At 62.7% G+C, this 112,285-nt stretch carries 100 protein-coding genes, 2 tRNA genes and 3 pseudogenes; 55 read left to right on the top strand and 50 right to left on the bottom strand.

Annotated elements, in window-relative coordinates; translation table 11 throughout:
- Positions 1 to 90 precede the first annotated feature (90 nt).
- Positions 91 to 438 (top strand): helix-turn-helix domain-containing protein, encoded by a 348-nt coding sequence (locus tag FAZ11_RS19035; RefSeq protein WP_058760831.1) that lies wholly within the window; start codon positions 91 to 93, stop codon positions 436 to 438.
- Positions 439 to 551: 113 nt separating this feature from the next.
- Complete coding sequence (locus FAZ11_RS24705; protein ID WP_158295286.1) at positions 552 to 770, top strand: hypothetical protein; 219 nt, start codon at positions 552 to 554, stop codon at positions 768 to 770.
- A 105-nt stretch (positions 771 to 875) separates the two neighbouring features.
- On the opposite strand, the gene FAZ11_RS19025 is transcribed toward FAZ11_RS24705, so the two are convergent.
- From FAZ11_RS19025 to FAZ11_RS18970, 12 genes are all read right to left on the bottom strand, one after another.
- On the bottom strand, positions 876 to 1,073 hold the full coding sequence (locus FAZ11_RS19025; protein WP_058766864.1) for a hypothetical protein: 198 nt from the start codon (positions 1,071 to 1,073) through the stop codon (positions 876 to 878).
- 172 nt (positions 1,074 to 1,245) lie between these two features.
- Positions 1,246 to 1,743 (bottom strand): RadC family protein, encoded by a 498-nt coding sequence (radC, locus tag FAZ11_RS19020; protein ID WP_058766865.1) that lies wholly within the window; start codon positions 1,741 to 1,743, stop codon positions 1,246 to 1,248.
- A gap of 70 nt (positions 1,744 to 1,813) precedes the next feature.
- On the bottom strand, positions 1,814 to 2,818 hold the full coding sequence (locus FAZ11_RS19015) for a YqaJ viral recombinase family nuclease (protein WP_058766866.1): 1,005 nt from the start codon (positions 2,816 to 2,818) through the stop codon (positions 1,814 to 1,816).
- A 146-nt stretch (positions 2,819 to 2,964) separates the two neighbouring features.
- Positions 2,965 to 3,933 (bottom strand): DUF932 domain-containing protein, encoded by a 969-nt coding sequence (locus FAZ11_RS19010; protein WP_058766867.1) that lies wholly within the window; start codon positions 3,931 to 3,933, stop codon positions 2,965 to 2,967.
- Between the two features lie 91 nt (positions 3,934 to 4,024).
- The gene (locus tag FAZ11_RS19005; RefSeq protein WP_193557175.1) at positions 4,025 to 4,297 is read right to left on the bottom strand and encodes a hypothetical protein; all 273 of its coding nucleotides are present in this window, start codon (positions 4,295 to 4,297) and stop codon (positions 4,025 to 4,027) included.
- A 604-nt stretch (positions 4,298 to 4,901) separates the two neighbouring features.
- A complete protein-coding gene (aepX, locus tag FAZ11_RS19000; RefSeq protein ID WP_058766869.1) occupies positions 4,902 to 5,792 on the bottom strand; it encodes a phosphoenolpyruvate mutase in 891 nt (296 codons plus the stop codon).
- A gap of 42 nt (positions 5,793 to 5,834) precedes the next feature.
- Positions 5,835 to 7,220: a class II fumarate hydratase gene (gene fumC, locus FAZ11_RS18995; RefSeq protein WP_058772861.1), complete on the bottom strand. Its 1,386-nt coding sequence runs from the start codon at positions 7,218 to 7,220 to the stop codon at positions 5,835 to 5,837.
- Between the two features lie 64 nt (positions 7,221 to 7,284).
- Positions 7,285 to 8,115 (bottom strand): hypothetical protein, encoded by an 831-nt coding sequence (locus FAZ11_RS18990; protein ID WP_058766871.1) that lies wholly within the window; start codon positions 8,113 to 8,115, stop codon positions 7,285 to 7,287.
- A gap of 28 nt (positions 8,116 to 8,143) precedes the next feature.
- The gene (locus FAZ11_RS18985) at positions 8,144 to 9,382 is read right to left on the bottom strand and encodes a pyridoxal phosphate-dependent aminotransferase (RefSeq protein WP_058766872.1); all 1,239 of its coding nucleotides are present in this window, start codon (positions 9,380 to 9,382) and stop codon (positions 8,144 to 8,146) included.
- Between the two features lie 108 nt (positions 9,383 to 9,490).
- The gene (locus tag FAZ11_RS18980) at positions 9,491 to 10,711 is read right to left on the bottom strand and encodes an MFS transporter (protein ID WP_058766873.1); all 1,221 of its coding nucleotides are present in this window, start codon (positions 10,709 to 10,711) and stop codon (positions 9,491 to 9,493) included.
- A 4-nt stretch (positions 10,712 to 10,715) separates the two neighbouring features.
- Complete coding sequence (locus tag FAZ11_RS18975; protein WP_240043638.1) at positions 10,716 to 11,540, bottom strand: hypothetical protein; 825 nt, start codon at positions 11,538 to 11,540, stop codon at positions 10,716 to 10,718.
- Between the two features lie 2 nt (positions 11,541 to 11,542).
- A complete protein-coding gene (locus FAZ11_RS18970; RefSeq protein WP_058766875.1) occupies positions 11,543 to 12,775 on the bottom strand; it encodes an MFS transporter in 1,233 nt (410 codons plus the stop codon).
- A 93-nt stretch (positions 12,776 to 12,868) separates the two neighbouring features.
- Between FAZ11_RS18970 and FAZ11_RS18965 the strand changes: the two genes are divergently transcribed.
- On the top strand, positions 12,869 to 13,780 hold the full coding sequence (locus FAZ11_RS18965) for a LysR family transcriptional regulator (protein WP_058766880.1): 912 nt from the start codon (positions 12,869 to 12,871) through the stop codon (positions 13,778 to 13,780).
- Between the two features lie 251 nt (positions 13,781 to 14,031).
- A complete protein-coding gene (locus FAZ11_RS18960; protein ID WP_081318527.1) occupies positions 14,032 to 14,973 on the top strand; it encodes a 2-hydroxyacid dehydrogenase in 942 nt (313 codons plus the stop codon).
- A 268-nt stretch (positions 14,974 to 15,241) separates the two neighbouring features.
- On the opposite strand, the gene FAZ11_RS18955 is transcribed toward FAZ11_RS18960, so the two are convergent.
- Positions 15,242 to 16,648 carry an ISNCY family transposase gene (locus FAZ11_RS18955; RefSeq protein WP_058767713.1) on the bottom strand — a complete coding sequence of 469 codons (1,407 nt, stop codon included), beginning with the start codon at positions 16,646 to 16,648 and terminating at the stop codon, positions 15,242 to 15,244.
- 161 nt (positions 16,649 to 16,809) lie between these two features.
- On the opposite strand from FAZ11_RS18955, the gene FAZ11_RS18950 reads away from it, so the two are divergent.
- Complete coding sequence (locus tag FAZ11_RS18950; protein ID WP_058777445.1) at positions 16,810 to 17,169, top strand: nuclear transport factor 2 family protein; 360 nt, start codon at positions 16,810 to 16,812, stop codon at positions 17,167 to 17,169.
- Here the strand turns inward: FAZ11_RS18950 and FAZ11_RS18945 are convergent, their stop codons facing one another.
- Positions 17,170 to 17,799 (bottom strand): recombinase family protein, encoded by a 630-nt coding sequence (locus tag FAZ11_RS18945; protein WP_058767711.1) that lies wholly within the window; start codon positions 17,797 to 17,799, stop codon positions 17,170 to 17,172.
- Positions 17,800 to 18,202: 403 nt separating this feature from the next.
- Positions 18,203 to 18,439 carry a hypothetical protein gene (locus FAZ11_RS24700; protein WP_158295285.1) on the bottom strand — a complete coding sequence of 79 codons (237 nt, stop codon included), beginning with the start codon at positions 18,437 to 18,439 and terminating at the stop codon, positions 18,203 to 18,205.
- A gap of 275 nt (positions 18,440 to 18,714) precedes the next feature.
- On the opposite strand from FAZ11_RS24700, the gene FAZ11_RS18935 reads away from it, so the two are divergent.
- Both FAZ11_RS18935 and FAZ11_RS18930 read left to right on the top strand, forming a co-directional pair.
- Positions 18,715 to 19,230 (top strand): hypothetical protein, encoded by a 516-nt coding sequence (locus tag FAZ11_RS18935; RefSeq protein ID WP_058767710.1) that lies wholly within the window; start codon positions 18,715 to 18,717, stop codon positions 19,228 to 19,230.
- Positions 19,231 to 20,013: 783 nt separating this feature from the next.
- Positions 20,014 to 21,258, top strand: coding sequence for an MFS transporter (locus FAZ11_RS18930; RefSeq protein WP_058772887.1), 1,245 nt, complete (start codon positions 20,014 to 20,016; stop codon positions 21,256 to 21,258).
- On the opposite strand, the gene FAZ11_RS18925 is transcribed toward FAZ11_RS18930, so the two are convergent.
- A complete protein-coding gene (locus FAZ11_RS18925; RefSeq protein WP_058767709.1) occupies positions 21,241 to 22,152 on the bottom strand; it encodes a LysR substrate-binding domain-containing protein in 912 nt (303 codons plus the stop codon). The two genes, FAZ11_RS18930 and FAZ11_RS18925, sit on opposite strands and share 18 nt — an antisense overlap.
- Before the next feature lie 132 nt (positions 22,153 to 22,284).
- Between FAZ11_RS18925 and FAZ11_RS18920 the strand changes: the two genes are divergently transcribed.
- The 10 genes from FAZ11_RS18920 to FAZ11_RS18875 all read left to right on the top strand — a co-directional run bounded on the left by FAZ11_RS18920 (position 22,285) and on the right by FAZ11_RS18875 (position 35,606).
- Positions 22,285 to 23,145 carry a dioxygenase family protein gene (locus FAZ11_RS18920; protein ID WP_058767708.1) on the top strand — a complete coding sequence of 287 codons (861 nt, stop codon included), beginning with the start codon at positions 22,285 to 22,287 and terminating at the stop codon, positions 23,143 to 23,145.
- 24 nt (positions 23,146 to 23,169) lie between these two features.
- The gene (locus tag FAZ11_RS18915) at positions 23,170 to 23,976 is read left to right on the top strand and encodes a citryl-CoA lyase (protein WP_058767707.1); all 807 of its coding nucleotides are present in this window, start codon (positions 23,170 to 23,172) and stop codon (positions 23,974 to 23,976) included.
- A gap of 55 nt (positions 23,977 to 24,031) precedes the next feature.
- A complete protein-coding gene (locus FAZ11_RS18910) occupies positions 24,032 to 25,642 on the top strand; it encodes a bifunctional 3-(3-hydroxy-phenyl)propionate/3-hydroxycinnamic acid hydroxylase (RefSeq protein ID WP_074528213.1) in 1,611 nt (536 codons plus the stop codon).
- Between the two features lie 47 nt (positions 25,643 to 25,689).
- Positions 25,690 to 26,841, top strand: coding sequence for a CaiB/BaiF CoA transferase family protein (locus FAZ11_RS18905; RefSeq protein WP_058767706.1), 1,152 nt, complete (start codon positions 25,690 to 25,692; stop codon positions 26,839 to 26,841).
- 1 nt (position 26,842) lies between these two features.
- Positions 26,843 to 27,628, top strand: coding sequence for a hydroxypyruvate isomerase family protein (locus FAZ11_RS18900; protein WP_058767705.1), 786 nt, complete (start codon positions 26,843 to 26,845; stop codon positions 27,626 to 27,628).
- A 6-nt stretch (positions 27,629 to 27,634) separates the two neighbouring features.
- Complete coding sequence (leuC, locus tag FAZ11_RS18895) at positions 27,635 to 29,044, top strand: 3-isopropylmalate dehydratase large subunit (protein ID WP_058767704.1); 1,410 nt, start codon at positions 27,635 to 27,637, stop codon at positions 29,042 to 29,044.
- Positions 29,041 to 29,679 (top strand): 3-isopropylmalate dehydratase small subunit, encoded by a 639-nt coding sequence (gene leuD, locus FAZ11_RS18890; protein WP_058772862.1) that lies wholly within the window; start codon positions 29,041 to 29,043, stop codon positions 29,677 to 29,679. The genes leuC and leuD overlap by 4 nt, the downstream gene beginning before the upstream one ends.
- 303 nt (positions 29,680 to 29,982) lie before the next feature.
- Positions 29,983 to 31,626 (top strand): CocE/NonD family hydrolase, encoded by a 1,644-nt coding sequence (locus tag FAZ11_RS18885; protein ID WP_074528211.1) that lies wholly within the window; start codon positions 29,983 to 29,985, stop codon positions 31,624 to 31,626.
- A 58-nt stretch (positions 31,627 to 31,684) separates the two neighbouring features.
- Positions 31,685 to 32,596 carry a SphA family protein gene (locus FAZ11_RS18880; protein WP_058767715.1) on the top strand — a complete coding sequence of 304 codons (912 nt, stop codon included), beginning with the start codon at positions 31,685 to 31,687 and terminating at the stop codon, positions 32,594 to 32,596.
- 850 nt (positions 32,597 to 33,446) lie between these two features.
- The gene (locus FAZ11_RS18875; RefSeq protein ID WP_058767699.1) at positions 33,447 to 35,606 is read left to right on the top strand and encodes a YecA family protein; all 2,160 of its coding nucleotides are present in this window, start codon (positions 33,447 to 33,449) and stop codon (positions 35,604 to 35,606) included.
- Between the two features lie 156 nt (positions 35,607 to 35,762).
- Here the strand turns inward: FAZ11_RS18875 and FAZ11_RS18870 are convergent, their stop codons facing one another.
- The 12 genes and pseudogenes from FAZ11_RS18870 to exaC all read right to left on the bottom strand — a co-directional run bounded on the left by FAZ11_RS18870 (position 35,763) and on the right by exaC (position 46,924).
- Positions 35,763 to 36,863 (bottom strand): hypothetical protein, encoded by a 1,101-nt coding sequence (locus FAZ11_RS18870; RefSeq protein ID WP_058767698.1) that lies wholly within the window; start codon positions 36,861 to 36,863, stop codon positions 35,763 to 35,765.
- A gap of 14 nt (positions 36,864 to 36,877) precedes the next feature.
- The gene (locus FAZ11_RS18865) at positions 36,878 to 37,525 is read right to left on the bottom strand and encodes a hypothetical protein (protein ID WP_275044837.1); all 648 of its coding nucleotides are present in this window, start codon (positions 37,523 to 37,525) and stop codon (positions 36,878 to 36,880) included.
- A gap of 362 nt (positions 37,526 to 37,887) precedes the next feature.
- Positions 37,888 to 38,445: a hypothetical protein gene (locus tag FAZ11_RS18860; protein ID WP_058767696.1), complete on the bottom strand. Its 558-nt coding sequence runs from the start codon at positions 38,443 to 38,445 to the stop codon at positions 37,888 to 37,890.
- Between the two features lie 324 nt (positions 38,446 to 38,769).
- Positions 38,770 to 39,054, bottom strand: a complete 285-nt coding sequence (locus FAZ11_RS18855) for a type II toxin-antitoxin system RelE family toxin (protein ID WP_081049670.1) — start codon at positions 39,052 to 39,054, stop codon at positions 38,770 to 38,772.
- Positions 39,055 to 39,064: 10 nt separating this feature from the next.
- On the bottom strand, positions 39,065 to 39,298 hold the full coding sequence (locus FAZ11_RS18850) for a type II toxin-antitoxin system Phd/YefM family antitoxin (protein ID WP_158295288.1): 234 nt from the start codon (positions 39,296 to 39,298) through the stop codon (positions 39,065 to 39,067).
- Between the two features lie 253 nt (positions 39,299 to 39,551).
- Positions 39,552 to 40,084, bottom strand: a pseudogene (locus tag FAZ11_RS18845) (DEAD/DEAH box helicase); the annotation flags it as partial.
- Between the two features lie 37 nt (positions 40,085 to 40,121).
- Positions 40,122 to 41,327 carry a tyrosine-type recombinase/integrase gene (locus FAZ11_RS18840; RefSeq protein ID WP_058767693.1) on the bottom strand — a complete coding sequence of 402 codons (1,206 nt, stop codon included), beginning with the start codon at positions 41,325 to 41,327 and terminating at the stop codon, positions 40,122 to 40,124.
- Between the two features lie 425 nt (positions 41,328 to 41,752).
- Positions 41,753 to 42,280, bottom strand: coding sequence for an inorganic diphosphatase (gene ppa, locus FAZ11_RS18835; protein ID WP_058760816.1), 528 nt, complete (start codon positions 42,278 to 42,280; stop codon positions 41,753 to 41,755).
- A gap of 51 nt (positions 42,281 to 42,331) precedes the next feature.
- A complete protein-coding gene (locus FAZ11_RS18830; protein ID WP_058760815.1) occupies positions 42,332 to 43,168 on the bottom strand; it encodes a M90 family metallopeptidase in 837 nt (278 codons plus the stop codon).
- Positions 43,169 to 43,172: 4 nt separating this feature from the next.
- Positions 43,173 to 43,820: a DedA family protein gene (locus tag FAZ11_RS18825; protein WP_058760814.1), complete on the bottom strand. Its 648-nt coding sequence runs from the start codon at positions 43,818 to 43,820 to the stop codon at positions 43,173 to 43,175.
- Between the two features lie 302 nt (positions 43,821 to 44,122).
- A complete protein-coding gene (gene adhP / locus FAZ11_RS18815; protein WP_058760813.1) occupies positions 44,123 to 45,154 on the bottom strand; it encodes an alcohol dehydrogenase AdhP in 1,032 nt (343 codons plus the stop codon).
- 249 nt (positions 45,155 to 45,403) lie between these two features.
- A complete protein-coding gene (gene exaC / locus FAZ11_RS18810; protein ID WP_058772863.1) occupies positions 45,404 to 46,924 on the bottom strand; it encodes an acetaldehyde dehydrogenase ExaC in 1,521 nt (506 codons plus the stop codon).
- Between the two features lie 247 nt (positions 46,925 to 47,171).
- Between exaC and FAZ11_RS18805 the strand changes: the two genes are divergently transcribed.
- Complete coding sequence (locus FAZ11_RS18805) at positions 47,172 to 49,064, top strand: sigma-54-dependent Fis family transcriptional regulator (protein ID WP_058772864.1); 1,893 nt, start codon at positions 47,172 to 47,174, stop codon at positions 49,062 to 49,064.
- Between the two features lie 185 nt (positions 49,065 to 49,249).
- Here the strand turns inward: FAZ11_RS18805 and FAZ11_RS18800 are convergent, their stop codons facing one another.
- Together FAZ11_RS18800 and FAZ11_RS18795 are read right to left on the bottom strand one after the other, a co-directional pair.
- A complete protein-coding gene (locus FAZ11_RS18800) occupies positions 49,250 to 50,404 on the bottom strand; it encodes a TDT family transporter (protein ID WP_058772865.1) in 1,155 nt (384 codons plus the stop codon).
- Positions 50,405 to 50,532: 128 nt separating this feature from the next.
- Positions 50,533 to 50,907, bottom strand: coding sequence for a COG4315 family predicted lipoprotein (locus FAZ11_RS18795; RefSeq protein ID WP_058772866.1), 375 nt, complete (start codon positions 50,905 to 50,907; stop codon positions 50,533 to 50,535).
- Between the two features lie 210 nt (positions 50,908 to 51,117).
- On the opposite strand from FAZ11_RS18795, the gene mpl reads away from it, so the two are divergent.
- The 3 genes from mpl (at position 51,118) to FAZ11_RS18780 (ending at position 53,540) form a co-directional block, all read left to right on the top strand.
- Complete coding sequence (gene mpl / locus FAZ11_RS18790; protein WP_058772867.1) at positions 51,118 to 52,473, top strand: UDP-N-acetylmuramate:L-alanyl-gamma-D-glutamyl-meso-diaminopimelate ligase; 1,356 nt, start codon at positions 51,118 to 51,120, stop codon at positions 52,471 to 52,473.
- The gene (ubiX, locus tag FAZ11_RS18785) at positions 52,473 to 53,105 is read left to right on the top strand and encodes a flavin prenyltransferase UbiX (RefSeq protein ID WP_058767686.1); all 633 of its coding nucleotides are present in this window, start codon (positions 52,473 to 52,475) and stop codon (positions 53,103 to 53,105) included. The genes mpl and ubiX overlap by 1 nt, the downstream gene beginning before the upstream one ends.
- 162 nt (positions 53,106 to 53,267) lie before the next feature.
- On the top strand, positions 53,268 to 53,540 hold the full coding sequence (locus FAZ11_RS18780) for a YceK/YidQ family lipoprotein (protein ID WP_137279534.1): 273 nt from the start codon (positions 53,268 to 53,270) through the stop codon (positions 53,538 to 53,540).
- Here FAZ11_RS18780 and FAZ11_RS18775 read toward each other — a convergent pair.
- Positions 53,537 to 54,940 (bottom strand): aminotransferase-like domain-containing protein, encoded by a 1,404-nt coding sequence (locus tag FAZ11_RS18775; protein WP_058772868.1) that lies wholly within the window; start codon positions 54,938 to 54,940, stop codon positions 53,537 to 53,539. The two genes, FAZ11_RS18780 and FAZ11_RS18775, sit on opposite strands and share 4 nt — an antisense overlap.
- A 145-nt stretch (positions 54,941 to 55,085) precedes the next feature.
- Here FAZ11_RS18775 and FAZ11_RS25225 point away from each other — a divergent pair, with 145 nt between their 5' ends.
- Positions 55,086 to 55,214 carry a hypothetical protein gene (locus tag FAZ11_RS25225; RefSeq protein WP_007161186.1) on the top strand — a complete coding sequence of 43 codons (129 nt, stop codon included), beginning with the start codon at positions 55,086 to 55,088 and terminating at the stop codon, positions 55,212 to 55,214.
- Here FAZ11_RS25225 and FAZ11_RS18770 read toward each other — a convergent pair.
- The 4 genes from FAZ11_RS18770 to FAZ11_RS18755 all read right to left on the bottom strand — a co-directional run bounded on the left by FAZ11_RS18770 (position 55,202) and on the right by FAZ11_RS18755 (position 57,797).
- Entirely contained in the window at positions 55,202 to 55,678 is a 477-nt protein-coding gene (locus FAZ11_RS18770) for a YbaK/EbsC family protein (RefSeq protein WP_058772869.1), read from the bottom strand. The genes FAZ11_RS25225 and FAZ11_RS18770 overlap by 13 nt on opposite strands.
- 39 nt (positions 55,679 to 55,717) lie before the next feature.
- A complete protein-coding gene (gene vapC / locus FAZ11_RS18765) occupies positions 55,718 to 56,131 on the bottom strand; it encodes a type II toxin-antitoxin system tRNA(fMet)-specific endonuclease VapC (RefSeq protein WP_058772870.1) in 414 nt (137 codons plus the stop codon).
- Positions 56,131 to 56,355 carry an antitoxin gene (locus tag FAZ11_RS18760; protein ID WP_058760802.1) on the bottom strand — a complete coding sequence of 75 codons (225 nt, stop codon included), beginning with the start codon at positions 56,353 to 56,355 and terminating at the stop codon, positions 56,131 to 56,133. Before FAZ11_RS18760 ends, vapC begins: the two co-directional genes overlap by 1 nt.
- A 65-nt stretch (positions 56,356 to 56,420) precedes the next feature.
- On the bottom strand, positions 56,421 to 57,797 hold the full coding sequence (locus tag FAZ11_RS18755) for an L-serine ammonia-lyase (protein WP_058767681.1): 1,377 nt from the start codon (positions 57,795 to 57,797) through the stop codon (positions 56,421 to 56,423).
- Between the two features lie 126 nt (positions 57,798 to 57,923).
- On the opposite strand from FAZ11_RS18755, the gene FAZ11_RS18750 reads away from it, so the two are divergent.
- A complete protein-coding gene (locus tag FAZ11_RS18750; protein ID WP_058760800.1) occupies positions 57,924 to 58,859 on the top strand; it encodes a LysR substrate-binding domain-containing protein in 936 nt (311 codons plus the stop codon).
- Between the two features lie 194 nt (positions 58,860 to 59,053).
- Here the strand turns inward: FAZ11_RS18750 and FAZ11_RS18745 are convergent, their stop codons facing one another.
- The 3 genes from FAZ11_RS18745 to FAZ11_RS18735 all read right to left on the bottom strand — a co-directional run bounded on the left by FAZ11_RS18745 (position 59,054) and on the right by FAZ11_RS18735 (position 62,847).
- Complete coding sequence (locus FAZ11_RS18745; protein WP_058760799.1) at positions 59,054 to 59,695, bottom strand: oxidoreductase; 642 nt, start codon at positions 59,693 to 59,695, stop codon at positions 59,054 to 59,056.
- A gap of 89 nt (positions 59,696 to 59,784) precedes the next feature.
- Positions 59,785 to 61,323: a C13 family peptidase gene (locus tag FAZ11_RS18740; protein WP_058772871.1), complete on the bottom strand. Its 1,539-nt coding sequence runs from the start codon at positions 61,321 to 61,323 to the stop codon at positions 59,785 to 59,787.
- A gap of 21 nt (positions 61,324 to 61,344) precedes the next feature.
- On the bottom strand, positions 61,345 to 62,847 hold the full coding sequence (locus tag FAZ11_RS18735; RefSeq protein WP_058772872.1) for an AhpA/YtjB family protein: 1,503 nt from the start codon (positions 62,845 to 62,847) through the stop codon (positions 61,345 to 61,347).
- A 188-nt stretch (positions 62,848 to 63,035) separates the two neighbouring features.
- Here FAZ11_RS18735 and serB point away from each other — a divergent pair, with 188 nt between their 5' ends.
- The gene (gene serB / locus FAZ11_RS18730) at positions 63,036 to 64,190 is read left to right on the top strand and encodes a phosphoserine phosphatase SerB (RefSeq protein WP_058772889.1); all 1,155 of its coding nucleotides are present in this window, start codon (positions 63,036 to 63,038) and stop codon (positions 64,188 to 64,190) included.
- A 224-nt stretch (positions 64,191 to 64,414) separates the two neighbouring features.
- Here serB and FAZ11_RS18725 read toward each other — a convergent pair whose 3' ends face one another.
- From FAZ11_RS18725 to FAZ11_RS18705, 5 genes are all read right to left on the bottom strand, one after another.
- Positions 64,415 to 66,484 carry an EAL domain-containing protein gene (locus FAZ11_RS18725; protein ID WP_058760796.1) on the bottom strand — a complete coding sequence of 690 codons (2,070 nt, stop codon included), beginning with the start codon at positions 66,482 to 66,484 and terminating at the stop codon, positions 64,415 to 64,417.
- A gap of 40 nt (positions 66,485 to 66,524) precedes the next feature.
- The gene (locus FAZ11_RS18720) at positions 66,525 to 68,288 is read right to left on the bottom strand and encodes a hypothetical protein (RefSeq protein ID WP_058760795.1); all 1,764 of its coding nucleotides are present in this window, start codon (positions 68,286 to 68,288) and stop codon (positions 66,525 to 66,527) included.
- A 67-nt stretch (positions 68,289 to 68,355) separates the two neighbouring features.
- Positions 68,356 to 69,264 carry an archaetidylserine decarboxylase gene (gene asd / locus FAZ11_RS18715; RefSeq protein ID WP_058772873.1) on the bottom strand — a complete coding sequence of 303 codons (909 nt, stop codon included), beginning with the start codon at positions 69,262 to 69,264 and terminating at the stop codon, positions 68,356 to 68,358.
- A 16-nt stretch (positions 69,265 to 69,280) separates the two neighbouring features.
- The gene (locus FAZ11_RS18710) at positions 69,281 to 70,090 is read right to left on the bottom strand and encodes a rhodanese-like domain-containing protein (RefSeq protein ID WP_058760793.1); all 810 of its coding nucleotides are present in this window, start codon (positions 70,088 to 70,090) and stop codon (positions 69,281 to 69,283) included.
- 57 nt (positions 70,091 to 70,147) lie between these two features.
- Positions 70,148 to 71,665: an HDOD domain-containing protein gene (locus FAZ11_RS18705; protein WP_058760792.1), complete on the bottom strand. Its 1,518-nt coding sequence runs from the start codon at positions 71,663 to 71,665 to the stop codon at positions 70,148 to 70,150.
- A gap of 122 nt (positions 71,666 to 71,787) precedes the next feature.
- Between FAZ11_RS18705 and motA the strand changes: the two genes are divergently transcribed.
- From motA to FAZ11_RS18690, 3 genes are all read left to right on the top strand, one after another.
- Positions 71,788 to 72,639, top strand: a complete 852-nt coding sequence (gene motA / locus FAZ11_RS18700) for a flagellar motor stator protein MotA (RefSeq protein WP_058760791.1) — start codon at positions 71,788 to 71,790, stop codon at positions 72,637 to 72,639.
- The gene (locus tag FAZ11_RS18695) at positions 72,639 to 73,796 is read left to right on the top strand and encodes a flagellar motor protein MotB (protein WP_058767675.1); all 1,158 of its coding nucleotides are present in this window, start codon (positions 72,639 to 72,641) and stop codon (positions 73,794 to 73,796) included. The genes motA and FAZ11_RS18695 overlap by 1 nt, the downstream gene beginning before the upstream one ends.
- Positions 73,797 to 73,957: 161 nt before the next feature.
- The gene (locus tag FAZ11_RS18690) at positions 73,958 to 74,557 is read left to right on the top strand and encodes a nitroreductase family protein (protein WP_058772874.1); all 600 of its coding nucleotides are present in this window, start codon (positions 73,958 to 73,960) and stop codon (positions 74,555 to 74,557) included.
- A 44-nt stretch (positions 74,558 to 74,601) separates the two neighbouring features.
- Here FAZ11_RS18690 and rsgA read toward each other — a convergent pair whose 3' ends face one another.
- Positions 74,602 to 75,624: a small ribosomal subunit biogenesis GTPase RsgA gene (gene rsgA / locus FAZ11_RS18685; RefSeq protein WP_058760788.1), complete on the bottom strand. Its 1,023-nt coding sequence runs from the start codon at positions 75,622 to 75,624 to the stop codon at positions 74,602 to 74,604.
- A gap of 94 nt (positions 75,625 to 75,718) precedes the next feature.
- Here rsgA and FAZ11_RS18680 point away from each other — a divergent pair, with 94 nt between their 5' ends.
- From FAZ11_RS18680 to FAZ11_RS18670, 3 genes are read left to right on the top strand one after another with little or no spacing between them, the layout of a single operon-like run.
- On the top strand, positions 75,719 to 76,489 hold the full coding sequence (locus FAZ11_RS18680; RefSeq protein WP_058772875.1) for a class I SAM-dependent methyltransferase: 771 nt from the start codon (positions 75,719 to 75,721) through the stop codon (positions 76,487 to 76,489).
- Positions 76,490 to 76,539: 50 nt separating this feature from the next.
- The gene (gene orn / locus FAZ11_RS18675) at positions 76,540 to 77,088 is read left to right on the top strand and encodes an oligoribonuclease (protein ID WP_058772876.1); all 549 of its coding nucleotides are present in this window, start codon (positions 76,540 to 76,542) and stop codon (positions 77,086 to 77,088) included.
- 13 nt (positions 77,089 to 77,101) lie between these two features.
- Entirely contained in the window at positions 77,102 to 77,716 is a 615-nt protein-coding gene (locus tag FAZ11_RS18670) for a trimeric intracellular cation channel family protein (RefSeq protein WP_074528730.1), read from the top strand.
- Here FAZ11_RS18670 and queG read toward each other — a convergent pair.
- Positions 77,713 to 78,777 (bottom strand): tRNA epoxyqueuosine(34) reductase QueG, encoded by a 1,065-nt coding sequence (queG, locus tag FAZ11_RS18665; RefSeq protein ID WP_058772877.1) that lies wholly within the window; start codon positions 78,775 to 78,777, stop codon positions 77,713 to 77,715. The genes FAZ11_RS18670 and queG overlap by 4 nt on opposite strands.
- Positions 78,778 to 78,839: 62 nt before the next feature.
- On the opposite strand from queG, the gene FAZ11_RS18660 reads away from it, so the two are divergent.
- From FAZ11_RS18660 to FAZ11_RS25595, 13 genes and pseudogenes are all read left to right on the top strand, one after another.
- A complete protein-coding gene (locus FAZ11_RS18660) occupies positions 78,840 to 80,327 on the top strand; it encodes a bifunctional ADP-dependent NAD(P)H-hydrate dehydratase/NAD(P)H-hydrate epimerase (RefSeq protein ID WP_058772878.1) in 1,488 nt (495 codons plus the stop codon).
- Positions 80,315 to 80,776 carry a tRNA (adenosine(37)-N6)-threonylcarbamoyltransferase complex ATPase subunit type 1 TsaE gene (tsaE, locus tag FAZ11_RS18655; RefSeq protein ID WP_058760783.1) on the top strand — a complete coding sequence of 154 codons (462 nt, stop codon included), beginning with the start codon at positions 80,315 to 80,317 and terminating at the stop codon, positions 80,774 to 80,776. Before FAZ11_RS18660 ends, tsaE begins: the two co-directional genes overlap by 13 nt.
- A gap of 91 nt (positions 80,777 to 80,867) precedes the next feature.
- Positions 80,868 to 82,298: an N-acetylmuramoyl-L-alanine amidase gene (locus tag FAZ11_RS18650; protein WP_137279528.1), complete on the top strand. Its 1,431-nt coding sequence runs from the start codon at positions 80,868 to 80,870 to the stop codon at positions 82,296 to 82,298.
- Entirely contained in the window at positions 82,291 to 84,183 is a 1,893-nt protein-coding gene (mutL, locus tag FAZ11_RS18645; RefSeq protein ID WP_058772879.1) for a DNA mismatch repair endonuclease MutL, read from the top strand. Before FAZ11_RS18650 ends, mutL begins: the two co-directional genes overlap by 8 nt.
- Before the next feature lie 43 nt (positions 84,184 to 84,226).
- Positions 84,227 to 85,207, top strand: coding sequence for a tRNA (adenosine(37)-N6)-dimethylallyltransferase MiaA (miaA, locus tag FAZ11_RS18640; protein WP_058772880.1), 981 nt, complete (start codon positions 84,227 to 84,229; stop codon positions 85,205 to 85,207).
- Positions 85,208 to 85,294: 87 nt separating this feature from the next.
- On the top strand, positions 85,295 to 85,540 hold the full coding sequence (gene hfq, locus FAZ11_RS18635; protein ID WP_007161156.1) for an RNA chaperone Hfq: 246 nt from the start codon (positions 85,295 to 85,297) through the stop codon (positions 85,538 to 85,540).
- A 20-nt stretch (positions 85,541 to 85,560) separates the two neighbouring features.
- The gene (gene hflX, locus FAZ11_RS18630) at positions 85,561 to 86,865 is read left to right on the top strand and encodes a ribosome rescue GTPase HflX (protein WP_058760779.1); all 1,305 of its coding nucleotides are present in this window, start codon (positions 85,561 to 85,563) and stop codon (positions 86,863 to 86,865) included.
- A gap of 98 nt (positions 86,866 to 86,963) precedes the next feature.
- A complete protein-coding gene (hflK, locus tag FAZ11_RS18625; RefSeq protein ID WP_058772881.1) occupies positions 86,964 to 88,151 on the top strand; it encodes an FtsH protease activity modulator HflK in 1,188 nt (395 codons plus the stop codon).
- Positions 88,151 to 89,020, top strand: coding sequence for a protease modulator HflC (hflC, locus tag FAZ11_RS18620; protein ID WP_058760777.1), 870 nt, complete (start codon positions 88,151 to 88,153; stop codon positions 89,018 to 89,020). The genes hflK and hflC overlap by 1 nt, the downstream gene beginning before the upstream one ends.
- Positions 89,021 to 89,277: 257 nt before the next feature.
- Positions 89,278 to 90,465, top strand: coding sequence for an ATP phosphoribosyltransferase regulatory subunit (locus FAZ11_RS18615; RefSeq protein ID WP_058772882.1), 1,188 nt, complete (start codon positions 89,278 to 89,280; stop codon positions 90,463 to 90,465).
- Between the two features lie 78 nt (positions 90,466 to 90,543).
- Complete coding sequence (locus FAZ11_RS18610) at positions 90,544 to 91,839, top strand: adenylosuccinate synthase (RefSeq protein ID WP_058768699.1); 1,296 nt, start codon at positions 90,544 to 90,546, stop codon at positions 91,837 to 91,839.
- A gap of 199 nt (positions 91,840 to 92,038) precedes the next feature.
- Positions 92,039 to 93,115: pseudogene (locus FAZ11_RS25600) on the top strand (HAMP domain-containing protein); the annotation flags it as partial.
- A gap of 186 nt (positions 93,116 to 93,301) precedes the next feature.
- Positions 93,302 to 93,973 (top strand): methyl-accepting chemotaxis protein, encoded by a 672-nt coding sequence (locus tag FAZ11_RS25595; protein ID WP_420849714.1) that lies wholly within the window; start codon positions 93,302 to 93,304, stop codon positions 93,971 to 93,973.
- 88 nt (positions 93,974 to 94,061) lie between these two features.
- On the opposite strand, the gene FAZ11_RS18600 is transcribed toward FAZ11_RS25595, so the two are convergent.
- Positions 94,062 to 94,148: transfer RNA gene (locus tag FAZ11_RS18600), tRNA-Leu, on the bottom strand.
- Between the two features lie 111 nt (positions 94,149 to 94,259).
- A tRNA-Leu gene (locus FAZ11_RS18595) sits at positions 94,260 to 94,346 on the bottom strand.
- A 212-nt stretch (positions 94,347 to 94,558) separates the two neighbouring features.
- On the opposite strand from FAZ11_RS18595, the gene rnr reads away from it, so the two are divergent.
- The 10 genes from rnr (at position 94,559) to FAZ11_RS18545 (ending at position 105,307) form a co-directional block, all read left to right on the top strand.
- Positions 94,559 to 97,363: a ribonuclease R gene (gene rnr, locus FAZ11_RS18590; protein WP_058773056.1), complete on the top strand. Its 2,805-nt coding sequence runs from the start codon at positions 94,559 to 94,561 to the stop codon at positions 97,361 to 97,363.
- Positions 97,360 to 98,109 carry a 23S rRNA (guanosine(2251)-2'-O)-methyltransferase RlmB gene (gene rlmB, locus FAZ11_RS18585; protein WP_137279526.1) on the top strand — a complete coding sequence of 250 codons (750 nt, stop codon included), beginning with the start codon at positions 97,360 to 97,362 and terminating at the stop codon, positions 98,107 to 98,109. Before rnr ends, rlmB begins: the two co-directional genes overlap by 4 nt.
- Positions 98,110 to 98,242: 133 nt before the next feature.
- On the top strand, positions 98,243 to 98,617 hold the full coding sequence (locus tag FAZ11_RS18580; RefSeq protein ID WP_058768703.1) for a response regulator: 375 nt from the start codon (positions 98,243 to 98,245) through the stop codon (positions 98,615 to 98,617).
- Positions 98,618 to 98,799: 182 nt separating this feature from the next.
- Positions 98,800 to 99,216 carry a 30S ribosomal protein S6 gene (gene rpsF, locus FAZ11_RS18575; protein ID WP_058768704.1) on the top strand — a complete coding sequence of 139 codons (417 nt, stop codon included), beginning with the start codon at positions 98,800 to 98,802 and terminating at the stop codon, positions 99,214 to 99,216.
- A gap of 26 nt (positions 99,217 to 99,242) precedes the next feature.
- Positions 99,243 to 99,473 carry a 30S ribosomal protein S18 gene (gene rpsR / locus FAZ11_RS18570; RefSeq protein WP_058765609.1) on the top strand — a complete coding sequence of 77 codons (231 nt, stop codon included), beginning with the start codon at positions 99,243 to 99,245 and terminating at the stop codon, positions 99,471 to 99,473.
- A gap of 35 nt (positions 99,474 to 99,508) precedes the next feature.
- Positions 99,509 to 100,399, top strand: a complete 891-nt coding sequence (locus FAZ11_RS18565) for a hypothetical protein (RefSeq protein WP_058768705.1) — start codon at positions 99,509 to 99,511, stop codon at positions 100,397 to 100,399.
- A 20-nt stretch (positions 100,400 to 100,419) separates the two neighbouring features.
- On the top strand, positions 100,420 to 100,866 hold the full coding sequence (gene rplI, locus FAZ11_RS18560; protein ID WP_058768706.1) for a 50S ribosomal protein L9: 447 nt from the start codon (positions 100,420 to 100,422) through the stop codon (positions 100,864 to 100,866).
- Positions 100,867 to 101,156: 290 nt separating this feature from the next.
- Positions 101,157 to 102,551, top strand: a complete 1,395-nt coding sequence (gene dnaB, locus FAZ11_RS18555) for a replicative DNA helicase (RefSeq protein WP_058768707.1) — start codon at positions 101,157 to 101,159, stop codon at positions 102,549 to 102,551.
- Complete coding sequence (locus FAZ11_RS18550) at positions 102,551 to 103,564, top strand: D-alanine--D-alanine ligase (RefSeq protein WP_058773055.1); 1,014 nt, start codon at positions 102,551 to 102,553, stop codon at positions 103,562 to 103,564. Before dnaB ends, FAZ11_RS18550 begins: the two co-directional genes overlap by 1 nt.
- Before the next feature lie 261 nt (positions 103,565 to 103,825).
- Positions 103,826 to 105,307, top strand: a complete 1,482-nt coding sequence (locus FAZ11_RS18545; RefSeq protein WP_058773054.1) for a glucosyltransferase domain-containing protein — start codon at positions 103,826 to 103,828, stop codon at positions 105,305 to 105,307.
- Positions 105,308 to 105,407: 100 nt separating this feature from the next.
- Here FAZ11_RS18545 and FAZ11_RS18540 read toward each other — a convergent pair whose 3' ends face one another.
- On the bottom strand, positions 105,408 to 106,784 hold the full coding sequence (locus FAZ11_RS18540; protein WP_058773053.1) for an amino acid permease: 1,377 nt from the start codon (positions 106,782 to 106,784) through the stop codon (positions 105,408 to 105,410).
- Between the two features lie 418 nt (positions 106,785 to 107,202).
- On the opposite strand from FAZ11_RS18540, the pseudogene FAZ11_RS18535 reads away from it, so the two are divergent.
- Positions 107,203 to 108,294, top strand: a pseudogene (locus FAZ11_RS18535) (IS481 family transposase); the annotation flags it as partial.
- Between the two features lie 234 nt (positions 108,295 to 108,528).
- The gene (locus FAZ11_RS18530; protein WP_058774471.1) at positions 108,529 to 110,796 is read left to right on the top strand and encodes a YgiQ family radical SAM protein; all 2,268 of its coding nucleotides are present in this window, start codon (positions 108,529 to 108,531) and stop codon (positions 110,794 to 110,796) included.
- A 153-nt stretch (positions 110,797 to 110,949) separates the two neighbouring features.
- Here FAZ11_RS18530 and FAZ11_RS18525 read toward each other — a convergent pair whose 3' ends face one another.
- Both FAZ11_RS18525 and aroQ read right to left on the bottom strand, forming a co-directional pair.
- Positions 110,950 to 111,804, bottom strand: coding sequence for a shikimate dehydrogenase (locus FAZ11_RS18525; protein WP_058773435.1), 855 nt, complete (start codon positions 111,802 to 111,804; stop codon positions 110,950 to 110,952).
- A 4-nt stretch (positions 111,805 to 111,808) separates the two neighbouring features.
- On the bottom strand, positions 111,809 to 112,252 hold the full coding sequence (gene aroQ / locus FAZ11_RS18520) for a type II 3-dehydroquinate dehydratase (RefSeq protein ID WP_058773434.1): 444 nt from the start codon (positions 112,250 to 112,252) through the stop codon (positions 111,809 to 111,811).
- Between the last annotated feature and the right edge of the window lie 33 nt (positions 112,253 to 112,285).

Raw genomic sequence — 112,285 nt, 5'->3', positions numbered from 1 at the left:
GCAACCTATTAGGTTGGATTTCAACTTGTGACGCACTTCATGTCAACGAGTGGATACCCAACCATCCGGGTGGACGGTTGGAGCCTTGGCATGAGCGGTATCGATCAGAAGAATTTGGCGGAGTCGGTTGGGCGGGCGATCGCGCGTCATCGGCTGCGAGTGGGCCTGACGCAGGAGGAAGTCGCTGAGCGCCTGGGGATTGGCAACGAGGCCGTCTCCCGGATCGAGCGGGGTGTGGTCATTCCTAACATCGCCCGGCTCTACGACTTCGCATCCATCTTTCACTGTGAGGCGGCAGAGCTACTCAGCGAGGCCAGCCCGCGCAGCGATGATCAGGCGCGCCAAATCAGCCGTCTACTGGACGCCCTAACCGAGGCGGACCGGCAACTGGTGCTGGGACTGGTGCAGGGGTTGGGTGAGCGCTTGCGCCAGGGATGACGGTTGGTCACCTACGATCAGGTCGCCGTCTCCTGGCCAGTAGACGTCGATGGCTCGTCATACTTGGCGCCACAGCGTAGACACAGGCACTGATACTCCATGAATTGATGGCGATGAACGTCCTTGATGAAAGCATGGGTATCGGGCCAACTCGTGTGAACGGCGGACATGCCCTGAAGCATGCGATTGAACGCCTGTTCCAGCGGACCGCGCTGTCCCTGTTGAGTGGTAGCAACATGCTCAGTCGGTGGCTGAATACCCCTCAGAAAAGCATCCAGGCTGCCAATGAGGCTGGCGATCACCTGAGCCGCTTCCTTGGACAGCACGACTGATGAGTTACAGATCAAGCAAGGTGTAGGCATGGCTAAAGCTCCTGTCAGGAGAGAGGGGCAGAACGGCTGTTCAGAATGAGAAAGGGCAGGCCAAGGGGCCTGCACTTATGCCGTCGTGGATGGGGTGCTGAACGTAGTACCAGAGCGGCGAAGCAGCCCGCTGAAGAGCGCCAAGGCCAGAACGATGGCCAAGGCCAACGGCCAGAAGCGCAGCATCAGTACCAAGAGGCTGACAGCGAGCAGGCTGCTGGCCAGTAGCCCGACGAACACGAACAGCAAGGTGAGGAAGCGCAGAAGCGGCATGGCGAAGTCTCCTATCGAGTAGCGATTTGCCGAGCAGCCGGGACGCGAGCGCGTGCCTTGGCGGTCGAGCCAATAGTGGTCATGAGGGAAGGGAAATAGACGTTCTGGTAAAGCGCGGGGAGCGCCAGGTGTTAGCGGGGGAGGCTGTAAGGCGGGCGGAGCAGATCGAAGGTTAGACCAGGCCCAGTTCCGCCATCGAAACGCAGCCCTCGTGTCCCACGATGACGTGGTCCAGGGTGCGGGTACCCACCAGGTTCAGCAGCTCCTTGAGCGTCTGGGTGAGACGACGATCCGCCTGACTTGGCTCCGGATCTCCCGAAGGATGGTTATGCACTAGGATCACCGCCGCCGCGTTGTGGCGCAGCACGGTTTTCACCACCTCGCGCGGATAGACACTCGCCGCATCCAGGGTGCCTTGGAACAATTCCTCGTAGCAGATCACGCGATGCTTGCTGTCGAGCAGCAGAAGGGCGAAGACCTCCCGCTCTTGCTGGATGAGCAACGTCTGCAGATGGGCAATGACCTGTTGGGGCTCGGTCAAACTGCTGCCCTTGCTCAATCGCTGGGCAACGAGTTGCCTAGCGATGCCGAGGATGTCGGCTTCGGTCACCGGAGAGTCGATGAGATAGCTGCCAGCGGTTTCGCCAGCCTTGAGTTTGCTCGCAATCATGAGAGGTCTCGCGACAAAGGTTAGGTTTCAAAAAGGGGAAGCTGAGGCGGAGAGGGTAGTGCTACCGGCTTCAATTGATGAAGAACTGCCGCTCTCCTGGCAGGTGTTTGGCGTAGCGCTCCAGCAGCTCTGGCTGGTCCTGCAGCAGGCGGTCGACATCGAGCACCGTACGGTCCTGCTCCCGTTGCCATCGAATGGATCCATGCGGGAAATCTCCATAGGTGGCGTCGCCCAAGGCCTGTTGGAGACGCTGCTGGAGTTCTGCTGCTCGCGCTTGCTTGGCCTGGAGTGCTTGGCGCACCACCTTCAGCTCCAGATAGATGGCAAGCAGACCGGCTTGCTGGCGAAAGTCACGCCGCGCACCTGAGTCCTTTGGGTACAGGCGCGCGAGTGCCTTACCTGCAGCGGCGGTGCCATCGGCTGGCGGCGGACGATCCGTGTCCAGGTAGTGCCAGAACTGACGCTCTCCTTCGATCAGCTGCGCGATGCTGGCTTCATCGCGCTCGATACGGTGGATCTGCCACTGCTGACCACCCAGCAGTACGGCAAGATCGGCCGCATGTTTGCCTGTCACTGCCAGTAGGTGCATGACCTGCAGGCGTATGGATACCGGGATGCCTTCCTGCCAGCGATGGACTTCGCTGGCGCCTACGGCCTTGCATACGAGCAACTGGACGTCTTCGTCATCCAGCACTTCGCGTTCAATGCGGGCAGCCATCCAGGGCAAATCGGGCGAGGCATGGGACACCTCCCGGCTGTAGCGCTGAACCTTGCGGCCGGTGCTCCTGCTGTAGCGCCAAGAGATGATGGGCTCAAGCACGCTTTGCCAGAATGCGGGCGTGCTGTCGTTCCGAGGATCGTTCTCCAGAGCGGCCGTTTGTCGTCCGGTTTTCTCGAGCCAGAGCTCTAGTTGTGATTTGCCTGGATCCAGCCCCAGGGCTGCTGCGGCATCTTGGCTGAAGAGTCGCACAGGTCGAGTTTCATGAGCTGCGAGGCGAGAAGCCGCAGCGGTGGTGACGAGGTGGAGGAGTGGACGAGGGTGTTGCTGTGCGGTGATCAGGGATGAACGACTCATGAGCAGTCTCCTGTGCGACATAGAAGGCTCAGCCGGCACGAAGCCGCCTGAGCTATGTGTTAGAAAGTAGGGAACAGTGCTGCGAATCTGGAATGGCGTTGACGCGGCCGGAGGGATGCCGTGGCCAGTGGCGAGGGGGAACGCCTTCAGGCCACCAGGTCGAGTGCGGCCGACAGTGCCCGTTGCTTGAGCTGACCGCCTTGGCCAAACCAGGCCGAGTCGAGCCGATACTCAGAGCTCCGTGCGCGACGTTCGTGATCGACGAATTCGGTGACCGCGTTGAGCAGGCCCCAGGCGGTTCCTTGTGCAGACTCAAGGACCGCGCCGCGACCTCGTCCCTCGTACAGGGCTTGCACCGTTCTCAGGGCCCGCTCATTGGGAAGCACACCCTGGGTATGACTGCCCCCTGCTGAATCACAGAGCACTCGCATGAAAAAGCCCGTCGACTCGGCATCGCCGACCTTGCGATCGGCGAGCAGCCGCAGGCGATACATGAACTCATCCCAGCCAGCGACGGCGATACCGAGTTGCTTCTTCACCGCCAGAGGGTCGAATCGCGTGCTGTGAGGAACCTTGATCGCCTGAGTGGCGCCGTTCACCGCGATGCTGAGTGTGTTGTTGCATACCACCCTGACCGTGGTGGGCGTTGCAGTCGTCGCCAGGGTGCCATCGCAGGAGGTGGCCAAGAGCAGGTAGCCATTGACCTGATCGTTGCCTTTCAGGGTCATGCTTTGTCCCGTCCGCGCCAGGGCCCAGAACTTGCGACCCTCTTTGAGCACGCCGGCTGTTTCCAACTGGTAGCCGGAGACCTCAGTCAGGTCGCGGTAGAACTCCAGAACCTCGCGCGGTTGCACCGTCTGATAGCGCTGGGAAACTACCGAGAGCGGCGCCTTGGTGTCAGAGCGGAACAGCACCTTCTGCTCGGGGAACGAGTGGATCGTACCCAGATGACCGACCGCGTCCGATTTGAAGTGCACAGGACTTTCGAGGATCTGCCAGTCCATCCCGGCTTCGCGTTGCCAGACTTCGATGGGCTGTTTCTGAGTGAGCTGACTGCCCAGACCATGCCAGGGAGCGGCGCCGGCATAGGCCATGGTGTCGACGAGATGTGCCATGTGAGCGATTCCTTTGGATGCACGCCGGCATAAAGCGCTGCGCGAGGCGCAGCACCTACCGGACAGCTAAGGTGAGAGGGGAAGGCGCCGATCAGGCCGGCAGGTTGAAGCGGTGACCGCAGAGCAGGCAGAGGTTGTTGGCCAGGACGTGGCGGTCGAGCGATTCACCGAGCTGAGCGCCAAGGGCACAGCCGCCCACGCCGCCAACCAGGCCGCCGAGGATGGCACCTGATACGGAGCCAAGGGTGATGCCGACTGGCCCAGCAATGGCGCCCAGGGCTGCACCTGTCTGGCTACCGGCCAGGGCAGCGCTGACGCCGCGTGCTACGCCACCGACGGTGCCGATGGCGGCGCCGGCTTTCATGGCGGCATGGAGGAATGCGACTTTTGAGGAGTGACAGCTAGGGCACTGCAATGACATATAGAGTCTCCTTGGTACTTATGTCATCGCGATAATGTGTAGCCGTATTTTTTTCGAATCGAACTCTATAGCTTCTTGCTCAATTTAAGTACTTGTAAGGGGCCAGTTACGAACACCCTTTACTACTTGACTGAAAGAGTGCGGGTCGCGCCCTTGATGTTGAACTGCGCCCGGCGGTCTTCGAGATTGGACAGCCGCCAGTGGGTACCGTCGACGGCATTGCCCAGGCGTACGAGGTAGACTCTCGCTGAGCTGTGTGCTACCGGGCGGGGTGGCCGGGAGGAGGCGCGCGCCGCCGCGGTACTCGATGCTGACAACGGTAAAGGGCGGAGGCGTCTCTATAGGCTTGGCGGGCTCGGGCTCGCACGCGATCACCAGTGTGTTGCTTGGGACGACTAACGTGCGCGAGGCCTATGCCTATAACTAAGAGCTCCGGATAACAGCACGGTCAAGAATCCTTGCGAATTCCACAACACGCTATCATGCGGTACTACTTAGCGACATCAAGGATATTAATAACGCTGTAGTCTTTCTATAAAACATTTGCTCAGCGTGTCCCGGGAATCAAATCCAGGATATCCTCAATGCCAAGACAACGCGGCTCGACTTCCAGCGTCCGTCCGTGCCTTAAAATATCCGTGGCCACTTCCCGCATGGCCATGTAGGCGCTGCGAAGCATGTGGTTGGCGTAGATCACCACGTTGAAGCCTTCAGCCTGCAATTCGTCAAAGCTCAGGTGGGCGTAGCTGGTAGGTACGCACACCAAGGGCACATGGGCGCAGTGCTCACGGAAGCGCCGGGCAAATGCCAAGATCTCCCCGCCGTCTTTCTTGCGGCTGTGAATCATGATGCCGTCGGCACCCGCCTCTACATAAGCCAGGCAGCGCTGTAAGGCGTCGTCCATGCCCCGGTCCAGGATCAAGCTCTCGCAGCGCGCGATGATCATCGCCCCTTGAGGCCCGCTGCTCGCCCGCCCCAGGCGAATCTTCTGACAAAACCCGTCGACTGACTCCTGGACCTGACTGACCTCGTTGCCGAACAATGAGTTCTTCTTCAGGCCACACTTGTCCTCGATCACTACGGCGCCGACGCCGGCGCGGTCAAGCATCTTGACGTGGATGGCGAAGTGCTCTGGCTTACCGCCCGTATCGGCGTCGTAAATCATCGGCAAGGCGCACACATCGAAGATCTCGCGAATTCCCTGCAGCCGATTGCTGGGGGATAGAATCTCGATGTCGGGCAAGCCGCGGTGGGTCGAATCGGTGAGTGAGCTGGACCAGACCGCGTCAAAGGCCACGCTGTGTCCGGGGCTTGGCTCCAGACGCAATTGCTCCGCCAGCAAGGCCGAGATGGGGCTGTGCACCTCCAGAACCCGCAAGCAAGGCTTGCTGGCCAGCAAGGCGCGAAGGTTGGTTCGACGACTATCTGCTTCCTGCATACGACACCTCGTACATAAAAAGGGGACCAGGCGGTTGCGACCTTACGGGTGGGTCATGTCCAAAGCGACCACATAACGGTCGAACTCCTGCGGCGCGACAAACCCCAATTGGTTGGCGACCTCACGCAGGGTCTTGCCCTCGCGATGGGCGGTCTTGGCGACGAGCGCGGCCTTGTCATAGCCGATGTGCCGGTTCAACGCGGTCACCAGCATCAGATTTTTCTCAAGGTTGGCCTCGATGCGCTCAAGGTTGGGTACGATGCCCTCCGCACAGTGTTCGTTGAAGGCCTGACAGGACTCTGCCAGCAGGGTGATGCTTTCCAACACGTTGTGCACCATCACCGGTTTGTACACATTCAACTGGAAATTGCCTTGGCTACCGGCAAACGCCACTGTGGCGTCGTTGCCGAACACCTGGGCGCAGACCATGGTCAGAGCCTCGCATTGGGTCGGGTTGACCTTGCCGGGCATGATCGAGGAGCCTGGCTCGTTCTCGGGAATATCAATTTCGCCAATGCCGCAGCGTGGCCCGCTGGCCAACCAGCGCACATCGTTGGCAACCTTCATCAACGCCATGGCCAGGGTGCGGATGGCCGCAGAGGTATTGACCAGCGCATCATGGGCGGCCAGGGCAAAGAATTTGTTGGTAGCCGACCTGAAGGGGTGTCCGGTCAAGTGGGCGATTTGCCGCGCGCACACCTCGCCGAAACGCGGATGGGCGTTGAGCCCGGTGCCTACCGCGGTGCCGCCAATGGCCAGGTCATAAAGACCTTGCAGCGCCTGCTCGATGCCTTTCACCGTGTAATCCAGTTGTTCCACCCAGGCACCTATCTCCTGCCCGAGGGTGATAGGAGTGGCATCCTGCAAATGGGTTCGGCCAACCTTTACCACGTTGGCGAATGCCTGGGCCTTGGCCGCCAGGGTGCCGCGCAACGCCACCACTGCCGGCAGCAAGGTGTCGAACACTTGGGCTACCACCACCATGTACATGGCGGTGGGGAAAGTATCGTTGGATGACTGTCCGCGGTTGACGTGATCGTTGGGATGAATGGGGGTCTTGCTGCCCATCTCGCCACCCAGCAGCTCGATAGCGCGGTTGGCGATCACTTCGTTGGCGTTCATGTTCGATTGCGTGCCAGAGCCAGTCTGGAACACCACCAGCGGAAAATGCGCGTCCAGCTTGCCGCTGATGACTTCATCGGCGGCCCACACGATGGGCAGCGCAATGGATTCAGGCAACTCGCCCAGTTCAAGATTGGCCAGGGCCGCAGCTTTTTTCAGCAACCCCAGTGAGCGGATCATGGGGGCTTCCCAGCGAAAGCGCGAACGCCCTATGGGAAAATGGTGGACCGAGCGCTCGGTCTGCGCCCCCCAGTATTTGTCGGCGGCCACCTGCACGGTGCCCATGGAGTCGGATTCAAGGCGCATAAGTGCCCCCCGGCATCGTGCGATGCCAAAGCGGTGAAAGGGTTAAGGGCGATGCAGCGAGGCGTTACGGCGTGAGCACGGAGGCCATTTTCCCCAGGTGCTCGCAGGCGCGTACTACGTAGTCGTTGGACAGCGCGGCGATGCGGCGATAGTTGACCGACTGGCCGGTGGCCTGGGTGTAAAGCGCGAGGGCGTCGGTGGCATGGCGGAAATGCCGCGCCTCGACACTGCCACAGTGCACACTGAGGAACGCGGCGATGCGGTGGGTTTCACCGGCCGCAAAGCCCCGGGACTCGCGCAGCCAGCGTTTCCACAACGGCGTCATCACGTTGTATTCGCCGGTATTGAACAGCTCGGTCAGCGCCATCATCTCCAGGGCTTCGGTCAGATCCGGCGCCAAGGGCCGCTTTTCTCCCACCCAGGCGGAAAACTCCTTGGTGATTGGATTCAGGTAACGATCCTGCAGGCGCCAGTCGTCCGACCCGCAAATTGCCGTGGCCATTCGCTGGTACAACTTCGAATGGTGCGGGTGGTTATGCATCTCCCCCAACCCCACGTCTTCGACGATGATCTCCCCGCAATGCCTCGCCGCTTCCAGCAACTGCAACCTGCTCTGGACCGTGGGCGTGGACTCGGACAATTGCAAAATCCGCACAATGATGCTGGCCACCGCATGCGCTGCGCCGTCGGGACTTCTCCACCCGCAAAAGAAGGTACACAACGCGTCCGTCGACCAAGGGCGCGACGTCATGTATTGATACCGCTGGGTATACTCGTCCAGTAAGTCGGCGTGGTTGATGAAACCATCCAACAAGGCTTCCACCAAGTTGCGGTCGGTCACTTCCGCCAAGGCCTGGTGCACATAATCAATGAACAGCTCATTTGAATCGTCCATTTTCGCTCCCGGTTTTATTATTGTTTGCTCAATGAATGTCCGCGCGTTCCACTAATTCTAGGAACTGCACCAAACGGTGCATTCCCTCTTCCAGCTCTTCAGGCTGCAGCGCGTAGGAAATCCTGATACTGGATGGGTCACCACAGCCAGACCCGGGCACGACCGCTACATGGGCATGGGTCAACAGCAGTTCACTCAGATGATCGACGTCCCTGATTTGCTCCCCCCGATACAATCCGTCCAGCCACGGGGTAACGTCGATGTAGAGGTAAAAGGCGCCTTCGGTGGGTGCGTAGGCCATGCCCGGCAGCGGGTCCAGGTAACTGCGCGCCTTGTCTAGCTGGCGCTGCAAAAAGGGCGCGAGCTGGTCAGCGAACGCCTGGCTGCCGGCGGTGACGGTGGCCAGCGCAGCGTACTGCGACAGGCTGCTAGGGTTGGAGGTTGTGTGCCCTTGCAGGTTGTGCATCGCCGAGATGACCTTAGCCGGCGCACAGGCATACCCCACCCTCCAGCCAGTGACAGCCTGGCTCTTGGAAAACGAATCGACCAGCACAGTCTGGGGTTTCAGGGCGGGGCACAACGACAGAATGTTGTGATGCACGCAACCGGGCCGGGTGAGGCTGCGATAACATTCGTCGAACAGCACCCACAGCCCATGCTCCAGCGCCAACTCGGCGATCCCGGCCAACTGCTCGTATTGATACACTGTGCCGGTGGGATTGTTTGGGGTGTTGATCACCAGCATTCGCGTGCGGGGAGTGATGGCCGCCCGCACCGCGCGGTGGGTCAGGCGATAGTCATCCTGCCGGGTATCCACCGCCACTGGGATAGCCCCTGCCAGGCGAACCTGGGTAGGAAAGGTCTCCCAGTGCGGGGTGGGCACAATGACCTCGTCCCCCGGGTCCAGCAACACCATGCAGGCATTGAACAATGCCTGCTTGGCCCCTGCGGTCACCGCTACTTCGCTGGCCGTGAAGGTGACGCCGGTGCGTTCCGATACACGCTGGGCCAACATTTCGCGTAAGCGCGGCAGGCCCAGCGGCGGAGTATAGCGATTGCGTGCCTGGTGAATGGCGTCAAGGGCGCCAGCCTTCATTTCGGCACAGGCATCGAATGATAATTCGCCAGCGGCGAAGTTGATAACGCGCGCCCCACTTTCTTTCAGCGCATTGGCCTTGCTGCGCATACTCGACGTGCCGGGTGGGTTTAATTGAAGTGCACGTTGCGACAGTGAAAACTGAGAAGCCGACACTTCCTTATTATTCATAGTATCCCTGCAAGCCTGCCTGCCTTTAAAATCGCGGCGAGTTAATGAGCGCCAGTACAATGACATTCTGGTGACAAGCTGGAAGGCAGGCCAATACTCTTTCTGTCGTTATTGATACTTGCCGCCGGCTGCATCCAGGCCTTTCTGTACCCACCAGGCCAAGGGCAAGGTCAGTAGCAATAATGCCGCAAGGGCCACTACCGCGAATGGAATACCCGTGAGATCGCCCAGGCGGCCAAACAGCACCGGCGCCAATGCGCCGCCACTGATGGTGCCGGTGTAGAACAATGAAAAGGCGTGGTCACGCTTGCCCGCCCCCGCCAGGTCTGGCACCGCGCCATACAGCACCGAGGAGGTGCCATTGAGGGCCAGCCCCAGCAACGGCAATACCGCCATCAGCCCCAGATAGGGCAACACCAGGGCCAGCAGAATCAAGACAGCCGTAGTGGACTCCGTCAGCCATACGGTTTTCATCATGCCAATACGCACCCCCAGATAGCCGCATAGCAGCTTGCCGAACGCACCGCCGATGAACAGCAGCGTCAGGGCCAGGCCGATACCCGCCGTGCCCGCACCCTTGGCTTGCAGCAGAAACGGCAGGAAGGTGAGGAAACCCATGCGCACCGCGCTGTCCAGGGTGCCGGTGAGGATCATTGCCCGTAGCCCGCTGGCAGACCCACTGCCGGCACCGACCTTGGCGGTCTTTGCCCTGGCAGTGGCGATGTTTGCGGGAATCAGCCACCACAGCGCGGCTGCCACGACCAGGCCCAGCACGCCGACCCCGACTACGCTAGCGCGCCAGCTGGCCACTGTGAGCAGCAGGCCGACCATGCCGGGCACCAGGGTCTTACCGATATCGCCGGCGAAGTTGTACTGGGACAGCGCCTGCTTGACCCCGCCCCCGGGCTCATAGGCATCGGAAATCAATGAAGACGCCAAGGGGTGCTGAGTGCTGGCACCCAGCCCGCCCAGCATCAGCGCCAATAGCAGCACCTCCAGACCGCCGGCGCAACCAACCAGCAGGTAGGCCAGCGCCGCCAAGGCTGTGCCACCGACCAACAGGCGCTTGCGCCCCCAGCGGGCAGCCGTGCGACTGGCCAGCAGCTGGAAGCCGGCCATCATCGCCGAATAGGCGCCCCGAAGCAGCCCGACCTGGGCATAGCTCAAGGCGAACTGCGCCTGCCACACCGGTAGCAGCACATAAATGACATCGGTGAGGCCGTCGTGGATGGCGTGGGCCGTGCAACCGGCCAGTAAGGTCCGACGACGCGCGGGGGACTGGGTGCAGGCAAGCGACGGCTTTGGCGAAGGGTAGCTGAGTTCAGTCATGCGCTCAGGCCAGGCATTGGGCACAATCGCGCATCACTGCGGCCTTGCGCTGCAAGTACTGCACGAATAACTCCTGGGCGGTGTTCTTGACCACGAGAATGCCCATGGCATCGGCGAACTCTTCCACGGCCGCCACGGCATGGGCGAAGTGATTGCTTTCGGTGCCGCCGGTGTGCACGGTCACCCATGCCAGGGTTGCCCTAACCTTGGCAGGGGGCACGCCCATGTCGCGTTCGAACCACTGTTTGAACATCGGGTGGATCAGTTCCACTTCACCATGGGTGTAGACCTCATGCACCAGGGTGGTCAACAGCCCCTGCAACAAGTCACGGTCGCGCAGGCGCTGGACATCGGTCCAGTCCTTGAAGGCCTGTGCGCAAGGCAGACAGTTTTCCTTGAGCAGCCACTGGTCATCGCCACACAGCGGCGTCGCCATGTTGTAGAACAGATCTGCGTGCAACGTGTTGCCCAGCGCGCCCAAATCTTCGTCGGTGATGCGGTGCAGGCTGGTGCAGACCTGGTAGAGACGGCGAGCCGCTTCGCTGCCCTGTTCGGAGCGGGCTAGCAGGGTAATGCGGTTTGCCAGGCCCGAGACACTGGCGGCCGAGTTGTTGGTCTTCGACCAACTGGCGAAGAACCGGCGCAATGCCGCAGCACCATGAGCGCGTGCCGTGAGCGCCTGGAACGCCTCTTCGATCTCCACCAGCGCTGCCTCCTGGCTCCGGAAGGCATCCATCAACGCTTGCTTCAACACCCCCGCCTGCATCAATTGCAGCACCGGTTCTACTACCTTCAACAACTGGCTTTGCTGGACCAGCGGATTGCTCACGGTCATCTCACGTTTTCCTTGTTGGATGATGAATCAAGCGTAATCAGGCAGGCGCTCGTGGTGCTGAGCTTCGAGGCGCGATGCGATAACGGGACTGGGCGCCAACCGCGCCAGGCAATCAACAGCGACAGCGACTGGAACACGATGATCAAGGCCACGCAGCCTGGCCACCCCCAGTGCTCCCACAACACCCCGGGTGCCAGGGCGCCACAGCTACCGCCTAGGTAGTAGCCCGTGAGGTACAGCCCAACGGCACCGGCCTTGTCGTGGCGGGCCTGGCTGGTGGTGAACGCGTTGGCAGCGGCCTGAGTGAGGAACACCCCCGTGGAACTCAAGGCCAGCCCCAGGACGATCATCCACAACGACGGCGCCAGCGTCAGGCACGAGCCTGTCACCCCGAGGCCTACCGCCACGCCCACCAGCTGCGCCTGGGGGCGTGCCTTGCTCAGGCGTCCGGCAACCGGAATGACCACCAGTGCCAGCAGGAACACGGCGTAGATCGACCCCAGCGCACCGGTGCCGAGGGCGAACGGCGCACGGCTCAAGTACAGGCCGATATAGGTGAAGGTGGCGACCTGGGCGAACAGCATGCAGAAACCCACGGCGTAGGCCGCCAGCAAAGGCCGGCTCATCAGGTCACCCCGCAGCGCCGCATGCCTGGGCGGCCGGGGCACCTCGCGATTGCGCGGCAGGCTCAGCGCAATCGCCAGGCCGATGACCAGGCTCAGACCTGCCAGGGCCCCCAGTGCCAGCCGCCAGTTGGCGAACTCGGTCACCAGGCCGGTGAGGAAGCGCCCGCAAAAGCCCCCCAGTACCGTACCAGCCACATAGACACTAGTGAGCTCGGTCACTGCGCCGCCGCTCCAGCGCATGCCGATGTAGGCAACACTGGTCGCGAATACCACGGGAATGAGCATGCCTTGCACACCGCGCCACAGCAGGAATTCGCCGAAGCTATCCGCCTTAGCGGACAGCAATGCAGGCACCGCCAGAGCGAGCGCAGCCACGGCGATGACCCGGTGCTGGGCCATACCGACGGTCAAGCGGCCCACCAGGGGGGCGCAGACGGCCACGGCCAGCGTGCTGACGGTTATGCTCCAGCTGGCTTGCCGCAGTGAGACATGGAAGTCCAGCGCCAGCTCGCCGAGCAGCCCCTGGGTCGCGTACAGGTTGAGAAACGCCGCGCAGCCGCACAGGAACAGGGCTATGCGCGGGCAACGCATGAAAGGCTTCATAAAAACTTTCGTTATATTTTGAAACTTTTTATAAGGTAGGCCGACGACAGGATCCAATACCGATTTCAGACCGATTGATACCCAAGGATGACCATGATCGACCTGCGCCGGCTGCGTTACTTTCTGATGGTGAGCGATGAATTGCACTTTGGCCGTGCCGCGTCGCGCCTGCACATCGCGCAACCGCCGTTGACGCGGCAGATCTCGGCACTGGAGGCCGAACTGGGCTTTCGCTTGTTCGACCGCAGTTCCCGCAGCGTCATCCTCACTGCCGAGGGCCGGCACTTCCTGCCTTACGCGCGTGCGGTGCTGGAGCAGGTGGACCTGACACAGGCCATCACCAGCAAACTGGCAGCAGGTTCCATGGGGCACCTGGCGGTTGGCTATGCCAGTTCCATCGCCCTGTCGGACATTTTCAGCCAGACCATCCAGGCTTTCTGCAGCGCATTCCCGGACGTGCAGTTGAGCGTTGAGGAAGGCGCCTCTGGCACCCAATGGGCGCATATCATCGAAGGCCGCCTGGATATCGGCATGAGCCGCATGCAGCCACCGGGCGACGACGCCGATGCCCAGGCCCTGTGCCTTGGCAACGAGCCACTGATAGCCGCCGTCGCCAGTGATAGCCCCCTCGCCCGGCAGGCGCAGGTGACATTGACGGAGTTGAGCGCGTACCCGCTGATCGCTTTCCCGGCGGAATACGGCTCGGGGCTGAACGAAATCGTCGAGACCCTCTACCGCCGCCACGCCCTCACGCGCCGGCCGGCCCCTACCGGCAAGCAGATCACCTCGATTATTGCGCTGGTGGCTGCGGGGCGGGGTGTTGCGGTGGTCCCCGAGTGTACGCAGACCTTGGCCAAGCGAGGAGTGACCTACCGGCCGCTGGCCGAGCCCGAGGCCACCGCGCCGCTATTGGTGCTCACCCGTAAGCATGAGCGCAACCCGTTGGTAAGGGCATTTGTCGATGTGATCCAGCAAGCGATGGCGGCGAAAGTGGCTACGCATTGACCTGCCGCTGCATGCGGAAACTTCCATGGAGCTCGCTGCTGGTGGCGCAGTAATGGGCAGATAGAAAGCGAGCGGCCCAGGCCAAGCGCCACGTGTCAAGGCTAAGTAGAGATGTCGCTCTGATGGCCAAGTAGAAATGTCAGCTCTGATACCACTGATGCTAGTCAACTCGGTTATGTTGCCAACGTTAGTGGTTAAAACCCTCCACCTATGGTGAAGTATGGCCAGCTGGAGCCTTTGGAATGTCATACATGCCGATCCCTCTCCTTGTTGTAATAGAACTGACGCATGAAAGCTTGTGTCGTCTCGAAAATGCAGGGTTCGAAATCCATGTCGCGCCCAAAGCCTCAGCACGACAAGCACTCACACAAGCCATGGGCGATAGCATTCGTGCTGTACTGACAAATGGCTCGACAGGCCTGAGTGCCGACGAGATCGCAGCGCTTCCGAAGCTTGAGATTATCTGCGCACTAGGTGCGGGCTACGAAAATATTGATCTGGCAGCCGCAAGAGCCAGAAGAATAGTTGTTACCAATGGTCCGGGCACAAATGACGCCTCCGTCGCAGATCACGCGATGGCGCTGCTCATGGCCATTACCCGTGGAATCGTTCAGGCTGACGCAGCCACAAGACGTGGCGATTGGGCGATCTCGCGTCAACCCCGGCCCATTATCTCCGGGAAAAGACTCGGCATCCTAGGGTTGGGCAATATTGGTGAACAAATCGCCCAGCGAGGCGCGAAGGGATTCGGGATGTCGGTTGCCTATCACAACCGTAAACCTCGCGATGGATCACCCTGGCGCTACTTCCCTTCAGCGATAGCACTCGCCGAATGGTCGGATTTCCTGATTGTTGCCACGCCAGGAGGAGTATCGACAACTCACCTCGTAGATTCGGCTGTTTTGGATGCGCTTGGTGCCAACGGATTTCTTGTCAACATCGCGAGGGGCAGTGTAGTAAATACAGCAACGCTGATAGACGCGCTGACGCAAAGCCGTATTGGTGGGGCTGCACTCGACGTGGTCGAGGGAGAGCCAAACGTGCCGAGTGGTCTGGCGGAGCTGCACAATGTCATTCTCACACCTCACATTGCTGGCCGTTCCCCAGAAGCTGTACAGGCGACAGTGCAGCTTGTTCTCGACAACCTGTCCGCGCATTTTGGGGGCCGTTCCGTGCTGTCCTCTGTGTTTTAATTGAATACAGCCTAAATGTTGGCATCCAGCAGGATGCAAATTCCAGTACTAGATCTCGACACTGAACCTGCGAATCCCGAGTTTCTGCGCGTACCGGTTGAGAGCATCCAGTGTCCGAAATACCCTCACCAATTCCCGTCGCGAGCGGAGAGGGAAGTGCCGGCTTTCTTTGCTGTAGCGTACCTGCAGCTGCCATCCATGCCCGTCGGGGCCTGGAACGGCTCGCACATCCCATGCTGCTCCAGCAGCCACCAAAGCACTGAGTCCTTCAGCGGTGATCGACTGACGCATAGCGGCTCCGCTTCGGCAGTGAGCTTTGCTGCAGGGCAGCTAGGATGTCCTCCGGCATGAACTCTTTGGCCTTCTTCTTCGGCGGCTCCTGGCGTTGCGCTTTGGTTGGCTTCGGATTGCCCGGTACCGCCTGGGAACGACGGCTATCGCGCTGCTCTTGCATCCGCTGCGCGACTTGTAGGACGTGTCCCAGCCGCTTGTTATCGACGATAGCGCCCTGGTTAACCTCGGGCAGCTGATCGAAAACGCCAAAGGGCAGGGGAGCGCCTTCCGATCTGATTTCTATGCGCCCGCATGGATAGTGATAGATGTCCACGTAGTGGCCAGCCAGGCCTCGCGTCTGCGGGGTGTCATCAATCAGGTAGAGGCGTTTGTCGTATTGCAGGGTTAGTCTTTTCGAGACTCGCCGGGGCTCGCGCCAGGTGAGGATCAACGAAAGATCTTCATCGTCACGTACTGGGCGGTGGGCATCGAAGTCCGAGCGGGCCGGTTTGCCGAAGCGACGATTGTAATCGGCCATGAAGAGCGGCAGATAAGCATTGGCAGCTTCAACGGAGCTGATGTTTCGTAGTCGCAATTCCTTGACCAGGCGATCCTGCAAGGTGAGATGGGCTCGCTCGACGCGGCCCTTGGCCTGGCTGGAATTGGCGCAGAAGGTATCGATGTTCAGCTCGAACATGGCCCTGGCGAACTGCGTGTGGCCATCGCCGCCCTGAGCATCTTTGCTGTTGACTCGAAACACACTGGCCTTATCGCTGTAGAGCGCCAAGGGCTTACCGTGGTGCTCCAAGTAGGCCCGGGTTGCCTGGAAGTAGCTGAAGGTCGATTCGCTGCGGGTGAAGGCTAGGTGCATCAGGCGACTGGTGGCGTCGTCGATGTAGACCAGCAGGGTGCATGCCGGTGCTCGGTCCTCGAACCATCGATGGTCGCTGCCATCGATCTGAATCAGCTCGCCGAGGCAGGCTCGGCGATTGCGTGGCTGGTACACCTTGGGCGGTCGCTGCCGACGCGGCGTCCATAAACCGGCATCCATCATGATGCGCCGGACGGTTTCCTTGGCCAAGCGTAGGCCGTGACATTCAACGAGCTTTTCGGCCGCAAGCGTGGGACCGAAATCCTGGTAGTGCTCGCGGATCAGCGCGGCAGCGCGCTGCTCAAGGCCAGGCCGCAGCTGATGATTGCTGGGCTGGCCGCGCTTACGTGAGGTCAGGCCTGAAACGCCGGCGTCCCGGTAACGCTGCACCAAGCGGTGAACCTGCCGGGTACTCAGCTGCAGGCGCTGGGCGGCGCGGGTGGGCGTGAGGAAACCCTCGGTCACCGCCTGGATGACCTTGAGACGATCGACTTCGCGTAGGCTCATCGTGATCCGCTCGTAGGCTGGCATCCTGATCGCTCCGCATTGGCTGCAAAGCCGCTAGGCTAGCTGCCATACGTGATCGGGACATTTCTATCTAGCTGGATCGAGACATTACTATTTGGCCGTAACACACCGACTGCGCATAAGTAGAGATTATGGTCAATTTGGGCTGTACGTAGGGTCACTAAATGGACGAATTACTAGAGAAATTGTGGGTATTGGAGGTCACACTGCATGCTGGTCAGCGCCACTGCCGGGACTGGGTTGAGCAGATACTGCATCCTGAATTCAGCGAAATCACAAGATCCGGCGCGATGGTCAGTCGAGAGCAAACAATTGACGCCTTGGTGAGGGAGTCGTCCGAATCGAGGTTCGTTGCGACCGATTTCCAGCTTACTTTCGCCGATAGGGATAGTGCTCTTCTGCGATACCGCACCAGCCATTCAGATGGTGGGATAGCTCAACGCTCGTCTTATTGGGTGCGCTTGGATGTCGAACGTTGGGCCCTGATTTTCCATCAGGGTACGACAGCAATGGCAAGCAAATAGCTATAGCGCCGATACCTGTGTCGCCCTGCACCGGTTGACGGTGCTGGTCGAGCACTCCAATAGCCTAGCCGTCCCCCGCACCGACATCCCCCTGGCCAGGCATTCGCGGATCCGCGAATGCAGCTGCTCATCCCTCGGTCGCCCTTTATAGACCCCCGCCGCCTTCGCCTTGGCGATGCCCTGGGCTGCCCGGGCGCGGCGCGTTTCGTAGTCCTTCCTAGCAAACGCCGCCATGAACTCCAAGAACATCTGGGACACCGCGCGCGTCATCCACTCTTGGGCGCTATCGCCGTTGGCGGCGGCCGGGCGCAGCAGTGAATGGGTTAGCGGTAGATCGAGCGACACCACCTGCAGGCCGGCCTGGGCGATCCGCTCGCGCAGTTGGTCCCAGGTTGCGCGGTCGAGACGAGACAGCCGGTCCACCGCTTCCACCAGCAGCACGTCCCCAGGCTCGGCATCGGCCAGCAAGCGCAGCAGTTCGCGGCGATCCAGCAGAGTGCCCGAAGCGTTTTCAACATAGGTCGCGGCGATCCGCGCCCCATGTTCGGCGGCGAAGGTGCGCAGGGCCTCCCGGGCGCGGGTGGCGTCTTGATCGTCTGTCGAGGCTCGAAGGTAAGCGCGAACGAACATGGCGGGCTCCGGTGTAGTCGTTTGGCGTATCGGAATATACCTGTAGTCGTTTGGGTCTGTCCGGCTACTTTTCGCCACGCCCGGAGCGGTGCCGATAGGTGTAGCGCGTGAGGTACAGGTAAAAGCACGTGGCTAGAGCAGATAAAATGGAAAACATAGGAGACTGCTTTCGGCCAGATGCGGACGCCGACGAGCGATCGCTACCGACCCAAAGCAGTCGTTCATGGCAGGCTGCTAACCCCAAAGAGTAGTCGCAGACGTCACGGTAATGATCCTGCGTCTTTACAGCTCTGAGACGCCTGCATTAGTCAGTATGTCGACAAGGTTTTCCGGCCATACCGTTTCTATGGTGGACTTCAACTCTGCCATGGACCACCAGCGATGCTCCGCCATAACACGCACCTCATGCGCAGAACAGCCGGAGCAGGACAGGGTTTTGTCTGCAAAGTGCATGAGGAACTTTTTGCGCCTCCGTGAGCACGCGGCGGTATTCGAACGGCATAATCGGCAGCGCTTCAAGCTTTCCAACGCGAATACGCTCTTGCTCCAACAATCGAACGGACTCACGATGCTCCTTATAAACAGTATAGACACTTATAAAAGCGGCAATGAGGGTAGCTACTATTACTTTCCCTTTCATTTATTATCACCAATTCCTTTTTGGCAATTACATCGCTATCAAATATCACACTTTCAGGCTTTGTAAGTGTAGCGGCGCGCATGCTAATGGATACGAGCCATCCAGTCACGATCCCACCGTGTATAGCGGCCCCGTGATGGGGGCGAACTCGAAGGTTCTGCCGCGATAGCGCTGGCAACCTGTGTACAGCCGTGTGATATCCCGTGCTCGCGGCTCCGCGCTATTGCTCGTCTTCTACCCTATTGCTGAGGTCACATGACATCTCCAGAACTAGCATGCCTTTTCCTTTCCCGGACCGATGCGGAACGGTTCCGGCCAGCACCTGGCGGCCGCCTTGTGTCAATTTCCGATGGCCCCAAGGACCCGGCAGCGATCGACGAAACCTGCTGGGAATCGCCAGCTACCACCACTTCATCGACGCAGGCTTCGATCAGGAGACCATTGCGCTGTACGGCAGCAATTTCGAACGCACCTTCCGGGACTACTTGCTGATGCCCAAGGCAGAGGAAATGCGAATTCGCCTGGATACTCTGGCGGCGAAGCGCGTATTCGAGGTGATCAACTGCCAGGCAGGAAGATCGAGAAGCGCAGCAGCTGCTGCTTATCTACGGGATCGACACGGGTACCATCTCGAAAAGCCGACGCCGGATGCGAACATGTGCGTGCTCCGAATGCTTTCCCGCGATGCCTCCCTGATGGCAGCCTACCGCGAGGCCTCCAGGCAGACCGAGTCCGAGCCCGCGCCTGGTGGCTTCCTGTCGACTATCAAGTTGCTGCTATCCAGGCTATAGGTCATGGAGGTCTAGGGACTGGAAATGCCGGCGCGCCTAGCCAGGCGGCTGCCCACGATCACTCACCGGTAGAGCCCCGTCCGCCCCAGAAAAGCTGCTCCCGGAACACGCGATTGAGCAGCGCGCGGTTCTGCACAGCGGCAGCCAGGTAACTCCGCGGGGCATTTTGGATATACAGGCGGAAGGTTATGGATGTTTGATTCTGCTCTTCTTAATGCATGGGCACCTGTTATTTTCCTTGGGGTAACTGCCTATTCAGAACTTTATGTAGCAGGAATTTAGCTAAAGGCATTCATCATAAATGGAGTAATTCTGCTGTTCTGCGCGTATTGCGGCTTGATGCAGAAGATGCGCCATGGTCTGCTATTGGTTTTAGCCAATTCTGCGTGACGGGTGAGAAGAAGTTAAATGGACTTTTTCGATGCCTACCATTGATATCGTCACTTATAAGCGCCCACGACCGGCTGCAAGGCCTTCGATAACGTCTCCATGCATAAGACAAGTTGAGCTTTTCCTGCTATTGATGGTGTCGATCATTTCTAGCGAAATTAATCACTTTTAAAGAAGCTGTATCAATCCTACCGTCCTCATGGTTGAACCAGTCCGACAAAAAAATAAAGGACAAATCATGAGAAAAACTTCAAATCGTTCCCGCGTGCGTGTCCCCCTTCACCTGCCTCCGTAACCGGGAGGTCTGCGACAGCGAAAATTTTTTTTTATACCTGGAGCGTTCGGGTGGCCGAAGGCTGTCTGGCGTTCATGACTCAGAGCAAGGGGTGCGTGATGGACGATTACAAGAGATGGGACACGGGTTATGAGTGGAAGGCGGTATTACTGCTCTCATTGGCGTTTGGGTTAGTCGGGTTAGACCGCTTCATCATTCTTCCCCTTTTTCCTGTGATGATGCAGGACTTGGATCTGGATTATCAGGATCTGGGCAACATCTCTGCGGCCCTGGCGATTGCTTGGGGGGTCTCTGCTGTATTGATGGGGCGTCTATCAGACCGCGTTGGACGCAGGGGCATACTAATCGCGTCCGTTGCGATGTTTTCGCTGTTGGCAGGCGCGTCCGGCTTGGCGACCGGTATTGCCGGTCTGCTGTTGATACGCGCAGTAATGGGTATTTCCGAGGGGGCGTTTACCCCTACCAGCATCGCCGCCACGGCAGAGGCCTCCAAGTCGACTCGCCGAGGGATGAACATCGGGATCCAGCAGGCCATGTTTCCAATTTTGGGGTTGGGCCTTGGCCCAGTGCTGGCTACGCAACTGCTTCTTGTGGTTCCGTCGTGGCGCTGGGTTTTCGTAATCGTGGCAATTCCTGGTCTCGTGCTCGCGTTGTGCATGTACAAGATCATGCGTGATGCGCCTAAAGCGGCTACACCATCGCTCACCTCATCGCCTCAGCGCTGGGCGGACGTTTTTAAGTATCGAAACGTCATCGTCAACGTATTTAGCATGTTTTGCATACTGACGTGTCTCTTCGTCGTCAGTGCCATGATGCCAAATTACCTCACCGATTATCTTAAGCTTGACGTTCAACAAATGGGTTTCGTGATGTCAGCGATAGGGTTTGGGGGATTTACCGGCCAGCTCGTTTTGCCGACATTATCCGATTACATCGGGAGGAGGGCTGTCCTTTTACTTTCGTTCGTGGGCACCGGCGTCTTCCTTTTCATGCTGATTCGAACGGGCGCGGAGCCAATTAAATTGTTCGGCTTCCTGTTCATGGCAACCTTCTTCAACTTCAGCCTTACCTGTCTCACCGTAGGGCCTCTAACGAACGAGGCGGTGCCGGCGCACTTGGCGTCGACGGCAGTTGGCGTGGTGGTCGGGATCGGTGAAATTTTCGGAGGCGGGGTAGCTCCAGCGTTAGCGGGGTTCATTGCCAAAAACTACGGCATCCAGTACACGCTCTACTTAGCTATGGCGGGCCTCGTGGTGGGGTTCCTTGTCGGGCTGGCTTTGAAAGAGACAGCACCGATCAAACGAAACCCCCAACAGAATCTGGATTCACCTGCTAAGGCTTGAGTCGTTCGCGGCTATCCCGGCTTCGGTAGCCCGTCTGACCACTGCCGCAAATTGCTTGATCGCGGAATCATCCGGGCCTCCTCTTTTCCAGATCAGGCCCGGTGTCCGTATTGGTGTCGGGTTCTCTAACGCGACCACGCTCAGACCCTCCACCATATCTGTAGCACTTTCCCCCACGATTCCTGCCAGATCGGTTTGGCGGATCAGTTCGATCATGGGGAGGACGGTGTTCATCTCAGCCACTACGAGCGGCTCCGCCCCGCATGCCCTGAAGCATTCATCCAACTGTTGCCGTGTACTGAATACTTTGGGCAGAAGTGCCATCCGTACGTTGTGAAGCTCTACCATCCTCATACGCTTGCGGCGGGCGAGGGGATGGTCGCTACGCACGAGCAACACCATTTCCTCGTTGTACAGCGGCTCAAACCACAATTCCTGGTTTTCCTGGGGGCGGTAGGCAATACCCAGATCCAGGTCGCCCGAAAGCAGGCGCTCTACGATTTTAGCCTGTGAGAGCTCTTCTGCCGTAACGCGAATACCTGGGTTCGGCGCTAGAAAGCTGGCGATGCACTGCGGAACCAACCTGGCGTTGAAGCTATACGTGGCGCCTACGCGTATGTGGCCAACCATTGAGCCTGCTGGAGTGCTCAATGAATTCACCGCGACATCGATTTGCCTGAGTGCCGGCGCGATTTGAGCGAGAAGGTGATCACCGGCCTCGGTGATCACCACTCGCTTTCCGATCCGGTCAAAAAGCTGAACGCCGAGTTCATCTTCTAACTGCTTGATTTGATGGGAAAGGGTCGACTGGGTCACGTGTGTTCTGTGGGCTGCCCTTGTGAAGTTAAGCGTTTCTGCCAGTGCCGAAAAGTACCTCAAATGCCGGAGTTCCATAGACGCCTCAACCAGTGATGTCATCGATTGTTTTTATGTAAATTTATCACTTCTCTGAGTGGTTGAACGCTTTTATTCTCATTTCACGTGATTCAGAACCGTCTCCATCCAATAACAACAGGGGATACCCCAATGGTCGAATTCGACTCTGCTGCCCACCTTCAGGAAGTTCTCGACAGCTTCAAAAATTGTGAGGATGCTCGTTTCAAGCAAATCATGACCAGTGTGGTCACACACCTCCACGCATGCGTGGCAGAGCTCAAGCTCACTCCTGAGGAATGGATTAGCGCAATCCAATTCCTGACAGCTACAGGGGCAATCTGCACCGATAAACGTCAAGAGTTCATCCTGCTGTCTGACCTGTTGGGTGTCTCTACCCTGACGATCGGGTTGAACCAGCATCGTGGTGAAGACTGCCTGGAAGAGACCGTTGAGGGCCCCTATTACTGGGCTGGTGCCCCAGAGCTGCCTATTGGAGCCGACATTTCCACGGGAGTCAGTGGCGAAAAAACCTATTACTACGGCAAGGTCTTGGATGGCCACGGTAGGCCAATCGCCAACGCTGCGCTGGATGTCTGGTCTGGCGATGGTGACGGCAACTACGACATGCAGCTTCCCGATCAGGCCGAGATGCTCGCTCGTGGAATTTTCCGTACGGACGAGCACGGTAACTACGCTTTCTGGTCAATCCGCCCCAGCTATTACCCCATCCCACAGGACGGCCCTGCAGGGCTGATGCAGAGCAAGTTGAAGCGGCACCCTAATCGCCCTGGGCATATCCACTTCAAGATCGGTGCGGACGGTTTTTACCCGGTGAATACGCAACTGTTCGTTGCCAATGGGCCGTACCTGGATTCGGACTGCGTATTTGGTGTTAAGCCGAGTTTGATCATCGATTACGTCGAGCATCCAGCAGGGATCGCTCCCGATGGCAAACAAATGACCGCTCCTTACTACAGCGTGCCGTTCGACTTCCGTCTGACCGCTATCTAAGCCGAGCCCCTTTAGGAAGATACTATGAAAATTGGTAAAGAAACCGTACCTCGCAGTGCCATCTGCACTTCAAACGAAGACACGATCGTTGTTCGCGGTCTGAACCTGTGTGATGACGTCATCGGCAAATTTTCTTTCAGTGAATACTTCTTCACACTTGTTACTGGAAAGAAGCCAAGCGCTTCCTCGCTCGCCGTGTTGGATGCCACCCTCGTTGCGATCACAGAGCATGGGCTTGTACCCAGCGTCCAGGCCGCGCGCATGACTTACGCTGCTTCACCTGAGGCCATGCAAGGTGCAGTGGCAGCGGGACTGCTCGGTTGTGGCTCGGTCATTTTGGGCGCCTCAGCTGATGCTGGCGTCCTGCTCGATGCGGTCAAACGTCGTATTGACCAAGGCTTGGCCCTGTCCGATGCGGCGCATGCTGTAGTTTCGGAATATCGCGCTGCCAAACGCCCACTTCCTGGCTACGGGCATCCGCTTCACAAAGCACGAGATCCGCGCGTAGAAGCTCTTTTCACTACCGCGGAGGTCGCTGGCTCTGACTTGACCTACGTCAAGATCGCGGAAGCGATTGAGAGCGTTATCCCCGATATCTATGGCCGCGAGTTGAAGCTCAACGTCTCTGCCGCCATTCCTTCAGTGTTATTGGGCGCGGACTTTCCGCTGACGGCACTTCGAGGCGTTCCTATTTTGGCCCGTAGCGCTGGACTGGTTGCCCACCTTTACGAGGAGCAAACCGCACCGATCGGCTTCGCGCTCTCCTACCAGGCAACCCGCGAGTTCGAATATACCGGCGACGTTCCAGAGGACTTTGAAGCTCACGAATAAGCCTTGCGAAACGCTTTCAGAAACACGCCTACAAAGATAAGAACCGAGGCTTGAGATGAAAAAGATTGAATCTGATGTGGTGATCATAGGCTACGGCCCGGTGAGCCGGATGTTGTCGGTCATACTGGGACAGCATGGCCACAGCGTCACTGTCCTGGAACGCCATGCCTATGCGTACCCATTGCCGCGCGCTGTTTGTATGGATCATGAAATCCATCGTGCTTTCCAAGCACATGGCTGTGCGGACGCTTTCGCTTCATTTGGTGCTCCATCGCCGCGCTATCAGTGGATGAACCAAGATTGGAAAACGCTGCTAGAGATCGATTGGACGGTCGACTCCATTTCAGGAGGCCCAGAGGCCTATTTCTTTTACCAGCCGTCGCTTGAGGCAGAGCTGGATAAGAAAGTACGTTCTTTCAAGAACGTGCACGTGATGCTGCAGCATGAGGCTAAGTCGTTCACTCATACCGACGATGGCGTTGTCGTTGAGGTCGTCAATAACGAGACAGGTATTGCTGTAGAGCTGCATGGTAAGTACCTGGTCGGCGCCGATGGGGCCAACAGCGCGGTGCGCAATGCTCTGAATATTCCTTGGATTGATCGTGGCTTCCAGGCCGACTGGCTTGTGGTAGACGTTATGCTTAACGACGGCGTTGAGCTCGACATTCCGTCTGCCGGTCAGTACTGCAACCCCGAGCGTCCTACAACGTTTGTACCAGGTGGCATCAAGGATGGGCGTCCACTGCGCCGCTGGGAAATCATGCGGCTTCCAGATGAGCCACGCGAGCGGCTTGACGACACTGAATATGTCTGGAGCCTCCTCGATCGCTGGGTTAAGCGTGATCAGGCCGAGTTAGTGAGGCACGCGGTTTACACGTTCCGTTCACTTGTCGCAGAACGTTGGAGTGAAGGGCGGGTATTTCTGGTAGGCGATGCCGCGCATACCATGCCGCCTTTCATGGGACAAGGTATGTGCTCAGGTATCCGCGATGCCGTAAACCTCGGCTGGAGGCTCGATCTGGTTCTGAAGGGGCATTGTGATACGGCGCTGCTGGACGACTACGAGGTCGAGCGCAAACCACACATCACCGACATCATTGATACCTCTGTTTATCTGGGCGAAATCGTGTGCGTGGCGGACAAAGCGCTCGCCGCTAAACGCGATCAGGCGTTCTTCGACGGCACCTTCCCTCGCATGGCCGCATTTCCACACCTGAAGCAAGGCACGTTAGCAAACCTTGATAGCGAGTGGGTCGGACGACTTGCACCTCATGCCGAGATCCTCTCCAACCAGGCCACCGACCGGATGGACACTCTCCTTGGCACCGGTTTCACGCTGCTGTTAAAGGATGCGTCGGCGTATGGGGTGATTTCCGAGGAAAGCAAAGCTTTGCTTAAGCGGCTGGGCGGAAAGTGCGTTTTCCTTGCTCAACCGGAAGCGGCGCAGGGCGATGCCATCCACGATATCACCGGCAAGCTTACCCGTTTCTTTAATGACACCGGTTTTACAGGCGTGCTCATACGTCCTGATTTCTACATTTTTGGCGGCGCCCGCGCTGCTGTCGAGCTTCAGACCCTGATCGACCAGTTTCATCGCGAGTTGCGAGTTGAAGATCCTGTCTCGCTTGAGGTGCCGTCGACGTCATTCGCTCGCGCTGTGAGCTGATCCATCCGTCAAGAATTAGCTCGTCAGACGAGCATCAGGAGTAAGAAATGGCCAAAGTTCTATCCGGCATTCGTGTTATCGAGCAAGGCACGTTCATCACTGGCCCCAATGCCGGCATGCTGCTGGCTGACCTCGGCGCCGAGGTGATTAAAGTCGAGCAGTCTGGTAGCGGCGATCCGTTTCGTGCGTTTCAGGGTGGACTCTATAGCCCTCACTTTCAGACCTACAATCGCAACAAGCGCAGCGTGACCCTCAACACCAAGCTTGAGGAAGATCTCGAAATCTTTGATCAGATGATCAGGGACGCCGACGTTTACATCCAGAACTTCCGTCCTGGTGCGGCTGAGCGATTGGGAGCGGGCGAGAAGCGGCTGCGGGAAATCAATCCGCGTCTGATCTATTGCGCCATCAGTGGCTTTGGGCAAGATGGCCCTGCTTCAAAGCGCCCCGCCTATGACACCGTGGCTCAAGCGGCGAGCGGCTTCTTGAGTCTTTTGATCAACCCAGCCAATCCACGTGTGGTAGGGCCTGCAATGGCAGACTCTCTGACGGGCTTTTATGCAGCCTATGGCATTTTGGGGGCCTTACATGAGCGCAATGCTACGGGAGTAGGGCGCACTGTAGAGGTGTCGATGCTGGAGTCGATGTGCCATTTTAACCTCGACGCGTTCACGCATTATTTCTCCGCCGACGAGATCATGGGCCCTTACAGCCGCCCGAGCGTTTCGCAGTCCTATGTGCTCAAGTGTGCCGACGGCAAATGGATCGCCCTCCACATGTCGTCGCCCGAAAAGTTTTGGCAAGGACTGGCCAATGCCATCGAGCGTCCAGATCTTTTCCAGGATCCGCTCTATAGCGACCGCGTCCAGCGCATCAAAAACCAGGAGTTGTTGATCGAATTGCTAGGTGCTGCATTCCAGCAGCAAGACCGCGCGGAATGGTGCCGGCGGCTTGAAGCTGAAGATGTTCCGCATGCACCGATGTACGACACCAGCGAAGCACTGGAAGACCCACAGGCTAAACATCTGCAGTTGGAAATCAGTGCGCCTCATCCAACGGAAGGTGAGTGGAGAACCGTCCGATCCCCTGTGACGTTCGATGGTGAACGTTCTCTTGAAGTAACGGCTCCTCCGGTACTGGGCGAGTACGACGCGGAGCTGCGCAACAAGTATCGCGCTACCGATCGCAAGAAGGTCTGATATGACCCTTCGGCTCGCTGCAAATATCAGCCTCATGTTTACCGAGTGGGCATTTGCCGACCGCTTCAAAGCTGCGCGTGACGCTGGTTTTGAAGCGGTAGAGTTCATGTTCCCGGAGGGCCTAGCGGCCGATCAGGTAGCCAATCTGCTTGATGGCAATGGTCTCGCCCAGGTGCTGGCCAACGTACCGCTGCAGGTGGGCAGCAAAGGCCTTGCGGCGGTCATTGGAGAGGAACGGAATTTCAAGGCCGACTTTCTGATCGGGCTACACTTTGCAGCGGTTTGCAAGGCGCCTTTGCTCCATGTCACTGCCGGCGTCGTAGATCCCTCTGATTATCCTGATGCCTGCCCGGTCTTTAGCAGGAACATCAACTGGGCTATTGAAGCGGCGCGCGCCCAAGGGGTTACGGTCCTCATCGAGGCAATCAACCAAACCGCCGTTCCCAATTACTTCATCCGCTCTTTAGGACAGGCCTACGAGTGGACAACACGCTGCCCTGGCTTAGGATACATCCTGGATATCTACCATGCGGCTATGGAAGGGTTAGAGGCTGTCGAAACGATCGACTCGTACCTCGCCAAAGCTTCATATGTTCAGCTGGCAGGTTATCCGGGCAGGCACGAACCTGACGTAGGGCTTCTGCCCCTTGTTGAGCTGGGCAGTGCGCTAGGCGCCTCACGCTACACGGGCTGGGTCGGGTGCGAGTACATCCCAGCCGGCAAAACCATGGATGGTCTTGGATGGATAAAGCAGACTGCGCCGAGCGCACAGAGCATTAATCGGTAATCTGACATGGCAATGACTCTGTACGACAAGCTATGGGCCAGTCACGTGGTTCGGCAGGAAGAAGCCGGCGAGTGTTTACTGTACATCGATCGGCACCTTATCAACGAGGTCACCAGCCCTCAGGCTTTTGCGGGCCTGCGGGCTGCTGGCAGGAAGGCATGGTCGCACAAGAGCATTCTGGCGACCGCCGACCACAACACGCCCACCAATCACTGGGAGCGCGGCATCGAGGATTCAATGGCTCGCGAGCAGGTTCAGGCCTTGGATCGCAATATCGAGGAAAGCGGCGCATTGGCCTATTTCCCTTTCCAAGCGGCAGATCAGGGGATCATTCATGTTGTTGGCCCCGAACTAGGGGCGACCCAGCCAGGAATGACCATTGTCTGTGGGGACTCGCACACTTCTACACATGGCGCTTTTGCCGCGCTAGCGTTTGGTATTGGCACCTCTGACGTGGAGCACGTGCTTGCAACCCAAACACTTCAGATGCACAAGTCCAAAAATTTTGCGGTTATGGTCGTGGGAGCCCTTCCTCCCGGTGTATTTGCCAAGGATCTGGCGCTAGCCATCATTGGCAAGGTCGGAACGGCTGGGGGGACAGGCTACGCAATTGAATTCATGGGTAGCACGATCTCTAACCTCTCAATGGAAGAGCGCATGACCCTGTGCAATATGGCCATTGAAGCCGGGGCTAGAACAGGGCTCGTGGCTGTCGACGACGTCACTGTGGAGTACCTCAAAGGCAGACGCTTTTCGCCTTCGGAGGCTCATTGGCACCAGGCCGAACAATACTGGCGCACGATGCGCTCTGATGATAACGCTGCCTTTGATCGCGTCTTTGAAATCGATGCTACGCAACTCAAGCCCATGGTCACTTGGGGTACCTCTCCGGAAATGGTTGTCAGCGTTGACGGCCAGGTTCCGAACCCTGATAGCGAGCCAGACCTGATCAAGCGACAGGGCATAGAGCGGGCCCTGCGGTACATGGATCTAAAGCCCGGCACGGCGATGACAGACATTCAAATCGATAAAGTGTTCATCGGTTCCTGCACCAATGCTCGTATCGAGGATCTGCGAATTGCCGCAAGTATTGTCAGGGGCCATGTCGTCGCGAGGAATGTGTCTCAGGCATTGGTTGTGCCCGGCTCTGGGGCGGTAAAAAGACAAGCAGAGGCGGAAGGCCTGGATGCTATTTTTCTAAACGCAGGCTTCGAATGGCGCGAGCCGGGTTGCTCGATGTGCTTGGGAATGAACGCCGACCGGTTGAGCCCAGGGGAGCGATGCGTGTCGACTTCCAACCGAAACTTCGAAGGTCGCCAGGGGATGGGCGGGCGTAGCCATTTGGTGAGCCCCGCAATGGCCGCTGCCGTTGCTTTAGCCGGTCACCTGACTAACCTTCCGGAGCTACCAGCATGAGGCCGTTTGTGCGAGAGCAGGGTCAGATCGCCTTGCTGGATAGAAATAACGTCGATACGGACGCCATTCTCCCCAAGCAGTTTATGAAGTCCATCCATCGAACGGGGTTTGGCCCGTTTGCCTTCGACGAGTGGCGCTACCTTGATGTCGGTGAACTCGGAATGGACTGCTCCAAGCGCCCGTTGAATCCGGACTTCGAGCTTAATGAGTCCAAATATGCTGGAGCCAATATCCTCGTCACCCGCGCAAATTTCGGCTGTGGATCCTCTCGCGAACACGCGCCTTGGGCACTGTCGGAGTATGGCTTCAGAGCCATTATCGCTGAAAGCTTCGCCGAGATTTTCAAGGGTAACTGCCTGAAAAACGGCATTCTCACTGTGACGCTCCCTAAAGTTGTGATTGACCAAATCTTCATCGAGGCTCGTGCGGCATCGGCCTACGAGGTGGTTGTCGATCTTGAGAGCCGTAGCGTGAGTTTACCTGGGGGGAGTCTGGTTAGCTTCGACATCGAATCAAACGTCCGCGAAAAGCTGCTTAATGGTTGGGACGCTATCGACTTGACCTTGTCACACTGCACCTCCATCAACGCGTTCGAAAACGCCAGACGGGCTGCCCTACCATGGTTATTCGATTAACGCACGTCTTTTCAGTGAATCCTGCAGTCAGATAGCGAACGCTTCAGATGCCCCTGAGTATCTGTCGTGCGGTGGCCTATTGCAGTGACGCTAATAGTTAGTAGCAAGGACGGAATTTGATGCGGGGCGGTCGAACATCTGGCCATAAAATCAGTGATGGTATCGATCAAAAACATTGAAAAAGGTCATTTTCCATTGATCAACACCTATTGCAGACTAGAACGCAACCGATGGCGAGTTTGCAACTCACCGCGATGCAAAGGTGGTTGACGTCTTCGAATTACAATAATAAGAGGTTCGAAAATGAGTTCTCAAAGCAACGATCGATTTCGCGAAGGCACTCCTCCTGCACAGGGTGGGTATCCTGGACTGAACCGCCAATCCCGCCCAATCACTGATGACATTTTGTTCGAACAAGACGTCAGCATTGAATTGAGAGACGGAACGGTAATTTACGCAGACATCTACAGGCCTGTAGGCATGTCGGACGTCCCATGCCTGATTGGCTGGGCGCCATATGGCAAACATCCTCATCTGAGCTTCGATTCTTGGCCTGGCGCAGAGGTACCTCAAGGCTCGGTGTCCGAACATACTCCCTTCGAGGCCGCTGATCCTTTGGTGTGGTGCCGGACAGGATACGCGCTGCTGTTCCCCGACGTGCGTGGGACGTGGGGAAGCGAAGGCGAGGCCTCGTTCTTTAGCAAACAGGAAGCTCAAGACGAGTATGACGTCATCGAATGGGCTGCACGTCAAAATTGGTGCAGCTCCAAGGTTGGCCTGCTAGGCGTTTCCTACCTAGCCATCAGTCAATGGGGAGCCGCTGCTGAGCAGCCTCCTCATCTGGCAGCGATCATTCCATGGGAAGGGGTGACGGATGTCTACCGGGAGTTCTTTTTCCACGGAGGAATACCCAACACCCAGTTTTCCGAGGGGTGGCAATCCTTGGTCAGCTTTTCAAAGAGTCGGGTTGAGGACGTAGCTGCCGCAATGGCCGACCATCCAATGCTCGATGACTACTGGAAAGCCAAACTTCCAAAGCTTGAGGACATCAAAGTTCCGGCGTATATAGTTGCTAGCTGGACAGATCATGCGTTGCACACACGCGGTACCCTCGAAGCCTTTAAGCGTATTTCCTCTGAGGACAAATATCTGGAAGTGCATGGCCGAAAAAAATGGCAATACTTCTATAAAGACGAAAGCGTCCGTAAGCAAATGGCATTCCTTGATCGTTATCTCAAAAGTGTTGACAACGAAGTAAAAAATTGGCCGCGAGTTCAGATTGAGGTTCGTGACAGTTTTTATCAAGGAGAAGTGCGTTCAGAGAACGAATGGCCGCTGGCGAGGACAGAATACCGCAAGCTTTACTTGGATAACTCAACTCTTAGTTTGAGTGAAAATCCGGTTGAGACAGAGGCGACGCGCGCGTATGTTTCGACGAATGCTGATCGTCTGTGCTTCGATGTAAAATTCGATACACGGACTGAGCTGACCGGTCATTCTAAACTGCGCCTTTGGCTGGCTGCTAACACTGCGACTGATGCAGACGTGTATGTTGGATTGCAGAAGCTTGACTCCAACGGCGAAGTTGTGAGCTTTCCCTTCTTTGCTACCTACGACGATGGGATTGCTGCCTTGGGCTGGCTACGTGCGTCACATCGGGAACTCGATGAGGTGCGTTCAACTGATTTCCAACCTGTGCATACCCACCGTGTCCTCCAGCCATTGGAGCCAGGAGTTCCAGTTCAACTGGATGTTGAAATTTGGCCTGCCAGCACGCGCTTTGAAGCCGGAGAGTCTCTTCGGGTCATCATTCAAGGTACAGATATTCACCGCTACCGACCTGGATTATTTGCTGCTGGTCACTATCTGTCTAACAACAGCGGCAAGCACACGCTTTATTGTGGCGGCCAATATCAGAGCTACCTAATAATTCCTGTCATTAAATAACTAGACCTGACCTCCGTCATTTGACGGAGGTCTAAATATAACAATAATGGTGAACTTTATGTGCAGAGCATTTAAAGGTTGCATGGCTTTGTGTGCGCTGTTTTTTACGTTTTTTAATGCAGGTGCCCACGCCACTGAAAACGGGTTGACGAACTATCCAGTTGGTGTGAATACAGCGCTCAACGGTTTGCTTCCCGCTCCCGGCCAAACTTACTTCTACAATTATTTTCAATACTACAAGGCGGAAAGCTTTCGAGGCTCAAATGGTAAAGAGGCCGTTCCGAAGTTTTCGGCTGAAGTCGCCGTGGACGCTCCAAGAATCGTTCATACGTGGAATGAGACACTCGGGCCCTTTAATTTGTCTTCTGGCGTGATCGTGCCGATTTTTCACGTCTCCACGACAGTTGTTGGCCAAAAGGATATCAAAAACGCCGTAGGCGACGTGATCGTTCACCCGCTGATGTTCGGTTATTCAAACCCCTCACACAATCTCTTCATGTTCTTGGCACCCTTCGACATGGCGCTGCCTACAGGAGCGTATGATAAAGACCGGATCGCGAATACTGGACAGAATCACTTGGGGTTCCTACCAAATTGGCAAACCACTTGGTTTCCAACGGCGAAAACAGAAATCTCCACTTCGATGACTGCTGAAATCTATACTGAGAATCACGACACGAATTACCAGTCTGGGACTGTTCTGAGTGGTGAACTCCTGCTGGGGTACTCGGTTACTGATAAATGGCAAATCGGCATCCAAGGGTTCTATTCGAAGCAGGTCACTGATGACGAACTTGACGGCGAAAAGTACCTGGATGGCTTCCGAGGACAAAGTGCTGCGCTGGGTCCTCAGGTCAGGTACACCATCTCACCGGGCGTTGCAGTCGTCGCTAAGTATCAGCATGAATTTGCCGTAGAAAATCGCTCGAAGGGCGATCGATTTTGGATTCAATTCGCTTTTCCCATCTGATAGTTGAGCGTCACTGGCATGACCATACCAAGCGGCGCTGAGAAGATCAGCGCCGCTTTGTTTGGGCCAGCGTAATTAGCTTCGCCTCGGCAAGACCAGGCGCGCCACCCTAGGCTGTCTGCATGAACGCAGGCGCCTCGTCCGACTGATGCCCTGCAAGCTGCGGCTTGATCCGATCGCTAACGTCACGTGCTAACGAGCTGATGACCGCCCCATCGGCCTGCAATCGATACCCGATGATGGAGCCGGCCATCGTGCGGTCCAGTGGCGAACGCGGGCCTTTCAACAGCAACTCCATGTTGACCTTGAGCAAGTCAACGTGGAAGATGCCCGGTCTTGAGCGAGGGATTCTACGGATTTCATCTTGGCTACCTGCAGTTGATGCAGCCAGCGTACGCATAACCGATAGAACGCAAGGTGCCAGCTTTCGACCCAAAGCGGACGGTTTCGGCAGGCTGTTTACGGCCAATAGCGGCCAATGCGGATTGCATAAAGATGCCTCTAGCTGGTCGGGAAAGACACGCAAGCGATGTGGCATCTATTGGCTGGTTGGAAGCACAGCCGTAATGAAGAGTTGCTCGGAGTTTCCACTTCCAGCTCCTACAGCCGCAAGCTGTTATCCTCAAGATTGTCACGTACATCCCAGTATATGAATATTGCAAGTCCCAGTCTTGGTTACTCGCGGTGCGTCCGATACCTCAGAGTGGTCAATTCCATTGATTTTCGGACATATCCGCAGTAATTTTTTGCTATCTTCACTAATTTAATGATCGGCTGTCGCATCAGCTTGTACTAGGTGAGGAGCGTCCACCGACCTTAATTCTTAATCATGAACCTTGGAGTAGCGGGAATGCATCCTACGCAACGAAGCGAAGCTAGAGTTTTTGAGGAATTAAGAGTTCTAACATCCCAGCCTGGTTATGTTCATGCTGTGGCCGCTATATGTTGGCGTGACAACCTCGTGTCGTTCCAAGGTGAGTACAAGGTTTCCGACCTTGAGTATCTGTTTGACCGAAAAAGACTCAATCGCAATGAAATAAACACGTTGTTGGGGCTGATGATGTGTCAACCTGTGGATCTAACTGAGGTTGATGAAGGCACGCTGAGAGGTTACGTTTCCCGCACTGACGAATTGCTAGGCGAGCTTCACGACGCTATGACCGGCCTGACAATCGGCGAGCTGATGTCTCAGGCTCAACAGGGCGCCGCCATGGACGATTTTTGGCAAGGCGCAATGATGAAGGAGCCAATTTTCTATGGCACCGAGTCAGCCTACAGCTTCCAGTACCGTGATTTTTTTGTAGAGAAGCACGCCCCTGATGATGACTGGCTAAAGAGAGTCATGGGGTTCAGCAGTGCCCAGGCTCTTAGAGTGGCGAGTGCGATGTGTTCGTTGATGGATGCGCGGGCAACCGATGAAGCAGGATTGATCGGCGAAACCATGGTAGGAGAAATACCTGTAGGCCCGGTTCTTAAGCTCTTCGAGTTCACCGCGCAGGAGATGGCCCAGCGTTCTGGTCAGGAGATTAATGTCGTTGAAGCAGTCTTCAAAGCGCTAACGTTCAGTGGCCACAATGGCCTATTCAAGGAAATTGGAGACTTCAACCAAGTCGCAGCAACTCCATTGCTGCCGACAGGGCGTGGCTCAGTGTTGCTGTTCTCTCACTACTCAGTCTACGAAGCGCTCTACGAGTCGCCTTTCTTCTGGATGAACCAGGATAAAAACTACAAGCAACAGGCTTCGGACAATCGAGGAGCCTTCACCGAACAGTTTTCTCAGCGCCGCCTCGCCTCCATCTTTGGAAAGGACGGTGTCTATACCAACGTCAATCTATTTGAGGGCAGGCGGATTGTTGCAGAAGCGGACGTACTGGTTGTTTTTGGTGACCGGATCATCATCGTTCAGGCAAAAGCTAAGAAATTAACCCTAGCTGCCCGCAAAGGTAACGATGGGCAAATTAAGGCTGACTTCGCCGCAGCGATTCAGAAGGCCTATGACCAAGGGGCGGAGTGCGCCGCGGCTATTAACTCCGGAAAATGCAGGCTCGAAGATGATCGTGGCCAGGCTGTCGTGCTACCGAAGCAGATTAAGGAAATCTACCCATTTTGCGTGGTGTCCGATCACTACCCTGCACTAGCGTTTCAAGCCAGCCAGTACCTAAAATATAACTCTGATGAGATTGTTCGCCCGCCCTTCGTGATGGATGTATTTTTGCTGGATGTACTAGCAGAGATGCTGGATACACCGTTGCGTTTTCTGAGCTACGTCCGAATGCGCCTTGAGGCGTCACATAAGCTGATGATGGGGCACGAGCTCACCGCTCTTGCCTACCATCTGCGGTGCAACCTTTGGCTCGATGACGAATACAACCTAGTAATGATGGAGGACTCTATCGCAGCGGATTTGGACACCGCGATGACTGTTCGGCGGGAAGGTCTCCCCGGCAAGCGAGTCCCTGAAGGCATCCTCACCAAGATGAGGGGGACGTTTTACGAGCGATTGATTGAGCAGATCGAGCGCCTGCCTGATCCTGCGGTTCTTGAGCTGGGGTTTACTCTGCTGTCTATGGGGGAGGAATCGTGCAAGACGGTTCATAAGGCCATCGAAGGCTTGACCAACATGACAAAGATGGATGGCAAACGGCATGACTTCGTACTGGGAATGTCTGAGCCGGGTACGGGGATTTGCTTCCATTGCAATCCTGCACCCAGCCAAGAGGCCGTCAGATCTCTGGAGGTGCACTGCGCCAAACGAAAGTACGCTCAGCGGGCTGCACATTGGTACGGGGTGTCTGTGGGGCTCAAGGGCGAAATCCAATTCGGAATCACGCTCAGTTTCCCTTGGGAACGATCCCCTGAGATGGATGAGTTAACCAAAGACATGAAGCCTTCTTCTCCATTCGGAAGGGCTATTAAGACGATGGAAAGGGCGCTCGCTCCTAAGAAGTATGGACGCAACGACCCGTGTCCTTGCGGAAGCGGCATTAAGTACAAAAAGTGCTGTCTCTGAGGCCAGATTTTGGGGTGGCGATGTCTAGATGAAGGCCTGCCCGATAGCTCACTGAATAGTCCTGGCTTTAATGGCCCGACCTCAGCCTGTTGCGCTCTACGGCTTCCGACTATCAGTGCTCCAGATCCACAGGCTACCGACAATGCCTGTGGCGAGTTACCCCTGCGTATAGGCCTCCCATAGGTCGGGAGTGACATGGGGCAACAGGGCATCGAGTGGCGAAAGCTTGTAGCTCATGGCCCCATTGCTTTCGTACGCAAAGTCAGAAGCACGCATACCTGCCCAGAAAAGCGCCAGATTCTTGTCCCCCGTACAGAGCATGATGTTCTCTTGGGGAAGGAGTGCGTAGAAATGGCAGAGCAACTCGAGTGCTCGTAGATCCGCTAAGGCATTGTGGGCATCCTCGGCGGAATACTTCGCCGAGGGTTTGATCAGGCGTTTCGCAGGGCCGGCGCCATTGTTGACGCAGATAATGCTCATCGCAGCAAGCACGACCAGCGTGTGTCGGGGCAAGCCACAGCACTGGGCTACTTCAAGTACCTGACGCCAAACTAGCGGACGGCGACGTCTACTGACTGGTGACTGCAGCATGGGAGCTACCCGGCACAGAAACTGGACTTTGCGCACCATGTTCTCGCGCATCTCGTCCAAGAGTCCTGCAATACCTTGTACTGCCGAGTCCGGAGTGAGCTGGGCGTCAGGCAGCGCCGCCCGGACTTTTCTGCAGGCCTCGGCCCACTGATCCGCCACTTGCTCAGCGGTTGGCAATTGTCGCTTGTTGCCCTCCATGGCATATAACCCAGGATTGATTTGTATAGGCTTGTCTTGAAAAATATCAAGGAAATCATTTCCATGACGGATCTTTTGCCCGTCTCTATAACGCTCCGCCAGATCACTGATTGTGCAACGATCAGGCATCACCACCATGTTGTCCCGTAGGGCCAGTCCGGATGGCAGCCAACCACCGCGGACAAGGCCAATCGCTCTATTCGTAAAGGTGCTTTCCAGCGTGGTGTTGATGTTAGCCAGCTCCGCAACAGATAGATCTGGTATGTCACTTTTGACGACGCGAGCCCCGGACCAGCTCAGCGGGATGGTGACTGGACGGTCAAGCTTCATGTTGACAAGGTCGGCGTACTTCAGTGGCTGCAGCGCTACCCCTTCAAAGGCAGCAGTTCGCCCTGTGGAAAAGCCTTCGGCATCCTGCTCTTCGAATATCCAGACGCCTTGCGCTTGCGACTGTGATTGATTGGTCATGACTCGTGAGTCTTTCAAGAAGGTAACCGGAAGTCGTAGATCCCTAAGTACTGGCAGACTTCGGCACACAGCGTCTCCGCAGAGGCCCATCCACCGCTAAAGCCATCATCATCAGGTGTTAGGCAAATCGTCAGAACCTTGATCCGACCATTGTCCAGGTTCCTCTTGATCGCCAAACATAGGTCTCGCACATAATTCTCAGCCAGAAAGCGCTGGCAGCTCCCATCGTCCATTTCGCAAAAGAAATAATCCAAGTCAACATTAACGATCCAGTTATTTCCCTGACTCAAGTAGAAGTCGAAATTGGCAGGCAACTCCCAGGGAACGATGTCCCGCCACGAGCCTGAGATGAGATTAGGGGCATCACCGTCCCCATGCGTCGCGAAGAAAACACTTCCGAGGTTCGCTTGCTCATATTCGAGGAAGAGGCTGAGGTAGTTATCCCATCGAATCGTCACCGTATCAAAGCCGTTCACTTCGGTTCGGTAACCCAGATAGTCCTGTAGAGAAACACCATGCATTTGTGTAGGTAAGCTTTGCTTCCAGAGCAGCAAATTGCTAGTCAGCGTATCGGTGTGTCGATCGATATGAAAAAGGTCAATCGGTTCGCCGGGCACTATGTGTCGTAGCCAGCACCACCAGGCGGCCCGGTGATTGTCCATGATGTAGACAGGGCCGTTTTGCCAGAGAAAGTTCTGTGTGCCGTGACCCGACACTCCGCGGGATGACAAAACGATATGCCAGGTACACGCCAAAGATTGCCTCCAGATAATCACACCCTACCAGAATCTCCGATTCCATGAGGGCCATCTTTCAAATGTCGCAGGCAACTTAGCTCACAACAAAACACTGGGCAACCACACATCAACTCTGCTTGTAACACGAGTTTTTGGGTAGAGGCCTGACTAGCGACCGGCTGCTCCTAGCCCCTAGCTGCCCACGGCAACGGCAGCTTCGGGTCGGTAGCGGTCGCTCGTCGACTTCCGCTTCTGGCCGTCGCTATCCGACCCATTGCTGACCATGGCTAGCGCATCTGCCAAAGCACAAGGTCGACCGCCTTTTCGTCAGAAATTGTATGGTGAGGGAACGAGACTTTGAACTGGCCAACCAAAGCGCGACCTTCAGCCGATGATAGGAAGCTTTGAACGTTCTGCTGCAGATCACTATAGAGAGCCACAATGTTCTGCAAGCGCTGTGTCGATGTCGCGGTTGGGAGTTTGCAGCCAAGGTTTTTCAGTACCACTGAATCAATGACGGGCTGAGAAGTATCCAGTGTTGCTACCAGCTTACTGGCGAATGAAGCTTCATACCTGCCTGTGGTGCGATGCAATGCTGTGAAAACTTCCGAGAAGCCATACCCATGTTCTTGAGTCTGGTGCATGAGGTGGAAGTAGGCTGACTGCCATAGCTGGCCGCGTCGTACACGGTAAAAGCCATTGTACGATCGCCTTAATATTGGGTCTTTGAACCCTGTGGTGTCCGCCTTTACCAGCGCTTGGATGGCACTATATTTCTGCAGGCCAGGTTGTATCTTGGGCAGCGCAGCCGCTAGCTGGTGGGCATTGATCGATATTGGTCGCATGTGTCCGTTCCTAACATGGACAATCGGCCTGATGTGCAATAGCAGATTGCCACCTTCTGTTCAAGCGGTTACCGCGTGCCCGGCGAGTTTCCGAGGTTTGAATCGCGCCGGTTTTACTAGACCCTGCGACTGGCTACTTTTGGCCGATTGCCGCCCCACGCGAAGGTCTGCAATGGGTCGAGAGCTGTCGTTCTCAAGACGTTGCTCCCGAACGTTGGCCGTCTCTTTCGGAAATTTTTGCAGCTAGCAGCCATCTAGTGCGACGAGCGGTGTGTGGTCGGTGAGCTATAGACAAAAGAAACCCCGCCGAAGCGGGGAATCTCTTCAGACTCTTCTATTGGCAGCCTCGTAAACCTCGTCGTCACGTCTGGCCCCTACGCATAGAACCAGTATGATTTCTGTGCCTTCAATCCTGTAAACGATGCGTACATCGCCGGTTCTGATCCTTCGATACCCTGCGAGGGCACCACGGAGCGGCTTGCCAATTTTTTCAGGTTCACCTTCAGCGATCCGCTCCCGGATGACTTTCAGTACCCTTCTCGCCTCAGCTTTGCCTAGCTGGACGAGATCTTGCTCGACATCAGGGTGAAACCGAACGCTCCATTTCATCAGCCTTCGCCTATTCGAAGCGAGCCTCCATGTCCTCAAGGCTCACTGTCTTCTGTTTGTCCAAGGTGGAAAGGCGCTCAATGGCGAGGCGTTCAGCACGTAGGTCTTCGAGTTCGTCTTGCAGAGCTTGATAGGTCTCTACTCCTACCAACACTGCAGCCGGCTCGTTGTCCTTGAAAATCACCAGGTGAGTGACCTCACCACTGGTAACCTCCTTCAATTTCGCGCTAAAGCCTCGAACCATTGCTGTAGCGGACACCGCCTGTTCAGCCCGGTCTAGGAGTGCACTCATGCGCTGTGGCCTCAATTCATCAATTAGCGTTAGGTAAGTGTGATCGTCTAAGTCAATTCGGTTGTCGTGTCGGTGCGATCAAAGTATTTAGCTTGGTCATAGGTATGGCACGCGCAAACTCATGATACACAAAATTATGCGTAAGAAAATACAAATATTTGAAGGTCGGTCTGATCCGTATGATGGAGCGCTTGTAGGTGATCAGTCAGACCAGCGAAGGAGGGCATCTCCTAAGAGGAGCTAAATTTCCTCCGTTGACCAATTGCCTAGCCAATGCCATCTCGACCGAATCACCATCCTGGCTCAACGCAACGAGCCCTGACTCTGGAACGTCTCCCGACGTGCTTTGAGCCACTGCGATCTTCTTGGCCATCAGCTGCAGGCAGGTGATCTGCGAGCTGCCGGCATAGCGGAAGAACAGCACTCGTACCGCCTGCTTCTGACCGATCCGACACGACCGTCGCGTTGCCTGCTGCAGGAAGACGATGGTCGGGAAGTCCAGCAGATCCAGCCCAGACTTCGCCAGCTCCCGGTTAGTGATCAGCACGCCGACGCCACGATCTACTTGGTCGAGAATCCAATCCTCGCGCGGGCTGTGTCCACCGAGGCACGCAGTACCGCTACCTTCAGACCAGCCGGCTCAAGCGATTGCTTGAGCCGGCTGGTCGTTTCCCGGGGGCCGCTGTAGACGGTATAGGCCAGAACCTTGCGGCCTAGCGCCGTCTCCTGACGGCACAGCTAGATTTGTCGTATTGCTAGTGTCGTGTTTGCTGCGTCATTGCAAATTTGTGCAAAAATTTGCCCAGTCCGTCATCAGCGCTCTGCGTTTTTCGAGAAGATCGGACCGTGAATAGGCTGCCTCCGTCTGATCGCGCTCATCGTGGGCAAGCGCAAGCTCGCAAACCTCTCTTGGGTAGCTTGTGCACTCGTTTGCCCAGTCCCGAAAGGTGGACCGGAAGCCGTGTCTTGTGATGTCTTCATACCCCAGCTTGTGCAGCAGATTGCGTATTGCATTGCTGTGCATGACGCCGCTCTTTCCCCGTCCGGGAAATAGATATGTCGAATGATTATTATTCAGTATCTCCAGCATTTCGATTGCCTGACGTGGCAGAGGGATGACGAAGCGTTTCCGCATCTTCATTCGCTCAGCAGGTAGAGCCCAGGCTTCTGCTTTGAGGTCGAATTCAGACCATTGAGCATGTTGGATCATGTGGTGTCGCGCGCCAGTTAGGATCAGCAGCCTGGCGGCGACGGCGTCACGCGTCTCGATTTTGGCCAGGGCAGCTATCAGCTTTGGGGTGTCTTGCCATTGCAGTGCTGGGAAGTGCTGGCGCTGCCTGGCTTTCTTTTTCTCTGCTTTGCTGAGCAGGTTGTCTAGATGACCGCGCCAGCGGGCAGGATTTTCCCCCTCGCGTAGGCGCCGGGCTTTGGCTGCATCCAGTATCTGTTCGATCTGGCCGCGGACTTCATCGGCGGTGCGAGTCTTGGTCGCCCAGATGGGGCGCAAGACAGCCAGCACTTGGTCAGTACCTATGGCGTCCGCAGGCAATTTACCCATGCTTGGGAAGGCGTAGAGCTCCAGCTTACGTAGCCAGCCTTTCCGCCATTTTTCAGACCAGCTGCCCCCATGTGCCTGCTGGTAGTCGCGAGCCAGATCCTCGAACGTAATGCGACGTGCTGCGGCTTGGCGCTCTGCCTCGCGCTTGGCTTGCTTTGCAGCATCGCGAGCTGCGAGTGGGTCGCTTCCTAAGGCAAGGAGCTTGCGCTGGTCGGCGGCCAGCTGGCGGGCTTGGCTGAGGGTAACGGCAGGGAAGGGGCCTAGCCCCATTTCGCGGCTTCGGCCGTCGAGTTTATAGCGGAAGATCCAGCTTGTGCCGCCGCTCTTTGAGACCTGGAAGTAGAGGCCGTCGCCATCGTTGGTCTTGCCTGGCGTTGCAGCTTTGACGATCGACTCCACGGTCTTACTGGTCAGCTTACCCATTGTTCCTCCTCTAACCCACACCCCTGGACCCACATTCTGACCCACACCTTGGGCGTGGATTTTGTAGGTTCTCGGTGGATGTCCTTGGACGAATGCTAAGCTGTAAGCCGCGTGGTTGCTAGCCTGCTTGGATGTCGATGGATTTCTTCGGATAACAAAAAAGCCGGCTTGTGGCCGGCTTTCGGGGGCGGGTTGAGCTGATTTTTGGTGAGCCCGGCCCGCCCGGGTTGCCCTTGCCGGGCAGGTGAGAAAGAGGCCTTGGCCTCGGGCGGCGATCGGCAGATGGCGGATCGCCGCGGGGTCGCGGATGGCGACGAGGTGTGCAGGGTAGTCGCTTTGCCGCCGGATAGGAAGCCCGGGATGGCCGAGGTGACATCCAGAAACGGAAAAGCCCGGCGAACCGGGCTTTTCGAGCGGGACGCGGATCAGCCTTTGTAGGCGGCCACGGCCTTGGTGATCTCGGCGCGGGCGGCGTCGGCATTGCCCCAGCCTTCGACCTTGACCCATTTGCCCTTCTCCAGATCCTTGTAGTTCTCGAAGAAGTGCTTGATCTGCTCCAGCAGCAGGGCCGGCAGATCGGTGTATTCCTGCACGTCCTTGTAGAGCACGGTCAGCTTGTCATGGGGGACGGCGATCAGCTTGGCGTCACCACCGGCTTCGTCGGTCATGTGCAGCACGCCGACCGGACGGGCGCGGATCACGGCACCGGGGGCGACCGGGTAGGGGGTCACCACCAGCACGTCCAGGGGATCGCCATCATCGGCCAGGGTGTTGGGGATGTAGCCGTAGTTGGCCGGGTAGAACATGGGGGTGGCCATGAAGCGGTCGACGAAGAGGGCGTCGCTGTCCTTGTCGATCTCGTACTTGATCGGCGCGTGGTTGGCCGGAATCTCGATGGCGACGTAGATGTCGTTCGGCAGGTCTTTGCCGGCGGGAATCTTGCTGTAGCTCATGAATGGGTCCCTCTAGTCGGTTGGGAAAAGTGGCCGGGAGTATAGGCGCTTTCAGAGCGGGGTTCGAGCCTCGGACCCCGGGGTTGCCGGCTGTTGCACGCTCGCCAGGCTGGCGGCGAGACGGGTACGTGGATCCTGGCGGAACAGCTGCTGGAACTGCCAGTAGACCTGCGGATAGTGCTCGTCGAGCACGTCGGGCGCGCTGAAGAAGTACTCGCAGGCGACGGCGAAGAATTCCTCGGGGCTCTCCGCGGCGTAGGGATCGAGCGCGGTCTCCGCCTCCGGGTCGGCTTCGAGTTGGCGGTTGAGGTCGTCGTAGGCACTTTGCAGGGCCTGGGTCCAGGCGGCCTGGGGCATGCCCTCGTGCAGCGGCGGCTGGCCGTTGCACAGGCCACCGGCGAGCAGGTCGATGAGGTGGGCGAATTCGTGGATGACCAGGTTGTAGGCCTCCCAGCCGCCGCTGGCCTGGACGCCGGGCCAGGCCAGGATCACCTGGCCGCGATCCCAAGCCTCGCCGTCGCGTTCATCGTCCCACTCATGTTCGAGGCCGCCCTCGTCGCGATAGCGCTGGGGACTGACGAAGGTGTCCGGGTAGACGACGATCTCGCGCACGTTCGGGTAGAGCGCGGCTTCCGGTAGGTGCAGCAGGGGCAGCAGGGCCTGGGCGGCCAGTAGCAGGCGGTCACCGTCGTCCAGTTCCAGGCCTTCGAGCAGCGTCAGGCGCTTTTCGGCGAGGAACAGCACACAGTGTTCGCGCAGCCAGACGTCCTCATCAGCGGTCAGGCCATCGAGGATGGGCAGGCGCTGGTGCAGGCGCGCCCAGAGTTCGTCGGCGATGGCCACCCGCTGCAGCAGGCGCCGCTCGCGCCAGGTGCGCCAGAAGCCCAAGGACTCAGGCCCCGCTCTGCACCGCGGCGCGCCGGCTCTTGATCAAGCCGAGGATCATCGGCAGCAGGGAAATGCCAATGATGGCCAGCACCATGAGGGTGAGGTTCTGCTTGATGAAGGGCACGTTGCCGAAGAAGTAGCCCAGGCTCACCAGGCCGCCGACCCACAGCAGCGAACCGAGCACGCTGTAGCCGAGGAAGTAGGGATAGTGCATGCGCCCCACGCCAGCGACGAAGGGGGCGAAGGTGCGAATGATGGGCAGGAAGCGCGCCAGGGTGATGGTCTTGCCGCCGTGGTGCTCGTAGAAGGCCTGGGTGCGCAGCAGGTAGTCGCGGCGGAACACCTTGGAGTGGGGATTGCTGAACAGCTTGTCCCCGGCGAAGCGGCCGATCAGGTAGTTGGTGCTGTCGCCCGCCACCGCGGCGAACATCAGCAGGCCCGCCAGCAGATAGGGGTCCATGTTGCCGAGGGCGGACAGGGCGCCGGCGATGAACAGCAGGGAGTCCCCTGGCAGGAAGGGCGTGACCACCAGACCCGTCTCGCAGAAGATCACGGCGAAGAGGATGGCGTAGATCCAGGCGCCGTATTGGGCGACCAGGCCGCTGAGGTAGACGTCGAGGTGCAGGATCAGGTCGATCGGGTTGAATTCCATGGGCGTGCCTACCGAGTGTGCGAGGGTCCAGCGGCGATTATAAGGGCAGTCGAGACCGGGTTTTGTGGCCTGGTCGAGATCGACACGGGGAAAAATCGCCAGCCGCTCAGAGGTCGAGGTAGGACAAAGGTTCACTCCCGCGCCTATCCCGGCGCGGGAGTGTCGGACTGGTCACGATCTGCTGCGCGTCGGCCAACCTGCGTTGAAACTGCCCTCGGAATGCTCATTTACCTTTTGTAAACTCCGCTTCCTCGGGCAGTTTCGCCTTGGTTGGCTCTAGCTCGCGAGATCGTGAGCTTTCTTTATCCGAGCGCCATATCGATCACCACCCTCCCCTCGATGCCGCCTTCATGCATGCGGGAGAAAATGGCGTTGATGTTCTCCAGGGGCTCGGCGCTCACCGTGGCCTTGACCTTGCCCTCGCCGGCGAAGTCCAGCGCCTCCTGCAGGTCCAGGCGGGTGCCGACGATGGAGCCGCGCACCGTGGTGCCGTTGAGCACCATGTCGAAGATCGACAGCGGGAAGTCGCCCGGTGGCAGGCCGTTGAGGGCGATGGTGCCGCCGCGGCGGGTCATGCCGATGGCCTGTTCGAAGGCCTTGGGCGAGACCGCCGTGACCAGGGCGCCGTGGGCGCCACCGATCTCTTTCTTCAGGTAGGCGGCCGGGTCCTGCTGGCGGGCGTTGACCGTCACCTCGGCGCCCAGCCGGCGGGCGAGGTCGAGCTTCTTGTCGTCCACGTCCACCGCCGCCACGTTCAGGCCCATGGCCCGGGCGTACTGCACCGCCATGTGGCCGAGCCCGCCGATGCCGGAGATCACCACCCAGTTGCCGGGCTTGGTGTCGGTCATCTTCAGGCCCTTGTAGACGGTGACCCCGGCGCAGAGGATGGGCGCGATCTCGACGAAACCGACATTGTCCGGCAGGCGGCCGACATAACCGGCATCGGCGAGGGTGTATTCGGCGAAGCCGCCGTTCACTGAATAACCGGTGTTCTGCTGGGATTCGCAAAGGGTTTCCCAACCGCCCAGACAGTGCTCGCAATGACCGCAGGCGGAATACAGCCAGGGCACCCCGACGCGGTCGCCTTCCTTGACGTGGGTGACCCCGGCACCGACCGCCACCACATGGCCGACGCCCTCATGGCCGGGGATGAAGGGTGGATTGGGCTTGACCGGCCAGTCGCCCTCGGCGGCATGCAGGTCGGTATGGCAGACGCCGCTGGCGGCGATCTTGACCAGTACCTGGCCGGCGCCCGGGGTGGGCACCTCGACTTCGCGGATTTCCAGGGGTTGGCCAAAGGCGGTGACGACGGCGGCTTTCATTGTTTTAGGCATGACGAGTCCCTCATGGATACATGATGCGTGGATGAAGCCAGACGGAGCCTGCGCCGGGATGCACCGGTCCACCGCGGGTGGCCTTGCGTCTAGCGTCGGCCATCCACGGGGAGCGGGTGTTGATCCAGGTCAGGTAGGAGGCGCACCCCGACTTCCTGCTGGGGCGCGCGATCCAGGCGTCGTACTAGGAGCGGCTCTGGCGCCTGCGCAGCCGTCTGGAGGCTGCGCCTGACGCCTTGCTGGCCGCTCTTAGAAGAAGCCCAACGGGTTGATGTCGTAGCTGACCAGCAGATTCTTGGTCTGCTGGTAGTGGTCGAGCATCATCTTGTGGGTTTCCCGGCCGACGCCGGATTTCTTGTAGCCACCGAAGGCGGCGTGGGCGGGGTAGAGGTGGTAGCAGTTGGTCCAGACGCGACCGGCCTTGATGCCGCGACCCATGCGGTAGGCGCGGTTGATGTCGCGGGTCCAGACGCCGGCGCCGAGGCCGAACTCGGTGTCGTTGGCGATGGCCAGGGCCTCGGCTTCGTCCTTGAAGGTGGTCACGCCGATCACCGGGCCGAAGATCTCTTCCTGGAAGACGCGCATCTTGTTGTGGCCCTTGAGCAGGGTCGGCTGGATGTAATAGCCGCTGGCCAGGTCGCCCTGCAGTTTCTCGACGTTGCCGCCGGTAAGGAATTCTGCGCCTTCCTGACGGGCGATCTCCAGGTAGGAGACGATCTTCTCGAACTGCTGCTGGGAGGCCTGGGCGCCGACCATGGTATCGGTGTCCAGCGGATCGCCGCGCTTGATCTGGGCGATTTTCTTCATCACCGCCTCCATGAAGGGGGCGTAGATGGATTCCTGCACCAAGGCGCGGGACGGGCAGGTGCAGACCTCGCCCTGGTTGAAGAAGCCCAGTACCAGACCTTCGGCGGCCTTCTCGATGAAGCTCGGCTCGGCCTGCATGATGTCTTCGAAATAGATATTGGGCGACTTGCCACCCAGCTCCACGGTGCTGGGGATGATGTTCTTGGCCGCGCAGGAGAGGATGTGCGAACCCACCGGGGTGGAGCCGGTGAAGGCGATCTTGGCGATGCGGGTGCTGGTGGCCAGGGCCTCGCCGGCCTCCTTGCCATAGCCCTGCACCACGTTGAGCACGCCGGGCGGCAGCAGGTCACCGACCAGTTCGACGAACAGGGTGATGGACAGCGGGGTCTGCTCGGCGGGCTTGAGCACCACGCAGTTGCCGGCGGCCAGCGCCGGGGCCAGTTTCCAGGCGGCCATCAGCAGCGGGAAGTTCCAGGGGATGATCTGGCCGACCACGCCCAGGGGTTCGTGGAAGTGGTAGCTGGCGGTGGTGTCGTTGATTTCGGCGGCGGTGCCTTCCTGGGCGCGGATGCAGCCGGCGAAATAGCGGAAGTGGTCGGCGGCCAGGGGCACGTCGGCATTGAGCGTCTCGCGCACGGCCTTGCCGTTGTCCCAGGTTTCGGCGACGGCGAGTTTTTCCAGGTTCTGTTCGATGCGGTCGGCGATCTTGAGCAGGATCAGCGAGCGTTCCTGCACCGAGGTGCGGCCCCAGGCATCGGCGGCGGCATGGGCGGCGTCCAGGGCGCGCTCGATGTCGGCGGCGTCGGAGCGGGGGAATTCACCGATCACCGAGCCGTTCACCGGCGAGGTGTTGGTGAAGTACTGGCCCTTCACCGGGGCGACGAATTCGCCGCCGATGTAGTTGCCGTAGCGGGCTTGCAGGGTGACGAGGGCGTCTTGGGTGCCGGGGGCTGCATAGCGCATGGTGGGTCTCCTGGTTGTTTTTGTTAGGAAGAGCGGCGCTCCCTCTTGCAGCAAGGCACGGGCCAAGTCCGGCTAACCCGCATGGTGACGGACTTTTGCGTGGCAGCAGGCGGTGCGGTCACCTGTCACTGTGACAGAGGTGTAATCCCTCGCCGTGACAGCCTGTCACCTGAGGGTGACAGAGTGCCCAGTCCCGCCGATTTGGCCTATGCTGGAGACCGCAGACGCCCCGCGGAGGATAATTACAATGCCCGCCACCCCGTCCGATCGGCATGCCAGCCAGGTGCTCGACCTCGCCCGCGGCGCCGTCCTCGATGGCCCCGCCAGCGATCCAGCCATCGCCCGTTCCTGGCGGCGTTGTCTCGACGAGCATCATCTGGATCCGGCCGCCCGCATGGCGCCCTGGGTATTGGAACGCGCGCGTTTCGACGAGCACCGCGAGCGCCAGCAGCGCGTCCTGCACATCGCCCGTGGCCAGATGAATTCGTTGCACCAGCAACTGGGCGGCGCTGGCCATGCCGTGCTGCTCACCGATGCCCGTGGCCTGATCCTCGACTGCGTGACCGCCGAGGCCGAGCGCGAGATCTTCCAGCAAGCCGGCCTCTGGCTGGGCGCCGACTGGAGCGAGGCGTGCGAAGGCACCAATGGCATCGGTACCTGCGTGGTGGAACGCCAGGCACTGACCATCCATCGCGACGAACACTTCCGCAGCCGCCATACCCAGCTCACCTGCTCGGCCAGCCCGGTGTTCGATCCGGCCGGCGAGCTGCTGGCGGTGCTGGACGTTTCCACCGCCCGCCAGGAAGCCTCGCGCCAGGGGCAGTTCCACACCATGGCGCTGGTCAATCTCTCGGCCAAGCTGATCGAGAGCTGCTATTTCCTCGACCGCTACGCCGACGGCTATCTGCTGCGCTTCCATGCCCAGGCGGCCTATGTCGGTCTGCTCAGCGAAGGGCTGCTGGCCTTCGATGGCGAAGGGCGCATCAGCGCCGCCAACGAGACCGCCTTGATGTTGCTCGGCCTGGCCCGCGCGGCGGTGGTGGGGCAGGCGATGACGGACCTGTTCGAGCTGCGCCTCGACGACCTGCTGGAGCGCGCCCGACCGCAACCCAGCGCCTGCTGGGCGCTGCGCGGACGCCAGGGGCAGGGCTTCCATGGCCTGGTGCGTGGGCCTCAGGTGCGTCCGGTCTCCCCGGTGGCGGTGCCCAAGCCTTCCGCACCCAGCGGCATCTGCCTGGGCGATCCGGCGCTGGCAAGGGATTTCGCCCGGGCGCTCAAGGTCTTGGAGCGTGATGTACCGGTGCTGCTGCACGGCGAGACCGGCACCGGTAAGGAGGCTTTTGCCAGCGCCCTGCACCGTGCCAGCAGTCGCGCCGGCAAGGCCTTCGTCGCCCTCAATTGCGCGGCCATCCCGGAAACGCTCATCGAGAGCGAGTTGTTCGGCTATCGCGGCGGCAGCTTCACTGGAGCGCGCAAGGAAGGCATGGCCGGCAAGCTGCAACAGGCCGACGGCGGCATCCTCTTTCTCGACGAAATCGGCGACATGCCGCTGGCGCTGCAGACGCGCCTGTTGCGGGTGCTGGAAGAACGTCAGGTGGTCCCCTTGGGCGGCGGCGCACCACGGGCTCTGGACCTGCGACTGATCAGTGCCAGCCACCGCGACCTGGACGCCCTGGTGGCGGCCGGCAGCTTTCGCGAAGACCTCTACTACCGCCTGCGCGGCCTGGTGGTGACCCTGCCAGCGCTGCGCGACCGCAGCGACCGTGACGCGCTGCTCGACCAATTGCTGGCCGAAGAGGCACGCGGCGAGCCCATCCACCTCGATCCCGCGGCGCGCGCCTGCCTGCTGGCCCAGCCCTGGCCCGGCAACGTCCGCCAGTTGCGCACCGTGCTGCGCACCCTGGTGGCCCTGAGCGAAGACGGCCAGATCGGCCTGGACGAACTACCGGCCGACTGTCGTACCACGGCGCCCCGCGTCCCGGCTGACCGGGCACCGGTCGACAGTGCCCGGGAGGAGCTGCGCGCGGTGCTGGAGGATTGCCACTGGCAGATGACCCGCGCGGCCAAGCGGCTCGGGGTGAGTCGCAATACCCTCTATCGGTGGCTGCATCAGCACGGTCTGCAGCGCCCGCAGGACTAAGAGCCTGTTCAAAGGCTACTGCGCGTCGGCCAAACGGCGTTGAAAATGGCCTGGGTCGCCAGCCCGGTCAGAATGTTCATTTACCAGTTATAAACTCGAGCGCGAGCCCGGTCCGCTTCCTCAGCTATTTTCGCGGGGCCGCCTAGGCCTTGTTTGTCTCTAGCTCGCGCGCCTTTGAACAGGCTCTAACGCGTCGCCTTCTGGCAGAGATGGGCGATGCAGGGCGAGACGAACAGCCCGCCGCGGTAGGCGCCGGCCAGGGTGCGGCTGGCGACCAGGGTCCACAGCAGGACCAGTGCCACCACCAGTGCTGCACCCAGGCCGGTGAAGAAGGGCGCGGCCAGGGCCTCGCCCAGGCGCAGGGTGGTCAGCGCATAGACGCCTAGGGGAAAGGTGAAGCCCCACCAACCCAGGTTGAAGGGCATCCCCTGGCGGGCATAGCGCCCGGTGATCAGCAGCGCGAGCGCCAACCACCAGAGACCCAGGCCCCACAGCAGCACCGCGCCCAGCAGCCCCAGGCCCCGAACGACCTCGCCCACCACCGCCAGGCCATGGACCGTCAACACCGCGGGGGCGTCGGCGCCCAATACCAACAGGCCCAGGGCACCGGTGCCAATCGGGCCCAGCGCCAGCCAGCTCGACGCCGCCATGCTGGCCGGCGGCAACTTGTGCAGCGCCAGGCGCAGCAGCAGGATCACCAGCAAGCTCAGGGCGACGGGCACCGAGTAGGCCCACAGCACATAGCTGGCGATGAGCACCGTGAATTGCTCGCCAGCCGCCAGGTGCGGCACCAATAACCCGCCGCTGGCGGCGGCCACCTCAGCGGCCACCACGGGCAGCAGCCAGACGGCGGTCATCTGATCGATGCGGTGTTCCTGGCGGGTGAACATCAGGTAGGGGATCAACACTCCGCAGGCTAGCGCCATGGCCGCATCCAGCCACCAGAGCCCGACGGCCAGGGGCAGTACGGCCTCACCCCAGCGCGGCAGGCCGAACAGCAGTAGGCCATTGATCAGCGTCGCCAGCCCCATGGGGATGGTGCCGAAGAACATGGAGACGGTCGCATGGGCGAAGATCTGCCGCGCCTCGTCGAAGAACAGTAGCCAGCGAGTGGCATAGAGCCCGGCGAACAGCACGAACAGCAGCGCGTTGAGCAGCCAGAGGCCCTCGGCGATCTGGTGCAGTCCCGGGAGGGGTATGGGAAAGGCGGCCAAGGCGAGGGCCAGGATGCCGGTGCCCATGGTCACGGCGAACCAGTTGGGGGTGAACTGGCGGATGACGTCCAGCGGGCGGCTCAGCTGGCTCAGGGGCTTGCATCCCTGGGGTAGGGCAAGAGGCATGGTAGGGCTCCGGGAAGGAATGACCCTAGCCTAGGGGAGCTCATTTATCATTATAAATGAATGATTTTAAAATATTAATCTATGCGATGAATAAGGCGCTGCCCGGGTCGCAGGACAGCGCCTTGAGCTCAGGGCTTGGCGACGTGCCAGACCTGATTGAAGCCTTCGCCAGTGGTATCGCCCGGCTTGCTGTCCTTGACCCAGGTGTAGAGCGGTTTGCCCTGGTAGGCCCACTGCTGGCTACCGTCGTCACGGGTCACCAGGCTGTAGCCATCGGCGGCCTTGGCTCCGGCGTCGGCCTTGAGCGGCGGCCAGTTCTGGGCGCAGCCGCCATTACAAGCGGACTTGCCCGCGCTGTCCTTGGCGAAGGTGTAGAGCGTCATGCCTTTGGCGTCGACGAGCACCTTGCCCAGGGTGGTGTCGGCGACCTTGGCCGGTGCGGCGGCGAGGGCCAGTCCGGCGAAGGAGAGGGTTGCAGCAGTGATCAGCAGGCGTTTGAGCATGGTCGACCTCTTGTGGTTGTCATTAGGGCGAACGGACCTACGAAGGTGCACAGGCATCCGGCTAGCCGCGATGCTTATCGCACTCTAATCGAAATCCATGGCGACTTCGCTACCGTTACCCAGGGGGATCCGCGACGGCCATCGCTCCGGCCGCGTGGCCCCCCGTGCTAACCTTGCCGCCGTTCAAATCCGTAGCGGAGCCCGTCTTTCATGCACATCCACATCCTCGGTATCTGCGGCACCTTCATGGGGTCGCTCGCGGTGCTGGCCAAGGAAGCCGGCCATCGCGTGACCGGCTCCGATGCCAACGTCTATCCGCCCATGAGCACCCAGTTGGCAGCCCAGGGCATCGAGCTGACCCAGGGTTACGATCCGGCGCAACTCGATCCGGCGCCGGACCTGGTGGTGATCGGCAACGCCCTGTCGCGCGGTAACCCGGCGGTGGAATACGTGCTGGACAAGGGGCTGCCCTATGTCTCCGGTCCCCAGTGGCTGGCCGAGCATGTCCTGCAGGGGCGCTGGGTGCTGGCCGTCGCCGGAACCCACGGCAAGACCACCACCACCAGCATGCTGGCCTGGGTGCTGGAGCACGCCGGCATGAGTCCGGGCTTTCTAATCGGCGGGGTGCCGCAGAACTTCGGTATCTCGGCGCGCCTGGGTGGTACGCCCTTCTTCGTGGTGGAAGCCGACGAATACGACAGCGCCTTCTTCGACAAGAGATCCAAGTTCGTCCACTACCGGCCGCGGACCACCATCCTCAACAACCTGGAATACGATCACGCGGACATCTTCCCGGACCTGGCAGCCATCGAGCGGCAGTTCCACCATCTGGTGCGGACCATCCCCAGCACTGGTCTGATCATCCATCCCACCGCCGAGACGGCCCTGGTGCGGGTGCTGGAGATGGGCTGCTGGACTCCGGTGCAGACCACCGGTGAAGGCGGCCAATGGCAGGCCCGCCTGCTGGCCGAGGACGGCTCGCGCTTCGAGGTGCTGTTCGACGGCGAGGTGCAGGGCACCGTGGCCTGGGAACTGACCGGCCAGCACAACGTGGCCAATGCCCTGGCCACCCTGGCCGCGGCCCGTCACGTGGGCGTGGTGCCAAGCCTTGGCGTCGCCGCCTTGAGCGAATTCCGTAGCGTGAAGCGGCGCATGGAAAAGGTCGCCGAGGTGCGGGGCGTGACCGTCTACGACGACTTCGCTCATCATCCCACCGCCATCGCTACCACCCTGCAGGGCCTGCGCGCCCGGGTCGGTCGCGAGCGGATCATCGCCGTCATCGAACCGCGTTCGAACTCCATGAAGCTGGGCGCCCATCGCGACGGCCTGCCGGCCAGCGTCACCGAGGCCGACAGCGTGGTCTGGTACGCCCCGCCGAATCTGGGCTGGGACCTGGCCGGGACCGCGGCGGCCTGTGCCGTGCCCGCCGTGGTCTGCGACTCCCTCGAAGCCATCATCGCGCGCGTCAAGGCCGAGCTGGACGGGCCCACCCACGTGGTGATCATGAGTAATGGCGGTTTCGGCGGCCTGCACGGCAAGCTGGCCGCAGCGCTGGAGCACGCCTGATGGCCGGCCCGGAACGCATCACCCTGGCGCTGACCGGCGCCTCCGGTGCCCAGTACGGCCTGCGCCTGCTGGATTGCCTGGTGCAGGAAGAGCGCGAGGTGCATTTCCTCATTTCCAAGGCGGCGCAGCTGGTGATGGCCACCGAGACCGACGTGGTGCTGCCACCCAAGCCCCAGGCCATGCAGGCCTTCCTCACCGAGTACACCGGCGCGGCGCCGGGCCAGGTGCGGGTGTTCGGCCAGAGCGACTGGATGGCGCCACCAGCCTCCGGCTCCAGCGCTCCAGCGGCCATGGTGGTCTGCCCCTGTTCCACCGGCACCCTCTCGGCCATCGCCACCGGGGCCAGCAACAACCTCATCGAGCGCGCCGCCGACGTGGCGCTCAAGGAACGGCGACAGCTGATCCTGGTGCCGCGCGAGTCGCCGTTTTCCAGCATCCACCTGGAAAACATGCTCAAGCTGTCCAACCTCGGCGTGACCATCCTGCCGGCCTCGCCAGGCTTCTACCACCAGCCGCAGACCCTCGACGACCTGGTGGACTTCGTGGTGGCGCGCATCCTCAACACCCTGGGCATTCCCCAGGACATGCTGCCGCGCTGGGGCGAACATCATCTGTCCGGCAGTGATGACTAGGTTCTGTACGAAAAGTCGCCGAGCGAAGGTCAGGCAAGGCAAAAATCAGCGAGGAAGCGAAGTTTACGAATGGTAAATGAGCACTCCGAGCTGATTTTTAACGCAGCATCACCGAGCGCAGGCAGTTTTCGTATAGAACCTAGGGCCGTCGCGCGCCTCGGCCTGCTGCTGGTGGCCGTCCTGGCCCTCGGCGGCTGCGCCACGGCGCGCACCCTGGACGCCGCCAAGCCCGGCGCGCCGGTGGTCTATGCCGGCACCCGGCTAAATCTCTATGCCCTGCAGGGCGGTTGCTGCGCCCAGGAGCGCTTCGGCGCCGAAGCTCCGGCCTGGCCGGTACTGGACCTGCCCGGCAGCGCCCTGCTCGACACCCTGCTGCTGCCGCTGTCCCTGCCCGCTGCCATTGGTGGGCGGGGCAGTGTGCGCGGCGGCCTCTAGAAGGCCTTCAGCAACTCGCCGAGCGTTGCCATCGCTGCCTCGCTGCGGGCATCCCAGGGATGCCCGCAATTGAGTCTGATGCAGTGGCGAAAGCCCTGTTGCGCGGAAAAGATCGGTCCGGGTGCCAGGCTGATACCCTCGGCCAGCGCCTGGCGATAGAGCACCAGGCTGTCCACGCGCCTGGGCAATTCGAACCAGAGAAAGTAACCGCCCTGAGGCTGACTGATCCGCGTCTCGGCGGGGAAGTAGCGGCGCGCCGCGGCCAGCATGGCCTGGCACTGGCGGTCGAGAGTCAGCCGCAGCCGGCGCAGATGGCGATCGTAGCCGCCGTGCTGCAGATAGTCCGCCAGGGCGGCCTGGGCCGGCATCGAGGGGGTGATGGTGGTCATCAGCCGCAGCCGGGCGACGGCGCCGGCCTGGCGTCCGGCGGCGATCCAGCCGATGCGGTAGCCGGGGGCGAGGCACTTGGAGAAAGAGCCGCAGTGCAGCACCAGACCGTCGGTATCGAAGCGCTTGACCGGGCGGTGCGGTTCGCTGCCGCTGTAGAGCTCGGCGTAGACGTCGTCTTCCAGCAGCGGGACCTGATGGTGTTGTAGCAGACCATAGAGGCGCTGCTGGGCACTGTCGTCGAGACTGACGCCAGTGGGATTCTGCAAGCCGCTCATGAACCAGCAGGCCTTGATCGGCAGACGACTCAGGGCTTCTTCCAGGGCATCCAGGTTGAGGCCGCGCTCGGCATCGACCGGAATCTCCACCGCCTTGAGCTGCAGCCGTTCCAGCACCTGCAGGCTGGCGTAGAAGGCCGGGCTTTCCACCGCCACCAGATCGCCGGGGCGGGTCAGACTCTGCAATCCCAGGTTGAGGGCCTCTAGGGCGCCATGGGTGATCACCAGCTCTTCGCCGACCTCGGGCATGCCGGCCAAGCCATAGCGCCGGGCGATCTGCCGGCGCAGCTCGGGATGGCCGGGGGTGACGTAGGCGGTGAGATCCTGGGCCGGCAGGTCGCGCAGCCCATGGGCCATGCTGCGGGCCAGCCGCGCCAGGGGAAAGAGATCGGGGCTGGGAAAGGCCGAGCCGAAGGGCACGATGCCCGGGTCCTGCAACGATTGCAGCACCGAATACACCAGATCGCTGACCGCGACCTCGGTGCCTTCCAACGGCGCCAGCAGCGGCGCTGCGTCAGGTGATCGGGCCGGCTCGCGGACGAAATAGCCGGAGCGCTCGCGGGCTTCAATCAGGCCGCGGCTCTCCAGCAGGTAATAGGCCTGGAACACCGTGGACGGGCTGATGCCATGGGTCTGGCTGGCGCTGCGCACCGAGGGCAGGCGATCACCGGGGGCGAGTACGCCGGAGGTCATCAGGGTGGCGAGCTGGTCGGCGAATCTTTCGTAGCGCTTCATGCAAGGCCAGGGCAGGGGAGACCGTCACTATAGCCAGGCTGGCTCCATCTGATCCGGTTTTTCCGGGGGTTACCTGCTGCTGTGAAGATTGCTGTCTTAGGAATAGGCTGTACCCCATCCCTTTTGGCATCCCACGGAGGCAGCCATGGACGATGGCATCTTCATGATTCTTTTCAGCCTGCTGGCCCTTATTCTGCTCGGCGGCGGCTACTACGCCTGCGTTGTGCTGAACAAGGATCGCCGCGACGTGGAGAAGAACGATCAGCTGCGCTGATCGCCCAGTTCGCAGACATCCACCCAGCGCGCCTCGCTGAGTTCGGCCAGCCGCTCCGGAGTAAGGCGCACGGCGCTATGGATGGCGCCCGCGGCCGGTAGCACCTCGTCGAAGGCCTTCAGCGACTCGTCGCAATAGACCGGCAGCGGCGTGGCCAGCCCGAACGGGCAGACACCGCCGACCGGGTGCCCGGTAAGCCCTTCCACGGTGGCGGCATCGAGCAGCTTGGCCTTGCCGCCGAAGGCGGCCTTGAGCTTGCGATTGTCCAGCCGGGCATCGCCGCGGGCGACCAGCAGTAACTGCTGCTCCCCGACTTTCAGTCCCAGGGTCTTGGCGATCCGCCCCGGCTCCACGCCATGGGCGGCGGCGGCCAGGGTGACGGTCGCGGTACTGGTGGTGGCCTCGAGGATCTTGAGATCAGGCGCGATGCGGGCGAGGTGCTGGCGGACAGAGTCGAGGCTCATAGCGCTGCCTAAGGTAGGGAAAGAGCCAACCGTGCCGTCTCAGCAGGCTTCTGTCCAGTTTTCACAGGCCAGGCCATCAACCCTGCTGAATTCGCGCAGGTTGTCGCTTACCAGGATCAGCCCTTGGGCGCGGGCATGGGCGGCGATCCACAGATCGTTATTGCCGATGATCTTGCCCTGACGCTCCAGCTCGGCACGGATGGCGCCATAGTGTTCGGCGCAATCCGCATCCAGCTCGAGCACGGCGATCTGCTGTCGCAGTTGCTCCAGGATCGCTTGCGTGCGTTCGGGCTGCTGACTCTTGGCAGCACCATGACAGAGTTCGCCCCAAGTAATCACAGACATCGCCAGTTCATCGCGCCCGTGTCGGGCGAAGCGTTCGCGGACCTGCGGTGGATTATGCTTGGCGATATAGATGCAGATGTTGGTGTCCAGCAGATAGCGGGCAGGCATCAGAGCTCTTCCCGTACCTGCGGTGGACTGTCTTTCCGTTCCAACGTCGACAGCGACAGCGCGGCCAGGGTGTCGAAGATGTCGACTGCGCTGGGCCGCAACTCTCGCAGGACGATCTCGTCGCCGCGGCGGAAGATTTCTACCCGATCCGATTCGAAACGAAATTCCTTTGGTAGGCGTAAGGCCTGACTGTTACCGGATTTAAAAACTCGGGCTTCGGCCATGAGCGACTCCTGGCGGCGTATATACATTTGAGTATATACGCCGCCAGGGTCTGATCAAGCTTTCGTCAACACTCCACGAAGGTCACGGCCAGACCGCCGCGGGAGGTTTCCTTGTATTTGTCGTGCATGTCCGCGCCGGTTTCCTTCATGGTGCGGATCACTTGGTCGAGGGAGATGAAGTGCTCGCCATCGCCCCGCAGCGCCATCTGGGCGGCGTTGATCGCCTTCACCGCGGCGATGGCATTGCGCTCGATGCAGGGCACCTGCACCAGGCCGCCCACCGGGTCGCAGGTCAAGCCCAGGTTGTGCTCCAGGCCGATCTCGGCGGCGTTTTCCAGTTGCGCGGGGGTTGCCCCCAGCACCTCGGCCAGGCCGCCGGCGGCCATGGCGCAGGCTGAGCCGACCTCGCCCTGGCAGCCCACTTCGGCGCCGGAGATGGAGGCGTTCTTCTTGCACAGGATGCCGATGGCGGCAGCGGCGAGCATGAAGCGCACCACGTCGTCGTCGCAGGCGTCCGGGTTGAATTTCATGTAGTACATCAGCACCGCCGGGATGATGCCGGCCGCGCCATTGGTGGGGGCGGTGACCATACGCCCGCCGGCGGCGTTCTCCTCGTTCACCGCCAGGGCGAAGAGATTGACCCATTCCATGGCGGATAGAGTGGAGCCGATGACGTTGGGCTTGCCGATGGCTTGCAGACTCTGGTGCAGGCGGGCGGCGCGCCGACGGACCTTGAGACCGCCGGGCAGGATGCCTTCATTGCGCAGGCCGTTATCGACGCACTCGCGCATGACGTTCCAGATGCGCAGCAGACCACTGCGGATCTCTTCCTCGGAGCGCCAGCTCTTCTCGTTCGCCAGCATCAACTCGGCTACGCCCAGGCCATGGGTACGGCACAGGTGCAGCAGCTCGGCGCCGCTGGAGAATTCGTAGGGCAATTCGGTGGTGTCGCTGTCGAGCACGCCGCTGGCGGCCTGCTCGGCGTCCACCACGAAGCCGCCGCCGATGGAGTAATAGGTGGCTTCGGCCACTTCACCGGTGGCGCCGAAGGCGGTCAGGGTCATGGCATTGGGGTGGTAGGGCAGGTTCTCGTCCAGCAGCAACATGTCTTCCTGCCAATCGAAATGGATCGGCTGGGTACCGGCGAGCAGTAGCTGGCGCTCGTTGCGCAGGGCTTCGATGCGCGGTTCGACGGCGGCGGGATCGACCCGATCCGGCCATTCGCCCATCAGCCCGATTAGGGTGGCGCGATCGGTGCCGTGGCCCACGCCGGTGGCCGACAGCGAGCCATAGAGGCGCACCTCGACGCGCTTGACCTGCTCCAGCAGGCCTTCGTCGACCAGGCGCTGGGCGAAGAGGGCGCCGGCCCGCATCGGTCCCACGGTATGGGAGCTGGACGGACCCACGCCGATTTTGAACAGGTCGAAGACGCTGATGGCCATGACGATAATTCCAAGGTGAGCTTGAATGGGCGCCAGACAGGGTGCCGGCGGATGGCTCATAGTGGTGATTAGCCGTCCTCTCGCACAAACGAAAGCTTCTAAGCGATCCTTTAGCGGAACTCATCGATGAGCCGGATCCTCAACGCCCAAACCCAGGCCTGGCTGCAGGTCTTCGCCTGCGCCGCCCGGCATCTGTCCTTCACCCGCTGCGCCGAAGAGCTGCATGTGACCCCTGGGGCCATCAGTCAGCAGATGCGCCAGCTGGAAGAGCGCCTGGGCTTCAAGCTGTTCCATCGCGTGGCCCGCGGCCTGGAACTGACGGCCGAGGGGCAGCGGCTGGCGACCACCCTGAATCAAGCCTATGGACTGATCGACGCCGAGTTGCGGCGGCTCAATGCCGGGCAATTCGGCGGGGTGGTGCGGCTCAGATCGATTCCCTCGTTCCTCGGCAAATGGCTGACGCCGCGTCTGCCGCGGCTACAGGAGCGTTTTCCGGACCTGCAATTGCGGCTGGTGGCCGAAGACAGCAGTTGGTCGCTGCGCGAGGGTGAATTCGATCTGGCCATCGACCTCAACGACGGCAGCTATCCGGGCCTGGCCTCGACGCCGTTGATGGAAGAGGAGATCTTTCCGGTCTGTGCACCCGGTCTGCTGCAAGGACGGCCGCCGCTGGAGCGGGCGGAGGATCTGGAGTTCTATCCGCTGCTGCACGACATCACCGCCTGGCGCGGCAGCTACGAATACGCCGAGTGGGAGTTCTACCTCGCCAGCATCGGCGCGCCGGCGCTGGACGTGCGGCGTGGTCATACCTTCAATCGCAATCATCTGACCATCGAAGCGGCCATCGCCGGCATGGGCGTGGCCATCGCCCGCCGCGCCCTGATTACCGACGAACTGGCGCGTGGCGTGCTGGTGATTCCGCCGTTCGGCCGCTCGGTGCCGGCGCAGAAGAGATACATGCTGCTCTATGCCCAGGGCGCCCTGGCTGATCCACGGCTGCGCGCCCTGCATGATTGGTTGGTGCTGGAGGCCGATCAGATGGTGCTGGCAAGGCCGGCGTAGGAGCGAGGGGCCCTGGTTGCGCTCGCGATATCGGAGTTGGGGTCTCCAGGGAGGATCGCGGCCATGGGGCGTTGGGTTGAGACGGCTCTATCGCCGAAGCCCAGCATTGCCGGCACCCGAGGCAATGTTGGGCTTCGCTGTGCTCAACCCAACCTACGTGGCTGTGGTTTCGCCTCAGCGGCGTCGCGCGAGCCCTAACGTCCCAGCTTGCGCAATTCGTCCGACTCCACCACCCGTACCCCTTTGCCTTCTTCCAGGGCCAGGCGCCAGAGCGCGCGGGCGAGGACCGTGGCTTCGATGCCGTGCCATTTGCCCGGTAGCCATTGCGACAGCGGCGCGGCGAGGCGTTCGCCCAGCCGCTCTTCCTGGCGCTGACCGATCAGCAGGGAGGGCCGCGCCAGGGTCAATTGTGTCCAGCCTTGGCTACGCAAGGCTTCTTCCAGCTCACCCTTGACCTTGTTGTAGAAGATCGAGGACTGCGGATCGGCACCGATGGCGCTGACTACCACGTAGTGGCGGGCACCCAGTTCCAGGGCACGTTGGCCCACCGCCAATGGCAGGCCGAAGTCCACTGCGCGAAAGGCCGCTTCGGACCCCGCCTGCTTCAGGGTCGTGCCCAGGCAGCAGAAGGCTACGTCCAGCGGGCCCTGCAGCGTGGGTAGCAGGCTGTTGAGGTCGCCGACCGGATTGTCCAGGCGAGCGTGTTCCGCCAGCGGGCGGCGCGTCGGTGCCAGTACTCGCGGTACCGTCGGCTCGTTGAGAAGGCGATCGAGCAGGTGTTCACCGGTCAGGCCAGTGGCGCCGGCGATGAGGGCATGCTGGGGCGTCAGGTACACGGGGCTCTCCTAGGTAGCGGCGGCCGCTCATGCCGAATTGGACCGCAGGCGTTCCGGTTGTTCGTCAGGGTCACTGGCAAGAGTGGCACTCAGCGACTCGCGCGCCAGGCGCGCCATTTCTGTAGCACGGCGGGTGGGGCCCAGATCTGGGGCTCGGAAGGATCGAAACCCTCGGCCTTCTCGCGTACGGCGACGGTTTCGCGGGCGCGCTGGAAGGCCAGCTCGGGATCGTCGGTGTGCTGGAAGGCTTCGCCGAACAGGGCGCGGCCGAAATAGGTGAAGTCGGCTTCGTCGGTACAGCCGAAGGACGTGCGATCAGCCTTGGAAGCGGTGATCACCATGGTGTGGTCGTCCTGCAGTTGCGGGATGAAGCCGCCACTGTAGCAACTGGAGATGATGATCACCTTGTCCCGTCCGCGCAGGGGCGCGAGCAGGCGCCCGAGTTCCGCGGCCGGCAGGCTGGAGAGATCCAGTCCGGGTTGGTCGAGGACCAATTGGTGGTCCGCCGAGCCGTGGCTGGTCAGGTAGAGGACGATGAGGTCTTCCGGACCGGTGCGCTGAGCCAGGGTCTGGATGCTCTGGTAGAGATTCTCGCGGGTGGCCAGTGGATGATCGCTGCGGAAGTTCTTGGCGTTGATCAGGCGAATGACGTCGCGCGCGCCCCAGGTAGTGGTCATGAAGTTGGCGACGTAATTGGCTTCGCGCTGGAACACGCCCTGGTTGCCATCGCCGGCCAGGACCAGGCCGTAGAGTTCGGGGGCGGGTGTGGAGGCCGGGACCTGTTGCAGTTCCTGGTCCAGCACCTTGCCTTCATCGAGCAGGGTGAGTTCCAGGGGATCGGCGATGTACTGGCCCTGGTCGTCGCGGATGCGCTTGCCGCCTTCCCAGAGACCCCGCTCCACCTGGCCGTCGGCGCGGGTCAGCACGCCCATGCCGGCATAGACGCCATCGGCGAAATTGCCGCGGTAGACGCTGCCATCGCTGTTGGTGAGCACGCCCGGGCCGTCGAATTTCCAGTTACGGAAGCCGCCGTGGTACTGGCTGCCGTCTTCGCCGACGAATTCACCGTTGCCGGTCAGCTCGCCAGCGGAGAAACGGCCACGCCAGAGATCGCCACCAGCGCTGCGATAGACGCCGGCCCCCTCGAACTGGTCGTCGACGAATTCGCCGTCGTAGCGATCGCCACCCGGTTCCTGCCATTGACCGACACCATTGAGGTGGCCGTCGTTGAAGGTGCCGATGGTCTGGGTGCCGTCGCTGTCGAGTTTGGAGCCCTGGCCCTGCATGCGACCGTTGACGAAGCTGCCGTGATATTCCCAGCCGCTACTGCTGATCAGATTGCCCTGGCCATGATAGAGGCCGCGGCGGAAGGTACCCTGGTAGTAGGTGCCGTCGGCGAATTGCTGTTCGCCAGGGCCCTCGGCCAGGCCGTCCTTGAAGCGGCCCTTGAGCCAGTTGCCGTTGGGCCATTCGATGCGACCACTGCCGTTGAGCAGGCCGCTGACGATCTCGCCGGTATAGATCCCGCCGTCGGGCAGCCTCACGGTGCTCACGTTGGGCGCCGCCTGGATGGCACAGGCCACCAGCAGGAGAGCGGCGAAGGCGAGACGGAGCAGGAGGGCGCGCATAGGTGGAGTCCGGCAGGCGCTTTAACGCGCCTCGAGCCGGACCAGATGACGCTCCAGCGTCGCGGAGTAGGGTTCCAGAAGGCGCTCCACGCAGCTGGCACCGGCCGGGCTGGCGATGGTGCGGATACGGGCGCGCTTACGCAGCAGTTCGTCCTCGGCGATGCTCTGCTCGACCAGCAGCAGATTGCGACTGTGGCGGCTCAGCGCCTGGGCATTGCGTACGGTGGTGTTGTCCAGCAATTGGGCAAGCTCCAGGCCAGCGAGTCGTTCGCCTTGGGTCAGACCCAGCTGCAGCTGCAGGGTTGCACCGCTGCCGACCACTTCCACCTGCAGGGCGTGACCCAGGGCACGCATGATCTCGCCGCAGCAGAGGGCGCGGGTCAGGTAGTCGTCGTCATCGCTGCGCTCGTGGAAGAGGATCAGGCTACCGCCGTCCTTGAGGGTGTGCAATTCCCCGTCGTAGAGCTCGGTAGCCTGTTGCAGACAGTCGCGATAGCGTTCGAGCAACTGTTCGAGGCGACTGCGCGGCAGCCGGCTGAGCTGGTCCTGAGCGCCGAGCTGGATGGCCAATACGGCGGAGGTGACGATGTCGGGCTCGGTGGGTACCGCCGGAGCCGGAGTGGCCGGCGGTTCGGTGAAGGAGTCGGGGACCAGGTCGGCGAAGGCATCGGCGTCCAACTCGTCGCTCTCCGGCTGCGCCGGCGCTGCCGGTTTGCGGGCGGCCGGCTTGGCGCTGGCGGCCTTGCGCGCGGGCGGCGGCTTGACGCTGAGGCCGCCCTGCTCGTCGGCGAAGGGATCGTCGTCTTCGGCGGTTTCCACCTTGGGCGGCTTGGGCGGTACCAGCCGGCTCTGCAGCTGGCGCGCGAGGTCGCCCAGTTCGTCGAGGCGCCCGGCGCCCGGCGCCGGATCGTCGGGATCCCGTAGCCAGACGCGCAGCTCCAGCAGCGGAATGGACAGCTGGCGCCCCAGGCGCAGGCTGAGAATCAGCGTGAGCGCCAGGAGGATGAGGCCGAGCAGGCCCATGTTCTGCAGGCTGATCATCATCGGCTGCTGGAACTGGTTCATGTCCAGCGCCAGGCGGACCTGACCGGCGGTGACGTCCTGGAAGCGGATCGGCGTGCTGTAGATGCCGTCGGTGGCGGTCAGCAGGCCCTGGCTCGGGCGGGTGCCGGATTCGGCCAGTACCCGGTTGTCGGGGCTGTAGACCGCGGCATGGGCGACCAGCGGATTGCGCGCCAGGTTGCTCAGCAGCACGTTGAGGCTGAGGTTGTCGTTGGCCACCAGCAATTCGGCGGCGGAATTGGCGGTCTGGGTCACCAGGCTCTGGCCGACGGCGTCGGCCTGCTGCTGCATGGCATGGCGGAATTGCACGCTCATGATGCCGGCATAGATCACCAGAGCGGCAGCGACCAGGAGCAGACTGTGAGAAACGATGCGCAAGGCCACCGGCACACGACGCTGGCGCAGGGCTCGGTAGATCAGCAGGAAGAAATTATCGGGCTTGACGGTCGCGGGGCGGGTCACAGAAATCGTTTCTTTGGATAAAAAGTGTGCGGCAAGTATAACCAGCGGGTCGGGGTGCGAAAACGGCGAATGCGGGTCCTCGCCCGCAAAAGAGGCCGGCGGTGGACTCCCGCCGCCAGCCGGCGGCCACGGCTCGGCACCGCTCGAGCGAAAAGGTAGACTGCGCGCTTTTCGTCAAGGGGATCGCCATGCAAGACGTTATCGGACTCCAGGCCATGGGCAGGCTGCCCGCCGGCGGACTGGCGGCCCTCCAGCAGACCCTGGCGGCGGTCGGCGCCCGCCTGGAAGCCCTGCAGCAGCGCGGCCTGGGCGCGGAGACGAGTCTGACCTTGCTGGTTAGCCCAGCCACCGCCGGTGAGCCCCTGGCCGCGGCGCTGCAGGCGTTGGGCTGGCAGGTCGCACCCCTGGTGCAGCCGACGGCGGAACCTGGCCAGCCGCACGTGCTGACGTTGATGGGCCGCTGCCTGGCGGACCTGCCGCTGGCGCCCGTGGCTGAGCTCTGTGCCCAACAGGGCTTGACCATCCAGGCCGTGCGCACCCTGAGCGAGCCGGGCGCCACCGAGCGTGCCGCACTGGAATTGAGTGTCAGCGGCGAGCCGCGTGACGCCGAGGCGTTTCGCGCGGCGCTGCTGGCCCTGGCCCAGGAGGGCCGGGCCGATCTCGGCTGGCAGCCCGACGATCTGCAGCGCCAGCATCGTCGGCTGGCGGTGTTCGACATGGACAGCACCCTGATCCAGGCGGAGGTCATCGACGAGTTGGCCAAGGCGGCCGGCATCGGCGAGCGGGTGGCGGCCATCACCGAGCGCGCCATGCGCGGCGAAATCGACTTCCGCGCCAGTTTCACCGAGCGCATGGCGCTGCTGCAGGGGCTGTCGGAAGACGTCCTCGCGGATATCGGTGCCCAGCTGCGCCTGACCGAGGGCGCCGAGCGGCTGTTCGCCGAATTGAAGCGCCTGGGCTACAAGACCGCCATCCTCTCCGGCGGCTTCACCTATTTCGCCCGTCAGGTACAGGCGCGGCTGGGCATCGACTACGTCTATGCCAACGAACTGGAGATCGTCGAGGGCAAGGTGACCGGCCGGGCCGTGGAGCCTATCGTCGATGCCCAGCGCAAGGCGGACCTGCTGCGCGAGCTGGCCAGCCGCGAAGGCCTGGAGCTCGACCAGACCATCGCCGTGGGTGACGGTGCCAATGACCTGCCGATGTTGGCCCTGGCCGGGCTGGGCGTGGCCTTCCGCGCCAAACCGCTGGTACGTCAGTCGGCCCGGCAGTCGGTGAGCGTGCTGGGGCTGGACGGGGTGCTCTACCTGTTGGGCGTGGAAGATCGCCACACCCTGGGTTGAGCGGCTAGCGCGGCCAGCCAAGGCGGCCGCATCGGCTAGGTCTGAGGCGTAGCGTGGAAAACGGCGCAGCCTTTTCCACTGTGAGCTTCTGTGCCAGGCGCCCCTCACCCCAACCCTCTCCCGAGGGGAGAGGGGCTATCCGGGCAGGCGCTCATCCCATCAGCTTTAGCCAGATCGCGATCCGGCAGTTGCTCCGATAGTCAGGTGGGGTCGCCGTATCGCCGCTATTCGGCTTGGAATTCGTAGTCCATCGCCTGGCTGGGCTCCTGCAGGTAGTAGCCCTGGATGAAGTGCACCCCGACTTGCCACAGCTGCGCCAGGACACTGGCGCTTTCGACGAAGGGGGCGATGGTCAGGACGTTCTGCTCGCTCAGCTCGGCGACCAGGGCCTTGAGGCGGGCCTGGGATTCGGGCTGCGCCAGATCCTTGATCAGCGTGTTGGACAGCTTGACGTAGTCCGGTACCGCCAGGCGTAGCGCCGCCAGCGGCTGCTCGCTGCCGGCGAAACCGCTGAAGGTGATCTGGTGGCCTTGGCGGCGCAGGCGCTGGACCATGGCCAGGGCTTGTTCCGGATTGGCCAGCACCTCTTCCTCGGCCAATTGGAAGATCACCGCCTCGGCCTCCAGGCCCTGGGTCTGCAAGGTCTTGTCCAGCCAGGGCAGCAGCTCCAGATCGCCCAGCGTTGCGCCGGATAGGTGGACGAAGATGCGCGTACCGTGGCCACGGGCGCGGTGTTCGCCCAACTGACGTACGGCCTGGTGGATCACCCAGCGATCGATCTGGCCGCTCAGGCCGCTGTCGCGGGCGGTACGGGCGAATTCGTTCGGTGAGACTTCCTCGCCTTGCGGATTGATCAGCCGCAACAGCACCTCGTAATACTCGTAGCTGCTACCGCGCAGGCCGATCACCGGCTGGAACAGCAGGCGGAAACCGTTCTGCTGCAAGGCCTGCTTGACCATGGCGACAAGGTTGCCACGGTTGGCGGCGGCGGCCAGTTCTTCCGCGGGATCGTAGCGCTTGCTGGCGTTACCGCCGCGCTGGGCGACCTGGCGTGCGGAGCGGTGGGCGCGGTCCACCAGATCGCCAGCGCTCTTGGCGTGGCTGTCCAGCGCGACCACGCCGATGGAATAGCTGACGACCAGAGCATGTCCCGCGACTCTCAGCGCCTGGCGTTCCTGGCGGCCGAGCAGCCGCTCGAAGGCGTTGTCCAGGGTCGCGTCGGCCGGTTGAGGCAGCAGGACGGCGAAGGCGTCGTCGGCGAAGCGTGCCAGGGTCACCAGGGTGCCGAAATGCTCGCGCAGGCGCTCCGCCAGGGTCACCAGCAGTTCATCCATGGCGCCGATACCGAGTTCCGCCAGCAGCGCCGGATAACGGTCTATGGTCAGGTAGGCGAAGCTGGCCGGAGTCCCGAGTCGAGCGCTTTCCAGGGCCTCTTCGAGCAGTTCGAGCATGCGGCCCCGATTGATCAAGCCGGTCAGGGTGTCCTGGAAGCGCATCTCGCGCAGCTGTTCCTCGAAGGAGGCATCGATGACGCGCTCCTCGCGTACTTGCAGCTGTACGCAAGGCTCGTCGAGGTAGATCGCCGGGGTCAGGCGCAGCTGGACCGCCAGCAGGCTGCCATCGTGACGGACACACTGGCAGTTCAATTCCCGGGCATTGGGATCGTCGCGCAATTGGCGGAAGGCATCGCGCAACGCCGGCTGGTCGGCTGTGGCGATGAGGTCCATCAGCGGGGTGATTTCCAAGTCGTCCACTGAAGGGTAGCCGAGCAGCTCCACATAGGCCGAGTTGACATGGATGTGCATGCCGTCGTGCACGTAGGCGACCGCATCCACCGCATTGGCCAGCAGCAGCTGGCAGCGCTGTTCCGCCTCGGCCAGCGCCTGTGCCAGACGGCGACATTCCTGGCGCTCGGCCTGGTTGCCCAGTTCGCGCAGACAGGCCAGCAGCAGGTGTTCGTCGTTGTCGCTGGCGATGGCATCCCGCGCACCCTGGCGCAGGGCGTTCACCACTGCGTCGGGATCGGCGGGCGGCACGCGCTGGATCGCGGCGAGGTGGGGGGCCCGCATGCGCAGACGCTTCAGGGCGGCCTCGGTGTCAAAATCTTCGGCCGCGGGCGCGAGGATGACGAGGTCCCAATTCTGGCTCAGGAGTTCATCGAGTCCGGCAGGATCAGCGAGGCGGTGGGCCCGCGCTGCGCGACCGGCATTGCGGAAGAGGCTGACCAGGCGTTCCGCCTCGTTCTGCGATGTTTCGAGCAGCAACAGACGGATCGCACTGTATTCGGCAGCCATGGTCTACTCGCACCTTGGCGATAACGACAATCCACTGAAGCTACAGAGACTTCCACAGGGAGTCAAAGTCTTCCTCCTGGCGTCCGCCGCTGCTGCCGGACGGCGAACCGGCCTGTTGCGCGCTGGCCTGCTCCAGCAGGTGATATTCGAAGACGCTGAAACTCACGGTCATGCTGCGGCGCCGATCCAGCATGCCGCGTTGCTCGACGCCCTGCTGATTGATCTGCACCTTGCTGCCTTCCTGGAAGGGCAGGCGTGGGGCGATCAGTGTCGGCGCCTGGTCGATGGCCTTGATCTCGGGCAGCAGCAGGGCGCGCAGGTATTGGCTGTTCTGCTCCGCTTTGCGCAGCAGTTGCAAGCCGCAGGGACGCGCCGTGGGGGCCAGCAATTCGACCCCCATATGAGTGCCGCTACCGGGTACCTGACGTACCCAGCGCACCACGGCGGGGCCCCAGTTGTGATCCTCGGGCAGTTGAACGCCGAGCAGTTCGCCCGCTTGCAACTGTTCGGGGACCTCGCCGCTCCAGCTCAGGCAATAGCCGCCCGGGCTGTGGTTGACCACCTGCACCGAGTGGATCGGGAAGGCGGGGCTGGCGGAATCGCTCTCGCCCGGCAGGACGTCGTAATGGATTTCCTCCAGCGCGCCGGCATCCCACTCCAGGGAGTCCGAGGTGCGGGTATCGGCATCGAAGGCGAGCGACCAGACATCTTCCTTGGGCTTGGGCGCGAAGGATTCTTGGACCCTGGGTGCCGCCTGCTGCAGGGTGTCGGCGAAGACCTGGCCGCCCGCGAGCTGATAGTGCAGGGCGCTCATGCCGATGCAGACTTGCACCTGGCCGTGACCGGGCATGCGCTGGAAGGCGCGATCCGCTTCCTGGCCCCAGGCACCGACCAGATGCTGGAGCAGGTCGAGGGACAGGTCGCCATGCACCGGCAAGCGGGCACGGGGCCGCTGCTCCGGGGCCAGGGCCAGATAATCTTCGATGGCCTGGACCAGCAACTGGGGTGCCAGACCCAGCAGGCCGTTGAGGTTGGCTTCGCGCAGCAGTGAGCGATAGCGCGGCGGCGCATCGATCTGGGGCGCCACCACCATCAGGGTGCCATTCTGCTCCGGCCCCTGCAGGCGAACCAGGCCGGCCCAGTCGTCCAGGTGCAGGGTCAGTTGGGCGATGTGGCTCTGGCGCAGTTGATTGCAGCGAGCCGCGCCGAACAGCAGGGCGGCACTGTAGGCCTGGGTGATGGTCTGGCTGCCGTCACCGGGCAGTAGCTCGTCACGGATCTTCTGGGTGTGCAGGCCGCTGGTGACGGCGAGGCGATAGAGCTGATGCAGCTCCAGCCACAGATTGTCGTGCACAGGCGTATAGAGTTGCGCGGCCCTTATCAGCGGGCCGAACAGGGCGCGTAGCGCGCGCTGAATAGCGGTAGCCAGCAGGGTGCTGCGTTCGCCGCGCTCGCTTTCCTCGACCACGATCAGCTTGTAGCCGGCAGCCAGCAGATTCTGCAGGGCCTGACAGAGGTTGGCGACCTTGCGCGAGCGCTCGTCGAGCACGATGGCCTGGTTGAGCACATGGCGCTCGAGTTGCTGGCAGACGCGCTGCACGTCCGGGCGCAGCGCTTCGAGCAGGCGCAGGCGTGCTTCTGGCGCAAGGATCAGACGATTGAGTTCAAGCAGGCCTTGATAGAGCAGTCGAGCGAATTCGCCTAGCTTGGCGCGTGGCAACTGGTCCAGCCAGCGCTTCAGGCCAGCGGGCGTGGCGTCACAGAACGTCAGGCTGCGCTGGTCGGGCGTCGGGACCCGCAACATGAGCTGAGGTCTTTTGCTATCCATTCGCCGCTCGCACTCCTTTCTCGATGGGCAATGAAACGCGCATCTAGACGAGAGGCCCAGGCTCGGAAACGGGGGTCGATGCGGTGGGCGCGGCTGGCACGCCGAGCAGTTGCCCCATGTTGACGGTGGATAGGGCGCCGAGTTCAGCGGACCAGTTCACCGCTTCGGGGCCGAACAGGACGATGGCGGTGGAGCCCAGCTTGAAGCGGCCCAGCTCATCCCCGGTACGCAACTCGATGGGCGCACGGGCCGCTTCGTCGTAGGCGAAGGTCTTGAGTTCACGCTTGGGTGGCGTGACCAGGCCGGCCCAGACCGTCTCGATGCTGGCGACGATCATGGCGCCGACCAGGATGACCGCCATGGGGCCCACGGCGGTGTCGAAGATGCAGACTACCCGTTCGTTACGGGCGAACAGCTCGGGTACGTTCTCGGCGGTGAGCTGGTTGACCGAGAAGATGCGCCCGGGCACGTAGATCATTTCCTTGAGGGTGCCGGTGAGCGGCATGTGTACCCGGTGATAGTCCTTGGGCGACAGGTAGATGGTGGCGAAGCTGCCGCCCATGAAGGGCGCGGCGCGCAGGCCGTCGCCGCCGAGCAATTCCAGCAGGCTGTAGCTGTGGCCCTTGGCCTGGAAGATGCGACCGTGCTCGATGCGCCCGAGCTGGCTGATGGCCCCATCGCTGGGGCTGACCACCACACCGGGGTCGGCCGGCAACGGCCGGGCATCGGCCTTGAGGGCGCGGGTGAAGAAGGCATTGAAGTTTTCGTAGGCGGTGGGCTCTTCCACCAGCGCCTGGCGCATGTCCACGTCGTAGTGGCGCACGAACCAGCGGATCAGCCGGTTCTTGAACCAGGGGGCGTGGCACTCGGCGAAGCCGCCGATCACCCGCGACAGCAGGTGATGGGGCAGCAGGTGCTGGGCCAGGATGAACAGTCGATCTTGCACTTTCATAACGTGTCCTTGGCAATCATTCGATGGGCGTGTCGGGGTGATTGCCCCATTCGCCCCAGGAGCCGGCATAGGCTTTCACACGCGGGTAGCCCAAGGCCTTGGCCGCAAGATAGGTGAAGCCGGATCGGTGGTGGGTCTGGCAGTGGGTGACGATTTCCTTGTCCCGGGTGATACCCAGGCGTTCGAGTTCGGCGGCCAGGTCCGCGCGGATGCGCAGTTGGCGCTCGCGATCCATGCCGGCCGTCCATTCGAAGTTGATCGCCCCGGGGATGTGACCGCCGCGGGCGGTCAGTACCTTTTCGCCACGGTATTCATCGGCGCCGCGGGCGTCCCAGATCGCCAGGTCCTCGGCGCCCAGCCGGCTCTGCAGGTAGGCGCGGGTGGCGGTGGGCTCGTCGTGCAGGGTCAGGGCAATGGGGGCGCCTACTGGTGCGGGCGTATCGGTCTCGAGTGGCAGGCCGGCGGCGATCCAGCCCTGGCGCCCGCCATTGAGGTAGTGATAGTTGGCGTGGCCGATGACGTCCAGCAGCCAGATGAAGCGACCGGCCCAGCCGCCGCCCTCGTCGTCATAGACCACGTAGACGGCCTCGGGACGCTGACCCAGTTCGCCGAACAGCTGCTCCAGGTCCGCCTGGGCGGGTAGCAGGCCGGGAGCCGGTTTGCTCCCCAATTGGGTGCGGGCGGGCGCGACGTGACGGGCGCCGGGTAGATGCCCCTCGGCATAGTGGGCGGCACTGCTGAGGTCCACCAGGATCAACTCGGGCGCGTCCAGACGCGCCGCGAGGTCGGCAGGTTCGATCACCAGAGGCAGGGCGGAAAAGGGCATTGCGGATTTCCCGTCGGTCCGAAGAGGATCAAGTGTACCGAGGTTAATAGCCAGACGTCAGGTCGGCCGTGCGCGGGGACGATTGGCGAAGGTGCCGATGGCCCGCTCGATGCAGGTGAAGGTCTTGTCCAGGGCCGCGATGCGGCGGGGGTCGACCGGTTCCAGTTCGCTATCCAGTACGGCCAGCAGTACCACCCGCTCCCCGAAGCCGAGGCTGCGCAGCCAGAGGCATTCGTTGGCGAACAGTCGCTGTAGATCCTTGGGGAGGTGCGGCGCGAAGCGCGCCCGGTTGGTCGCGTCGATGCGTAGTTGACCAGGGCTACTGAACAGCTTGGCCAACAGCGGCTGGCTGGCGATCTCCAGTTGCAGGCCGGAAGCCTCGTCGAGACCGTGGTGCAGTTGGACGTTGCCCTTTTGGCCGTTGCGGTCGGGTGTGAGCAAGAGCAGGCGTGGCAGACCACAGGCCACCAGGGCTTGGCGCGCGCAGTCGAACAGCTGGGGCAGGGTGGCGAAGGCACTGGGGGTGTGTAGCATCTGCTCGCACAGGCCGCGCCAACGCTGTGCCTGGCTCTCGGCCGCGACCTGTACCTTGGGCACCGGGCGTAGACGCCGCTCGCCCGGCGGCCAGAGCAGACCTTCGGCAGGGTGCCAGAGGCCGGGGCGGGCGTGACGCTGGGCGTCCTGCACCGCCAGTTCATGGCTGCGACTCTGTACCCGCGCCAGCGGCAATTGCAGATAGAGGGCGCTGAAGCGCTGCCAGCGCAGGGTATGGGGGCCGTCCCAGGCATGGTGACTGGCCAGGGCCAGACCATTGGCCAGCAGGATGGTGTTGCCCGGGTGGGTCAGCCAACGTCGTAGGTCGGGATCTTCGTCGAGGCGGTGTTGTTGTTCGAGCGGATCTTCGGCGTGGGCGATGTGCAGCGCCTTGACCAATTGCCGGCGATCCTGATCCAGCAGGCGATAGCCCTCCACTATCCATTCTGGCAATTGCCACTGGCGCGCCAGGGCTTCGCACAGACGCACCGCCGATACGCCCAGCAACTCGCGCTCGACGGTGATCGCCGGCTCGCCCTCACCCAGCACCCGGCGTTCCCATTCCTCGAACAGCTCCGGATAGCGGGTGACCAGCGGCCAGAGCGGCGCCAGGAAGAGCAGGGCGGCCAGGCGAATGTCCGGCCACAGTCGCGCCAGAGGCACGCCGAACAGGCCCAGGCCCAGGGTCATGGCGTGCTGGCTGACCAGACACAGCTGGCGTAGCGGCAGCGGCAGGCGCTCCTCGGGCAGGGTGGGTTGGCGCGCGACCACATATTCCGCCGGGCCGAGACCGACGCGGCCGAGCACGGCCTCGAGGCTGGCCGCGGGATCGCCGAGGCTGGAGTGCCCCCGATTGGCCTCGCGCAAGAGCGCCAAGGCCAGCGGAGGTGACTCGCAGAGCCGCTCGGCGATCTCATGCAAGGCCAACCGTCCGTCGGCTAGACTGCGCCTCAGTCGCTCTTGGGTGGCAGTCGCGACAGGTAGACGCACACCCTCCAGGAGCTTGACCCATTCCTCTAGGTTGTTCGGGCGGCTGGACATACGACGGGCTGCCTTGAAATGTGATGAAAGGCCTTCAGTCCCGGACACCAGGTCCGATAAAGGGGGCGTGAAGGCTGTATCCCCCGGTTTACTTTCCTCTAGCGCACACAGTATTCCCAACCATGGCAAAAATCATCGGCATCATCGTGATATTCGCGGCTGTCCTCGGCGGCTACATCCTCGCGCATGGCAAGATCGCCGCGATCATCCAGCCGCTCGAGGTGCTGATCATCGGCGGCGCGGCGTTGGGCGCTTTCTTGCAAGCCAACCCGGGCAGCACCTTCATGCAGGTGTTCAAGAAGTCGCTGAAGATGTTCGGCAATCGCTTCACCCATGCGTTCTACATGGACGTGCTCAAGCTGCTCTACGAGATCCTCAACAAGAGTCGCCGCGAGGGCATGATGTCCATCGAAGCGGACGTGGAGGATCCCAAGGCCAGCCCGATCTTCAGCAAGTATCCGAACATCATCAAAGACGAGCAGATGACCGCCTACATCGCCGATTACTTGCGGCTGATGTCGTCTGGCAACATGGCGCCCCACGAGCTGGAAGGCCTGTTCGACATGGAGCTGGCCGGTATCAAGGAAGAGCTGGAGCACCCCTCCCATGCCGTGTCGCGGGTCGCTGACGGCCTGCCCGGCTTCGGCATCGTCGCCGCGGTACTGGGTATCGTGATCACCATGGGCATGCTCGGCGAGGGCGACCAGGCGGCCATCGGCGGCCACGTCGGCGCCGCCCTGGTGGGGACCTTCCTCGGTATTCTCGCGGCCTATGGCTTCTTCGGTCCGCTGGCGACCTGCCTCGAGCACGATGCCAAGGAAGAGCTCAACGTACTGGAGGCCATCAAGGCCTGCCTGGTGGCCGCCGCCAGCGGCATGCCGCCCACCGTCGCCGTGGAGTTCGGCCGCAAGGTGCTGTTCCCGGCGCATCGTCCCTCCTTCAGTGAACTCGAGCAGGCGATGCGGGGCAGCTGATGGACAACAACCAGCCGATCATCGTCAAGCGCGTCAAGAAGAGCGCCGCCGGTCACCACGGCGGCGCCTGGAAGATCGCTTTCGCCGACTTCGCGACCGCCATGATGGCGTTCTTCCTGGTGCTCTGGCTGATGTCCTCGGCCACGCCGGAGCAGAAGAAGGCCATCGCCGGCTACTTCCAGGATCCGATCGGCTTTACCGAAAGCGCCAGTCCCTACGTCATCGACCTGGGCGGCACCCCGACGCCCGCCCCTGACCGGACCCTGAATCCCGAGATCCAGGCACAACCGGACTCGACCCAGAACAAGGTCAATCCGGACATGCAGGAGCGCGCCGATCCCAACGAGTCCAACCGGGTGCAGCCCGATCCGACCCAGTCCCCGGATACCTCGCCGGATCGCCAGCCGAATGCGGCGGCGCAGAAGGATCAGAGCAAGGACCAGAAGATGGATGCCAGCCAGGCGGAGAAGATCGCCGAGCAGGTCGAGAAACAGCGTCTGGAGTTGCTGCTGCAGGAGTTGCAGAACAAGATCAACGAGAATCCGGAACTGCAGAAGTTCAAGGACCAGATCCTGATGGAGATTACCCAGGACGGCCTGCGCATCCAGATCGTCGATGCCGACAACCGGTCGATGTTCGACTCCGGCAGTCCGCGGCTGAAGCCCTATTTCGAGGACATCCTGCTGGCCATGGCCGATACCATTCGCCAGGTGCCGAACAAGATCAGCATCAGTGGCCATACCGATGCTGCGCGCTACGTCGGCAAGGGTGACTTCAGCAACTGGGAGTTGTCCGCCGGTCGGGCCAACTCGGCGCGGCGCGCCCTGGAGGCTGGTGGTTATCCGGACGACCAGGTGGCCCGGATCGTCGGCTATGCGGCTTCGGCACCCTTCGACCGCGAGCATCCGCTCAACCCGGTCAACCGCCGCATCGACATCATCGTGCTGACCAAGAAGGCCCAGCAGGCCATCGAGGGTCGCAACGGTAACAAGGGCTCCTCCGCGACGCCGGCCCAGGGTGGACCCGGGGCCAATCGCGGAGGGGTTTCCAGCGGTGGCGTGTCCGCCACCGGCAACCTGGCGCAACCCATCAACAACGCGGCGTTCAAACAGCAGATCAATGCCTTCGATGCGGGCGTGATCCAGAGCAAGCCTTGAGCGGTCACGTCGATAGATAGGAAAATTCGCTGCCAGCGTTCGGTTTTTTCGTCCGTTGGTACACGCCCGTCTCGCTATGCTGTAGGGGTTTCATGATCGATCGGGCACCTTGCCCCCTGGGGCGAGGTCTCTCGATCTTCGACCCTTGCAGGAGCCTTCCGATGAGCAACGCCTTTATCGACACCATCAAGCGCCGTCGCAGCCAGTACGCCCTGGGCAAGAGCCTGCCGCTGGCACAGGACGCCGTCACGGCGCTGATCCAGGACGCGGTCAAGCTGTCGCCCTCCGCCTTCAACTCCCAGAGCTCGCGCGCCGTGATCCTGTTCGGCGCCGAGAGCGAGAAGTTCTGGGGCTTCGTCATGCAGGCCCTGCGGCAGATCGTGCCGGCCGAATCCTTCGCCCCCACCGAGGGCAAGATCAACAGCTTCGCCGCCGGTGCCGGTACCGTGCTGTTCTATGAGGACCGTCACGTCGTTGCCGCGCTGCAGGACCAGTATCCCTCCTACGCCGACAACTTCCCCATCTGGTCGGAACAGGCCAGCGGCATCGCCCAGTTCGCGGTCTGGACGGCCCTGGCCAACGCCGGCATCGGTGCCAGCCTGCAGCACTACAATCCGCTGCCCGACGCCCTGGCCGCCGCCGAGTGGAAGTTGCCGGAGACCTGGCACCTGCGCGCGCAGATGCCCTTCGGCTCCAACGAAGGCGACTTCCCGGAGAAGACCTTCATGGACGACGCCGAGCGCTTCCGCGTCTTCGGCTGATGGTCTTGGGCGGATAAAAAACGCCGGGCTTGCCCGGCGTTTTTTTAGTAGCGCGATTCGCCTTCGAGGCTGGCGAGGATATGCCGGTAGCTGGCCATCCGCTGGGGATGGATGTCGCCGCGCTCCAGGGCGGCGAGCAGGGCACAACCGGGCTCGCGTTCATGCTGGCAGTCGCGGAAGCGACAGTGGCCGAGATAGTCGCCGAACTCCTTGAAGCCGGCTTCGACGTCGTCGCGACTGACGTGGCTCAGGCCAAACTCGCGGATGCCGGGCGAGTCGATCAGATCGCCACCATCGGGAAAGTGGAAGAGACGGGCGGTGGTGGTGGTGTGGGTACCCTTTCCGGTCAGCTCGGACAACGGACCGACCCGCGTATCGACCCCAGGCAGCAGGGCATTCACCAGCGACGACTTGCCTACCCCCGACTGGCCGACGAAGACGCTGACATGCTCGTCCAGCGCGCTCTTGAGCTGGTCCATGCTCAGGCCGTTGTGGGCCGAGACCTCCAGCAGCGGATAGTCCAGGCCGCGATAGACACCCAGCAACTCATCCAACCCGGCAGCATTGTGCTCATCGATCAGATCAGCCTTGTTCAGCAGCAGCAGCGGCTGGATGCCGGCGTGTTCGGCCGCCACCAGGTAGCGGTCGATGAGATTGGCGTGGGGCGTGGGTAGCGGGGCGAAGACGATCACCAGGCGGTCGACGTTGGCCGCCACCGGCTTGAGCTGGCCGCGCATGTCCGGGCGGCAGATCTCCGAGCGTCGTGGCAATTGGGCGACGATGACGCCATTGCCCTGGACGCCGGCGCGGAACACCACCTGGTCGCCGGTGACCAGGGTCGGCAGGTTGGCGCGCAGATGGCACCGCTGCAGCCGGCCTTCGCCATCCTCGACCTCCACCTGAACGCCGAAGTGGGCGATCACCTGGCCCTGCTGCTCCGGGCCCAGGTCGCCGCCCTCGAGTTCCTCGATCAGCTTGGATTCGCGCTTGTCCGCGCGGGCGGCGCGTTCGGTCTGGATTTTCTCGATCCGCCAGCTCTGGCGACGGGTCAGGTGGCGTTTGGCCATGGGATGTCCGCGGGTTTCAGGGGCGAGGAGTCTAGCATTGGCCGCCTCTCGCGGATTACCTAAACTTGGCGCACCTCGTCGCTCTGGAGCCGCCATGCTGGCCCATCTCGCCTCGCGTTATCCCCTGCTGCTGGCCGTACTGGTGCAACTCGCCGCCCTGGTGGTCGCCGTCGTTGGTCTGCGGCTGTGGGCCAGCTTCGCCGGCCAGCGGCCTTCCTTGCTGGCGCTGGTCTGTCTGCAGGCGGTACTGGCGGCCCTGCTGGGCGAGCTGCTGGGGCTGGCGCGCTGGTGGGTGTTCATCAATCTGGCGTTCGCCCCGGCGCTCTATCTGGTCAGCGGGCGCGGGCTATCGGCGGGCATCGCCGCACTCGGCTTCCTGTTGCTGCTGTTGCTGAACTGGAACAGCCTGCGCGAGCGGGTACCGCTTTATCTCACCGGTCGCCAGACCCGCGATCGCCTGGCGATGCTGCTCGCCGAGCGGGAGCCGACCTTTCGTTTCGTCGACCTTGGCTGTGGCCTCGGCGATACCCTGGTCGACTTGTCCCGGCGCTTTCCGAGCGCCACCTTCGTTGGCGTGGAGACGGCGCCGCTGAGTTTCGCCCTGGCCTGGCTGCGCTGCCTGCCGCGCCGCAACTGCCAGGTGCGCTACCGCGACCTCTGGCGGATGGAGCTGGGCGAGTTCGAGGTCGTCTACTGCTTCCTCTCGCCGGCGCCCATGCCGCGTCTAGGCGAGAAGGCACGTGCGGAGTTGCGCGCTGGTAGCTGGCTGATCAGCAACACCTTCGAGATTCCCGGCCAGCCGGCCGATGCCGTCCATGAGGTGGGAGACCTACGCGGCAGCCGCCTGCTGCTGTGGCGCCGGTAGGTGCACGACAGGCGCACTGCTACACTGGCGCCCTCATCAAGGAGTTCACCATGACCACCCCCAATCCGCAGCACCTGATCTGGATCGACCTGGAAATGACCGGCCTGGACCCGGATCGGGACGTGATCATCGAGATGGCCACCATCGTCACCGACAGCGATCTCAATGTGCTGGCCGAGGGCCCGGTGCTGGCCATCCACCAGTCGGACGAGGTCCTGGCCGGCATGGACGAGTGGAACACCCGCCAGCACGGCGGCTCGGGGCTGACCCAGCGGGTGCGCGAGAGCACCGTGAATACCGCCCAGGCCGAAGCCCTGACCCTGGAGTTCCTGCGGCAGTGGGTGCCCAAGGGCAAATCGCCGATCTGCGGCAACAGCATCTGCCAGGATCGCCGCTTCCTCTACCGGCGCATGCCGGAGCTGGAGGCCTACTTCCACTACCGCAACCTGGACGTCTCCACCCTCAAGGAGCTGGCCGCGCGCTGGGCACCCCAGGTACGTGACGGGGTGAAGAAGAGCGGCAGCCACCTGGCGCTGGACGACATCCGCGACTCCATCGCCGAGCTGCGTCACTACCGCGAGCACTTCATCAAGGTCTGATGGTCACGCCGCCGTGCTGCTGTCCATCCTCTACCTGGTGGCCATCACCGCCGAGGCCATGACCGGCGCCCTGTCCGCCGGTCGGCGCGGCATGGACCTGTTCGGCGTGGCGCTGATCGCCAGCGTCACCGCCCTGGGCGGCGGCTCGGTGCGCGATGTCCTGCTGGGTCACTATCCGCTGGGTTGGGTGAAGCACCCGGAATACCTGGCGCTGACCGTCTGCGCGGGCCTGGCCACCGTGGCCATCGCCCGGGTCATGCGCTACCTGCGCCGGCTGTTCCTGCTGCTCGACGCCCTGGGCCTGGTGGCCTTCACCGTGATCGGCTGCCAGGTAGCCCTGGAGATGGGCCTGAGCCCGGCCATCGTCATCGTCAGCGGCACCCTCACCGGCACCTGTGGCGGCATCCTGCGCGACATCCTCTGCAACGACGTGCCGCTGATCCTCAGGCGCGAACTCTACGCCAGCGTGGCGGTGCTGTCCGCCGGCTGCTATCTGCTCTGTCGCCAGTGGCTGAGCGAGGAGCAGGCGTTGCTGATAACCCTCAGCGCCGGCTTGCTGCTGCGCCTGCTGGCGCTCAGATTCAATTGGCAGATGCCGACCTTTAGGTACGACGACGAGCCCCACTAGCCCTGGCCATGCCGCTCCAGCGCCCATTCCACATGCTCGCGCACCAGCGGTGAGGGATGGTCACGCTGCAGCTTCAGCGCCTCCACCACCGGGATACTGGTCGGCGCATTCCCTAGGCCCACCGCCAAGTTGCGCAGCCAGCGCTCATAGCCGGCGCGGCGCAGGGGCGAGCCCTCGGTGCGGCTGAGGAATTCGGTTTCGGTCCAGCGGAACAGCTCGGCCAGGGTGGCGTTGTCGAGCCCGTGGCGTGGCTGGAAGTCGCCTTCGGCGGTGGGCTTGGCGAAGCGATTCCAGGGGCAGACCAGTTGGCAGTCGTCGCAGCCGAATACCCGGTTGCCGATCAGCGGGCGCAGCTCCAGCGGAATGCTGCCCTTGAATTCGATGGTCAGGTAGGAGATGCAGCGGCGGGCGTCGAGCTGGTAGGGGCCGATGAAGGCGTTGGTCGGGCAGATGTCCAGGCAGGCACGGCAGGTGCCGCAGTGGTCGCGCGGCGTGGGCTCGTCCACCGGCAGGGGCACGTCGACGAAGAGTTCACCGAGGAAGAACCAACTGCCGGCCTTGCGATTGAGCACCAGGGTGTTCTTGCCGATCCAGCCCAGGCCGGCCTGTTCGGCGAGGGCCTTTTCCAGCACCGGGGCGCTGTCGACGAAGGCGCGATAGCCGAAGGGACCGATCTCGGCCTGGATGCGCTCGGCCAGTTGCTGCAGGCGCTTGCGGATCAGCTTGTGGTAGTCGCGGCCCAGGGCGTAGCGCGAGACATAGGCGGCGGCGCCATCGGCCAGCCGTTCGCTCATGCGGGTATCGCCGGGCAGGTAGTCCATACGCAGGGAGATGACCCTGAGCGTACCGGGCACCAGTTCGGCCGGTCGCGAACGTTTGCTACCGTGCGCGGCCATATAGTCCATCTCGCCATGGAAACCGGCGGCCAGCCAGCGCTCCAGATGTTCCTCGTGACGTGCCAGATCCAGGCCGGCGATGCCGGTCTGTTGAAAGCCCAATTCCCGGCCCCAGGTTTTGATGAGGTCGGCCAGGGCGGCGAGATCGAGGGCGACAGCGGACATCGAAAGACAGGCGCATGGCAGGAGGGCCGCCTATTTTGCCAGACTCCGGAGGCTTTCCCAGCATGCACGACGAACTGCCGTTCCAGCTCTACAGCGCCCAGCAGGTGCGGGATCTCGACGCCCAACTCATCGCCGGCGGCCTGCCCGGTCTCGAGTTGATGCGCCGCGCCGCCGCTGCGGCCTGGCGCTCGTTGCGCCATGGCTGGCCCCATGCCGGGTCGCTCTGCGTGCTGGCTGGTGCGGGCAACAATGCCGGTGACGGCTATCTGGTCGCCAGTCTGGCGCGCAAGGCCGGTTGGCAGGCGCGGGTCTGGCATCTGGCCGATCCCGCCGGGCTCAAGGGCGATGCCGCTCTGGCCCATGCCGAGGCGCTGGCTGCCGGGGTGGACATCCAGCCCTGGCACGCGGATGCCCCTCTCGAGGGGGTGGTGGTCGATGCCTTGCTGGGCACCGGACTCAAGGGCGCCGCGCGTGAGCCCTATGCCGCGGCCATCCAGCGGATCAACGCGAGCGAGCTGCCGGTGGTGGCCATCGACTTGCCCTCCGGGCTGGACGCCGACACCGGCACCGCGGCCGGCCCCCTGGTGCGCGCCGATCTGACCATCACCTTCATCGGCCTCAAGCTCGGCCTGTTTACCGGCAAGGGGCCGGATCACGTTGGCAGCCTGGTGTTCGAACCTCTGATGGAGGAACCGCAGAATCCCGCCCACGCCACCGCTCAGCGGCTGGCCCCCGGCAATCTGCCGCGGCTGGCGCCGCGACCGCTCAATGCCCACAAGGGGCAGTTCGGTCATTTGCTGGTGATCGGCGGCGACGAAGGCACTGGCGGTGCGGCCATCATGACCAGCGAAGCGGCCCTGCGCTGTGGCGCCGGCATGCTCAGCCTGGCGACCCGGCCATCCAACGTCAGTGCGGTGCTGTCTCGGCGCCCCGAGGTCATGGTTGCGGGTGTGCATTCCAGTTTCGCCGTGCTGGAGCTGGCCAAGAAGGCCGATGTGCTGGCCGTCGGCCCAGGGCTGGGGCAGGGCGCCTGGGGGCGGGCCTTGGCCAGTGCTGCCGCGACCCTGGAGACGATCCAGGTGTGGGACGCCGATGCCCTCAATCTGCTGGCCGCTGGCGTGATCGAGGCACCGCGCGGCCCCTGGGTGCTGACGCCCCATCCGGGCGAGGCGGCGCGACTGCTCGCTGTGTCGATCAAGGACATCGAGGCCGATCGTCCCGGCAGCGCCCGCGAACTGGCGCGGCGCTACGGCGGGGTGGCGCTGCTCAAGGGCTTCGGCACCCTGATCGCCCATCCGGACGGACGCATGGCGCTGTGCGGCGAAGGTCATCCGGCGATGGCTACCGGTGGCCTGGGCGATATCCTCACCGGTATCATCGCGGCCCTGCTGGGGCAGGGCCTGCCACCCTTCGAAGCCGCCTGCCTGGGCGCCTGGCTGCACGGGCGGGCCGGCGCCGAGCTGGGTCGCCAGGGCCGCGGTCTCGCCGCCAGCGATCTGCCCCCGGTCGCCCGCCAGTTGCTCGAGGAACTCCAGCCATGCCTGAACTGACCCTGCACGCCGCCGACGAAGCCGCCATGTACGCCCTCGGTGCCCGCCTGGCCCAGGCCAGTGGCGGTCGCGGCGTGCTCTATCTGCACGGCGACCTGGGCGCCGGCAAGACCACCCTGTCGCGCGGCATCCTGCGTGGTCTCGGTCACGCCGGGGCGGTCAAGAGCCCTACCTTCACCCTGGTCGAGCCCTATGAACTGACCAGCGGTACGGTCTATCACTTCGATCTCTACCGTCTGGCCGATCCGGAAGAGCTGGAATTCATGGGGATTCGCGACTACTTCACACCCGAGGCCTTGTGCTTGGTGGAATGGCCGGAGCGCGGCCAGGGCGTTTTGCCAAAGCCGGACCTGGCCATTACCATTACGCCACGCGCCGACGGCCGTGACCTGCGCCTGGTGGGCCAGGGTGTTCACGGCGAGGCCTGGTGCGCCGCCCTCGCGCCTTAAGGCTGGTTTGGAAAATGCCTGCGCTCAGTCGGCGACTTTTCAGACAGTCTTAGGCGCCGATCCTTCGTTCTCCAGCTATACGGTCGCAGGCATGCGCAAGCGTTTTTTCAGGTCGGGACTCGGCCTGTTGTTGTTGATCCTCAGCAGTCAGCTGCTAGCCGCCACCCAGATCAAGGGCATGCGCGTCTGGCGCGCACCCGACAATACCCGGCTGGTGTTCGACCTTACCGGCCCGGTCAAGGCCAGCGTCTTCACCCTCAGTGCCCCGGATCGTATCGTCATCGATCTCTCCGGCGCGCAACTCTCCGGTGGGTTGAGCGAAAAGCCGCTGCGCAATACCCCCATCACCGGCCTGCGGGCGGCCCAGCGTTCGCCCGGCGAGGTACGCCTGGTGCTGGACACCAAGGGCGCCCTGACCCCCAAGAGCTTCACCCTGGCGCCCAACAAGGAATACGGCAATCGCCTGGTGGTCGATCTCTACGACCAGGGCACCGATCCGGCCACCAGCGACATCCCGGCCACCGTCACCCCCAATTTGCCGGCCACGCCGGTGACCCCGGCTCAGCCGGCGACGCGCCTGCCGGCCATTCCCAGTGGCAAGCGTGATGTGGTGGTGGTGATCGACCCCGGCCATGGCGGTGAAGACCCAGGCGCCATCGGCCGTGGTCGGTTGTACGAGAAGAACGTGGTGCTGGCCATCGCCAAGCAGTTGCAGGCCAATCTCAACCGGCAGAAGGGCTTCCGCGCCGAGCTGACCCGCACCAGCGACTACTTCATCCCGCTGCGGCAGCGGCAGATCATCGCCCGCAAGAAGGGCGCCGACCTGTTCATCTCCATTCACGCCGACTCGACGCCCAGCGCCAGCGCCGAGGGCGTCACCGTGTTCGCCCTGTCCCAGCGCGGCGCCACTTCCGAGGCCGCGCGTTGGCTGGCGGACGCGGAAAACCGCTCCGACCAGGTCGGTGGCGTCTCCGATGCCCTGGACAACAAGGACCCCATGCTTGCCGGCGTGCTCATGGACCTGTCCATGACCGCCACCGTGGCTTCCAGCCTGGAGGTCGGCCAGACCATCCTCCACCAGGTCGGGCGCGCCACCAAGCTGCTGCACTCGCGAGTGGAGCAGGCCGGCTTCGTGGTGCTGAAGTCGCCGGACATCCCCTCGATCCTGGTGGAGACCGGCTTCATCACCAACGCCAACGAATCGGCCAAGCTCGCCAGTCCGGCGCACCAGGGGCTGCTCGCCCGGCAGATCCAGGCCGGCATCGTGCAATACTTCCAGCATCGGCCACCGCCAGGCACCTATCTGGCCTGGCAACGGGAGCAGCGGGGTGGCAAGGTCGGTAACGTGCGGGGCGTCGACCAGCACCGGGTGCAGCCCGGTGAAAGCCTGAGCCTGATCGCGCGGCGCTACGACGTCGACCTGTCCACCTTGCGTGCTGCCAATCGGCTGCGTAGCGATCGCATCCGCTCCGGCCAGGTCTTGACCATTCCCACCCATGAACTGGCGGCCAGCAATGATTGAACCTCGGCGCATCCAACTGCTCAGTCCGCGGCTGTCCAACCAGATCGCCGCCGGCGAGGTGGTCGAACGACCGGCCTCGGTGGCCAAGGAGTTGCTGGAGAACAGCCTGGATGCCGGTGCCCGGCGCATCGACGTCGAGGTGGAGCAGGGCGGCGTCAAGTTGCTACGCATCCGTGACGATGGCCACGGCATCCCACCGGCTGACCTGCCACTGGCCCTGGCGCGCCACGCCACCAGCAAGATCTACCACCTGGATGAACTGGAAAGCGTCACCAGTCTGGGCTTTCGCGGCGAGGCCCTGGCCTCGGTCAGCTCGGTGTCTCGTCTGACGCTCACCTCGCGTTATCAGGGCGAAGACCAGGCCTGGCAGGTGGAGACCGAAGGCCGCGAGATGCAGCCGCGGGTGCAGCCCGCCGCCCATCCCCAGGGCACCTCCGTGGAGGTGCGCGACCTCTTCTTCAATACTCCGGCACGGCGCAAGTTCCTGCGCGCCGAAAAGACCGAATTCGACCACCTGCAGGAAGTGGTGCGGCGCCTGGCGCTGGCGCGCTTCGACGTCGGCTTCCATCTGAGACACAACGGTAAGAGCGTGCTCTCCCTGCACCCCGCCAGCGACCCGCAGAGCCAGGGCCGCCGAGTTGGCGCCGTCTGCAGCCCAGGTTTCCTCGAGCAGGCTCTGCCGCTGGAACACGAGCGCAACGGCTTGCGCCTCTGGGGCTGGGTCGGTCTGCCGACCTTTTCGCGCAGCCAGGCGGATCTCCAATACTTCTACGTCAATGGCCGCATGGTGCGCGACAAGCTGGTCGCCCACGCCGTGCGCCAGGCCTATCGCGACGTCCTCTACAACGGTCGCCACCCGGCCTTCGTGCTGTTCCTCGAACTGGACCCGGCGACGGTGGACGTCAACGTCCATCCCACCAAGCACGAGGTGCGTTTCCGCGACAGTCGCCAGGTGCACGACTTCCTCTACGGCACCCTGCATCGCGCCCTGGGTGACATCCGCCCGGACGACCAGCTCGCCGTGGTGGCACCCACCGCGCCAGCACCCCTGACGGGTCCGGCCGCTGGCGAGTTCGGCCCCCAGGGCGAGATGCGTCTGGCCGCCGCCGTGCTGCACGACAGCCCCGCGCCGCCCGCCCAGCCTTTCGCCAGTGGCGGCGGCGGAGGAGCGCGCTACAGTCCCACGCCCCAGCCCTATTCCGGGGCGCCCGTGGCCGAAGTGCAGAACGCCTACAAGGCCTTTTTCGCGCCGCTGCCGGAGGGCGCCGAGCCCGCGCCCTTGCCGGCTGAGCAGGGCGATGTGCCGCCGCTCGGCTACGCCCTGGCCCAGCTCAAGGGCATCTACATCCTGGCCGAGAACGCCCAGGGGCTGATCCTGGTGGACATGCACGCCGCCCACGAGCGGATCACCTACGAGCGCCTCAAGGTCGCCATGGCCAGCGAAGGCCTGCGCGGCCAGCCGCTGCTGGTACCCGAGTCCCTGGCGGTCAGCGAGCGCGAGGCCGATTGCGCCGAAGAGCACGGCCAATGGTTCGAGCGTCTCGGCTTCGAATTGCAGCGCCTCGGTCCCGAGACCCTCGCGATCCGCCAGATTCCCGCGCTGCTCAAGCAGGCCCAGGCCGCTCGGCTGGTGCAGGACGTGCTCGCCGATCTGCTCGACTACGGCACCAGCGACCGCATTCAGGCGCACCTCAATGAATTGCTCGGCACCATGGCCTGCCACGGCTCGGTACGGGCCAACCGCCGGCTGACCCTGCCGGAGATGAACGCCCTGTTGCGCGACATGGAGACCACCGAGCGTAGCGGCCAATGCAACCACGGCCGTCCCACCTGGGCCCAGCTCAGTCTGGACGACCTGGACAAACTCTTCCTGCGCGGTCGTTGACCGTCCCGCCGCGCCCTCGCGCGGCGCCCTTCGAGAATTCATCATGACCGCCCCCCTGCCGCCCGCCATCTTCCTCATGGGGCCGACCGCGTCCGGCAAGACCGATCTCGCCATCGAACTGGCGCAACTGCTACCCATCGAGCTGATCAGCGTGGACTCGGCGCTCATCTATCGCGGCATGGACATCGGTACCGCCAAGCCCAGTGCCGAGTTGCTGGCGGCCCATCCGCACCGGCTGGTGGACATCCGCGATCCGGCGGAAAGCTATTCCGCCGCCGAATTTCGTGCCGATGCCCTGGTCGCCATGGCCGAGATCACCGCGGCTGGACGCATCCCCCTGCTGGTGGGCGGCACCATGCTCTACTTCAAGGCTCTGCTCGAAGGCCTGGCCGACATGCCCAGTGCCGATCCCGCGGTGCGCGCCGAGATCGAGGCGCTGGCGGCCCAGGCCGGTTGGGGCGAGATCCATCGGCTGCTGGCCGAGGTCGATCCGGTGTCCGCCGCGCGCATCCACCCCAACGACCCCCAGCGTCTACTAAGAGCCCTGGAGGTATTTCGCGTCAGTGGCCGCTCGATGACCGAGCACCGCGCGCTGCAAATGCGTGCCAATGCCGATTCCAACGGGGCGCCCCAGACACAATTGCCCTATACTGTCGCCCAATTGATTTTGGCGCCTGGTCGTCGTGACGTGCTCCATGCGCGGATCGCCGAGCGCTTTAACCTGATGCTGGAACAGGGCCTCGTCGACGAAGTCTCAGCCTTGCGTGAACGTGCCGATCTGCATCTGGGTCTGCCCTCCATGCGATCCGTGGGCTATCGTCAGGTCTGGGAATTCCTCGACGGGGAATGTACGCGGGAAGAAATGGTGGCGCGGGGTATCGCGGCGACGCGGCAGTTGGCAAAGCGGCAGTTGACCTGGTTGCGTGGCTGGCCCGCCGCGCAGACGTTCGACAGCCTGGCCTGTGACAATCTGCCACGGATCTTGAAATGCCTCCCCGGCGTCTCCATATCGCCCCGTAGCTGAATCGGTTTTTTGTCCGCGTGCCCATGGTGGGCAGCGGAAGCTGGCATGTCGCCAGAACGTATTTTCATTTCTTAGGAGAGCGACACGATGTCAAAAGGGCATTCGCTACAAGACCCTTACCTGAACACCCTGCGTAAAGAGCGCGTTCCGGTTTCCATTTACCTCGTCAACGGCATCAAGCTGCAGGGTCAGATCGAGTCCTTCGACCAGTTCGTGATCCTGCTCAAGAACACCGTCAGCCAGATGGTCTACAAGCACGCGATCTCCACCGTGGTGCCGAGCCGTCCGGTCCGTCTGCCCAGCTCCGAGACGAGCGAGTCGGATAGCGAATAAATCACAAAAGGAGCGCCCTGTTGTTCTTCGAGCGTCATGAAGGCGGTGAGCGGGCCATTCTGGTCCATTTAGAAGGCCTGCATCCCGAGGCGCGCGAAGATCCTCAGGAGTTTCTCGAACTCGCGCGGTCGGCGGGTGCGCAAACCGTGGCGTTCGTCACGGTGAACCGCAGCCAGCCGACCGCGCGTTTTCTCATCGGTACCGGCAAGGTCGAGGAGCTGCACGATCAGGTGCACGCCAATGAAGCCGACCTGGTCATCTTCAATCACGACCTCACGCCCAGTCAGGAACGTAACCTCGAAAAAGCCTTCGAGTGCCGCGTCCTGGATCGTACCGGTCTGATTCTCGACATCTTCGCCCAGCGCGCCCGCACCCACGAAGGCAAGCTGCAGGTGGAGCTCGCCCAGCTCGAACACATGAGCACCCGGCTAGTGCGCGGCTGGACCCACCTCGAACGCCAGAAGGGCGGTATTGGCCTGCGTGGCCCGGGTGAAACCCAGCTGGAAACCGACCGCCGTCTGCTGCGGATACGGATCCGTCAGATCCGCCAGCGCCTGGACAAGGTGCTGAGCCAGCGCGAGCAGGCGCGCCGCGGTCGCCGTCGCGCCGAGATCCCCGCGGTCTCCCTGGTCGGCTATACCAACGCCGGCAAGTCCACCCTGTTCAATAGCCTCACCGAATCCACCGTCTATGCGGCTGATCAGCTGTTCGCGACCCTCGATCCTACCCTGCGCCGTTTGCAGCTGCCGGATCTGGGGCCGATCGTGCTCGCTGACACGGTAGGCTTCATCCGCCACCTGCCGCACAAGTTGGTGGAAGCCTTCCGCGCGACGCTGGAGGAATCCAGCAACTCCGACCTGCTGTTGCACGTGATCGATGCCCATGAAGAGGATCGCCAGTTGCAGATCCAGCAGGTCGAGGCGGTCTTGCACGAAATCGGTGCGGACGAACTGCCGATGCTGGAGATCTACAACAAGATCGATCTGCTCGACGGGGTCGAGCCCCATATCCAGCGTGACGAAGAGACCGGTCGCCCGATCCGGGTCTGGGTCTCGGCACGCAATGCCCAGGGGCTGGAGCTGGTCGGCCAGGCCATTGCCGAGCTGCTCGGTGAAGATCTTTTCGTTGGGGTGCTGCGCCTCCCGCAACGCTACGCTCGCCTGCGCGCGCAATTGTTCGACCTGGGCGTGGTGCAAAGCGATGACCACGACGACGAAGGCAACATCCTGTTGTCTGTACGAGTACCCCGCGCCGAACTCAATCGACTGCTCAGCCGGGCCGGTGAAGAGCCGGAAGTCTTTATCCAGCAACATGTTTTGCAATAAACCCCTGCTCGGCGCTTTTGTTCGGGCGGGGACCATCCGGTAGCATTGGTCGACGCGCCATTTCGGCGCGTTTTCGCGTTATCAGTAGGGAGAGCGCTATGGCTTGGAACGAGCCCGGTGGCAACTCGAATAATCAAGACCCCTGGGGCGGACGCAACGGTGGCGGCGGTGGCAATGGTGGACGCAAGGGTCCTCCGGACCTCGACGAAGCCCTGCGCAAGTTTCAAGACCGTATCAATCGCCTGGTCGGCGGCAAGAAGCGCTCCGGTGGCAGTGGCGGCGATAGCCTCGGTTCAGGCGGCGGCAAGAGCCTGATCCTGCTCGGCCTGCTGCTGCTCGCGGCGCTGTGGCTGTACAACGCTGTCTACGTAGTGGACGAGCAGGAGCAGGCAGTGATCCTGCGCTTCGGCAAGTACTACGAGACCGTCGGTCCCGGCCTGAACATCTACTTCCCGCCGTTCGAGACCAAGTACCAGGAAAACGTCACGCGTGAGCGCGCCTACAGCAAGCAGGGCGCCATGCTGACCAAGGACGAGAACATCGTCGAAGTGCCGCTGACGGTCCAGTACCGCATCACCAACCTCAAGGACTTCGTCCTCGACGTCGACCAGCCCGAGGTCAGCCTGCAGCAGGCTACCGACAGCGCCCTGCGGCATGTCGCCGGCTCTTCCACCATGGACCAGTTGCTCACCGACGGTCGCGAGCAGGTGGCGAACCAGGTGCGCGAGCGGCTGCAGCGCATTCTCGATAGCTATGGCACCGGCATCACTGTGACCCAGGTGAATATCCAGAGCGCCTCGGCGCCGCGCGAAGTCCAGGAGGCGTTTGACGACGTCATCCGTGCCCGTGAAGACGAGCAGCGCGAGAAGAACCAGGCCGAGGCCTATGCCAACGGCGTCATTCCCGAGGCTCGCGGTGCGGCCCAGCGCATCATCGAAGAAGCCAACGGCTACCGCGATGAAGTCGTCGCTCGTGCCCAGGGTGATGCCTCGCGCTTCAGTCAGTTGGCGGTCCAGTACGCGGCCAATCCGCAGTTGACCCGCGAGCGTCTTTACATCGAGACGATGCAGGAAGTGCTCGGCCAGTCGAGCAAGGTGCTGATCACCGGTCAGCCCGGCCAGAACCTGCTCTATCTGCCGCTCGACAAGCTGATGCAGAACCGTGCGCCGGCGCCGACGTCGGCCATCAGCAGTGGTGCCGCTCCGGCGGCGTCCAGCGATACGGCCGCCTCGGTCATTCGCAATCTGCCGCAGTCCACCGAAACGCGTACCAGGGAGAGCCGCTGATGAGCAATAAATCACTGGCCGCGCTGATCGTCGTGGTCCTGCTGGGTCTCGGTGCCTGGAGCAGCCTGTTCGTGGTGAAGCAAACCGAGCGCGCCGTCATGCTGCGCTTCGGTCGCGTGGTCGAGCCCAATCTGGAGCCCGGCCTGCACTTCAAGATTCCCTACGTCAACCGGGTGCGCAAGTTCGATGCCCGCCTGCAAACCCTCGACACCCCGACCCAGAGATTCCTGACCCTGGAGAAGAAGGCGGTGATGGTGGACGCCTACGCCAAGTGGCGTATCGCCAACCCCGAGCGCTACTACACGGCGACGTCTGGTCTCAAGCAGATCGCCGACGAGCGCCTGCTGCGTCGTCTGGAGTCCGGGCTGCGCGACCAGTTCGGGCGTCGTACCCTGAGCGAGGTGGTGTCTGGCGAGCGTGATTCGATGGTCGGTGACCTCACCGCGTCGCTCAATCGCATGGCCAACCAGGAGCTGGGCATCGAGGTGGCGGATGTGCGCATCAAGGCCATCGACCTGCCCAAGGAAGTCAGCCGCAGCGTTTACGAGCGGATGAGCACCGAGCGCGAGCGGGAAGCCCGCGAGCATCGCGCCAAGGGTCGCGAGCTGGCCGAGGGCATCCGTGCCGACGCCGATCGCCAGCGCCGCGTGATCCTCGCCGAAGCCTATCGCCAGGCCGAGGAGGCCCGCGGTGCCGGTGACGCCCAGGCGGCCCAGGTGTATTCCCAGGCCTACTCGAAGAATCCGGCGTTCTTCTCCTTCTATCGCAGCCTGCAAGCCTATCGCTCCAGCTTCTCCAGCAAGAGCGATGTGCTGGTACTCGATGGGAAGAGCGATTTCTTCAAGTATTTCCAGAATCCTGGGCAATGAAGAACGGGATGAACGGCAGCTAGACTTCGCTCGTCGTTCATCCCCGATCGCCGATTTTTTCGTGTTATCATGAATCAGCCGGGGCCATCCCCGGCTTTTTTGCGTCCGTACGAAACCCGTGGAAGGGCGACGCCCTGGCTGATCCGGGTAGCAATCCACGGCAGAGCGGCTCGATCCGGCGGCCAGACTTCCTCGCGAAGTCTCCAGCGCCGACCTCGGTAGCCGCGTGCCGATCCATGACATGGAGAAGAGGCCTAATGGCTACGGTAGACCGCTGGCTGCTGCCTGACGGTATCGAGGAAATCCTGCCGCCCGACGCGGCGCGCATCGAAGGTGCCCGGCGTCGGGTATTGGAGTTGTTCCACTGCTGGGGCTACGAGTTCGTTATCACCCCGCACCTGGAATTTCTGGAATCGCTGCTCACCGGCGCGGCTCAGGAATTGGAGCTGCGCACCTTCAAGGTGACCGATCCCAACTCCGGCCGCCTCATGGGCTTCCGCTCCGATATCACCCCCCAGGTCGCGCGCATGGACGCCCACAGCCTCAAGCACGCTGGCCCGAGCCGCCTGTGCTATGCCGGCAGCGTGCTGCATACGCGGCCGCGGGCGTTGTCGACGTCGCGCAGCCCCATTCAGGTCGGCGCTGAACTCTATGGCGTGCCGGGCAGCGAAGGGGATCTCGAGGTCATCAGCCTGATGCTCGACGTGCTCGAGCAGGCCCAGGTGCCCGATGTGCACATGGACCTCGGCCATGTCGGCATCTATCGCGGTCTGTGCCAGGTGGCCGGTGTGTCCGGTGCTGGCGAGCAGACGCTGTTCGATGCCCTGCAGCGCAAGGCCGTCGACGAGATCGACCAGCTGACCGCGGCGCTGCCCGCGGCCGAGCGTGGCTGGCTGCGCGCACTGGTCGAGCTGAGTGGAGATGCCTCCGTGCTCGGCCATGCCCGCCAGCGCCTGGCTGGTGCGCCCGAGGCGGTGATGCGGGCGCTGGACGAGCTGGTCGCCCTGGCCGAGTCCCTGCAGAGTCGCTTCCCGAACGTGCCCCTGTATTTCGATCTGGGCGAGCTGCGTGGTTACCACTACCACACCGGCGTGGTCTTCGCGGCCTTCGTCCCGGGTACCGGCCAGTCCATCGCCCAGGGCGGGCGTTACGACAACATCGGCGCCGACTTCGGCCGGTCGCGGCCCGCTACCGGTTTTTCCACCGATCTGAAAACCCTCGTCGAGCTGGGCACCGCCGTGCTCGAGGAGCCGCGCCGCGGGATATGGGCACCGGCCGGGCATTCGCCGGTACTCTGGCAGCTCGTGCGTGACCTGCGGGCCCGCGGTGAGCGCGTGGTCCAGGCCACCAGCCTCGAGGACGAAAGCCAGCTGCGCAGCGCCGGCTGCGACCGCCGTCTGGTCGAGCAGCACGGCGCCTGGGTCGTGGTGCCCTTGAATTCCTAAACACCGGATCTGGCATCCGGGTGAACGTGAGCATCGTCGGCCTGGCCGACAGAAATCTTCCTGACAGGGGATAAGGTTATGGGTAAGAACGTCGTCGTCCTGGGCACCCAGTGGGGTGATGAGGGCAAGGGCAAGATCGTGGACCTGCTGACCGACCAGGCCGCTGCCGTGGTGCGTTACCAGGGTGGCCACAATGCCGGTCACACACTGGTCATCGATGGTCAGAAGACCATCCTGCGGCTGATTCCCTCGGGTATCCTGCGCGCCGACACCCAGTGCCTGATCGGCAATGGCGTAGTGCTTTCGCCGGAGGCCCTGTTCAAGGAGGTCGGCGAGCTGGAAGCCCGTGGCGTCCCGGTGCGCGAGCGTCTGCGCATCAGCTCGGCCTGCTCGCTGATCCTGCCTTATCACGTGGCTCTGGATCAGGCGCGCGAGAAGGCCCGTGGCGAAGCCAAGATCGGTACCACCGGTCGTGGTATCGGCCCGGCCTACGAAGACAAGATCGCTCGCCGCGGTCTGCGCGTCGGTGATCTGTTCCACCCCGAGCGTTTCGCCGCCAAGCTCAAGGAAGTGCTGGACTACCACAACTTCGTTCTGCAGAACTACTTCAACGAGCCGCCGGTGGACTTCCAGAAGACCTACGACGAGGCCATGGAGCACGCCAAGGTCATGCAGCCGCTGGTAATGGATGTCGTCAGCCGCCTGCACGAGCTGCGCAAGGCCGGCGAGAATCTGATGTTCGAAGGTGCCCAGGGCACCCTGCTGGACATCGATCACGGTACCTATCCCTTCGTCACCAGCTCCAGCACCACCGCCGGTGGCGTGGCGACCGGTTCCGGTGTGGGCCCGCTGTACCTGGACTACATCCTCGGCATCACCAAGGCCTACACCACTCGCGTTGGCTCCGGTCCCTTCCCGACCGAGTTGTTCGACGAGACCGGTGCCTACCTGGCCAAGCAAGGTCATGAATTCGGTTCGGTGACTGGCCGTCCGCGTCGTTGCGGCTGGTTCGATGCGGTCATCCTGCGTCGTTCCATCGAGATCAACAGCATCTCCGGTCTCTGCCTGACCAAGCTGGACGTGCTCGATGGCCTGGAAACCGTGCGCATCTGCACCGGCTACCAGGACGCCGCCGGCAACCTGCTGACCGAAGCGCCCACTGACGCCGACAGCTATGCGGGTCTGCAGCCGATCTACGAAGACCTGCCGGGCTGGAGCGAATCCACCGTGGGCGCCCAGAGCATCGAGGCGCTGCCGGCCAATGCCCAGGCCTACATCCGCCGGATCGCCGAACTGGTGGGTGCGCCGATCGATATCGTGTCGACCGGTCCGGACCGCAAGGAAACCATCGTGCTGCGTCATCCTTTCGCCTGAGTGCGCTAAAAGGATGCATCTCGAAAAGCCCCGCCCCGCGGGGCTTTTCGCTTTCTGGGGTCACCCATGACGACCGGTGCTCTGGAATGGCCATTGGTCCAAAATGGCCAGCATATTGCTACGACAACTGACCACTATCGCTCCAGCTCGCTCGGAGTTGGCCGACAGCCTGTAACGTCATTTGCCGCTGGAGATTTCCATGTCGTTCCTTTTTTCGCTGCTGCGCAGTCGTCTGCTGCTGCCGGTATTCATCAGTCTCGTGCTGGCGGTGGTCATCCAGGTCGCCTTGGCGGTATGGCTGACCCAGAGCGCGGTACGGGACCTGCAACTGGGGCTGGCGCAGCGTCTTTCCGGTGAGTCCGAGCGACTGGCCGAGACCCTGCGGCAGGCCGGTGGCGAGGTGGATGGCAGCCTCGCCGAACTGGCGGGGCAGACGCGTACCCGGCTGGCGGAAGGGCTGGCACAGCGGCTGGCTCGTGAGCGGCAGCAGGTAGGCGATACCCTGACCGACACCCTGAAGAGCAATGCGCAGAATCTGGCGGAACTGCTGGCGGGTGTCTCGCCCAAGGCCATGTGGGATGCCGATGTGCCGGCGCTTTCCGATCTGGCCCGGCGTGCCCAGAACAATCCCGACGTGCTCTTCGTGGTGTTCCAGGATGCCCAAGGCCAGAACCTGACGCGCTATCTCAACCGTCAGGATGAGCGTGTCTCTCGTCTGCTCGCGGCGGGCCAAGGAGAGGGGGCCCTGGCCAAGGTGCTCGATGCGGCCACCCGCGATCCTTCCGTGTACCGGGTGGATGCCTCCATCAGTCCCAATGGCGTGGAGATCGGCAAGGTGGTGGTGGGGTTTTCCACCCAGTCCATCGCCCGGACCGGCGCCGAGCTGGATAAGCGTTTCAAGACCCTGATCGACGATGCCGGCGGCCTGGTGTCCGCCAGCGTGGCGGAGGCGGCCAAGGGCAGCGCCGCGACCCTGTCCAGCCGGCTGGAAGGCACCCGTCAGGTCGCCCTGGCGATGAGTCGCAACGCCGGCGAGACGGTGGCTGCCATGGCGTCGGCGTTGCGCTGGCAGATCGCCCTGGGCTTGATTCTGGTAGGGGTGGTCATGGTGGTGGCGGTGGCCCTGGTGCTGGGGCAGCGGGTGTTGCGCCGGATCGCGGTGCTGCAGCGGGCGCTGGATGACCTGGCGGCCGGGGAGGGCGATCTGACCCGGCGGCTTAATCTTGGGCAGGGCGACGAGATCCAGGCGCTCGGCGGTGCGGTCGATCGTTTCATCGCCAAGCTGCAGCCGCTGGTGGGCGAGGCGCACCGGGTTGCCGAGCGCACTGGTGAGGAGATCCGTGGTCTGGCGGGGAGCAGTGCCGCGGCCGAGGCGGCTGCCCAGCGGCAGCGTGAGGAGGTGTCGCGCAGTCTGGAGGCCCTGTCCGGCATCGCCGAAGAGGCGCAAGGCGAAAGCGCTGCCATGCAGGGCGCTCTGCAGCAGGTGGAAGCCATCCGCAGCTCGACCCAGAGTAACGCCCGGATCGCCATCCAGGTGGCTCAGGGTATCGAGGGTCTGGTGACCCAGGTCGAATCGGGTGCCCAGGTGATCGAGCGGCTGGCCGGGCAAAGCGAGCAGATCGAGGTGGTGCTGGATGTGATCCGCGGCATCGCCGAGCAGACCAACCTGCTGGCGCTCAACGCCGCCATCGAGGCTGCGCGAGCCGGCGAGAGTGGTCGCGGCTTTGCGGTGGTTGCCGACGAGGTCCGTGCCCTGGCCAGCAAGACCCAGGAGTCGACCGGCAGCATTCGCGCCCACATCGCCGGCCTGCAAGAGGGAGCGCGCGAAGCCGTGGCGGCCATCGGCGAGGCCCGGCAGCAGGCGGGTAGCGGCCTGGCCGTGCTGCGTGACAGTAACCGCATCCAGCAGGATGTCCACCGCGCGGTGGATCAGGTGCATGCCAGCATGAGCACGGCTGCCGAGGCGGCGCAGCGCCAGGCCGAAGGCGCCGCTGCGGTGCGTCAGCGGGTCGAGATCATCCACGGCGAGGCGCTGAAGGCGGCCGAATCCATGGCAGCTACCGCCCGGGGCGGGCGTACCCTGGCGGAATTGGCGGCGCAGTTGCGCAGTAGTCTGGGGCAGTTCAAGGCGTAGCGGAGGGCTACGCTTTTTCGCAGGCAAGAAAAAACCGGCCGAAGCCGGTTTTTTCTGTGCGTCCGATCAGGGATCGTACGCTTGGTATTGGTGCCCAGGAGAAGACTCGAACTTCCACGGTGTTGCCACCGCTAGGACCTGAACCTAGTGCGTCTACCAATTCCGCCACCTGGGCCTGCAGTGCGACTTCTGGTCGCTTCCCTCACCCTTGCGGGTTTCAGGATTAAAAAACCGGCTATCGCCGGCTTTTCGTCGACCGATCTGCAAATCGATCGACTATAATGAATGGTGCCCAGGAGAAGACTCGAACTTCCACGGTGTTGCCACCGCTAGGACCTGAACCTAGTGCGTCTACCAATTCCGCCACCTGGGCACTCAATGCGATGATCGCTCATCGTCTCCGACGTCGCAACTGCTCACGGCGTCGTGGGGCGGCACTTTACTCAGGGGTCGTTTGCTTGTAAACCCCTGCTGCGAAAAATATTTTATTGAGCATGCCAGGCTAACTATTGCGCTGTTTTCACGTTTCAATAGGCTGCATGGCTGCTCCTACCGAACCTAGACATAGAAGGTAACCCCAGACTGATGGCCGATTGGCAATCCCTCGATCCCGAGGCCGCCCGGGAAGCGGAAAAGTACGAAAACCCCATTCCGAGTCGCGAACTCATTCTGGCTCACCTCGCCGACCGCGGCGCTCCGGCCACGCGGCCGCAGCTCGCCGAGGAATTCGGCCTCACTACCGAAGATCAGCTCGAAGCCCTGCGCCGCCGTATGCGCGCCATGGAGCGCGATGGCCAGGTCATCTACACCCGCCGTGGTGCCTATGCCCCCATCGACAAGCTGGATCTGGTGCGTGGCCGCATCGCCGGCCATCGTGACGGCTTCGGCTTCCTGATCCCTGACGACGGCAGCGACGACCTCTTCCTCAGCCCGGCGCAGATGCGTCTGGTGTTCGACGGTGACATCGCCCTGGCACGGGTGGCCGGTCATGACCGCCGCGGTCGCCGTGAAGGTGGACTGGTCGAGGTGGTCAGCCGCGCCCACGAATCCCTGGTCGGGCGCTTCTTCCAGGAAAGCGGGCTGGCCTACGTGGTGCCGGATAATCCCAAGATCGGTCAGCAGGTGCTGGTGCCCGAAGGCAAGCACGGCGGTGCCGCCCATGGCCAATTCGTGCAGGTGCGTATCGACGAATGGCCGACCACCTTCCGCCAGGCCCAGGGTGAAGTGGTCGAGATCCTCGGCGACTACATGGCGCCGGGCATGGAGATCGAAGTCGCCCTGCGCAGCTACGACATCCCCAACGAGTGGCCCAAGGCCGTCGAGAAGGAAGCCGCCAAGCTCAAGCCCGAGGTGGAAGAGAAGGACAAGCAGAAGCGCATCGACCTACGCCAGTTGCCCTTCGTCACCATCGATGGCGAAGACGCCCGCGACTTCGACGACGCCGTCTATGCCGAGTCCAAGAAATCCGGCGGCTGGCGCCTCTACGTGGCCATCGCCGACGTCTCCCACTACGTCAAGGTCGGCTCGGCGCTGGATGCCGAGGCGGAAAAGCGCGGCAACTCGGTGTATTTCCCCGCGCGGGTGATTCCCATGCTGCCGGAGGCGCTGTCCAACGGCCTCTGCTCGCTCAATCCCCAGGTCGATCGCCTGGCCATGGTCTGCGAGATGACCATCGCCGCCTCCGGCCGCATGACCGGCTACCAGTTCTACGAAGCGGTCATTCATTCCCATGCCCGGTTGACCTATAACAAGGTCTCCGCGGTGTTGGAGCAGCCCAAGTCGGCCGAAGGCAAGCAGTTGCGCAAGCAACTGGGCGACGTGGTGCCGCATCTCGAGCAGCTCTATGGGCTGTACAAGGTACTGCTGGCCGCGCGCCACGTGCGCGGTGCCATCGATTTCGAGACCCAGGAAACGCGCATCGTCTTCGGCGCCGACCGCAAGATCTCCGAGATCCGTCCGACCCAGCGCAACGATGCCCATAAGCTGATCGAGGAGTGCATGCTGTGCGCCAACGTGGCCACCGCCAAGTTCCTCGAGAAGCACAAGGTTCCCGCCCTCTACCGGGTACACGAAGCGCCGCCGCTGGAAAAGCAGACCAATCTGCGCCAATTCCTCGGTGAGATGGGCCTGTCGCTGACCAAGGGCAAGGCCAATCCAGTACCATCCGACTACCAGGCGCTGCTGCAGCAGATCCGCGAGCGCCCGGACTTCCGGCTGATCCAGACGGTGATGCTCAGATCCTTGAGCCAGGCGGTCTACAGCCCGGACAACAATGGGCACTTCGGTCTCAATTATGAGGCCTATACCCACTTCACCTCGCCCATCCGCCGTTATCCGGACCTGCTGATCCATCGCGCGATTCGCAGCGTGATCCGCTCCAAGCTGGAGACCAAGCACGTCAAGCGCGCCGGTGCGGCGAGCATGCCCAAGGCGCGCATCTATCCCTACGACGAATTGCGTCTGGATCAACTCGGCGAGCAGTGCTCCATGACCGAGCGCCGCGCCGACGAAGCCACGCGGGACGTCTCCAACTGGCTCAAGTGCGAATTCATGAAGGACCGCGTCGGCGAGACCTACGCCGGCGTCATCACCGCAGTCACCGGCTTTGGCCTGTTCGTCGAGCTGTCCGAGGTCTTCGTCGAGGGCCTGGTGCACGTCACCGCGCTGCCGGACGACTACTACCACTTCGACAGCGTTCATCATCGGCTGTCCGGCGAGCGCAGCGGGCGCAGCTATCGCCTGGGTGATCCCCTCGAGGTGGTGGTGGCCCGGGTCGACCTGGACGAGCGCAAGATCGATTTCGTGCTGCCGGCCAGTGCCGGCGCGCCGCGGGTGCGCGAAGAGCGCGAGCCGCGCCGCAAGCGTGACAGTCGCGGTCGCCGTCGCGAGGCGCCCGCGGAAGACCAGGCCGTCGCCCCGACGCCGGAAGCACCGGCTACCTCGGTGTCGCCGGAACTGTTGGAGCAGGCCGACAAGCTGCTGGGCAATACCGACGTCAAGCGCAGCCGCGCGGTGAAGCAGGCCCTGCTGGCGGAAGCCAAGGTGGAGGGCACCAGGCCCAAGACCAAGGGTAAGTCCAGCAGCCAGAGCAAGGCCGGCAGTCAGGGCAAGACCAGCAGCGCCCAGGGCAAGGTCGACAAGAGCAAGGCCAGTGCCACGGCCAAGGCCCGTACCGCTCCGGCGGCGCGTCAGGCCAAGGGGGCGGCCGCCGAAGGTGCTGCCGCGGTGGAAGCCAAGGTCAAGAAGGCCAAGGCCGCTGCCGCCAAGAAGAAGTCGGCAGCCAATCCCAAGGCCGAAGGCCAGGCTCAGGCCGCTGCCAAGAGCAGGACCAAGGCCAAGGCGAAAAAGCCTCATCGCAAGGGCCAGTCGCGCCCCAAGGATGACGCATGAGTCAGCTGGAAACCGTCTACGGTATCCACGCCGTGGAAGCGCTGTTGCGCTTCCATCCGCGCCGGGTCAAGCAGCTCTGGATCGCTGAAGGGCGGCGTGAGCCGCGGGTCGAAACCCTGCTGGAGCTGGCCGCCGGTCAGCGGCTGGCGGTGGAGACCAAGCCGCGCGCCCTGCTCGACGAACTCGCCGAGGGCGTGCACCAGGGCGTGGTGGCCCAGGTCAGTCCCAGCCAGGTCTGGGGCGAGGCCATGCTCGAGGAATTGCTCGACCGAGCCGAGGGGCCGCCGCTGCTGCTGGTGCTGGATGGCGTGACCGATCCGCACAACCTGGGCGCCTGCCTGCGCAGCGCGGATGCGGCGGGAGCCCTGGCGGTGATCGTCCCCAAGGACAAGTCCGCCACCCTGACCGCGGTGGTGCGCAAGGTAGCCTGCGGTGCCGCCGAGGTGCTGCCCCTGGTAGCGGTCACCAACCTGGCGCGGACCCTGGAAAAGCTGCAGAAGCACGGCCTCTGGATCGTCGGCACCGCCGGCGAGGCGACCCAGGAGATCTACGATGTCGACATGAGTGGGCCGACGGTGGTGGTCATGGGGGCCGAAGGCAAGGGCATGCGCCGCCTGACCCGCGAGCACTGCGATCATCTGGCGCGGTTGCCCATGGCGGGCAGCGTCAGCAGCCTCAATGTCTCGGTGGCGACGGGCATCTGCCTGTTCGAGGCGGTACGGCAAAGACGAGGCTCCGCGCCCTGAACGCGAACATGTTGAAACGCCTAGGCGCTGCTTTGGTGCCTATCGCACTATACGAATCATGCTTCGGTCCGCAGAATGTCAGGCCCGCCGCTCGGAATCCCGGAGCGAGCGCTGCTAACGAGAGGATGCCCGCGTGAGTCAGGAGATCCAAGAGCCGGTAGGCTTGCGAGTGTTGCTCGTCGAGGACGATGCCACGCTGCGCATGCTGACCACGGAAGTCATCGAAGAGCTGGATCATCAGGTCACGGCCGTCGCCTCCGCGGAGGCCGCCCTGGAGCTGCTGCCGCAGGGTGAGCACGATGTGCTGTTCACCGACATCGGTCTGGGCGGCATGTCCGGTATCGAGTTGACCCGTCGCGCCCTGGCGATGGATCCGGCGCTGCGTATCGTCGTCGCCTCCGGTTACGCCTTCGAGCCCGAGCCGGGCATGGAAGAGCGGGTCGGGGTGCTGATCAAGCCCTACGACCTGAACAAGATCCGGCAGGCCCTGGCCGACGTGCAACGTTGAGCGCCGCACGCCGGCCGGCGGTCGCGCTGGTGGTAACCGCTGTTGCGCCCCTGGGCGCCCTTCTCTAGAATGTCGCCCCTTGCCTGGAGTGCGTCCGTACTCCGCCGGGCAAGTCATCCGAACTATTCACTCCTTGCCTGACCGCCTTCGCGCGGCAGGCTGCAACCCGTAAGGAGCATTAAATGCGTCATTACGAAGTCGTGTTCCTGGTTCATCCGGACCAGAGCGAACAGGTGGGCGGCATGGTCGAGCGCTACACCAAGGCTATCGAAGAAGACGGTGGCAAAGTCCATCGCCTGGAAGACTGGGGTCGTCGTCAGCTGGCTTACGCCATCGACAACGTGCACAAGGCTCACTACGTACTCATGAACATCGAGTGCAGCGCCAAGGCCCTGGCCGAGCTGGAAGACAACTTCCGCTACAACGACGCCGTGATCCGTAACATGATCCTGCGCCGTGACGAGGCCGTTACCGGTCAGTCCGAGATGCTCAAGGCCGAAGAAAACCGCAACGAGCGTCGCGAGCGTCGCGAGCGTCCCGCCGAGTCCGAGTCTGAGTCCGCCGATGGCAGCTCCGACGACGCCGACAGCGCCGAGTAATCTGGATCTAGCGAGGAATCATTGTCATGGCACGTTTCTTCCGTCGTCGTAAATTCTGCCGTTTCACCGCCGAAGGCGTGAAAGAGATCGACTACAAGGATCTCAACACCCTGAAGGCTTACATCTCCGAAACCGGCAAGATCGTCCCTAGCCGTATCACTGGCACCAAGGCCAAGTACCAGCGTCAGCTGGGCGCCGCCATCAAGCGTGCCCGTTACCTGGCCCTGCTGCCCTACACCGACAGCCACGGTCGTTGATCGACGCCTGAGCACGGATAACGGATAAACACGGCATGCGGCCTCTGGCTGAGTTCATCATGCGCGGGCGTACCCAGGCCACCCTGGTGGTGGTGTTGGGGGCGGTCGTGCCGCTGCTGTACTGGATGACCGCTGCCGGTGGCAGCCTGGTGCTGTTGCGCCGGGGACCTGCCGCCGCGGCCGGGGTGCTGATCTGGGCCCTGTTGCCGGCACTGTTCTGGTTGTACTGGGGCGATGCCAGCATTCTGCTGGTGGTGCTGGGTTCGACGCTGCTGGCGGCGATATTGCGCCAGAGCCTGTCCTGGACGCGGGTGTTGCTGGCCAGTGTCCCCCTGGGGCTGGTCTTCGCCCTGGTGCTGGGACAGGTCTATGCCGAGGGTATCAACGAGCTGGCGGACACCATCCGCCAGATGTTGCCCCAGGTGTTGGGCCCGAGCGCGGCGCAGTTGCCGCCGGAAAAGCAGGCGCAGTTGCAGCAGTTGCTGCTGCCCGTGCTGACCGGCCTTATGGCGGCGTTCTTCCAGATCACCTGCCTGCTGTGCCTGATGCTCGGGCGCTATTGGCAGGCGGCGCTGTACAACCCCAAGGGGTTCGGCCGCGAGTTTCGCGTGCTGCGCCTGCGTCCAGCCATCGCGCTCGGCCTGTTGGCCCTGCTGGTGCTGGCGCCGAACCTGGGCAGTGGGCTCGGTCTGCTGACCCCGCTGTGCAGCGTGCCGCTGGCCTTCGCCGGTATCGCCCTGCTGCACGGGCTGGTAGCGGCCAAGCGCCTGGCGGGCTTTTGGCTGGTGGGGCTGTACGTGACGCTGCTGCTGTTCGGGCAGTTGATCTATCCGTTGTTGGTGATTCTGGCTGTGATCGATAGCGTGTTCGATTTCCGTGGGCGGTCTGCGCAAGAGCCGCAGGGGCCGACGGACGGTGAAGGTTAAAAGTTAAGAGGAAAGACTCAATGGATGTCATCCTGCTGGAAAAGATCGCCAACCTGGGCAACCTGGGCGACAAAGTGAACGTCAAGGGCGGCTACGCCCGTAACTTCCTGCTGCCGCAGGGCAAGGCCACCGCAGCCACCGCTGCCAACGTCGAGGCTTTCGAAGCTCGTCGCGCCGAGCTCGAGAAGCAGGCTGCCGAGAAGAAGGCCCAGGCCGACGCCCGTGCCGCCAAGCTGGCTGAACTGACCGTGACCATCGCCGCCAACTCCGGCGACGAAGGCAAGCTGTTCGGTTCTATCGGCACCCGCGACATCGCCGAAGCCGTCAGCGCCGCTGGCGTCGAGCTGGACAAGAGCGAAGTTCGCCTGCCCAACGGCGCGCTGCGTAACACCGGCGAATACGACATCGAAGTGCACCTGCACACCGACGTCGAAGCCGTCGTGAAGGTCGTCGTCGTCGCTGAGTAAGCCTCGAACGCCCACTGGCTGCGCGTCGGCCAGGCTGCGTTGAAGGCACCATCGGAATGCTCATTTACAGCCTGTAAACTGCGCTTCCTCAGGTGCCTTCGCCTTGCCTGACTCTAGCTCGCCAGCGTGCTTTCGATACTTGCGCGTCGTCGCCTGACTGGTGGACTTGCGCCCCGGCGCCGGTCTGCCGACAATCGGGCACGTCATTGCCAAGGCAGTGACGTGCCCTTTGTCTTTTCTGCCGTCCGAAAAACCCTTAGCCGCCCGCAATGGGGGCCCAAGACCTGCGCATGAACGAGATTTCCCTGCCCGAGCAGTACGATCTGCAGACCGCTGCCCTCAAGGTGCCGCCGCATTCCATCGAGGCCGAACAGGCCGTGTTGGGTGGTCTGATGCTGGACAACAATGCCTGGGAGCGCGTGCTCGATCAGGTGTCCGATGGCGACTTCTATCGGCACGACCATAGACTCATCTTCCGCGCCGTGGCCCGTCTGGCCGAGCGCAACCAGCCGTTCGACGTGGTGACCCTGTCCGAACAACTGGATAACGAAGGCCAACTGCCCCAGGTGGGTGGCCTGGCCTATCTGGCCGAGCTGGCCAGAAACACGCCGTCGGTGGCCAACATCAAGGCCTATGCCCAGATCGTGCGCGAGCGGGCCACCCTGCGCCAACTGATCGGCATCAGCGCCGACATCGCCGACAGCGCCTACAACCCGGAAGGGCGTGGCGCCAACGAGCTGCTCGACGAAGCCGAGCGCAAGATCTTCGAGATCGCCGAAGCACGCCCCAAATCCGGCGGCCCGGTGGGGGTGAATGACATCCTGACCAAGGCCATCGACCGCATCGATACCCTGTTCAACTCCAGCGACGCCATCACCGGCGTTTCCACCGGCTTCGCCGACCTGGACGAAAAGACCAGCGGCTTGCAGCCGGCGGATCTGATCATCGTCGCCGGCCGGCCGTCCATGGGGAAGACCACCTTTGCCATGAACCTGGTGGAGAACGCGGTACTGCGGACCGACAAGGCGGTGCTGGTGTTCTCCCTGGAGATGCCCGCCGACTCCATCGTGCTGCGGATGCTGTCGTCCCTCGGTCGCATCGACCAGACCAAGGTGCGTTCCGGCAAGCTGGACGATGACGACTGGCCGCGGCTGACCTCGGCGGTCAACCTGCTCAACGACCGCAAGCTGTTCATCGACGATACCGCTGGCATCAGTCCTTCGGAAATGCGTGCTCGTACGCGCCGCCTGGTGCGCGAGCACGGCGACCTGGCGCTGATCATGGTGGACTACCTGCAGCTGATGCAGATCGGCGGCAGCGGCGGTGAGAACCGCACCAACGAGATCTCCGAAATCTCCCGCTCGCTCAAGGGCCTGGCCAAGGAGTTCAACTGCCCGGTGGTGGCGCTGTCCCAGCTCAACCGCTCCCTGGAGCAGCGACCGAACAAGCGCCCGGTGAACTCCGACCTGCGTGAGTCGGGCGCCATCGAGCAGGACGCCGACGTCATCATGTTCGTCTACCGGGACGAGGTGTACCACCCGGAAACCGAGTACAAGGGCGTGGCGGAAATCATCATCGGCAAGCAGCGTAACGGCCCGATCGGCACCACGCGGCTGGCCTTCATCGGCAAATACACCCGGTTCGAGAATCTCGCACCCGGCAGCTACGTTTTCGAGGACGAATGATGGTCAAGGACAAGCTGAAGATCGCCGTGCTGCTCGGCGGCACCAGCGAGGAACGCGATGTGTCCATCGCCAGCGGCGCCCAGGTGGTGGCGGCCCTGCGTCGGCGCGGGCACCAGGTGGTGACCGTGGACACCGCCCTGGGGCTGCTCGACGAGGACGCCGAGCGTGCGCTGCTGGAAGCCCGGGTCGGTCTCGAACCGCCGGAGCGGACCGCCCTGGTGCGGATGCGCGGCCAGGACGCCGGTGCCGTGCTCAGCCAGGCGCAACTGGGCGACCAGGATCTGCTGTTCCTCGCGCTGCACGGCGGTACCGGTGAGAACGGGACCTTGCAGACCCTGCTCGATCTGGCCGAGCTGCGCTATACCGGTAGCGGCCGCGTAGGCAGCGCCGTGGCCATGGACAAGGACCTCAGCAAGCGGCTGTTCCGTGCCGCCGGAGTGCCCACCGCCGACTGGCTGATGGCGCCGGTGGCTGCCGAAACCGTGGCCGAGACCCTCGGTTTCCCGGTGATCGTCAAGCCCAGCCAGCAGGGCTCCACCGTGGGTCTGAGCAAGGTCAGCCGCGCCGAGGACCTGCAGCCAGCCATCGAGTTAGCGCTGCGTTATGACCGCGAGGTGATGATCGAGCGCTTCGTCGCCGGTCGCGAGCTGACCGTGGGGGTCCTGGGTGACCAGGCCCTGGCGGTGGGCGAGATCGTCCTCGGCCAGAGCGGCGTGTTCGACTACACCAGCAAGTACCAGCCCCAAGGCGCGGTGGAGGTGTTCCCCGCCGAGGTATCGGCCGAGATCGCCGCCGAGGCGCGCCGACTGGCCCTGGCTGCGCACCGGGCGCTCAAGCTCGATGGCTACAGCCGCGCCGATTTCCGCCTGGATGCCGAGGGGCGGCTGTGGTGTCTGGAGGTCAATACCCTGCCGGGGATGACCGCCACCAGCCTGCTGCCGCAATCGGCGGCGGCGGTCGGCATCGATTTCGACGAACTGTGCGAGCGCATTTGCCGGCTGGCGCTGCGATGATGCAAGGCTCTTGCTAGAGCGACTCCCGGCACTGGACCTGCCAGACCGGGGGCAGAAAGCGACCTGATGGAGTCTGTTCCAGACGAGGGTCGAGACGGGGATGGTCCGGGCCCTGTGTTCGGTGCCATCATCGCTGCGCTGAGCGGCTTCGTCAGTCGTTCGAGCCGAACCCGACCGGCCGGGCAGGTGCCTGGTCGGTCAGCCCGTAACCCCTGCCGGTGAATACCGCAGGTACTTCGTTCGCCGCCAGGGAGCGGAACCTTGAATCGGACGTTGACCCCGCTACAGACCCGCCTGTTGTTTCTGCTCGCCATCCTGCTGTTCGTCTTGCCGTTCATCCTCGCCGACTTTCCCTATGTCGACGACAACTGGCGCATCCAGTTGCAGAACGGTCTGGAGTGGCGTCAGCAGGGCCGCGTGCTCACCGAGATGTTCTATCGGCTGCTGACCTTCAGCGGTACGACCCTCAACATCTTTCCCTTGCCGTTGTTGATCGCCAGCGTCGCCGCGGCCTGGGCCTTGACCGACCTGGCGCGGCACTACTTCGGCGCGCCGCGCCCAACCCAGTGCCTGGCCATCCTGCCGCTGTGGTTCTCGCCGTTCTGGCTGGGCAATCTGACCTATCAGTACGACGGCCCGGCCATGGCGTTGAGCCTGGTCGCGGTGATCTACGCGGTGCTGTTCCGCAATCGCCATACCCTGGTGACGCTGCTGGCGCCGGCGATCCTGTTGGCGGCGGCCATCGCCTTCTACCAAGTCGCGCTCAACGTCTTCATCGCGCTCTGTGGCCTGGAGCTGATCCGCGGCGTGCAGCGGCGCATGGCGCCGGAGCGGCTCTTGCGCCTGGTGCTGCGCCAGGTCGTGCAGCTGCTGCTGGGCACGCTGTTCTACTATCTGACCGCCTACCAATTGGTGACCACCGATCGTCATGCCGGGCTGGGCGCCGATCTGTTGCCGATCCTCTGGCAGCGCCTGGGCGAGGTCCTGCACTGCGTCGAGTTGCTGCTGACGCCCGGCAATACCTGGCTATGGATCATCTTTGGCGCTCTGGCCGCTCTGGGCTATGGACTGGGTGCGCTGACCTATGCGCGCGCCTATGGTCGTCGCGCGCAGCCAGTGCTGCTGCTGTACGGCGCAACCCTGCCGGTGCTGGCGCTCTGCGTGGCTGGCATCACCCTGCTGTTCCGCGATTTCATCCTCGAGGCGCGGACCCTGACGGGAATGGCCGTGGTGCTGATGCTGGGCCTGCTGCTCGCCCACGACCTGCTGGAACGGCTGGTACCGCGTCTGGAGTGGCTGGTGATCCTGCCGCTGCTGTGGATGCTGTCGCTGGCCTATGCCTATGGCCAGGTGCTGTCCGCGCAGAAGACCTTCGAGCGCGAACTGGTGCAGGAGCTGCGCCACGATCTCAGCAGCGATCCCCGCTTGCGCCAGTTCAAGCGCATTCTCTGGACCGGTGGACCGTTGGAGGCGACCTGGCTGCCCCTGGCGCACCGGACGCTCGAACAGTTGCCGGTGCTGCCCTTCATCCTTGGCCTGTCGCCGGGCAACTTCATGATCGCCGAGCGCCTGCAGGATCTGGGGGTGATCGACGATGCCGACAGCGACAGCTGTACCCAGCGCGTGGCGGTCCCCGGCGCCGGGGTACGGCTGGTGGACAACCTTTACTATGACATCTGGGCGCTGGGCGAGGACGGCTGCATCATCATGAAGCCGCGGCCGCCGTGGATACCCTTCGAGTAGGGTAGGTTGGGCTGAGCGTAGCGAAGCCCAACGATGACTTGCTCGGCCATGCCTGTTGGGCTTCGACGATGAAGCCGTCTCAGCCCAACCTACGCAGAGGTCAGCCCCGGCGCAGCTTGAAGCAGAGGAACAGGAAGGCCAGCCACACCGGGATGGCATAGACCGACACGGCGATGCCGGGGATGCGCAGCATCAGCACCAGGATCATGCCGACGAAGGCCAGGCACAGCCAGTTGGTGAAGGGTGACCAGAACGCCGGGAAGTGCGAGATACGACCGGCCTGGCGCTGAGCGGCGCGGAATTTCAGGTGGGTCAGGCTGATCAGCGCCCAGGCGATCACCAGCGAGGCCACCACCAGCGACATCAACAGCTCCAGCGCATTCTGCGGCAGCAGGTAGTTGACCAGCACGCAGAGCAGGGTCACCGCCGAGGACACGGCGATGCCCAGCAGCGGCACGCCGCTGCGGTTGGTGTGCAGCAGGGCGCGCGGGGCGTCGCCTTGCTCGGCCATGCCGTAGAGCATGCGGCTGGTGCAGTAGACCCCGCTGTTGTAGACCGACAGCGCCGCGGTCAGAACCACGAAGTTGAGCAGGTGCGCGGCGGTGTCGCTGCCGAGCAGGGCGAAGGTCTGCACGAAGGGGCTGCCGGCGTAGTCGTCACCACCGGCGCCGATGCTGCGCACCAGTTCGTCCCAGGGGTGCAGCGACAGCAGGATGGTCAGGGCGCCGACATAGAAGATCAGGATGCGCCAGACCACCTGGTTGATGGCCTTGGGGATGACGGTGCGCGGCTGGTCCGCTTCGGCGGCGGTGATGCCCACCAGCTCCAGGCCGCCGAAGGAGAACATGATGATCGCCAGGACCGCGAACAGGCCGCTCCAGCCGTTGGGCAGGAAGCCGCCATGGCTCCAGAGGTTGCTCACCGAGGCTTCGGGGCCACCGGCGCCGCTGATCAGCAGCCAGAGGCCGAAGGCCATCATGCCGAGGATGGCCACCACCTTGATCAGGGCAAACCAGAATTCGGTTTCGCCGAAGGCCTTCACGTTGAACAGGTTGATGGCATTGACCAGCACGAAGAACACCAGGGCACTGGCCCAGGTCGGTACTTCCGGCCACCAGTACTGCACGTACTTGCCCACCGCGGTGAGTTCCGACATGCCCACCAGCACATAGAGCACCCAATAGTTCCAGCCGGAGAGAAAGCCGGGGAAACGGCCCCAGTAGCGACTGGCGAAGTGACTGAAGGAACCGGCCACCGGCTCCTCGACGATCATCTCGCCGAGCTGGCGCATGATCAGGAAGGCGATGAAGCCGGCGATGGCGTAGCCAAGGATCATCGCCGGGCCGGCCGACTTGAGCACCCCGGCCGAGCCGAGGAACAAGCCGGTGCCGATGGCCCCGCCGAGGGCGATCAACTGGATGTGACGATTCTTCAGGCCGCGCTGCAACTGGCCGGCGGCGGGTTGGGGCTGGGACATGGACGGGGGTGTCTCGGTGGTGGGGAGGGAGCGGAGGGCTATGGTAGCACTCCTGTCGAGTTAGGCCGCGGCGTGGGCTTTCCCTCACCCCGGCCCTCTCCCTGAGGGAGAGGGGGAAGAGCGCGCTGCGGCAGGGAGTCTTCGTTGGGTGTCTTTCTTCGGTCCTCTCTTGGGAGAAAGGGACGGCTGCGCGCGGACAAGGCTGCGCCGTTGTCCACCCTACGGCTGAAGGGCATTGCCGATGTGCTTTCCTCACCCTGGCTCTTTCCTGGAGGTAGAGGGGGAAGACCCAGTGCACGGAGTTGTTTTTGCCCCCTCTCCCTCGGGGAGAGTGTATGGCCCGGGGACATAGTGAACACCTGTTCGGAGACAGGGTGGACACTTCACGCTGTGGCATTTGGCAGGTGGGAGCAGGCCGATGCCGTGGCAGGAGAGGTCCACGATGGAGCTACGCGAAGAATTTGTTGGCTTGGCACAACAGACGGGAGCGAACGTACGCTTGCTGTGTCGCCGCTTCGGCATTAGCCCGACGACGGGATACAAGTGGCTGGCGCGTGCCAGGGCCGGTGAGGCGCTGACGGATCGCTCGCGCCGTCCGACGACGTCGCCAAGCCGATGTGCACCGGAACAGGAGGCGCAGGTCATGGCCTTGCGCGCGCAGCACCCGGCTTGGGGAGCACGTAAGCTGGCGCGTCGGCTGGAAGATCAGGGCGTGCCGATGCCGGCTATCAGCACGGTACATGCGATCCTGGTCCGCCACGGCGCGGTGAGCGCGGCGGCTTCAGCGGCGGCCAAGCCCTGGCAGCGCTTTGAACACCCGCACGCCAACGATCTGTGGCAGATGGACTTCAAGGGGCATGTACCCCTGTTACGGGGACGCTGTCATCCGTTGACCGTATTGGACGACCATTCGCGCTACGCAGTGGCGTTGCAGGCCTGCGGCGACGAGCGGGAAAGCACCGTGCGTCAGTGCCTGATCGCCGCCTTCGAGCGCTATGGCCTGCCGGCGCGAATGACCATGGACAACGGCAGTCCCTGGGGCACGGACGGCCAGCATTACACTCGGCTGGACGTCTGGCTGATGGCCCAGGGCATCCGGGTCAGCCATTCGCGCCCCTATCATCCGCAGACGCAGGGCAAGGACGAACGCTTCCACCGCACGCTCAAGGCCGAAGTCCTGCAGGGCCCGCCGTGGGCAGACCTGGACAAGGCGCAGCGGGCCTTCGACCACTGGCGACAGCTCTACAATGCCCAGCGGCCGCATCAGGCGCTGGGCATGCAGGTGCCCCAGACACGCTATCAACCCAGCCCCCGCGCCTATTGCCCCACGCCATCCGCGCCGTTGTACGCTGAAGGCGGTATCGTCCGCACGGTACGCGATCAGGGGCTCATCAACTGGCGAGGCCAGCAGTGGCACGTGGGCAAGGCCTTCATCGGCGAGCCCGTGCTGATCCGTCCCGAGGGCGTGGACGGCCAGTACGACGTGTTCTGGCGCACCTGGCGCATCGCGTGTTTGAACGCACACACCCGGACGGCGACGACGGGACGTTCCGTCGCCTGACACCTGTCCACCTTGTCCTCGAACAGGTGTCCACCATGTCTCCGGGCTATACACGCGAGGGTTGGGGTGAGGGTAGGCCAGAGCCGCCGATAGCCAAAGGCAATCGATGTCCGGGGGCTGAATTGGTCATTTTTTGTGCTATTCTGCGCGCCCTCCCCAAACACCCCTTTCCCGGAAGCTGCCATGCAAGCCGCCACGCCGCTGTTCGACTATCCGAAATACTGGGCCGAGTGCTTCGGTCCGGCGCCGTTCCTGCCCATGAGTCGGGCGGAGATGGATCAACTCGGCTGGGACAGCTGCGACATCATCATCGTCACCGGGGACGCCTACGTCGATCATCCGTCCTTCGGCATGGCCATCATCGGCCGCCTGCTGGAAGCCCAGGGCTTCCGCGTGGGCATCATCGCCCAGCCGGCCTGGCAGTCGAAGGACGACTTCATGCAGCTCGGCGAGCCGAATCTGTTCTTCGGCGTGGCCGCGGGCAACATGGACTCCATGATCAACCGCTACACCGCCGACAAGAAGATCCGCTCGGACGATGCCTATACGCCGGGCAATGTCGCCGGCAAGCGGCCGGATCGCGCCAGCCTGGTCTATAGCCAGCGCTGCAAGGAGGCCTATAGCCACGTGCCGGTGGTGCTCGGCGGCATCGAGGCGTCGCTGCGCCGGATCGCCCACTACGACTACTGGCAGGACAAGGTGCGCCGCTCGATCCTGATGGACGCCACCGCCGACATCCTGCTCTATGGCAACGCCGAGCGGGCGGTGGTGGAGATCGCCCAGCGCCTGTCCCGTGGCGAGCGCGTCGAGTCCATCACCGATGTGCGCGGCACCGCCTTCATCCGCCGCGATACCCCCGAGGGCTGGTTCGAGGTCGATTCGACCCGCATCGATCGCCCCGGCCGCGTCGACAAGATCATCAATCCCTACGTGAACACCCAGGACACCGAGGCCTGCGCCATCGAGCAGGCGAAAGGCGAAGTCGAAGATCCCAACGAAGCCAAGGTGGTGCAGCTGCTGGAAAGCCCGCGTATGACCCGCGACAAGACGGTGATCCGCCTGCCGTCCTTCGAGAAGGTACGCAACGACCCGGTGCTCTATGCCCACGCCAACCGCGTGCTGCACCTGGAAACCAACCCGGGCAACGCCCGCGCCCTGGTGCAGAAGCATGGCGAGGTGGACGTCTGGTTCAATCCGCCGCCCATCCCCATGACCACCGAGGAAATGGACTACGTGTTCGGCATGCCCTATGCGCGGGTGCCGCACCCGGCCTATGGCAAGGAGAAGATCCCGGCCTACGAGATGATCCGCTTCTCGGTGAACATCATGCGTGGCTGCTTCGGTGGCTGCACCTTCTGTTCGATCACCGAGCACGAAGGCCGGATCATCCAGAATCGCTCCCACGACTCGATCATCCGCGAGATCGAGGAGATGCGCGACAAGGTGCCGGGCTTCACCGGCGTGGTCTCGGACCTCGGCGGGCCGACCGCCAACATGTACCGCATCGCCTGCAAGGATCCGGAGATCGAGCGCCACTGCCGCAAGCCGTCGTGCGTGTTCCCCGGTATCTGCGAGAACCTCAACACCGATCACTCGTCGCTGATCGAGCTGTACCGCAAGGCGCGGGCGCTGCCGGGGGTGAAGAAGATCCTGATCGCCTCGGGGCTGAGATACGACCTGGCCGTGGAATCGCCCGAGTACGTCAAGGAGCTGGTCACCCACCATGTCGGCGGCTACCTGAAGATCGCGCCCGAGCACACCGAGCGCGGTCCGCTGGACAAGATGATGAAGCCGGGCATCGGCAGCTACGACCGCTTCAAGCAGATGTTCGAGAAGTACACCAAGGAGGCGGGCAAGGAGCAGTACCTGATCCCCTACTTCATCGCCGCGCACCCGGGTACCACCGACGAGGACATGATGAACCTCGCCCTGTGGCTCAAGCGCAACGGCTTCCGTGCGGACCAGGTGCAGGCCTTCTATCCCTCGCCGATGGCCACCGCCACGGCCATGTATCACTCGGGCAAGAATCCGTTGCGCAAGGTCACCTACAAAAGCGACGGCGTGACCATCGTCAAGAGCGAGCAGCAACGCCGCCTGCACAAGGCCTTCCTGCGCTACCACGATCCCAAGGGCTGGCCGATGCTGCGCGAAGCGCTGGAACGCATGGGCCGCGCCGACCTGATCGGCCCCGGCAAGCACCAGTTGATCCCGGCCACCCAGCCGGTCGGTGACGGCAGCTACCAGAGCGCCCGGCGCAAGAATTCCACCCCGGTGGGCAGCAAGAAGAGCGGTACCGGTGGCGGACGCATCCTCACCCAGCACACCGGCCTGCCGCCGCGCGCCAGCGACGGCAGCAAGGCCTGGGACAAGGGCCAGGAAGGCCAGGCCGCCGGCTACGCCAAGGGCGGTCCGCGCAAGAAGTCGCGGCGTCAGCCGAACATGCCGCGTTGAGGCGAGGGAATGTAAGAAGGGGAGGCCGAGGCCTCCCCTTTTCATGGGCGGTGGGTCAGGACGGAGTTGTTGGGCTTCGACGGTGGAGCCGTCTCAACCCAACCTACGGGTGGCGTAGGTTGGGTTGAGCGCAGCGAAGCCCAACGCTGAGGACTACCCGCGCAATTCGGCGAAGTGGGCTTGCACGCGGTCGGCGTTGGCGGTGCGGCCGCTGAAGAGTTCGAAGGCCTTGACCGCCTGGAACACGGCCATGGTGCCGCCGTCCAGGGTGCGGCAGCCGAGGGCGCGGGCGTGGCGCAGCAGTTCGGTTTCCAGCGGGAAGTAGATGATCTCGGCGACCCACAGGCCGGGGTGCAGCAGCTCGGCCGGCAGCGGCAGACCGGGCAGCTTGGCCATGCCCACTGGCGAGGTGTTGACCAGGCCGTCGGCGGCGGCCACCGCGGCGGCCTGGTCGGTGCCGACCGCGGCGCGGCCGGGGCCGAAGTGGCGGGTCAGGTTGTCCACCAGGATCTGGGCACGCTCGGCCTCGACGTCGAAGATGAACAGCTGGTCGACACCCTCGGCGAGCAGGGCATGGGCCACGGCGCTACCGGCGCCGCCGGCGCCCAGCTGGACCACCAGGCGCTTGGCCACGTCCGGCAGGCCGCGGCGGAAGCCTTCGGCGAAGCCCAGGCAATCGGTGTTGTGGCCCACGGCGCGGCCGTCGGCCAGCACCACGGTGTTCACCGCGCCGATGCCGCGCGCCTCGGGGGAGAGGTCGTCGAGCAGCGGGATGATCGACTGCTTGCAGGGAAAGGTGATGTTGAGTCCGGTGAAACCGGTGCGCTGGGCGGCCTGCAGCAGCTCGGGCAGGGCGTCGGCGGTGAGGCCGAGGGCGTCCAGGTCGATCAGGCGGTAGAGGTATCTCAGCCCCTGGGCGTCGCCTTCGCGCTCGTGCATGGCGGGTGTCAGCGAGGCCTGGATGCCGGCGCCGATCAGGCCGGCGAGGACGGATTTGGCTGCGGTCATGGCGTTAGTTTCCCTGGTGGGCGATGAGGGCGCTAATGGCGGCGCGATAGCCCTGGCTGCCGAGGCCGCAGATGACGCCGACGGCGATGCCCGAGACATAGGAGTGATGCCGGAAGGCTTCGCGGCGATGCACGTTGGACAGGTGCACCTCGTAGACCGGCAGTTCGCTGGCCACCAGGGCGTCGCGCAGGGCCACCGAGGTGTGCGTCCAGGCGGCGGGGTTGATCACCACCCCGGCGTAGGCACCGCGCGCCTGGTGGATCCAGTCGAGCAATTCGCCTTCGTGGTTGGTCTGGCGGAAGTCGACCTCGTAACCCTCTTCGCGGGCGGTCTGCTCGCACAACTGGGCGACGTCGGCCAGGGTCTCGTGGCCGTAGGTGGCGGGTTCGCGGGTGCCGAGCAGGTTGAGGTTGGGGCCGTTGAGCACCAGGATACGTCGGGAGGGCATGGTGACTTTCTCTCTGTTGTTGTTCTGCCGAGC

It is taken from the genome of Pseudomonas rhizoryzae (genome assembly GCF_005250615.1).
Classification (GTDB): domain Bacteria; phylum Pseudomonadota; class Gammaproteobacteria; order Pseudomonadales; family Pseudomonadaceae; genus Chryseomonas; species Chryseomonas rhizoryzae.
The sequence above is the reverse complement of the archived record's forward strand: the minus strand, read 5'-3'. Positions and strand labels throughout refer to the sequence as shown.

What these genes read in the sequence shown, in the direction of transcription:
- FAZ11_RS18860 (WP_058767696.1), bottom strand. Translation starts at nt 38,445, where the DNA reads ATGCGACCAATATCGATCAATGCCCACCAGCTAGCGGCTGCGCTGCCC.
- FAZ11_RS18795 (WP_058772866.1), bottom strand. Translation starts at nt 50,907, where the DNA reads ATGCTCAAACGCCTGCTGATCACTGCTGCAACCCTCTCCTTCGCCGGA.
- fumC (WP_058772861.1), bottom strand. Translation starts at nt 7,220, where the DNA reads ATGCGCCTTGAATCCGACTCCATGGGCACCGTGCAGGTGGCCGCCGAC.
- radC (WP_058766865.1), bottom strand. Translation starts at nt 1,743, where the DNA reads ATGATTGCGAGCAAACTCAAGGCTGGCGAAACCGCTGGCAGCTATCTC.
- FAZ11_RS18965 (WP_058766880.1), top strand. Translation starts at nt 12,869, where the DNA reads ATGATCGACCTGCGCCGGCTGCGTTACTTTCTGATGGTGAGCGATGAA.
- FAZ11_RS24705 (WP_158295286.1), top strand. Translation starts at nt 552, where the DNA reads ATGAACGTCCTTGATGAAAGCATGGGTATCGGGCCAACTCGTGTGAAC.
- ppa (WP_058760816.1), bottom strand. Translation starts at nt 42,280, where the DNA reads ATGAGCTACAGCAAGATTCCCGCCGGCAAAGACCTGCCGAACGACATC.
- dnaB (WP_058768707.1), top strand. Translation starts at nt 101,157, where the DNA reads ATGAACGAGATTTCCCTGCCCGAGCAGTACGATCTGCAGACCGCTGCC.
- FAZ11_RS18530 (WP_058774471.1), top strand. Translation starts at nt 108,529, where the DNA reads ATGCAAGCCGCCACGCCGCTGTTCGACTATCCGAAATACTGGGCCGAG.
- miaA (WP_058772880.1), top strand. Translation starts at nt 84,227, where the DNA reads ATGACCGCCCCCCTGCCGCCCGCCATCTTCCTCATGGGGCCGACCGCG.
- tsaE (WP_058760783.1), top strand. Translation starts at nt 80,315, where the DNA reads ATGCCTGAACTGACCCTGCACGCCGCCGACGAAGCCGCCATGTACGCC.
- hfq (WP_007161156.1), top strand. Translation starts at nt 85,295, where the DNA reads ATGTCAAAAGGGCATTCGCTACAAGACCCTTACCTGAACACCCTGCGT.
- FAZ11_RS24700 (WP_158295285.1), bottom strand. Translation starts at nt 18,439, where the DNA reads ATGAAAGGGAAAGTAATAGTAGCTACCCTCATTGCCGCTTTTATAAGT.
- FAZ11_RS18870 (WP_058767698.1), bottom strand. Translation starts at nt 36,863, where the DNA reads ATGACCAATCAATCACAGTCGCAAGCGCAAGGCGTCTGGATATTCGAA.
- ubiX (WP_058767686.1), top strand. Translation starts at nt 52,473, where the DNA reads ATGGCCGGCCCGGAACGCATCACCCTGGCGCTGACCGGCGCCTCCGGT.
- FAZ11_RS18705 (WP_058760792.1), bottom strand. Translation starts at nt 71,665, where the DNA reads ATGTCCAGCCGCCCGAACAACCTAGAGGAATGGGTCAAGCTCCTGGAG.
- FAZ11_RS18900 (WP_058767705.1), top strand. Translation starts at nt 26,843, where the DNA reads ATGACCCTTCGGCTCGCTGCAAATATCAGCCTCATGTTTACCGAGTGG.
- FAZ11_RS18660 (WP_058772878.1), top strand. Translation starts at nt 78,840, where the DNA reads ATGCACGACGAACTGCCGTTCCAGCTCTACAGCGCCCAGCAGGTGCGG.
- queG (WP_058772877.1), bottom strand. Translation starts at nt 78,777, where the DNA reads ATGTCCGCTGTCGCCCTCGATCTCGCCGCCCTGGCCGACCTCATCAAA.
- FAZ11_RS18825 (WP_058760814.1), bottom strand. Translation starts at nt 43,820, where the DNA reads ATGGAATTCAACCCGATCGACCTGATCCTGCACCTCGACGTCTACCTC.
- FAZ11_RS18850 (WP_158295288.1), bottom strand. Translation starts at nt 39,298, where the DNA reads ATGGTTCGAGGCTTTAGCGCGAAATTGAAGGAGGTTACCAGTGGTGAG.
- FAZ11_RS18680 (WP_058772875.1), top strand. Translation starts at nt 75,719, where the DNA reads ATGCTGGCCCATCTCGCCTCGCGTTATCCCCTGCTGCTGGCCGTACTG.
- motA (WP_058760791.1), top strand. Translation starts at nt 71,788, where the DNA reads ATGGCAAAAATCATCGGCATCATCGTGATATTCGCGGCTGTCCTCGGC.
- FAZ11_RS18840 (WP_058767693.1), bottom strand. Translation starts at nt 41,327, where the DNA reads ATGGGTAAGCTGACCAGTAAGACCGTGGAGTCGATCGTCAAAGCTGCA.
- rlmB (WP_137279526.1), top strand. Translation starts at nt 97,360, where the DNA reads ATGAGTCAGCTGGAAACCGTCTACGGTATCCACGCCGTGGAAGCGCTG.
- FAZ11_RS18740 (WP_058772871.1), bottom strand. Translation starts at nt 61,323, where the DNA reads ATGCGCGCCCTCCTGCTCCGTCTCGCCTTCGCCGCTCTCCTGCTGGTG.
- FAZ11_RS25225 (WP_007161186.1), top strand. Translation starts at nt 55,086, where the DNA reads ATGGACGATGGCATCTTCATGATTCTTTTCAGCCTGCTGGCCCTTATT.
- aroQ (WP_058773434.1), bottom strand. Translation starts at nt 112,252, where the DNA reads ATGCCCTCCCGACGTATCCTGGTGCTCAACGGCCCCAACCTCAACCTG.
- exaC (WP_058772863.1), bottom strand. Translation starts at nt 46,924, where the DNA reads ATGCGCTATGCAGCCCCCGGCACCCAAGACGCCCTCGTCACCCTGCAA.
- FAZ11_RS18960 (WP_081318527.1), top strand. Translation starts at nt 14,032, where the DNA reads ATGCCGATCCCTCTCCTTGTTGTAATAGAACTGACGCATGAAAGCTTG.
- FAZ11_RS18610 (WP_058768699.1), top strand. Translation starts at nt 90,544, where the DNA reads ATGGGTAAGAACGTCGTCGTCCTGGGCACCCAGTGGGGTGATGAGGGC.
- FAZ11_RS18945 (WP_058767711.1), bottom strand. Translation starts at nt 17,799, where the DNA reads ATGTTCGTTCGCGCTTACCTTCGAGCCTCGACAGACGATCAAGACGCC.
- FAZ11_RS18865 (WP_275044837.1), bottom strand. Translation starts at nt 37,525, where the DNA reads ATGGACAATCACCGGGCCGCCTGGTGGTGCTGGCTACGACACATAGTG.
- FAZ11_RS18565 (WP_058768705.1), top strand. Translation starts at nt 99,509, where the DNA reads ATGCGGCCTCTGGCTGAGTTCATCATGCGCGGGCGTACCCAGGCCACC.
- FAZ11_RS18710 (WP_058760793.1), bottom strand. Translation starts at nt 70,090, where the DNA reads ATGCCCTTTTCCGCCCTGCCTCTGGTGATCGAACCTGCCGACCTCGCG.
- FAZ11_RS18930 (WP_058772887.1), top strand. Translation starts at nt 20,014, where the DNA reads ATGGACGATTACAAGAGATGGGACACGGGTTATGAGTGGAAGGCGGTA.
- FAZ11_RS18720 (WP_058760795.1), bottom strand. Translation starts at nt 68,288, where the DNA reads ATGTTGCGGGTCCCGACGCCCGACCAGCGCAGCCTGACGTTCTGTGAC.
- FAZ11_RS18525 (WP_058773435.1), bottom strand. Translation starts at nt 111,804, where the DNA reads ATGACCGCAGCCAAATCCGTCCTCGCCGGCCTGATCGGCGCCGGCATC.
- FAZ11_RS18880 (WP_058767715.1), top strand. Translation starts at nt 31,685, where the DNA reads ATGTGCAGAGCATTTAAAGGTTGCATGGCTTTGTGTGCGCTGTTTTTT.
- FAZ11_RS18875 (WP_058767699.1), top strand. Translation starts at nt 33,447, where the DNA reads ATGCATCCTACGCAACGAAGCGAAGCTAGAGTTTTTGAGGAATTAAGA.
- FAZ11_RS19025 (WP_058766864.1), bottom strand. Translation starts at nt 1,073, where the DNA reads ATGCCGCTTCTGCGCTTCCTCACCTTGCTGTTCGTGTTCGTCGGGCTA.
- FAZ11_RS18910 (WP_074528213.1), top strand. Translation starts at nt 24,032, where the DNA reads ATGAAAAAGATTGAATCTGATGTGGTGATCATAGGCTACGGCCCGGTG.
- rnr (WP_058773056.1), top strand. Translation starts at nt 94,559, where the DNA reads ATGGCCGATTGGCAATCCCTCGATCCCGAGGCCGCCCGGGAAGCGGAA.
- FAZ11_RS18800 (WP_058772865.1), bottom strand. Translation starts at nt 50,404, where the DNA reads ATGCCTCTTGCCCTACCCCAGGGATGCAAGCCCCTGAGCCAGCTGAGC.
- rsgA (WP_058760788.1), bottom strand. Translation starts at nt 75,624, where the DNA reads ATGGCCAAACGCCACCTGACCCGTCGCCAGAGCTGGCGGATCGAGAAA.
- FAZ11_RS18775 (WP_058772868.1), bottom strand. Translation starts at nt 54,940, where the DNA reads ATGAAGCGCTACGAAAGATTCGCCGACCAGCTCGCCACCCTGATGACC.
- FAZ11_RS18690 (WP_058772874.1), top strand. Translation starts at nt 73,958, where the DNA reads ATGAGCAACGCCTTTATCGACACCATCAAGCGCCGTCGCAGCCAGTAC.
- FAZ11_RS18805 (WP_058772864.1), top strand. Translation starts at nt 47,172, where the DNA reads ATGCCCGCCACCCCGTCCGATCGGCATGCCAGCCAGGTGCTCGACCTC.
- vapC (WP_058772870.1), bottom strand. Translation starts at nt 56,131, where the DNA reads ATGCCTGCCCGCTATCTGCTGGACACCAACATCTGCATCTATATCGCC.
- leuD (WP_058772862.1), top strand. Translation starts at nt 29,041, where the DNA reads ATGAGGCCGTTTGTGCGAGAGCAGGGTCAGATCGCCTTGCTGGATAGA.
- leuC (WP_058767704.1), top strand. Translation starts at nt 27,635, where the DNA reads ATGGCAATGACTCTGTACGACAAGCTATGGGCCAGTCACGTGGTTCGG.
- FAZ11_RS18985 (WP_058766872.1), bottom strand. Translation starts at nt 9,382, where the DNA reads ATGAATAATAAGGAAGTGTCGGCTTCTCAGTTTTCACTGTCGCAACGT.
- rpsR (WP_058765609.1), top strand. Translation starts at nt 99,243, where the DNA reads ATGGCACGTTTCTTCCGTCGTCGTAAATTCTGCCGTTTCACCGCCGAA.
- FAZ11_RS19005 (WP_193557175.1), bottom strand. Translation starts at nt 4,297, where the DNA reads ATGAAAGCCGGCGCCGCCATCGGCACCGTCGGTGGCGTAGCACGCGGC.
- FAZ11_RS18950 (WP_058777445.1), top strand. Translation starts at nt 16,810, where the DNA reads ATGGACGAATTACTAGAGAAATTGTGGGTATTGGAGGTCACACTGCAT.
- FAZ11_RS25595 (WP_420849714.1), top strand. Translation starts at nt 93,302, where the DNA reads ATGCAGGGCGCTCTGCAGCAGGTGGAAGCCATCCGCAGCTCGACCCAG.
- FAZ11_RS18540 (WP_058773053.1), bottom strand. Translation starts at nt 106,784, where the DNA reads ATGTCCCAGCCCCAACCCGCCGCCGGCCAGTTGCAGCGCGGCCTGAAG.
- FAZ11_RS18980 (WP_058766873.1), bottom strand. Translation starts at nt 10,711, where the DNA reads ATGACTGAACTCAGCTACCCTTCGCCAAAGCCGTCGCTTGCCTGCACC.
- hflC (WP_058760777.1), top strand. Translation starts at nt 88,151, where the DNA reads ATGAGCAATAAATCACTGGCCGCGCTGATCGTCGTGGTCCTGCTGGGT.
- FAZ11_RS18695 (WP_058767675.1), top strand. Translation starts at nt 72,639, where the DNA reads ATGGACAACAACCAGCCGATCATCGTCAAGCGCGTCAAGAAGAGCGCC.
- FAZ11_RS18615 (WP_058772882.1), top strand. Translation starts at nt 89,278, where the DNA reads ATGGCTACGGTAGACCGCTGGCTGCTGCCTGACGGTATCGAGGAAATC.
- hflK (WP_058772881.1), top strand. Translation starts at nt 86,964, where the DNA reads ATGGCTTGGAACGAGCCCGGTGGCAACTCGAATAATCAAGACCCCTGG.
- FAZ11_RS18855 (WP_081049670.1), bottom strand. Translation starts at nt 39,054, where the DNA reads ATGAAATGGAGCGTTCGGTTTCACCCTGATGTCGAGCAAGATCTCGTC.
- FAZ11_RS18925 (WP_058767709.1), bottom strand. Translation starts at nt 22,152, where the DNA reads ATGGAACTCCGGCATTTGAGGTACTTTTCGGCACTGGCAGAAACGCTT.
- FAZ11_RS18955 (WP_058767713.1), bottom strand. Translation starts at nt 16,648, where the DNA reads ATGCCAGCCTACGAGCGGATCACGATGAGCCTACGCGAAGTCGATCGT.
- FAZ11_RS18915 (WP_058767707.1), top strand. Translation starts at nt 23,170, where the DNA reads ATGAAAATTGGTAAAGAAACCGTACCTCGCAGTGCCATCTGCACTTCA.
- orn (WP_058772876.1), top strand. Translation starts at nt 76,540, where the DNA reads ATGACCACCCCCAATCCGCAGCACCTGATCTGGATCGACCTGGAAATG.
- FAZ11_RS18550 (WP_058773055.1), top strand. Translation starts at nt 102,551, where the DNA reads ATGGTCAAGGACAAGCTGAAGATCGCCGTGCTGCTCGGCGGCACCAGC.
- rplI (WP_058768706.1), top strand. Translation starts at nt 100,420, where the DNA reads ATGGATGTCATCCTGCTGGAAAAGATCGCCAACCTGGGCAACCTGGGC.
- FAZ11_RS18935 (WP_058767710.1), top strand. Translation starts at nt 18,715, where the DNA reads ATGCCTTTTCCTTTCCCGGACCGATGCGGAACGGTTCCGGCCAGCACC.
- FAZ11_RS18990 (WP_058766871.1), bottom strand. Translation starts at nt 8,115, where the DNA reads ATGGACGATTCAAATGAGCTGTTCATTGATTATGTGCACCAGGCCTTG.
- FAZ11_RS18905 (WP_058767706.1), top strand. Translation starts at nt 25,690, where the DNA reads ATGGCCAAAGTTCTATCCGGCATTCGTGTTATCGAGCAAGGCACGTTC.
- mutL (WP_058772879.1), top strand. Translation starts at nt 82,291, where the DNA reads ATGATTGAACCTCGGCGCATCCAACTGCTCAGTCCGCGGCTGTCCAAC.
- FAZ11_RS18970 (WP_058766875.1), bottom strand. Translation starts at nt 12,775, where the DNA reads ATGAAGCCTTTCATGCGTTGCCCGCGCATAGCCCTGTTCCTGTGCGGC.
- asd (WP_058772873.1), bottom strand. Translation starts at nt 69,264, where the DNA reads ATGAAAGTGCAAGATCGACTGTTCATCCTGGCCCAGCACCTGCTGCCC.
- aepX (WP_058766869.1), bottom strand. Translation starts at nt 5,792, where the DNA reads ATGCAGGAAGCAGATAGTCGTCGAACCAACCTTCGCGCCTTGCTGGCC.
- adhP (WP_058760813.1), bottom strand. Translation starts at nt 45,154, where the DNA reads ATGCCTAAAACAATGAAAGCCGCCGTCGTCACCGCCTTTGGCCAACCC.
- FAZ11_RS18770 (WP_058772869.1), bottom strand. Translation starts at nt 55,678, where the DNA reads ATGAGCCTCGACTCTGTCCGCCAGCACCTCGCCCGCATCGCGCCTGAT.
- FAZ11_RS19010 (WP_058766867.1), bottom strand. Translation starts at nt 3,933, where the DNA reads ATGGCACATCTCGTCGACACCATGGCCTATGCCGGCGCCGCTCCCTGG.
- serB (WP_058772889.1), top strand. Translation starts at nt 63,036, where the DNA reads ATGCAAGACGTTATCGGACTCCAGGCCATGGGCAGGCTGCCCGCCGGC.
- mpl (WP_058772867.1), top strand. Translation starts at nt 51,118, where the DNA reads ATGCACATCCACATCCTCGGTATCTGCGGCACCTTCATGGGGTCGCTC.
- FAZ11_RS19015 (WP_058766866.1), bottom strand. Translation starts at nt 2,818, where the DNA reads ATGAGTCGTTCATCCCTGATCACCGCACAGCAACACCCTCGTCCACTC.
- FAZ11_RS18750 (WP_058760800.1), top strand. Translation starts at nt 57,924, where the DNA reads ATGAGCCGGATCCTCAACGCCCAAACCCAGGCCTGGCTGCAGGTCTTC.
- FAZ11_RS18650 (WP_137279528.1), top strand. Translation starts at nt 80,868, where the DNA reads ATGCGCAAGCGTTTTTTCAGGTCGGGACTCGGCCTGTTGTTGTTGATC.
- FAZ11_RS18755 (WP_058767681.1), bottom strand. Translation starts at nt 57,797, where the DNA reads ATGGCCATCAGCGTCTTCGACCTGTTCAAAATCGGCGTGGGTCCGTCC.
- FAZ11_RS18725 (WP_058760796.1), bottom strand. Translation starts at nt 66,484, where the DNA reads ATGGCTGCCGAATACAGTGCGATCCGTCTGTTGCTGCTCGAAACATCG.
- rpsF (WP_058768704.1), top strand. Translation starts at nt 98,800, where the DNA reads ATGCGTCATTACGAAGTCGTGTTCCTGGTTCATCCGGACCAGAGCGAA.
- FAZ11_RS18920 (WP_058767708.1), top strand. Translation starts at nt 22,285, where the DNA reads ATGGTCGAATTCGACTCTGCTGCCCACCTTCAGGAAGTTCTCGACAGC.
- FAZ11_RS19035 (WP_058760831.1), top strand. Translation starts at nt 91, where the DNA reads ATGAGCGGTATCGATCAGAAGAATTTGGCGGAGTCGGTTGGGCGGGCG.
- FAZ11_RS18885 (WP_074528211.1), top strand. Translation starts at nt 29,983, where the DNA reads ATGAGTTCTCAAAGCAACGATCGATTTCGCGAAGGCACTCCTCCTGCA.
- FAZ11_RS18760 (WP_058760802.1), bottom strand. Translation starts at nt 56,355, where the DNA reads ATGGCCGAAGCCCGAGTTTTTAAATCCGGTAACAGTCAGGCCTTACGC.